Origin of the sequence: Streptomyces purpurascens, from assembly GCF_045040895.1 — a bacterium.
GTDB classification, from domain to species: Bacteria; Actinomycetota; Actinomycetes; order Streptomycetales; family Streptomycetaceae; genus Streptomyces; species Streptomyces purpurascens.
In genome coordinates, this window is record NZ_CP108341.1 from 1,308,657 (window position 1) to 1,421,263 (window position 112,607).

Genomic DNA, 112,607 nt, shown 5'->3' on the forward strand with positions numbered 1-112,607 from the left:
GCCGCACCGACGCCGAGCCAGGCGGCGGCGCCCGACAGTGAGTGTGCTGGTCCCATCATGGCCGTTGCCCGCCCCATTCCTCGTGTGCCGCTGTCCAGTTGACCGGGTGCGCTGACGTGTCGTCGGCGACCCAGCGTAGCGTTCGTGATCTTCGGGCCCGCAGCCGATTCCCGCATCGGGCATCAGGCCAGGCAAGATGGGGGCGTGACCCTCATCGATCAGCTGCCGCGGACCCCCGACCCCGACGCCTTGTACGAAGCCTTCGAGTCGTGGGCCGGCGAGCGGGGTCTCACGCTCTATCCCCACCAGGAGGAGGCGCTGATCGAGGTGGTCTCCGGCGCGAACGTGATCGTGTCGACGCCCACCGGTTCCGGCAAGAGCATGATCGCGGCGGGTGCGCACTTCGCCGCGCTGGCCCGCGACGAGGTCACCTTCTACACGGCTCCGATCAAGGCACTGGTCTCGGAGAAGTTCTTCGAACTGTGCAAGATCTTCGGCACGGAGAACGTCGGCATGCTGACCGGCGACGCGTCGGTGAACGCCGACGCCCCCGTCATCTGCTGCACCGCCGAGGTCCTGGCGTCGATCGCGCTGCGCGACGGCAAGGACGCGGATGTCGGGCAGGTCGTGATGGACGAGTTCCACTTCTACGCGGAGGGCGACCGCGGCTGGGCCTGGCAGATCCCGATCCTGGAACTGCCGCAGGCGCAGTTCGTGCTGATGTCGGCGACGCTGGGAGACGTCTCCTTCTTCGAGAAGGACCTCACCCGCCGCACCGGCCGCCCCACCGCGGTGGTCCGCTCGGCGACCCGTCCGGTGCCGCTGTCCTACGAGTACCGCTACACCCCGCTCACCGAGACGCTCACCGACCTGCTGGAGGCCCGGCAGGCACCCGTCTACATCGTGCACTTCACGCAGGCGCAGGCCGTGGAGCGGGCGCAGGCGCTGATGAGCATCAACATGTGCTCGCGTGCGGAGAAGGAGCAGATCGCCGAACTGATCGGCAACTTCCGCTTCACCACGAAGTTCGGCCGCAACCTCTCCCGCTACGTCCGGCACGGCATCGGCGTCCACCACGCGGGCATGCTGCCCAAGTACCGCCGCCTGGTGGAGAAGCTCGCGCAGGCCGGTCTGCTGAAGGTCATCTGCGGCACGGACACGCTCGGCGTGGGCGTCAACGTCCCCATCCGCACGGTGCTGTTCACCGCCCTCACCAAGTACGACGGCACCCGCGTGCGCACCCTGCGGGCCCGGGAGTTCCACCAGATCGCGGGCCGCGCCGGGCGGGCCGGATTCGACACGGAGGGCTTCGTCGTCGCGCAGGCGCCCGAGCACGTCGTCGAGAACGAGAAGGCGCTCGCCAAGGCGGGCGACGACCCCAAGAAGCGCCGCAAGGTCGTCCGCAAGAAGGCGCCGGAGGGCTTCGTCGCCTGGTCGGAGCAGACCTTCGAGAAGCTCATCGGCTCCGAACCGGAGCCCCTGGCCTCCCGGTTCCGGGTGACGCACACGATGCTGCTGTCGGTGATCGCCCGCCCGGGCAACGCCTTCGAGGCGATGCGCCGCATGCTGGAGGACAACCACGAGCCGCGCAAGCAGCAGCTGCGGCACATCCGCCGGGCCATCGCGATCTACCGTTCGCTGCTGGACGGCGGCATCGTCGAGAAGCTCGACCAGCCGGACGCCGAGGGCCGTATCGTCCGCCTCACGGTCGATCTCCAGCAGGACTTCGCGCTCAACCAGCCGCTGTCCACCTTCGCGCTCGCCGCGTTCGAGCTGCTGGACCCCGAGTCCCCGTCGTACGCCCTCGACATGGTGTCCGTCGTGGAGTCGACGCTCGACGACCCGCGGCAGATCCTCGCCGCCCAGCAGAACAAGGCGCGCGGCGAGGCCGTCGCCGCGATGAAGGCCGACGGCGTGGAGTACGAGGAGCGCATGGAGCGCCTCCAGGACATCACGTACCCGAAGCCCCTGGAGGAGCTGCTCTTCCACGCGTACGACACCTACCGCAAGAGCCACCCCTGGGTCGGCGACCATCCGCTGTCGCCGAAGTCGGTCATCCGCGACATGTACGAACGGGCGATGTCCTTCACGGAGTTGGTGTCCCACTACGAGCTGGCCCGCACCGAGGGCATCGTGCTGCGCTATCTCGCCAGCGCCTTCAAGGCCCTGGACCACACCGTCCCGGACGACCTCAAGTCCGAGGATCTGGAAGACCTGATCGCGTGGCTGGGCGAGATGGTGCGTCAGGTCGACTCCAGCCTGCTGGACGAGTGGGAGCAGCTCGCCAACCCGGCGGAGATGACCGCCGAGGAGGCCCAGGAGAAGGCCGACGAGGTCAAGCCGGTCACCGCCAACGCCCGCGCCTTCCGCGTGCTGGTCCGCAACGCCATGTTCCGCCGGGTCGAGCTGGCCGCCCTCGACCACGTCGAGGAGCTGGGCGAGATGGACGCGGAGTCCGGCTGGGACGCCGACGCGTGGGGCGAGGCGCTGGACAAGTACTTCGACGAGTACGAGGACCTCGGCACCGGACCCGACGCCCGCGGCCCCAAGCTGCTGCTCATCGAGGAGGAGCCGGAGAACGCCCTGTGGCGCGTGCGGCAGATCTTCCACGACCCGAACGGCGACCACGACTGGGGCATCAGCGCGGAGGTCGACCTCACGGCCTCCGACGCGGAGGGCCGCGCGATCGTCCGCGTCACCGACGTCGGCCAGCTGTGAACGGCCGGACCGCAGCGAGCACAGGAGAATCCCACCCATGACGACGAACCCGGCCGAGAGACTCGTCGACCTGCTCGACCTGGAGCAGATCGAGGTCAACATCTTCCGTGGCCGCAGCCCGCAGGAGTCCCTCCAGCGGGTCTTCGGCGGCCAGGTGGCGGGCCAGGCCCTGGTCGCCGCCGGCCGCACCACGGAGGGCGACCGCCCCGTGCACTCGCTGCACGCGTACTTCCTGCGTCCGGGCATCCCGGGTGTGCCGATCGTCTACCAGGTCGAGCGGGTGCGCGACGGGCGGTCGTTCACGACCCGCCGGGTCACGGCCGTGCAGCAGGGCCGCACGATATTCAATCTCACCGCCTCCTTCCACAAGCCGGAAGAGGGCAGCTTCGAGCACCAGCTGCCGCCGGCCCGCAAGGTCCCGGACCCGGAGTCGCTGCCCACGGTCACGGACGAGATCCGGGAGCACCTGGGCGCGCTGCCCGAGCAGTTGGAGCGGATGGCCCGCCGCCAGCCCTTCGACATCCGCTACGTGGACCGGCTGCGCTGGAGCGCCGAGGAGGTCGAGGACTCCGAGCCGCGCAGCGCCGTGTGGATGCGCGCGGTCGGACCGCTGGGCGACGACCCGCTGGTCCACACCTGCGCCCTCACCTACGCCAGCGACATGACCCTCCTGGACGCCGTCCGCATCCCGGTCGAGCCGCTGTGGGGCCCGCGGGGCTTCGACATGGCGTCACTGGACCACGCGATGTGGTTCCACCGCCCGTTCCGCGCCGACGACTGGCTGCTGTACGACCAGGAGTCGCCGATCGCGGTCGGCGGCCGGGGTCTGGCCCGGGGCCGGATCTACGACCGTGAGGGCCGGCTGGTCGTCTCGGTCGTGCAGGAGGGCCTCTTCCGCAAGCTGGACTGACCTGTCTGTCCGCGGGCTGGACCGACCCGGGTTTCCGCCGCTCGGGGGCACGCGCGCTTCGGCACTCCGTTCGCGCCCGTGCCCCGATCCGGTGACCATGGCAGGAGGAGGCACCGCCGGCGTCACACGCCCGCCGATCCGGGAGGTGGCCACGCTGCACACCGTGCTCCCCGTCCTCTTCGCGATCTGCGCGGCCTTCAGCAATGCCGTCGCGACGGTGCTGCAGCGCAAGGCCGCGCTCACCGTGCCGCGCTCCGAAGGCTTCCGGGCCGGGCTGATGCTCGATCTGCTACGACGGCGCGTCTGGCTGGCCGGCATCCTCGCGGTGATCGCCGCCGCCGTCTGCCAGGCGCTGGCGCTGGCGACCGGGCCGCTGACGATCGTGCAGCCGCTGTTCGTGCTGGAGCTGCCGCTCACCCTCATCGTCGCCTCGCTGCTGATGCACCGGCATCTGCCGGGCGCGGGCTGGCTGGCCGTGACGGTGGTGGTGGCCGGGCTGGCGGTGGCGCTCGCCGCCGCGTCCCCCTCGGGCAATCGCACCCATGTGGAGCTGGACCGCTGGATCCCGGCGCTCGCCGTGTGCGCGGGAGCGGTCGTCGCCCTCGCCCTCGCCGCCCTCAAACGCCCGGAGGGCCGCGCCCGGGCGGCATGCCTGGGTGCCGCGACGGCGATCAGCTACGCGGTGACCGCGGCCCTGATGAAAGCCGCGATGCACATCCTCGACGACCAGGGACTCGTGGGTTTCTTCACCGCCTGGCAGACCTACGCCTTCGCCGCGACCGGCGTGTGCGCCCTGTTCCTGCTGGAGAACGCCATGCAGGCAGGTCCGCTGGTCGCCTCGCAGCCCGCGCTCACCCTCGGCGACGCGCTGGTGAGCCTCGCCCTCGGCATCCTCCTGTACGAGGAGACGATCCGCTCCGGGTGGTGGCTGCTGCCCCAGCTGTTCGGCGTCGCACTGATCGCCGCGGGGGTGTTCGCCCTGGCGCGGATTCCGCTCACCCAGTCGCTGGTGGCTCCGGGCGAGGAACGTCAGACGGCGGGAGCACCCTGAGCCAGGGAGGTCACGATGGAGCGTCTCAGCGGGCGGGTGGCGATCGTCACCCGCTGGGGCCGGAGGCATCGGGGCCGCGGTGGCACGCGCGCTCGCGGCCGAGGGCGCCTCCGTGGTGGTCGCCGACATCCGGGACACCGAGGGGGCGGACCCGGCGGCCGAGCTCGGCGGCCCGGCCCGCTACCTGCACCTGGACGTCACCGGCGAGGACGACTGGCAGCGGGCGCTCGCCGAGACGGAGCGGGACCTCGGCCCGGTCTCGGTCCTGGTCAACATCGCGGGGATCATCGACTGGGGCACGATGGAGGAACAGAGCCCCGCGTCGTTCCGCCGGGTCGTCGACGTCAACCTCACGGGCGCCTGGCTGGGCATGCGCGCGGCGGCACCGTCGCTGCGCCGGGCCGGGGGCGGCGTGATCGTGAACATGTCCTCCCTCGCCGGGCTGACCGCCTACGCCGGTGTCGGAGCGTACGCGGCCAGCAAGTGGGGGCTGCGCGTCCTGACGAAGGTCGCCGCGCTGGAACTCGCGCCCGACCGGGTCCGGGTCTGCTCCGTCCACCCGGGCGCCATCCGCACCCGGATGACGGCCGGCTTCGGCGACGCGTACACCGCGGGGCAGCCCGTCCCCCGCTTCGGCGAGCCCGAGGAGGTCGCCCGGATGGTGCTCTTCATCGTCACCGAGGCCACCTTTTCGACGGGCTGCGAGTTCATCGTGGAGGGCGGCATCCTCGCCGGGGCACCGGCCGTTCTGACTCCTGACGACTGACGGGGCGGGTGACTGGCGGCCGACGGCTGGCGCGGCTGGCGGCTGGCCGCTGACCGGACGGCTGAATCACCCGTCCGGCTGGCAGTGCGGGCACCACACCGTGCCGCGACCGCCCATGCGGGTCCGGCGCAGGCCGGTGCCGCAGCGCGGGCAGCTCGGGTCGGGGTCGTCGCGGTGGCCGGTGAGCCAGGAGTCACGCGGCGGGACGCAGCCGGCGGTGACGGAAGAGCGCAGGGTGCGGCGCATCTGGCTGTACAGCCGGCGACGGTCGGCCTGGGTGAGGTCACGCGCCGGGTGGTCGGGGCGCAACCGCGCTCGCCACAGGATCTCGTCGGCGAGCAGATTGCCGAGACCGGCGAGAACGGACTGGTCGGTGAGCGCGGTCTTGAGATGCCCGCGGCGTGACGCGAGCACGGCCTCGAAGTCCGCGCGCTCCACCGCCAGCGCGTCGGGCCCCTGCCGCCGGAGCAACCGGTCGATTTCGGAGTCATCGCCCGCCAGCCAAAGTCCCTGGAGTTTGCGCTGGTCACGGAAGCGCAGCTGACGGTTGCCGCTCAGGGTGAACAGCACACGGTCGTGGGCCTCGACTGCGTCACCGGGGTGACCGCAGACCAGCAGGCCGGTCATGCCGAAGTGCAGTACGAGGGTCGGGCCGGCGCGGGTGCGGGCGAGCAGCCACTTCCCGTGCCGCTCCGGCGTTGCGAAGCGCCGGCCTTCCAGCGTGTCACGCAGTCGCCGGGCGCTGACCCCGTGCAGTACGCCCGCGTCCCGCACGTCGACACGCCGGATGACCCGTCCCTTCGCGCAGGACTCGAGCACCTGCCGGAAACCCTCGACATCGGGGAGCTCGGGCATGAGCGACGCGTCAGGTTTCCTGGAGGACGGACAGCACGTTCCCCGCAGGGTCGGTGAACCAGGCGATCAGCGGGCCTCCGCCGCGGAAGATGCCCTTGTCGTCCGCCTTGAGGTGGTCGTAGTGCTCGAACCGCACGCCTCTCTTCGTCAGCTCGTCGACCGCGGCCTCGATGTCGTCGACGGGGAAGTTGAGGATGGTGAACGTCGCCGGGGTGTGGTCCTCCTTGGGATAGACCAGGGTGTCCCGGTCACCCGCGATGTGCAGGAACAGCAGCCCGTTCTCCTCCGACACCCGGAGTCCGAGGGTGTCGCCGTAGAACGCCCTGGCCGCGTCGATGTCGTTCACCGAGAACCCGCTGAACGCCTTCGTCTTACTGAACATGATCGCCTCCTGGCATAGTCTCCTCAGAATTCCGACCGGGACGCATCCGGAAACTCATCGCTTTTCACCCTGAACGTCGCCGGCCTCTGCGGTGCAGCCATCCCAGGAGGCCGTGTGAAGGGGGGCGGTCCGGGGGCTCGGGCCGGTCTCCAGCCGGCACCGGGGGTGGCGCGGTCGGCGCTGCCGGTGGTGTCGGGGCCGGTTCCGGGGCGGGACGCGGTGCCGGGTTTTGCCTTCGCGCTGTCTCCATCGTGTGGGTGAGGTCCGCTCGGAACCAGGCCACTTCGTCCGGCTCGCTCGCCGTCATGAGCGTCTCGGCCCGCTCGGCGGCGGGTGAACCGGGGGTGCCGTGGGCCGGGAGGCGAGGACGGCGGCGGTTCAGGTGGGCGCGCTCGTAGGGGTCCGCCACGACGTCCGCCACGTCGGCGGGGTCGAGAAGACAGGCGACGGCTGCCGCGCGAGCCCAGGCGTCGTCCCCCGCCTGCCGTGTCAGGAATCCGATGTGGCGTCCCCGCCAGTTGCGGGGCCGCCGGTCCAGCCCGTCCTTCTTCCCTTCCCGGATCTGTGCGGGTGTGCGCCCCTTCAGCAGTCGGGCGTTGCTCTCCTCTGCCGCGAACTGCCGTAGTTCCTCGGCCAGATACAGCCAGACGACCGCCCGGTAGCGGTTGAGGTAGAACCTCACCGGCACGAGCAGGCCGAAGCGGGCGAGACTCGTGAATCTGGCGGGCGTCACTCCCAAGAGCCCGGCGCCTTCATGGGTGCCGGCGGTCGCGACCCGCGTGCGCAGTTCATCCGGGAAGCCCTCCCCGGCGCGCAGCCGGTCGATCTCGGCACGGGCGACGCGTGGCCCTCCGCCGCCTTCGTCGGGAACGGTCCGGATGAGTCCGAGATTCACCGCGAGGTCGAACTCACCGCGTTTGAGGTCGAGTTCGCGGGCGGCCCGGCTCGGAGCGCAGGTGAGGAGGTCGGATTTCGCGATGGTGCCTGACATGGTCGCTCTCCCCCGTGGAGTCGGCGGCTCACGCCGTGTGCGGTCGCCGTGAGAAAACCGTAACCGCTTCGGCGCGCTGCGTGACGAGCCTGTGGATAACTCCGCAGGGGAGGGCGAACTTGCAGGTCAGGCGTCTGTGGTCGGTTTCCGTTCGGGCTGGCGGGCATCCACGTCGAGATGCTCGCCGACCCGGTTGACCAGAAGTGTCATCTCGTACGCGATCTGGCCTATGTCGGCCTCGGCGCCGCTGAGGACGCACAGACAACTGCCCGTGCCGGCCGCGGTCACGAAGAGCACCGCGTCGTCGAACTCGATCATCGTCTGGCGTACGCTGCCCGCTCCGAAGTGCCGTCCCGAGCCCTTGGCCAGGCTGTGCAACCCGGACGACACGGCCGCGAGGTGCTCCGCGTCCTCGCGGCGCAGTCCCGTGCTCGCCCCGGTCACCAGGCCGTCGTTGGACAGGACCAGTGCGTGCCGCACCTGGTGGACGCGCTCGGTCAGGTCGTCCAGCAGCCAGTCGAGTCCCTGGTTCTGCGCCATGTTCCGATCTCCCCGTTTTCTCCCCGTGCGATTCTCCTCCTGGCCGGAGGATCTCCATGCCAGCCTTCCCCACGACCGCTGCAGGGGCAAGGAGGATGGGAGCCATGGCAGAGAAGATGACCGATGCGCAATGGCGGGAGTTCGTTTCCCACGGCACCCGCACCGCGAAGCTCTCCACCGTCAGGGCCGACGGGAGTCCGCACATCGCCCCGATCTGGTTCCTGCTGGACGGGGACGAGGTGGTGTTCAACACCGGCGAGAACACCGTGAAAGGGCGCAATCTCGCCCGTGACGGCCGCGTCGCCCTGTGCGTGGACGACGACCGGCCGCCTTACTCCTTCGTGGTCGTCCAGGGCCGTGCCCGCCTGGTGAGGGACCTCGACGAGGTGCGGCACTGGGCGACGCGGATCGGCGCGCGGTACATGGGCGAGGAACGCGCCGAGGAGTTCGGCGCGCGCAACGGAGTCCCGGGCGAACTCCTCATCCGTGTCACCGTCGACCGGGTCCTGGCGGAGCGGGACATCGCGGACTGATCGCGGGGAGCTCCGTACCTCCGGTCAGCCGACCGAGTCGAGGAGCCGGGCGGTGTGCATCCGCCCGGCGTACTCGACGAGCCTGATCAGCACCTCCTTTCCCGAGTCGCGGTCACGGGCGTCGCACAGCACCACGGGCGTGCCCCGGTCGAGATCGAGGGCGCGTGAGACGTCCGGGGCGCCGTGCTGCCGGGCGCCCGGGAAGCAGTTGACGGCCACCACGAACGGGATGCGCCGGTGCTCGAAGTAGTCGACCGCCGGGAAGCAGTCCTCCAGGCGGCGGGTGTCCGCGAGCACCACCGCGCCGAGCGCCCCTTGGGACAACTCGTCCCACAGGAACCAGAACCGGTCCTGGCCCGGCGTGCCGAACAGGTACAGGGAGAGGCCGGACCTGATGGTGATGCGTCCGAAGTCCATGGCGACGGTCGTGGTGGTCTTGTGGTCCACACCGCCGGTGTCGTCCACCGACTGCCCCGCTTCGCTGAGCAGTTCCTCGGTGCGCAGCGGCCGGATCTCGCTGACGGCGCCCACCAGCGTGGTCTTGCCCACGCCGAAGCCGCCGGCGACCAGGATCTTCAACGCCAGGGCGGTGTCGCCGCCCGAGGCGTCGGAGTGCTCGGAGACCATTAGTCACTTCTCTCGTGTCGGGTGGGGTGTGCGTTCATCTACAGCGCCCTCAGTCCCGCGATCACCTCGCGCAGGATCCGTTCGTCGGGCAGTTGGGCCGGCGGTACGGGGCGGCTGACGGTGACGCAGCCGAGTTCCAGGAGGTCGCCGAGGAGGACCCTGATCACACCCACGGGCAGGTCCGCTCCGGCGGCGAGTTCGGCGACCGACTGGGTCTCCGTGCGGCACAGGTCGAGGAGGGTCCGGTGTTCGGGGCCGAGCGGGGCGTCGTCCACGCCGGGCGCGCCGGGGTCCAGCGTGACCAGGGCGATCAGGTCGAACCGCACGCCGGTGGGGCCGGGCCGGGTGCGTCCGCCCGTCATGGCGTAGGGGCGGACGAGTGGGCCGGCGTCGTGGTCGTACCACTGGCTGCCCTGCTCGCTCAGGGTGCCCGTCATGTCCTCGGTCATCTGCGCGGACCGCTCTCCCGGCTCATCCGGCGGCGGGCGGCCGCGCGCCGGCGCGGGGCGCCGTGCCGAGGTGCTCGCCGACGCGTTTGACCAGGCGGGCCATCTCGTACGCCACGAGGCCTATGTCGGCTGTCACGGCGGTGAGAAGGGCGAGGCAGGAGCCGTCGCCGGCGGCGGCCACGAACAGGAAGCCCTCGTCCATCTCCACCATGGTCTGGCGGACACCGCCGGCGCCGAAGTGCCGTCCCGCTCCCTTGGCGAGGCTGTGGAAGCCCGAGGCGACCGCTGCGAGGTGTTCGGCGTCCTCGCGCCTGAGGCCGGTCGAGGCACCTACGGCGAGGCCGTCGTTGGAGAGGACCACGGCGTGCCGTATGTCGCTCACGCGGAGCACCAGATCGTCCAGCAGCCAGTCGAGTTCGCCGGAGCGCCGGGCGGAATGCGTGCTCGGGTCGTGGATCATGCGGGGTCTCCTTCGCTGCTGTCTCTGCCCTTCGCGGGGCCGGGAGTGGTGCCGCGGCCGGGTTGCCTGCCGCCGCCGCGTGCCCAGCCGTCGCGGTACGCCGCCATACGGTCGCGTACGACCTCCGGGGTGCGTTCGTCGTCCCGGGGGGCCGGCGTCGGTGGGGGTTCCTCGGGGCGTCCCTCGCGCAGTTGGGGGGCGAGACTGGCCTGTCGTACGCGACGCGGGAGGTCCTCGGAGCCTTCGGGCTGCTCCTGGGGTCGGTGCAGTCGCAAGGTGGCGACTCCTGGGGGTGGGGTGTGGCTCGTGGTCTCGGCCGCGGCCGGTACGGGAGCCACGAGGGCACGCCGGTCGGCCGGTGCGGGGACGACATCCTGGAGCGGGGTGTCGTCGGGCACGCGCGCGTAGGCGCGTTCCTCGGGCTGCCGCGGGTGTGCCGCTTCGCCGGGGGAACGTTCCACCGCCCCGGTGTGCAGGAGGGCGGTGGGCAGCAGGACGACGGCGGTGGTGCCGCCGTAGGGCGAGGTCTTCAGGTGGACCTTGACGTCGTGCCGGGCGGCGAGTCGGCTGACCACGAAGAGGCCGAGCCGGTCGCTGTCGAACAGGTCGAGTGCCTCGGACTGTTCGATGCGGCGGTTGGCTTCGGCGAGGGTCTCCTGGCCCATGCCGAGGCCGCGGTCCTCGACCTCGACGGCGTAGCCGTTGCCGACGGGTTCGCCGGTGACGCGCACCCGCGTGTGGGGCGGCGAGAACTGAGCGGCGTTCTCGATGATCTCGGCGAGCAGATGGGTGAGGTCGGCGACGGCCGTGCCGATGACGGCTGCTTCGGGGAGTTGCCGTACCTCCACGCGCGCGTAGTCCTCGACTTCGGAGACGGCCGCGCGGACCACGTCGGTCAGGACGACGGGCATGCGCCAGGCCCGGCCGGGGGCGGCTCCGGAGAGGATGATCAGGCTCTCCGCGTGGCGCCGCATGCGGGTGGTGAGATGGTCGAGGCGGAAGAGGTCGCTCAGCTCGTTCGGGTCGTCGGAGCGGCGTTCCATGCTGTCGAGGAGGCTCAGCTGCCGGTGGACGAGGATCTGGCTGCGGCGGGCGAGGTTGACGAAGACGCCGGAGATGCCGCTGGCGAGTTCGGCGCGCTCCACGGCGGCCCGCAGCGCGGCTCGGTGGACCGTTCCGAGGGCCTCGGCGACCTGCCCGGCCTCGTCCTCCGCGGGCGGTCCCGGCGGCGCCTCGGCCCGGACGTCGATCTCCTCGCCCGCGCGCAGTCTCCGTATGGCCTCGGGGAGTTTGCGCCGGGCGATCTCCAGGGCGCCGTTGCGCAGGCTCACCAGTTCCACCACCAGGCCGCGTCCGATGCGTACGGAGATGACGAGCGAGGCGGCGACGGCGGCGAGACCGAGCAGGACGGCGGCGCCGGCCGGGGTGAGCAGTCCCCGGGTGAACGGGTCGGCCCGTTGCGCGACGCCGCGTGCCGCGTCGTCCTCGATGGTGCGCATGCCGTGCTGCACGCGCGTGTGAGCGGTGTTCCAGGTGCTCTCGGGCGCCGCCTCGACCGCCCTGGCGCCCGGCCCGCGGGCGAGGATCCGGTCCTCGGCGTCGTCCAGGCCCGCGTAGGCGCTGCTGTCGGCGAGGGCGTTCCACGCCGAGCGTTCGGTGCCGCGCAGGTCGGCGACGGCCGATTCGGTGAGGGTGCGGCGCAGGTCGACGGCGCCGGTGAAGAGCCGAAGCCGCTCCCCGGTCAGCGTGCCGGACAGGCGGGCACTCGCCAGCACGGCGTCCTCCTGCGCCAACGCCTCGCCCGCGCGGGCGAATTCGAGCAGCACGCGCGCGTCGGATCCGAGGTCGGCGTCCTGGATGCCGGTGAGGGCACCGCCGGCGCCGAAGGCCGCCGAGATGGTCCGGGTGTAGCGGCTGTACGTCTCGGCCCAGCCCACGCTCCGGTCCCGCACCGCGGTCCGCAGCGGCCGCAGTTCCTCGGTGCCGGTGACGAACGCCTCCAGCCGGCGGGCGACTCCGGCGGGGAGCTCCTCGCTGTCTGCGACGGTGTTGCCCTTGCCGAGCCGCAGCCTCGCGACGGCGCGGTCGGTGCGCCGCGCGAGCTCGTCCAGTTCGTCGGAGGGTACGGCCGACGGGTCGGTGGCGTGGCGTACCGCGGCCCCGCGTTCGGCCTGGAGGGCGGCGACCGCCGCGGAGACGGGGGCGCGGACCATGGCGTCCACACGCTGGACCTGTCGCAGCCGGGAGACGTCCTGGGCGGTGGTGACGGTGGCGTAGGCCCACAGGGCCAGGAGGGAGACGACCGGCACCATCAGCAGGCAGACGATCTTGGCGCGCACGGTGCGCGGGCGTATGTGCCAGCGCTCCGCGGGCTTGGCCGCCCCGTCCGGTGCGGCGCCCGAGGGTGCCTCCGGGCTCTCGTCTGCCGGTGGCCCGGCGTGCGCGCGACGGCCGCGCACGGGCGGGGGCGGCGCCTCGGCGCGGGCTGTGGGGGTCCTCCGGGGTGTACGCATGGACTCCTCGCTCGGGAGTGGTTCGGGGTCGTGCCGGGTGTCGTGGCGCCGCGGAGATCCATCGGGAGCCCCTAGGGGGCGACGCTCTCGAGCGGCCGCTGGGCCGAGGCGGACGCCTCGCGCTCGCCCGCCGTGGGCGAGAGTGCGACGAAGGCCGAGGTCAGGAAGAGGTAGGACCCGAGGCCGACGGCGAGGGGGAAGATGAACTGCATCGCCGTGGCCCCGGGCAGTGCCTCCCCGGAGGGCGTGACGCGCACGCTCACCGCGAACATCCCGGTGTAGTGCATGCTGCTGACGGCCGCGCCCATGATCAGGGAGGCGAGGGTGACCGCGACGGGCGACTTGATGTTGAGCGCCGCCCACAGGGCCGCCGTCGCCGCGACGACGGCGATCAGGACGGAGAGCCCGACGAGCACCGGGTCGTAGGTCACGTCGCCGTGCAGGCGGACGGCCGCCATGCCCAGGTAGTGCATGCTCGCGACGCCGAGGCCGGTGGTGAGGCCGCCGAGGAAGAGGGCCCGGCCGCGGTCCCGGCCGTAGCCGACGGCGAAGACGCCTGCGCAGACGACGACCATGGCGACCAGCAGGCTCAGGAGGGTGAGCGGCACGTCGTAGCGGATGTCGGTGCCGGTGACGCCGAACCCGAGCATGGCCACGAAGTGCATGGTCCAGATGCCGGTGCCGATCGCCGAGGCGGCGGTGACGAGCCAGTTGCGGCGCGAGCGCCCGGTGGCGGCGAGGGCGCGGACGGTGCAGCGCAGTCCGAGCGCGGCGCCTGTGCAGGCCATCGCGTACGACAGCGCGGGGGTCAGCCACCCCAGGGCGGCGTGGTCCAGGTGTCCCATGGCCCCGGGACGCTAGACCCGGCAAGGGCGCGCGAAAGGGGCGCATTTCGAAAGGTGTTGGAATATGACGCAAGGATGTACCGGAACGATCGCGTCACGCTCGAACATGTGCACAGAGGCATCCATCCGTGCCGTAAGGAATCATGCGGTACATGAGCGACGACCAGACGCGTGTCCAGGAGTTCTTCACCCCCCGTGCCGCCGACTGGGACAGCAGGTTCCCCGACGACGGTCCGGCCTACGCGGCGGCGGTCGCCGAGCTCGGACTGCGCGCGGGCGACCGGGTGCTCGACGCGGGATGCGGCACCGGACGGGCCCTGCCGCCGCTGCGTGCCGCCGTGGGGCCCTCGGGGGTGGTCCTCGGGGCCGATCTGACCCCGGCCATGCTGCGGGAGGCCGTACGGGCCGGACGGGACCGTGACGGGCAGCTGCTGCTCACGGACGTCGCCGCGCTGCCCTTGCGCTCACGGTCGCTGGACGCGGTGTTCGGGGCGGGCCTCGTCTCGCACCTGGCGAGTCCGGCCGAGAACCTGCGCGAGCTGGCGCGGGTGGTGCGTCCCGGTGGTGTGCTGGCGCTGTTCCACCCGATCGGCAGGGCGGCGCTGGCCGCACGTCACGGCCGCCCGCTCACCCCGGACGACCTGCGCGCCGAGCCCAACCTCCGTCCGCTGCTGGCCGGTTCAGGGTGGCGTATGACGTCGTACGTCGACGAGGACACCCGCTTCCTGGCGCTCGCCGTGCGCGAGGACTGAGCTGACGCGTCACCCGGCGTCGCCGTCCGTCGCCTCCACGTGCCGCACGGGGCAGCCCCGGAGGCCCGGGACCGGACGCGTGCCCAGGTCGGCGAGCCGGTATCCGTACGGGTAGCCCTTGATCTCCCAGTTCTGGCGGGCGAAGTGCGGGGTGCGCCGGGGTGCCATCAGGCGGACGGCGCGCCCCCGAAGCCGTACCGCGCGACGCACCCACGCGCGCGTGGCGGTACTCGGCGGGGTGTAGCGGAAGGCGTGCAGGAGCGAGTCGTCGAGCAGCGCGAGGGTCGTGGTGCGCAGCAGGGGTGCGAGCGGGCGCGGGTACCAGGACGCCATCAGGTCGAGCGTGGCGTCGGAGACCCGCCGGGCTTCCGCGTCCCAGGCGAAGTGGGCCGCCTCGTAGTCGTCGAGGCAGGTCTCGAACTCCTCGTAGGTCTCCGGGATGTCCTTGATGCCCATGTGCCGCCCGAGCGTGCCGTAGTGGACGGCACTGGCGACGATCTCGTGGCGTGACATCCTGCGCCACCCGTAGGCGTCGATCCACCGTTTGGGCATCACGACGAACGTGCAGAGCACGTAGCGCATGTCGTCGTCGCTGATGTCGTAGCCGCGGTGCATCTGGTTGATGCGGCGGATCGCGGTCTTCCCCGGGTCGCTGCCGAAGCCGTGCTCGACGACGGCGTCCAGGAGCAGCGAGGTGTCGTCGTAGCGCTTCTGCGTCCGCTTCGTGAGCTCCGCCGTCTCCGCGAGCAGCCGGCCGATGCTCGGGACGGCGTAGGTGCGGTACAGGGCCAGCTCCAGGGCGCGGGTGAAGTCCCAGGGAAACTCGTACGCCACGCTCAGCCGGTAGATCTCCGTGGCCTCCTGGTACGGGTCCATCCGCCGGATCTGAACCAGTCGGTCAAAGCGCTTCACCGTGCCGTCCCCCTTCTGCCACAGGTTCTCCAACTTTACGTTGGTGACCGGGAGATGAAAGATCAGACACAACAACCGCACAGGGGGAAGGTGGTCAGCATGTGGGGCAGGTTCCGCAAGGCCGGGGGACGAGTCGCCGATGCGTTGCGCACGGAGACGAAGAGCGGCGGGGACAAACGTCCACACAATCTTTTCGAGGCTGCCGCGGTCTATGTCGCGGCGGGCGCGGAGGACGACCAGGAGCGGGCCGACGAGGCGGCCGGCTGGGTGTCACCGGAGGCACTGTCGTTCGGGGTGAACGAGCTGGCCTGCCGGGCCGTCATCGCGCTCGCACGGGAACGCGGCGAGTCGCCGCGGACCGTGGCCCGTGAGTTGCTGGGGCTGCCGACGGCGTGATGAGCGCGGTCCGGAGGGCCGATTCGCCCCGTCCGCCGGAAAACTGCAGCTCGGGTGTGCCTGCGGGCAGTGACAAGCGGCTTCCGCGCGCACTAGGGTGCGCGCCGTTGGACGAACCGATGGGGAGGCTGGGATGGCCGGGACGGACGAGGACACCGTCGCCGCCGCGGACGACGCGCTCTATGTGCTCACGGCGGTGCTGCTGACGCCTGCGAAGTTCCCGAGCGTCCTGGGCGACGACTATCCGGAGGCGTGCGCGGCGCTCGGTCTCGCACCGCTCGCCGACGGGTACGGGCTGGTGCTCGGCCAGGACGGCGACGGCTCCCGGTGGACCGTCGCGATCGACGACGTCTCCCTGGTCGCCGTCGCGATCGCGTCCTGGGACTGCGGTATGGAGTACGAGCTGTCGCCCGACGAGCACTCGGTCGTCGCGGCCCTGCCCGGCTGGCCGCTCGCGGTCGCCGTCGCGGCGCCCGGGGTGCCCGCGCCGCACGATCCCGGCCCGGAGGCCGACGACCGGCCGCCGCTGGCTCCGCCGGACACCACCGTCTGGGGGCCGGCGCAGCGGCGCCTGGGCGCGGACGAGATCGCGCTGCAGTGGGCGACATGGCGGGAGCAGGTGGACGACTCGGCATTTCCGGCGCCTGGGTCCTCGCAAGCGCCCGACGACGAGGGCGAGGGCGGGGCGGCCGACGCTCCGGACGCGAGCGGGGAGAACGGCCGGCCGGGCCACAGCGGCATCCGGCGGGTCCTCGCGGAAGCCCGCACCTACGTCGACTCGCCGCCGCCGCTGGGCCGGGTCCGGTCGTCGTTCGCGACGGGGGACGCGCGGGTCCTGCGGGCGGACGGTCCGGGCTGGTCGCTCGTGGCCAGGACCGACGACATCGCCTTCGTGCTGCTCGACGAGGAACCCGGCGAGGTCCTGCCGGTGGGCCGGGGGCCGGAGCTGCCGGGTCTCCTCGAGGCGCTCGACAAGATGGCCGTACGGCCGAACTGATCCGGCGACGGCCTTCGGCCTCGCCGGGTCAGTGCCTCAGCGACCGAGCTCCTTACGGGTGGCACGGCGCAGCCTGCGCCGCTGCGACGGGTCCAGCATGAGATACGCGGCGGCCGGGACTCCCAGGATGATCAGGAGCGATGCCCACCAGGGCAGCCAGATCAGCAGGATGAGCCCGACCGCCACACCGCCTGCGGCGATCTTGGCGTTCTTGGACATGACTGTCGCCTCCTTCGCGGCCACTGCCGCTCTCTGTCTCGAAAACGGGCCCGCGCTCGCGGCGGTTCCTGACCGCGACCCTGAGACATCCCTGAGGTGCGACCCCTACACACCCCTGACCCCCTCATAGTGACTCAGCTCACACCCCAGTCATACCCGTGTGCGCCAGACGTGCTGTACCCTCGGCGACTCCGACTCACTAGTCAAGTTTGAGGAATCAGCCATAGCCGAGCATCCGACTCCCCCGGCCCCCTCCTCCTCGCTCTCCACCGCCACCCCCTCGGTACCCTCCTCCGCACCTGCCTCCGTCTCCTCCGAACTGGCCCACTGCCGCGCCGTGTTCCTGCCCGGCGACCCGGCCCGCACCGGCCGCATCGCCTTCTGGGGGCCCGACGGGGAGGCCCCGCCGGCCCTGGCTTCGGCGTCCGTGGCATCGGCTTCCGCCGTGGACCTGACCGTCGTCGTGCCCGGCGGCGACGGAATCGAGGCAGCGAGCGTGCCCGCCGTCCTGATGCCGGTGCACGCGGCCCTGCCGGTCCTCACCCGCGCGCGGGTGAGCGCGCAGGGGCACCGGTCCACCGTGTTCTGGGGCGCGGCGGCCGTGCACGCCCTGCACCTCGTGGCGCGCGGGCTGCTGCTGCCGGGGCTGTCCCCGGGCGACCACGACGCCTGGCGCACCGGTCCCCTGCGCGCCCAGGACATCGAGGCCCTGCGCCGGCTCGCCGCCGCGATGCCGCCCGAGGCGCACGCCGTGCCGCTGTCTGGCGCGGGGCCGCTGCGGCTGCCCGACCCGGAGCGGCTCCTGCGCGCCTTCCTCGACGCCGTCGCCGACACCCTGCCCCGCTCCCCCGCCGCACCGCTGGTGACCGGCGGGCCCGCCTACGCGTCGCCCGAGCCGGTGTATCTGCCCGAGCAGCGCGCCTGGGCCGCCGACGTCGCCGCGGGCCACGACGCGGGGGTGCGGCTGTCGCTGCGGATCGAGGCGCCCGGCCTGACGGACACGGTGGCCGACGCGGACGTGACGTTCCGGGCCGTGCTCCAGGTGCACAGCGTGAGCGATCCCGCGCTGGTCGCGGACGCCGCGGAGGTCTGGGCCGGCGCCAGGGGCGAGGCCTTCGGCCCGCGCGCGCGGATGGACGCCCTGCTCGCCCTGCGGCGCGCGGCCCGGGCCTGGGCCACGCTCACGCCGCTGCTGTCGGCGACCGTGCCGGACGCGGTCGATCTCGCCGACGAGGAGGTCACCGAACTGCTCGGCGCGGGCGCCCGCGCACTGGCGGCGGCCGGAGTCGACGTGCACTGGCCGAAGGGACTGACCCGCGAGCTCACCACGCGCGCGGAGGTGGGGCCGGTGGGGCCCTTCGACGACGAGGCGGAGGAGTCCGGCAGGTCCGTCGCGGCCCTGCCGTCGTTCCTGTCCGCCGACGCGCTGCTCGCCTTCAACTGGTCGTTCGCGCTGGGCGACCGGCGGCTGAGCCGCGAGGAGCTGGACCGGCTCGCCGAGGCCAAGCGCCCCGTGGTGCGACTGCGTGACCAGTGGGTCCTGATCGACCCTCAGGAGGTACGGCTCGCCCGCTCCCGGCAGGACCACAAGGTCACACCGGTGGATGCGCTGGGCGCTGCCCTGACGGGCTGGGCCGAGGTGGAGGGCAGCCGGGTCGAGGTACGGCCCACCGGATGGCTGGCGGCCCTGCGGGAGCGGCTCGCGGACCCCGAGGCGCAGCAGCCCGTGGAGCAGCCCGCCGCCCTCGCGGCCACCTTGCGGGACTACCAGCGGCGGGGCCTGAACTGGCTCGCCGGCATGACCTCCCTGGGCCTCGGCTGCTGCCTCGCCGACGACATGGGGCTCGGCAAGACGATCACGCTGATCGCCCTGCACCTGCACCGGCAGACCGACCCCGAGTCCGCCGGGCCCACCCTGGTGGTCTGCCCGACGTCCCTGATGGGCAACTGGCAGCGGGAGATCGAGCGGTTCGCGCCCGGCACCCCCGTGCGTCGCTTCCACGGTGCACGGCGCAGCCTCGACGACCTGGCCGACGGGGAGTTCGTGCTCACCACGTACGGCACGATGCGCCTGGACGCGCCCCGGCTCACCGGGGTGCCGTGGGGCATGCTCGTGGCGGACGAGGCCCAGCACGTGAAGAACCCGTACTCCTCGACCGCGCGGGAGCTGCGTGCCATCGGCGCACGCGCGCGCGTGGCGCTCACCGGCACCCCGGTGGAGAACAACCTGTCGGAGCTGTGGGCGATCCTCGACTGGACCACTCCGGGGCTGCTGGGCCGGCTCGGCACCTTCCGCAGGCGGTACGCGGAGGCCGTCGAGGGCGGTCAGGACCCGGCCGCCGCGGACCGGCTGGCCCGGCTCGTACGGCCGTTCCTGCTCCGCCGCCGCAAGGCGGACCCGGGGATCGCACCCGAGCTGCCGCCGAAGACCGAGACCGATCACGCCGTGTCGCTCACCCAGGAGCAGACGGGGCTGTACGAGGCGGTGGTGCGCGAGGCGCTGGCGGAGATCTCAGGCGCCGGCAGCATGGCGCGGCGCGGCCTGATCGTGAAGCTGCTGACCGGCCTCAAGCAGATCTGCAACCACCCGGCGCAGTACCTCAAGGAGGAGCGCCCGGTGATCGCCAAACGCTCCGGGAAGCTGGAACTGCTGGACGAACTGCTCGACACGATTCTCGCCGAGGAGGCGGGCGTGCTGATCTTCACGCAGTACGTCCAGATGGCCCGCCTCCTCGAACGGCACCTGGCCACCCGCGGCACGCCCTCGCAGTTCCTGCACGGCGGGACGCCCGTCACCGAGCGGGAGGCCATGGTGCGGCGCTTCCAGGACGGCGAAGTGCCGGTGTTCCTGCTGTCGTTGAAGGCGGCGGGCACCGGTCTGAACCTCACCCGGGCCGAGCACGTCGTGCACTACGACCGCTGGTGGAACCCGGCCGTCGAGGCGCAGGCCACCGACCGCGCCTACCGGATCGGCCAGACCCGGCCCGTGCAGGTGCACCGGATCATCGCGGAGGGAACCATCGAGGACCGAATCGCCGAACTGCTGGTCCGCAAGCGGGAGCTGGCGGACGCCGTCCTGGGCTCCGGCGAGGCGGCGCTCACGGAGCTGACGGACGCGGAACTGGCGGAACTGGTCGAACTGCGAGGGGGCCTGCGATGACTCGGTACGACGGTGACATGGAGCGCACGTTCGCGGCACTGCCGCCCGCGCAGGGACGGGGCTTCGCGCAGACCTGGTGGGGCCAGGCCTGGCTGAAGACCCTGGAGGACACGGCGCTGGACTCGGCGCAGCTCAAGACGGGCCGACGGCTCGCCCGCGCGGGAGCGGTCGGCGCGGTGTCGGTACGCCCGGGACGGCTCACGGCCGTCGTCCAGGACCGCGACCGCACGGCGCACCGGGCCGACGTCCTGCTGGAGGAGCTCTCGCCCGAACAGTGGGACCGCTTCCTGGACATGACGGCGGAGCGGGCCGGGCATGTGGCGGCGCTGCTGGACCGGGAGATGCCGCCGCACCTGGTCGAGGACGCGACGGCCGCGGGTGTCGAGCTGCTGCCGGGTCTGGGCGATCTGGAGCCGGAGTGCGACTGCGACGCCTGGGACCACTGCGGCCACACGGCGGCGCTCTGCTACCAGGTGGCGCGGCTGCTGGACCAGGATCCCTTCGTCCTGATGCTGATGCGGGGCCGCGATGAAGCCGCCCTGCTGGACGATCTCCAGACCCGCGGCGGCGGATCCGCCGCGGAGTCCTCCGGGCCGGAGGGGGTGGACGCGGCCGAGGCGTACGCGGCCGGTGACATCCTGCCTCCACTGCCGGACCTGCATGGACTCCCCGACGAGCCGGGGGTGCCGCCGTCCCTGGACACCGAGACGCCGCCCGCTCCCGGCATCGACCCGGCCGCGCTGGAGTTCCTGGCCGCGCGAACCGCCGTACAGGCCCACCACCTGCTCGCGGAGGCCCTCCGGGGCACCTCCGACGCGGAGTTGACGGTGGAGCAGGACGCCGTGCGGCTGGCCGCGGGCGACCCCGGACGCGACGTGGCGGACCGTCTCGCCGACGGGTCGGGACGCGGCCGGGAGGGGCTCGAAGCGGCGGTCCGTGCCTGGCACCTCGGCGGTACGGCCGCGCTGGCCGTGCTCGACGAGGAGTGGCGGGTGGAGGGCGAAGCGCTCGCACGCGCGCGTGCCGCCCTGGAGTCGGCCTGGGACACGGACGAGCGGCCCCGGCTGCGGGCGCGGGGCAACCGGTGGACGGTCGCCGGCGCTCCGGTCCAGCTGCGCCTCGGCCGGGACGGCCGGTGGTGGCCGTACCGCGAGGAACGCGGCCGCTGGGTACCCGCAGGGGGCGCCGCACAGGATCCGGCGACGGCCCTGACCTCGGCGGAGCCGACCGCCGCAGACGGAGCCGCACCGGAAGAGGCGCCCCTACGGCAGTAGCTCGCCGGCGTCCAGCGACGGGAGGAGCGATTCGAGATCGCTGGGCAGATCGCTCGGCAATCGGCTCGGAAAGCCCGACGGCAACCGGGTCCGCAGCTCGCTGGGCACTTCGGTGGGCAGCTTGGTGGGGATGCCGTAGGACGGAGCAGGGGTGCGGCTCGTGCTCCCGGCGGGCGGCTCCCGGTCCGGCGAGTCGTCGCCTCCCCTGGCCATCAGCACCACCGCGCACACGGCTGCGGCGGCCACGAGCACGGTGATCAGGATGAGCAGCGGATTCCGCCGCTGAGGCGGTACGGGCGGCAGGGCCATAGCGACCAGGGTCACCGTGCACCGCTCAGGACGCGAGCGGTGCACGGGAGTTGCTACGGACTCATGGCGTGGATCGCATGATTCCGTAGCATTCCAGGCGGTGGACTCAGCCGCGTGCTCCCAGAAGATGGTCCATGGCCAGCTGATCCAGGTGCTCGAAGGCCATGCCGCGGGCGGCGGCCGCGTCGACGTCGAAGGCCTCGAAGGCCGACCGGTCGGCGAGCAGGTCCTGGAGGCCGTCCGCGGCGGTGGGCTGGGCCAGCTCGTCCAGGCGGGCCGCACGCAGCGCCTCCTGGACCTCCGGGTCGGCACGGAACGCCGCGGCGCGGTCCTTGAGGATGAGGTAGTTGCGCATGCAGCCGGCCGCCGACGCCCACACCCCGTCGAGGTCCTCGGTCCGCGGGGGCTTGAAGTCGAAGTGCCGCGGACCGGTGTAGCCGGCCGACTCCAGAAGGTCGACCAGCCAGAACGCGGCACGCAGATCGCCGGCGCCGAAGCGCAGGTCCTGGTCGTACTTGATGCCGGACTGGCCGTTGAGGTCGATGTGGAACAGCTTGCCCGCCCACAGGGCCTGTGCGATGCCGTGCGGGAAGTTCAGCCCGGCCATCTGCTCGTGGCCGACCTCGGGGTTGACGCCGTACAGCTCCGGACGCTCCAGGCGTTCGATGAACGCCAGGGCGTGGCCGACGGTCGGCAGCAGGATGTCGCCGCGCGGCTCGTTCGGCTTGGGCTCGATCGCGAAGCGCAGGTCGTAGCCCTGGGAGGTGACGTACTCGCCGAGCAGGTCGAAGGCCTCCTTCATCCGGTCCAGGGCCGCGCGGACGTCCTTGGCGGCGCCGGACTCGGCACCCTCGCGGCCGCCCCAGGCCACGTACACCTGGGCGCCGAGCTCGGCGGCGAGGTCGATGTTGCGGATGGTCTTGCGCAGCGCGTAGCGGCGTACGTCGCGGTCGTTGGCGGTGAACGCACCGTCCTTGAAGACCGGGTGCGTGAAGAGGTTGGTGGTCGCCATCGGGACCTTCATGCCCGTGGCGTCCAGCGCCTGCCGGAAGCGCTTGATGTGGGCCTCGCGCTCGGTGTCGCTCGAGCCGAACGGGATCAGGTCGTCGTCGTGGAAGGTGACGCCGTGCGCGCCGAGCTCGGACAGACGCTGCACCGACTCGACCGGGTCGAGAGCACGTCGCGTGGCGTCGCCGAAGGGATCCCGTCCCTGCCAGCCGACGGTCCACAGGCCGAAGGTGAACCTGTCCTCGGGGGTGGGCTGGTAGCTCATGCCGCGGCTCCTTGCTCGCTGGGACTATTTCGTCATGGCGATTTACAAATTAGTATGCGAGCACCTCTCTGGGAAGAGACAAGGTGTCCCGGAACGAGAGAAGCAGGACCGGAGATGGACGAGAGAAGAGGGAGAAGCCCGATGTCAGCAGCCGAGGGTCCGCTCGTCGTCGGCGTGGACTCGTCCACCCAGTCCACCAAGGCGCTGGTCGTCGACGCGGCCACCGGCCGGGTCGTGGCGAGCGGCCAGGCCCCGCACACCGTCTCCTCGGGGGCAGGACGCGAGAGCGATCCGCGCCAGTGGTGGGACGCGCTGTGCGAGGCCCTGCGCCAGTGCGGTGACGCGGCGCACGAGGCCGCCGCGGTCTCGGTCGGCGGGCAGCAGCACGGCCTGGTCACCCTGGACGACCGGGGCGAGCCGGTGCGTCCCGCCCTGTTGTGGAACGACGTGCGCTCGGCGCCGCAGGCACGCAGGCTGACCGAGGAACTGGGCGGCGCGAAGGTCTGGGCCGAGCGCACCGGAAGCGTCCCCGCCGCCTCCTTCACGGTCACCAAGTGGGCCTGGCTGGCCGAGCACGAGCCGGAGGCGGTCCGGGCCACGAAGGCCGTGCGCCTCCCCCACGACTACCTCACCGAGCGGCTCACCGGGCAGGGCACGACCGACCGCGGCGACGTCTCGGGGACCGGCTGGTGGGCGTCCGGGACGGAGTCGTACGACGAGGAGATCCTGGCGCACGTGGGGCTGGACCCGGCCCTGCTGCCCCGGGTGGTCCGGCCCGGGGAGGTGGCCGGCACGGTGCGCGACAGCCACGACCTGCCGTTCTCCAAGGGGACTCTGGTCGCGCCCGGGACCGGCGACAACGCGGCCGCGGCGCTGGGCCTCGGGCTGCGTCCGGGTGTGCCGGTGATGAGCCTCGGCACCTCGGGCACGGTGTACGCCGTCTCGCGGCACCGGCCCGCCGACCCGAGCGGCACGGTGGCGGGCTTCGCCGACGCCCGCGGTGAATGGCTGCCGCTGGCCTGCACCCTGAACTGCACCCTCGCCGTCGACCGCGTCGCGACGCTGCTGGGCCTGGACCGCGACGCCGTGGAACCCGGCACGGCCGTCACCCTGCTCCCCTATCTGGACGGCGAGCGCACCCCGAACCTGCCCAACGCCTCCGGACTGCTGCACGGCCTGCGCCACGACACCACCGGCGGCCAGTTGCTCCAGGCCGCCTACGACGGTGCCGTGCACTCCCTGCTCGGCGCGCTCGACCTGGTCCTGGACCAGGACGCCGACCCCTCGGAGCCCCTGCTGCTGATCGGCGGCGGCGCCCGGGGCGCGGCCTGGCAGCAGACCGTACGAAGGCTTTCGGGACGTCCCGTGCAGGTGCCCGAGGCCAGGGAGCTGGTGGCGCTCGGCGCGGCAGCGCAGGCGGCCGGGCTGCTGACCGGGGAGGACGCGGCGGCCGTGGCACGCCGCTGGGACACGGCGGCCGGGCCGGTGCTCGACGCCGTCGAGCGGGACGAGGAGACGCTCGCCAGGATCGCCGGGGTACTCTCCGACGCGGCCCCGCTGCTGGAGCGGCCCACGGACACCCACTGAGGACTGGCGTCAGGCATGACCGCACCGCTGCACGAGGCTCACCCGGCGGGGCCGGGACGCGCACTGCCCGACACCCAGCAGGGCATGCGCCGCCGCAACCTCGCCCGTGTCCTGCACGCCGTCCGCGCCGAAGGGCCGCTGTCCCGGGCCGCCGTCGCGTCGCGGATCGGGCTGACCCGGGCCGCGGTGTCGACGCTCGTCGACGAACTCGTCCGCTCGGGGCTGATCGAGGAGCTGGGGCCCGAGCGGCCCGGCCGGGTGGGCCGCCCCGGCTCCGCGCTCGCCGTCAGCGGACGGGGCCCGGCCGGGATCGGCGCGGAGATCGGCGTCGACCATCTCGCGGTCTGTGCCGTCGACCTGCGCGGCACGACCCGGTCGCGGGCGATTCGGCAGGGCGCGAACCGTGGCCGCTCCCCCGGGCCCGTGATCGCGGAGCTCACCGAACTGATCGGCCGGGTCGTCGCCGAGGCGGAGGGCGAGGGTCTGTGGCCCGCCGGACTCGCCGTGGCCGTACCGGGTCTGGTGGCGCGCGACGCCCGGACCGTCGTACGCGCCCCGAACCTCGACTGGCACGACACGGACCTCGGTGGCCTGCTGCCGGCGGACCTGCCGCTGACCGTGGACAACGAGGCCAACTTCGGCGCGCTCGCCGAACTCTGGCTCGAGGACGGCACGCCGCGCGACTTCCTGCATGTGTCGGCGGAGATCGGCATCGGCGCTGCCGTCGTCGTGGACGGCGGACTGCTGCGCGGAACACGGGGTTTCGCGGGCGAGTTGGGACATGTGCCGGTCCGGCCGGACGGGCCGGCGTGCGCGTGCGGCGGGCGCGGATGCCTGGAGCAGTACGCCGGTGAGGAGGCGGTGCTGCGGGCGGCGGGCCTGGAGCCGGACGAGGACCGCGTGGGGCTGCTCGCGGGGCGCGCCGCCAAGGGCGACGAGGACGTACGCCGTGCCCTGCGCGACGCGGGCACCGCGCTCGGTGTCGCCCTGACCGGGGCGGTCAACCTGCTCGACCCGCAGAGCGTGGTGCTGGGCGGGGAGCTGTCCGGTCTCGCGCCCTGGCTGCTGCCCTCGCTGCGGGAGGAACTGGCGCGGCGCACCGCGGGTCCGGCCTGTCCCGTGTCCGTGTCACGGCTGGGCCCGGAGGGGCCGTTGCTGGGGGCGGCGCACTCGGTCGTGCGGGCGGTGCTGGACGATCCGGCGGCCGTCGCCGCGCGGGCCTGACCACCGGACAGCGATGGACGGGCGGACCCGGACACGGTCCCCGGGCAGCCCGAATCACCCGATGGGGTAGGCGAGTTATCCACAATCCCCAGCCCGTCCACCGAACCACGTCGCTCCCTTCTGACGGACCGGCAGGCGCCGTACCGTGATGATCCGTCGAAGCGAAAGGCATCCCGTCATGGACCAGGCAGCACCGCTCCCCAGCAGGCGAGGCGTCCTCGTCGGCGCCGCCCTCACCGCCGTCCCGTACGTCCTGCTCCCCGGCACACGGGCCGCTGCCCGGCCCCAAGCCCCCGACCACCCCGGAGCCGAGTGGCACCCGGCGACCGGCGCCAACTACACGGCGTCGAACCGCCCCCGCGGCCATCCCGTCGACCGCGTGATCATCCACGTCGCGCAGACGACCTTCGCCGGCACCCTGTCCATCTTCCGGAACCCGAGGAAGCAGGTGTCCGCGCACTACGTGGTGCGCTCGGCCGACGGGCACGTGGCGCAGTCCGTGCGCGAGGCCGACATCGCGTGGCACGCGGGGAACTGGGACTACAACAGGCGCGGCATCGGCATCGAGCACGAGGGCTGGGTGGACCAGCCCTCGTACTTCACCGACGCCGTGTACGAGGAATCGGCCCGGCTCACCGCGGCGATCTGCGCGCGGCACGGCATCCCCCGGAACCGGACACACATCATCGGCCACCACGAGGTACCGGGCAGCGACCACACCGACCCGGGGCGCCACTGGGACTGGAAGCGCTACATGAGACTGGTCAGAGACTCCGCCTGAGAAGGAGCCGCCCGAGCCGCCTCCCACCCCCTCACCCCACCTCACGTCCCGGTTACAAAGCGCTCAACCTCTGGTTGCGGCACGGTAAGCACGCGACGATGGGGCCATGACTCTGGCCCAGCGCGCCCTGGAGCGCCTGCAGGCCTGGCCCGACCTGATGCCGGGCCCGGCGAGTTGCGGCACCGGACGGGCGCTCCGTTCCGTCCGTGACGAGATCGTCCACTTCCACTCGGCACGGGACGTGGACCTCCACCTCACCCGCCGGGCCATCCAGCGCTTCCACTACGACCTCGCCGGTTCGAGCGCGATCCACCTGGTTCCCGGATCGTCCTGGGTGACGGTCCACCTCGACTGCGAAGCGGACGTCGACCTGCTGCTGAGCCTGGTGAGCATCGCGCTCAAGGCCCACCAGACCCCGCCCGCCGCCGACGAGCCGCGGCCCGTCGGATGCAACTTCCACCGTGTCAGGGTGCTCCCGCGCGACGCCGCCGCGGGCGGCTGAGCCTTGGTGACACCACCGGAGGACGCCAACGCCGAGGCCTGGCGTGCGTACGGAGCTCACCATCTGCGGCGGGGCACGGAGCTGCCCGAGGTGGCGCGGATCGACTGGGGAGTCGAGGGCACGGGGCCGGGGACCGAGATCCTCGGGGACCTCGCCGGCCGGCGGGTGCTTGACCTGGGGTGCGGTCCGGCGCGGCACGCCGCCCATCTGGTGCGTGCCCACAGTGCGCTGGTGGACGCGGTCGACGCCTCGGCCGGCCAGTACGAACGGGCCCGTGCCCGCTACGGCTCGCTGCCCGGGCTGCGGCTGGTCCTGGCCGACGCGGTGGAGCATCTGCGCGCGGCGGAGCCGTACGACGTCATCTACTCCCTGCATGCCGTCCCGTACCTCGACCCGCACCGGCTGCTGCCCGCCCTGGCCTCGGCGCTCAGGCCGGGCGGCAGGCTCTGCTTCACGGTGCTGCACACCAACTCGCGGGGTGACGGCCCGTCGGACCGGGTCACGGCCCGGCCCGAGGTCCTGCGGTTGGCCGGCGGCGGTGACATCACCGTCCACATGTGGGTCCTCACCCCGGACCTCTGGACGGAGCTGCTCACCGAGTACGGGCTGCGCGTGGAGCACGTCGACGTCCTGGACACGCCGCAGGCCGGAAACCACGCGTCCTACCGGCTCTTCCAGGTGACCCGGCCCGTCCGCGTCTCGTCCCGGCCGCGCGTCGACCGACCGCCACCGGCCCATGCCGCGCTCGGGGTCGGGGCCATCCTGTACGGGCCCCGCGGACTGCTCCTGGGCCGGCACCGGCGCGGCACATGGGAGCTGCCCGGCGGGACGGTGGAACCCGGGGAGTCGTTGCGGGAGACGGCGGTGCGCGAACTGCGCGAGGAGACCGGGCTCGCGGCACGGCCGGAGGACGTCCGGCTGCTGGGGACGCTCCTCGACGATGCCGACGGGGTCGTCCGGGTGACCGTCGCCGCCCGGGTCACCGTCTGGCGGGGCGAGCCGGCGGACCAGCCCGAGGAGAGCGTGGGCCGCTGGCGCTGGTTCGGCCTGGACCGGCTGCCGGAGCAGCTGTTCGTGTGCAGCGCGCAGGCCCTCACGGCCTGGCGGCCGGATCTGCCGATCGAACACGCGCCCGCGCACTACACGCCGTACGCCACTGGAACGGACGGCAGCTGAAGCACCCGGAGGGGTGTGTTTTTCCGACTGTTTCCGCCTAGTCGGCAGTCAGCCGTACTCCTGAGCCCCGACGTCTGGTCCACTGCCCAGAGGACATCTGACGAGACATCAGGGGGCACGGTGACAGGTCGTCACAAGCGACGCGGAGCAGGCAGAGGCAGAGCGGTACTGGCGTTTCTCACGGCGTTCGGCGCACTGGCCGGTGCGGCCCTGGCGGGGGCGGCTCCGGCCGACGCCGTCCAGAAGCGCGTCCGTGTCGCGCCGGGCGTCACCTACGAGCACTTCGACATCCAGGCGGCCAAGGGAGTGACACACGCGCATGTGCTGAAGGTCGACCTGGGCAACCCGCGCGTGCAGGTGGATCTGCTGTACGCCGGGGCGGTGGCCTCGCGCGCGCAGGTCTCGCGGATGGCCGACGCGCAGGGGGCCGTCGCCGGTGTCAACGGCGACTTCTTCAACATCACCGAGACGCAGCACCCGGGCGTCGAGGCGACCGGCGCGAGCGTCGGGCCGGCGATCACGGCCGGGCGAACGCTCAAGGCGGCCGTGCCGAACGGCCAGCGGTTCGGCCCGGAGCTGCCGCCCGGCACGACCACCGAGGACGTGTTCGGTGTGGGCACCGACGGGCGGGCCCGGCTGGACCGGCTGGCCCTCGACGGCTCGGTCCGCGCCTCCGGGACGCGGCTGCCGCTCGGCGGGCTCAACCAGTACGCGCTGCCGGTGGGTTCCGTCGGCGCGTTCACCTCCGAGTGGGGCAGTGCCTCACGGGTGCGCGCCACCTGCGGCACGGACACGGACCGGGCCGCTCCGTGCAGCACGGACACCTACGAGGTGACGGTCCGCGACGGCAAGGTCGCATCGGCCGCCGACACCCCCGGCCGCGGCCCCATCGCCGCGGGGACGACCGTGCTGGTCGGCCGGGAGGCGGGCGCCCAGCAGCTGCGGAAGTTCTCCACCGGCGAACCGGTCGAGATCGAGCACGGTCTCGTCGCTGCCACGAGCGGCGTCCCGTACCGTCTCGCCCTCGGCGGCTACCCGGTCCTCTCGGGCGGCCGGCCGCTGCCGGGTCTGGACGACACGGCGTCGGCCGTCCGTACCGCCGTGGGGCTCGCCGACGACGGGCGGCGCATGCTGCTGCTCGCGCTGGACGGTGGCACCGCCTACCGCAGCGGCATGACGATCGCCGAAGTGGCCGACACCATGCGGCGGCTGGGCTCACAGGACGCCTTGAGCCTGGACGGCGGAGGGTCGTCGACGCTGGTCGCCCGGAAGTCGGGCGCGAGCACCGTGTCCGTACGCAACCACCCCAGCGGCGGCGCCGAACGCGCCGTCCCGAACGGCATCGGAGTGTTCTCGGGCTAGCGGCCCCAAGGCCTCATGGCCTCGCCTCAAGGCCTCAAGCTGCTGACGATCTCCGCCGTCGCCGTGATGCCGCTGTGGATGGTGGGGGCGATGCTCGTGCTGGCCAGGTAGAAGCCGAGCAGCAGGCAGACCAGCGCATGGGAGACCTTCAGCCCGCCGTTGCGCAGGAAGATCACCGCAAGGATCACGAGCAGCAGCACCACAGAGATGGAAATGGCCATCGTCAACTCCTCCGCCACGCCGCCCTATCCGATTCACGGCGTTCGGCCGCAAGTGTGGCGTAGCGGAGGGTTCGTCCGGTGGGCTGACCTGTCCGCCGAACGTGTGAAGTCCTACGCCGCCCGGCGGGCGTCCAGGAACGCCTCCAGTCCGGCGAGGTCGTCGGTGTTGAGGTGGTCGACGTCCGCGGCGAGCAGTTCCGCCCACACCGCGTCACGGGCGGGCCCGGCCAGATCCGGGGTCGCCCAGAACCGCACCTTCTGCCGCCGCGCGTGCGCGGCCCGGACGATGCCCCGCAGCTTCTCCCGCTCGGCGTCCGGGAACGCGCCCACGCCCTGCCAGCCGAAGTTGAGCGTCCAGTTGTCGCTGATCAGCGGGACGAAGGAGGCCGGGGCCTGGCTGCCGAGGTCGGCGAGTCGGCCGTCGTAGAACGCGCGCCGAACGCTCTGGGCCTCCATGGGGGCGCGGGCCGCGCGGTCGCCGGAGATCACGGCGGTGACCGGGCCGGGGAGGACCCGGCCGTGGGCGTACGTCGTGAACAGGTGCCGGTAGCGCCTGAGGTGGCGGTCGAGCTCGAGATAGGTCGACGAGCCCTCGGTCTTGATGTCGACGAGGAGTTGCAGCGAGCCGCGGTACCCCCGGTACACACGGCCGCGGTTGGCCCGGACGCGGGCGGCGAGCGGGTCGAGGTAGAGGGACTCGAGGGTGCGGGACGGGTCGAGGTCCTCCGGGTCGTGGGCGACGAGAAGCTGGTCGCCCACGAGGTAGATGTCGGCCTCGACACTGCCGAACCGGTGGTCGAGGGCGTCGAGGAGGGGGCGCGGGTGCTCGTAGTCGTTGTGGGCGTGGGCGCGCCACAACGGGCGGCACCCGTGCCGTCGTTCGCCGGCCGCCGCGGGGGTGGCGGGGAGGGCGACCGAGCCCGCGAGGGCGGCGCCGAGGGTGGTGAGGGCTCTGCGACGGGTGGTGAGGGCCATGCTCTGCCTCCCTGGAAGTGCCGTACGGGAACCCTGCGAGTATGGGGTCCCGGCAGGTCCAAGAAGCAGGCCCGTGCACGGAGTTGGCCGGACTGCCGCCCCGCGTTCACTTCACCGGAGCGGGGCACACGAAAAAGCCCGCCCCAGGTGGGACGGGCTTTCCCCGCACGTCGACCAGGTGTATGTCAGGGGGCCTGGAGGTCGACGAGTCCGGCCAGGGCCTCGCGGTGGGCGCCCGCCGTGCCGTAGGCGATCGAGTCGGCCTTCGCGCGCTTCAGGTACAGGTGCGCCGGGTGCTCCCACGTCATGCCGAGGCCGCCGTGCAGTTGCAGCGCCTCCTCGGCGGCGTGCACGGCCACGGGTGCCGCGAAGGCCTGGGCGACGGTGACGGCCACCTCGACGTCCTCGCCGTTCGCCAGCGCGTCGGCGGCGTTGCGGGCGGCCGCGCGGAGGTTGACGACCTCCAGCCACAGCTGGGCCAGCCGGTGCTTGAGCGCCTGGAAGCCGCCGACGGGCCGGTTGAACTGCTTGCGTTCCTTCAGATAGCGGACGGTCTCCGTCAGCGCCCAGTCGGCGAGCCCGAACTGTTCGGAGGTGAGCAGCCCGGCTCCGGCGGTCAGGGCCCGGCGTACGGCGGGTTCGGCGTCGCCCAGCAGACGGCCCGGCACCCCGTCGAGCGTGACGGTCGCCAGCGGCCGGGTCAGGTCCAGGGAGACCTGGGGCGTGACGGTCGCCGCCGTGGCGTCGACCGCGTACAGGCCGCCGTCGTCGGCGGGCACGAGCAGGACGTCCGCGACGGCCGCGTCCGCGATGCCGGTCAGTTCGCCGCGCAGCCGGCCGTCCTCGTGCCGGACCACCTTGTAGGCGGTGCCCGGTGCGATGTTCAGCGCGACGGCGAGGGCGCCGATCCGCCGCCCGGTCGCCAGGTCGGCGAGCAGGTCGTCGGCGTCGCAGGCGAGCAGCGCCTCGGTAGCGACGACGGCGCTGGTCAGATAGGGCACGGGAGCGACCGCGCGGCCCAGCTCCTCCAGGACGACGGCGGCTTCGCGGTGCGTGGCACCCTGGCCGCCCTTGGCCTCGGGCACCAGGAGCCCCGCGAGGCCCATGCCGTCGGCGAGCGCCTTCCAGGCCTCACGGTCGTGCGGGGTGTCCGACTCGGTGCGGGCGATCACCCCGGGCGCGTCGCAGTGGTCGGCGAGCAGGTCCCGTACGGCGGCCCGCAGCGCCTCTTCCTCCTCGGAGTAGAGAAGATCCGTCATCGGGCCAGGTCCTTCCAGGCGACGTCCTTGTCGGTGCGCGGTTCGGCGGGCAGGCCGAGGACGCGCTCGGCGACGATGTTCAGCAGGATCTCGGTGGTCCCGCCCTCGATGCTGTTGCCCTTGGAGCGCAGATAGCGGTAGCCGGCCTCACGGCCGGTGAAGTCGACCAGTTCCGGGCGGCGCATGGTCCAGTCGTCGTACAACAGGCCCTCCTCGCCGAGGAGTTCCACGTCCAGGCCGCTGATCTCCTGGTTGAGGCGGGCGAAGGCGAGCTTCATGCCGGCGCCTTCGGGACCGGGCTGGCCCACGACGAGCTGCTGGCGCAGCCGTTCGCTGGTGAGCCGTGCGACCTCGGCCTCGACCCAGAGCTTCAGCAGACGCTGATGCAGGTCGTGGGTGCGCAGCTCGGGCCGCTCGCGCCAGGTCTTGGAGACCGGTCCGATCATGCCGCCCTCGCGGGGCAGTCGCATGCCGCCGATGGCGACGCGTTCGTTGTTCAGCGTGGTCTGCGCGACCCGCCAGCCGTCGCCGACCTCGCCCAGGCGGCGGGCGTCCGGGATCCGGACGTCGGTGAGGAACACCTCGTTGAACTCGGCCTCGCCGGTGACCTGCCGCAGCGGCCGCACCTCGACGCCCGGGTCGGTCATGTCGCAGACGAAGTACGTGATGCCCCGGTGCTTGGGCACGTCCGGGTCGGTGCGGGCGATGAGGATCGCCCAGCGGGCCACATGGGCGCTGGACGTCCAGACCTTCTGCCCGTTGATCACCCAGCTGTCGCCCGCACGGACGGCACGCGTGCCGAGCGCGGCGAGGTCGGACCCGGCGCCCGGCTCGCTGAACAGCTGGCACCAGACCTCCTCGCCCACCCAGAGGGGCCTGAGGAACCGCTGCTTCTGCTCCTCGGTGCCGTACTTGAGGATCGTCGGCGCGGCCATCCCGAGGCCGATACCGATCCGCCGCGGGTCGTTGTCGGGCGCCCCGGCCGCCTCCAGTTCGGCGTCCACGACGGCCTGGAGGGAACGGGGCGCACCGACTCCGCCGAGGCCCTCCGGGTAGTGCACCCACGCCAGTCCGGCATCGAAACGGGCCCGGAGGAAGTCCAGGCGGTCGGTCGAGGCCGGCGGGTGCGCGGCCAGCAACTCCCGGGTACGGTCGCGCAGTTCCTCGGCGCCGGTCACACTGCGCTGCTCCGCGCTGGTCATGCTGCTGCCTCCTCCATGACGACGGCGATCCGTCCGGTGGTCAGGCCGTCCGCGACCTTCTGCACGGCGGCGGCCGCCCCCGAGAGCGGGACGCGCTCGCTCACCAGCGGCTTGATCGCGCCCCGGGCGGCCAGCTCGGTGAGCTGCTCGTGGCAGTGCTGGACCAGCTTCGGGTTCTTGGTGTTGTACAGGCCCCAGTGCAGGCCCATGATCGAGTAGTTCTTCACCAGGGCGTGGTTCAGGGCCGGGCTGGGGATCGTGCCGCCGGCGAAGCCGACGACGATGATGCGCCCCTCGAAGGCGACGACCTTGGCGGACTGGGTGTAGGCCTCGCCGCCGACCGGGTCGTAGACGACGTCGGCGCCCCGGCCTCCGGTGGCCTCCTTGACGGCGGCGACGACGTCCTCGGCGCGCCGGTCGATCACGACGTCGCAGCCCAGCTCACGGGCGACGGCCGCTTTCCCGGGGCCGCCGACGACACCGATGACGGTGGCGCCGGCGGCCTTCCCGAGCTGCACGGCCGCGCTGCCGACCCCTCCTGCGGCAGCGTGGACGAGCAGGGTCTCGCCGGCCTCCAGACCGGCCCGGCGGTGCAGTCCGAACCAGCCGGTCTGGTAGCCGATGTGCAGGGCCGCGGCCTCCGCGTCGTCCAGGGCGTCCGGAGCGGGCAGCAGGGCGGCGGCATCGGCGACGGCGTACTCGGCGAAGCCGCCGTGGGGCAGTGCCGGGTTGGCGATCACGCGGCGGCCGTCCTCGGTCTCGCCGCAGATCTCGACGCCGGGGGTGAACGGCAGCGGCGGCCTGACCTGGTACTGGCCCCGGCACAGCAGGGCGTCCGGGAAGTTGATGTTCGCGGCGCGCACCTTCAGCAGGACCTGGCCGTCGCCGGGCACCGGCCGCGCCACGTCCGCCAGGCGCAACACCTCGCCCGGCTCGCCGTTCTCGTGCACTTGCCATGCCTGCATGCGGGGCCTCCACGGGACTGCTTCGTCTGACCGGGGTCGGTTTGCATACTAAGCGGTTGCTTGCCGATCAGGGAACAGTCATGTGGGTCACGACTTCTTGGGCCGCGCCCGCACATGCATCCGCTCCCCCTGCGGACCGAACAGACTGAGGAACTCCGCGGGCCCCTCCCCCGCCGACCCGAACCAGTGCGGCACCCGCGTGTCGAACTCGGCCGCCTCCCCCGCCGTGAGCACGACGTCGTGCTCGCCCAGCACGAGGCGCAGCTTCCCGGACAGCACGTACAACCACTCGTAGCCCTCATGGGTGCGCGGCTCCGGTTCCTCCTTCCGCTGGGGCTCCAGCACCTTGTAGGCCTGCAGGCCGCCCGGCTGGCGGGTGAGCGGCCAGAGGGTGCGCCCGCCCATCACGATGGGCTTGGACCGCACGCGCGGATCGCCTGTCGGCGCGGCACCGACGAGCTCGTCCAGGGCCACCTGGTGAGCGCGCGCGATCGGCAGCAGCAGTTCCAGACTGGGTTTACGCAGTCCGGACTCCAGCCGGGACAGGGTGCTGACGGAGATGCCGGTGGTCTCGGAGAGCGCCGCCAGGGTCACCTCCCGCTCCTTGCGCATCTGCCGCAGCCGGGGGCCGACGCCCGCGAGTACCTCGTCCGTGGTCATGGTCGTATTGCAGGTTCGGCAAACATATTTGTCAATACCGTAAGGCCAGGGCGACGCTCGGCAGTGGAGGTGGTCACATGACCGAGAACTACGCAGTCGTGGTCGTCGGCGGCGGCGCCGCGGGCCTGTCCGCGGCACTGGTGCTGGGCCGGGCCCGGCAGCGCACGCTGGTCGTCGACGCGGGCGAGCCGCGCAACGCTCCCGCCGCGCACATGCAGGGCTTCCTGACCCGGGACGGCATGCCGCCCGCCGAGTTCCTCGCCATCGGCCGGGAGGAGATCGCGCGCTACGGCGTGGACCTCGTGCGGGACCGGGTGGTGGCGGTCGAGCGGGGCGGGGACGGCGCCGTGGAGCGGGGCGAGGACTTCGCCGTGGTGCTGGCCGGCGGGCGGACCGTACGGGCCCGGCGGCTGGTCGTCGCGACCGGGCTGAAGGACGAACTGCCGGCGGTCCCCGGGCTGGCCGAGCGGTTCGGCCGGGACGTGCTGCACTGCCCGTTCTGCCACGGCTGGGAGGTGCGCGACCAGCCGTTCGGCGTGCTCGGGACGGCCCCGAAGAGCGTGCACCAGGCACTGATGGTGTCCCAGTGGTCGAAGGACGTGCGGTTCTTCCTGCACACGGTCGCCGAGGAGGAGCTTTCCGGCGAGGATCTGCGCAGGCTCGCCGCGGCCGGCGTCGACGTGGTGCCGGGCGAGGTCACCGGGCTGCTGGTCGAGGACGACCGGCTCACCGACGTCCGGCTCGCCGGCGGCACGACACACGCCCGCTCCGTGCTGTTCGTCGCCCCGCACGCCGTCCCGCAGACCGGCCTGCTGGAACAGCTCGGCGCCGACTTGCGGGAGACGCCCTTCGGCGCGTACCCCGTGATCGACCCGACGGGCCTGACGACCGTGCCCGGAGTGTGGGCCGCGGGCAACGCGATCGGCTTCGCCGAGCAGGTCGTGCACGCGGCGAGCGGCGGCTACCGGGCGGCGTCCGCGATCGTCGGGGATCTGCTGATGACGGATCTCGACGCGGCCACCGGGCTGTAGAAGGGCCGCTTCCCGGCCGTCGGCGACCTGCTGATGACGGACCGGGACGCCGCGGCGAGCTCTCGGCGGTGGTCGCGACACCCGGCCCGTCGGGCGTGCGCAGCGAACACCGCCCGGAGAACCTGGACGCGTCCGTCCGAGTGCGGGAGCGCCGCCTCCGCCGTCATCGGACCGCAGACGACCGGACCTCGGCACCGCCGCCCGGGTGTAGAGGTGCCGCCTCCGGTGCACCATGGCTGCATGCTGCTGCACCGGCTGGCCCGAGTGTCCCAGGAGGTCGCCGCCACCTCGGCGCGGTCCCGGAAGACGGCCCTGCTCGCGGAGCTGTTCCGGGACGCGGAGGCGGACGACGTGCCGATCGTCATCCCGTATCTGGCGGGACGGCTGCCGCAGGGCCGGATCGGCGTCGGCTGGAAGGTGCTGGGCCGCCCGGTCGCCCCGGCCGCGGAACCGGGCCTGACCGTGCGGGAGGTGGACGCCCGGCTGGCGGAGCTGAGCAAGGTGTCCGGCCCCGGCTCCCAGGCGGAACGGGCCCGGCTGGTCGGGGAGTTGATGGGCGCGGCCACCGAGGACGAGCAGCGGTTCCTGCTCGGGCTGCTCACCGGCGAGGTGCGGCAGGGCGCGCTGGACGCCGTCGCGGTCGAGGGGCTGGCCCAGGCGACCGGGGCGCCCCCGGCGGACGTCCGGCGGGCGGTGATGCTCGCGGGCTCCCTCCAGACGGTGGCCGAGGCGCTGCTCGCGGAGGGCCCCGCCGCCCTGGACCGCTTCCGCCTCACGGTCGGCCGCCCGGTCTGGCCGATGCTGGCGCACAGCGCCTCCTCGGTCGCCGAGGCGGTGGACAAGCTCGGCGCCTGCGCGGTCGAGGAGAAACTGGACGGCATCCGCGTCCAGGTGCACCGGGACGGCGACACGGTACGGCTCTACACCCGCACCCTCGACGACATCACCGGCCGCCTGCCCGAAGTGACGGCCGCCGCCCTGGAGTTGAGGGGCGAGCGGTTCATCCTGGACGGGGAGGTGATCTCCTTCGACGAAGGCGGGCGCCCCCGCTCGTTCCAGGAGACCGCGGGACGCGTCGGCTCCCGCACGGACGTGGCGACGGCCGCCCGCGCGGTCCCCGTCTCCCCCGTCTTCTTCGACGCGCTGTCCGTCGACGGCCGCGACCTGCTCGACCTGCCGTTCGCCGAGCGGCACGCGGAGCTGGCCCGGCTGGTCCCCGAGCCGATGCGGGTGCGGCGTACGACGATGTCCGGCCCGGACGACGTGGGCACGGCGGAGGAGTTCCTCGCCGAGGCCCTGGAGCGAGGCCACGAGGGCGTCGTCGTCAAGGCGCTGGACGCCTCCTACAGCGCGGGCCGGCGCGGCGCGTCCTGGCTGAAGGTCAAGCCCGTCCACACGCTCGACCTGGTGGTGCTGGCCGCCGAGTGGGGCCACGGCCGCCGCACCGGCAAGCTCTCCAACCTCCACCTCGGCGCCCGCACCGCCGACGGCGGTTTCGCCATGCTCGGCAAGACCTTCAAGGGCATGACCGATGCCCTGCTGGCCTGGCAGACCGAACGGCTCCAGCAGCTCGCCGTCGACGACAACGGCTACGTCGTGACCGTACGCCCGGAACTCGTCGTCGAGATCGCCTACGACGGCCTGCAACGCTCCACCCGCTACCCGGCCGGCGTCACCCTCCGCTTCGCCCGCGTGATCCGCTACCGGGAGGACAAGCGCCCGGAGGACGCCGACACGGTGGAGACCCTGCTGGCCGCGCATCCGCAGGTGCACCCGTGAAGCGCAGCGCGGGCCTGCTGCTCTTCCGCCACACCGGCAACGGCCCGGAAGTGCTGCTCGGCCATATGGGCGGCCCGTTCTTCGCCCGGCGCGACGCCGGTGCGTGGACCGTTCCCAAGGGCGAGTACGAGCCCGACGAGCCCGCCTGGGCGGCCGCCCGCCGTGAGTTCGAGGAAGAACTGGGGCTGCCCCCACCCGACGGCGAGGCCATCGAGCTGGGCGAGGTCCGGCAGACCAACGGCAAGATCGTCACGGCGTGGGCGATCGAGGCGGACCTCGACCCGGCGACGATCACGCCCGGCACGTTCCGGATGGAGTGGCCGCCGAGGTCGGGACAGTTCCAGGAGTTCCCCGAGCTGGACCGGGTGGCGTGGTTCGCCCTCGACCGGGCCCGCGAGGTGATCGTCAAGGCGCAGGCGGCGTTTCTCGACCGCTTGGCGGAGCACTCGCCCTGAGGAGACGCTCCCGCGTTGCGGTCCCCTCCGCCGCGCGGGAAGGTCGAGACACAGCCCGCACCGAGGGAGGTCAGCCATGCCCATCGCGACGGTGAACCCGGCGAACGGCGAGACGCTCAAGACGTACGAGGCCATGGGCCAGGAGGAGATCGAGCGCCGGCTCCAGCTCGCGGAGGCCACGTTCCGCACGTACCGGACGACGACGTTCGACGAGCGCGCCCGGCTGCTGAACAAGGCCGCCGACCTCCTCGAAGAGGATCAGCAGGACATCGCCCGCGTGATGACCACCGAGATGGGCAAGCCGATCCAGCAGGCCCGGGCCGAGGCCGCGAAGTGCGCCAAGGCGATGCGCTGGTACGCCGAGCACGCCGAGGAACTGCTCGCCGACGAGGAACCCGCCGACACCGACGTGAAGGACTCGGGCGCCTCACGCGTACGCGTGCGCTACCGGCCGCTGGGTCCGGTGCTGGCGGTGATGCCGTGGAACTTCCCGCTGTGGCAGGTGATCCGCTTCGCCGCGCCCGCGCTGATGGCGGGGAACGTGGGCCTGCTGAAGCACGCCTCGAACGTCCCGCAGACCGCCCTCTACCTGGAGGACCTGTTCCACCGGGCGGGCTTCACCGAGGGCTGCTTCCAGACCCTGCTCATCGGCTCCGGCGCGGTCGACGAGATCCTGCGCGACGAGCGGGTCAGGGCGGCCACCCTCACCGGCAGCGAGCCCGCGGGCCGCGCGGTCGCCTCCACCGCCGGCGAGATGGTCAAGAAGACCGTGCTGGAGCTGGGCGGCAGCGACCCGTTCGTCGTCATGCCCTCCGCCGACATCGACCGGGCGGCGAAGGTCGCGGTGACCGCGCGGGTGCAGAACACCGGGCAGTCCTGTATCGCCGCGAAGCGGTTCATCGTGCACACGGATGTCTACGACGCCTTCGCCGCGCGTTTCGCCGAGGGCATGCGGGCGCTGAAGGTCGGCGACCCCACGGCCGAGGACACCGACGTCGGGCCGCTCTCCAGCGAGCAGGGACTGCGCGATGTGGAGGAACTGGTCGACGACGCGGTGCGCGGCGGTGCGGAGGTGCTGTGCGGTGGCGAACGGCCCGAGGGGCCCGGCTGGTACTACGCGCCGACGATCCTCGCCGGCATCACCCGCGAGATGCGCATCCACCGGGAGGAGGCGTTCGGTCCGGTCGCCACGCTGTACCGGGCGGCCGACCTCGACGAGGCCGTTCTGATCGCGAACGACTCGCCCTTCGGACTGAGTTCGAACGTGTGGACGCGGGACGAGGCCGAGGTGGACCGGTTCGTACGGGATCTGGAGGCGGGCGGGGTGTTCGTCAACGGGATGACGGCCTCCCATCCGGGGTTCCCGTTCGGCGGGGTGAAGCGGTCCGGGTACGGCCGTGAGCTGTCCGGGCACGGAATCCGGGAGTTCTGCAACATCACGACTGTTTGGCACGGTGCGTGAGTCTTGCGGGGCTACGATCCCGTCTGTGAACCGCGAAGTGACTCTGCCGTTGATCGTCGACGACCACGGGACCTTGCAGGTGGCTGCGGCGGATGTCAGCAAGCTGTTGCGGACGTTGGGGGGTCGGTGGGTGCGGTTGGTGGAGGCCGGGGAGTCGGGTCTTGACGAGGACACCGTTGCGGCGTTGACGATCGAGCTTGCGAAGCTGGCTGATCGGATTGACGTGGCTTGTATCGCGCACAGCAGTGGGAGTGCGACCTGAGCTGGGCTAAGAGGGCAGATCCCCGAGCGTGGACCAGAACATCGCCTCGTAGTGCTGGAGCAAGCGGCCGTATCCAGCTGCCAGGGACTCGTTCAGTTGCCCGGTGTCCAGCCCCGCCTGTACCGCCGCCACGGCCTTCGCGTCCAGCTCGGGTGACGGCTCCGCGAACAAGTCGAAGAACGCGCAGGCCTCTTCCCTGAAGCCATAGTGAGCCCGCAGGGCCTTGGTGATCGTCGCGCAATAGCCGCCCCACGCCGAGAAGTTGGCCGTCAGGGCCAGGACGACATCCGCCGGTGAGCCGTTCAGGGACAGCCACGCCACGTACGCGGGGTAGGCCTGGCAGCCGGCGAGCGGCTCGTAGGACGCGGCCGCCTTCTCTTCCACTCCGCACGCCTGTGTGAGCGAGGGCAGCAGTTCTTCCGCCAGTGCCTCGCCCTCCGCGAGGCTCCGGAAGAAGGCCGCGGCCTCGGGTGCGGTGACGAGGGAACGCTCGGCCAGATGGAGGAACGCGCGGCGGTCCGCGGGGATCACCCAGGACTGTTCCAGGGCGAGTGCGGCGAGGGTGCCGCGGGGGGCCGCGCCCTGGGCGATCCGGGGGACCAGGGGGTTGGAGAGGGGGTCCGGGGCGAGTTGGGCCGTGGTCGTCCGCAGCAGGTCCCGGGCCGTGCGCGTCATCGCGTCCTCCGTCGGTGTGTGTCCTCGGACAGGTCTGCCCCGAGCCTGGCACGGGGTCCCCGAAATGGAGCAGTCCGACGCGAATTCGGCGTCCCACCGGGTGATCGTGGATGGACCACCCTCTGAGGTGAACCACCTTCTGACCGGGAGGCGAGAGGCCTTCCGGGAGGCGAAAGCAGGCACGGTTCATGGCGACTTTGTGCAGACCCTCGGTGTCCGTTCCAGAGCACGTGATCACGATGGAGGAGACGCTTGAGCTGGCGCGAGAGCGCCACGCCGATCACCCCCAACTGCCGCTGGCCCTCCGGCTGATCGAGAACACCGGCGTACGCACGCGGCACATCGTCCAGCCCATCGAGGAGACCCTGAAGCACCCCGGGTTCGCGGAGCGCAACAAGCTCTACGAGGCCGAGGCGAAGGCGCGGGTGCCCGCGGTCATCCAGGAGGCGCTCGACCACGCCGAGCTGCTCACCACCGACGTGGACGTGATCATCTACGTGTCGTGCACGGGCTTCATGATGCCCTCGCTCACGGCCTGGCTGATCAACGAGATGGGCTTCGACCCGACCACTCGGCAACTGCCCATAGCCCAGCTGGGCTGCGCGGCCGGCGGCGCGGCGATCAACCGGGCCCACGACTTCTGCACGGCCTACCCCGAGGCCAACGCGCTGATCGTGGCCTGCGAGTTCTGCTCGCTGTGCTACCAGCCCACCGACATCGGTGTCGGCTCGCTGCTGTCCAACGGCCTGTTCGGTGACGGTATCGCCGCCGCCGCGGTCCGCGGCCGGGGCGGCGAGGGCATCAGCCTGGAGCGCAACGGCTCGTACCTGATCCCGAAGACCGAAGAGTGGATCATGTACGACGTACGGTCGACCGGCTTCCACTTCCTGCTGGACAAGCGGGTACCGGCCACCATGGAGCCGCTCGCCCCGGCACTGCAGGAGCTGGCAGGAGACCACGGCTGGGACGCCTCCGACCTGGACTTCTACATAGTCCACGCGGGCGGCCCCCGCATTCTCGACGACCTCAGCACCTTCCTGAAGGTCGACCCGCACGCCTTCCGCTTCAGCCGGGCCACGCTCACCGACTACGGCAACATCGCCAGCGCCGTCGTTTTGGACGCGCTGCGCCGGCTGTTCGAGGAGGGCGGCGCCCAGCACCGGGCACGCGGGCTGCTCGCCGGGTTCGGACCCGGCATCACCGCCGAGATGGCCGTGGGCCGCTGGCACCGCGCGGACGAGACGATGTGAGATGAGCAAAGAGACGATCACCGAAACGCTGCCCCCGGTCCGCGACTGGCCCGCGCTCGACCTGTCCGGCGCGGACTTCGACCCGGTCCTGCGGGAGCTGATGGACGAAGGCCCGGTCACCCGCGTCAAGCTGCCCAACGGCGACGGCTGGGCCTGGCTGGTCACCCGCTACGACGACACGCGGATGGTGACCAACGACCCGCGCTTCAGCCGCGAGGCCGTCATGGACCGGCAGGTCACCCGGCTCGCACCGCACTTCATCCCGGCGCGTGGCGCGGTCGGCTTCCTGGACCCGCCGGACCACACCCGGCTGCGCCGCAGTGTCGCCGCCGCGTTCACGGCGCGCGGGGTGGAGCGGGTGCGCGAGCGGTCGCGCCGCATGCTGGCGGAACTGGTCGAGGAGATGCTCCAGGACGGCCCGCCCGCCGACCTGACGGAGGCCGTGCTCAGCCCGTTTCCCATCGCGGTCATCTGCGAGCTGATGGGCGTCCCGGCCGCCGACCGGCAGGACATGCACCGCTGGACCCAGTTCATCCTGTCCTCCTCACACGGCGCCGAGGTCAGTGAGAAGGCCAAGCAGGAGATGAGCTCCTACTTCGCCGATCTGATCGGCGTGCGCGAGGGCAGTACGGGCGAGGACGTAGCATCCCTGCTCGGCGCGGCCCTGGGCCGTGGCGAGATCACCCTGGAGGAAGGGGTGGGACTCGCGGTGCTCCTCCAGATCGGCGGCGAGGCGGTCACCAACAACAGCGGCCAGATGTTCTACGTCCTGCTGACCCGGCCCGACCTGGCCGACCGGCTGCGCGCCGAGCCGGGGATCCGCCCCCAGGCCATCGACGAACTGCTGCGCTGGATCCCCCACCGCAACGCGGTCGGCCTGTCGCGGATCGCCCTGGAGGACGTGGAGATCAGGGGCGTGCGGATCCGGGCGGGCGACGCGATCTACGTGTCGTACCTGGCCGCGAACCGCGACCCCGACGTCTTCCCCGACCCGGAGACGATCGACTTCCTGCGCAGCCCCAACCCCCATGTGTCCTTCGGGTTCGGCCCCCACTACTGCCCGGGCGGCATGCTGGCCCGGCTGGAGTCGGAACTCCTGGTCGACGCGCTTCTCGACGGCGTTCCGGGCCTGCGGCTCGCCGTGCCCGCCGAAGAGGTGCCCTTCAGGAAGGGCGCGCTGATCCGCGGGCCCGAGGCCCTGCCCGTGACGTGGTGAGCGGGCGATGACGTCGACGGAAGGACTGCTCGTGCCACCCGGCCACGGCCGGGTGGTACAGGCCCCTGCCCAGCACGTCACTTTCAAGGTGACCGGCTCGCACTCGCGCATGGCCTCCACCTTCGAGGTGGTCGTGCCGCCGGGCTTCGACGTCGGCGCCCATGTGCACACCCGCAGCGAGGAGTTGTTCTACGTGCTCGAGGGCGAGCTGGACGTCCTCGCCTTCGAGCCACGGGTCCGCACCCCCGACAACTGGCAGAAGTGGGAGTCCACTTCGGGCAACCGGGTGGTGCGGGCGACGCCCGGAACGGTGATCGTCGTACCCCCGGGCTGCCCGCACGCGTTCGCCAACCCGACGGACGAACCCGCGAAGATGTTCTTCCAGGCGAGCCCGCCGCCGGATCACGAGCGGTACTTCGAGGAACTGCTGGAGATCCTCGGCGGCGGGGGCCCGCCGGATCACGCGGCGATCCAGGAACTACGGGCGAGGTACGACATCGAGCAGCTGACGCCGCTCAGACACCACTAGCGGATGGGCGTGCCGGCCAGGGTCCGGGCGATGACCAGGCGCTGGATCTCGCTCGTGCCCTCGAAGATGGTGTAGATCGCGGCATCGCGGTGCATCCGCTCCACCGGGTACTCCCTGGTGTAGCCGTTGCCGCCCAGGATCTGGATCGCCTGGCCGGTGACCTGCTTGGCCGTCTCGCTCGCGAACAGCTTGGACATCGAGCCCTCGGCGGCGGTGAACGGCTTGCCGTTGACCGCCATCCAGGAGGCGCGCCAGACGAGGAGCCGGGCCGCGTCGATGGACGTCCGCATGTCGGCGAGCTGGAACGCCACGCCCTGGTTGTCGATGATCGGCCGGCCGAACTGCTCGCGCGTCTTCGCGTAGTCGAGGGCGACTTCGTACGCGGCCCGGGCGGTACCGACCGCCATGGCCCCGACCGCCGGGCGAGAGGCCTCGAACGTGGCCATCGCCGCGTTCTTCACACGCTCCCCGCCCTGCTTGGCCCTCTCCCGGGCCCGGGCGAGCCGCTCGTCCAGCTTCTCCTTGCCGCCGAGCAGGCAGGAGCCGGGAACCCGCACGTTGTCCAGGACGACCTCGGCGGTGTGCGAGGCACGGATGCCGTGCTTCTTGAACTTCTGCCCCTGGGCCAGACCCGGTGTGCCCGCCGGGACGATGAAGGACGCGTGCCCCTTGGAGCCGAGTTCCGGGTCGACCACCGCGACCACGACATGGACGTTGGCGATGCCGCCGTTGGTCGCCCAGGTCTTGGTGCCGTTGATCACCCACTCGTCCTTGGCCTCGTCGTACACGGCCCGCGTACGCATGGAGGCCACGTCGGAGCCGGCGTCGGGCTCGGAGGAGCAGAAGGCGGCGACCTTGACATCGTTGGCGTCGCCGTACATCTGGGGGATCCAGGTGCCGATCTGCTCCTCGGTGCCGTTGGCGAGGACGCCGACGGCGGCGAGGCCGGTGCCGACGATGGACAGGGCGATGCCCGCGTCGCCCCAGAAGAGCTCCTCCATCGCCATGGGGATGCCGAGGCCGGTGGGGTCGAAGTACTGCTGGGCGTAGAAGTCCAGGGAGTAGATGCCGACCTTGGCGGCCTCCTGGATGACCGGCCAGGGAGTCTCCTCACGCTCGTCCCATTCGGCGGCCGCGGGCCGGATCACATCGGCGGCGAAGCCGTGCAGCCAGTCCCGGACCTCCTTCTGTTCGTCGTTGAGCTCCATGGTGAACTCGGCCATGTCGTCCCCTCCAGCGGCGGCACACGTGCATGTTACTTGCGGTAACACCATCCTGTTACCGGTGGGTAGTCGAAGTCAACTCCTACCGACCGGTCGGCACCCGTTCGATGTGCGGTGCATGCTTGGGTGTTAGTTTGCGCTGGCGTCATCGAATCAGCACGGGTGGGGAGAGCACATGGACACCACGCAGCGGACCGATCAGCAACGGTCCGCCGACCGCCGGCGGCGTGAGCTGCTGGAGGCCGCCGACCGGGTGGTGCTGCGCGACGGCCCGCATGCCTCGATGAACGCGATCGCCGCGGAAGCGGGCATCACCAAGCCGATTCTGTACCGGCACTTCGGCGACAAGGGCGGACTTTACGCGGCCCTTGCCAAGCGGCACACGGACGCCTTGCTCGACTCACTGCGAGCGGCGCTCGACGCGCCGGCGGACCGGCGGGAGCGGGTCGAGGCGACGTTGGACACGTACCTCACGGCGATCGAGCTGCGGCCTCAGGTGTACCGGTTTCTGATGCATCCGGCGGAGGGGAGCCAGCCGGGGGATCAGGGGTTCGACGTCGGCAAGCACAGTGCGCCGTTGTTGCGGCGGATGGGTGAGGAACTCGCGCAGGTCATCGAGGACCGGCTGGATCTCGGGCCGGGCGGGCAGCAGCTGGCGCGGGTGTGGGGGCATGGGATTGTCGGCATGATGCATGCGGCCGGGGACTGGTGGCTCGGGGAACGGCCCTGTTCTCGTGCGGAGTTGGTGCGGAGTCTGGCTGACCTGTTGTGGGGTCGCCTTGCGGCTGCGGGGGATCGGGTGGGCGGTCCGGGATTCTGACCGTCGTCGTCGCGTGCGGGCCGGTGGGGGTTGTTCGCGCAGTTCCCCGCGCCCCCGGGACAACGACACTCAGACGCTCCAAGAAGCCCGGGCCACTTGTCGCATCAGCTTGCGGTGGCGCCGGCCCTTGAGATGGTCCGCGTAGATGCGGCCCTCCACATGGTCGCACTCGTGTTGCAGGCAGCGGGCGAAGAAGCCCGTGCCGTGGACGGTGACCGGGTCTCCGGTCACCGTGAAGCCCTCGACCACCGCGTGGTCGTGGCGTTCCGTGCCCGCCTCCAGGCCCGGAAGGGACAGACAGCCCTCCGGGCCCCGGACGACCACTCCGTCGGCCTCGACCAGGCGCGGGTTGACCACGTGACCCAGGTGGCGGACGTCCTCGTCGTCCGGGCAGTCGTAGACGAAGACCCGCAGCGACTCGCCGATCTGGTTGGCGGCGAGGCCGACGCCCTGGGCGGCGTACATGGTCGCGAACAAATCCTCGACGAGCCGGGCCAGTTCGGGCCCGAAGTCGGTGACCTCCGCGCAGGGCGTGTGCAGGAGCGGGTCGCCGTGCAGCGTGAGGGGTCTCACGCGGCCGTGGGCGCCGGGGATGGGGCTGTGTCGCATGGCGGCAAGAGTAAGGTCCTTGTCGGTCCGCGCCTTCCACACGAGTTCGCCACAGTGCCGCGGTTCGGGAGTGCTAATGGATCTCGATAGGCTGAGGTCCACACCACGTGGCCGTCAGGCTTCAAGGCGCGGCGCGTACGCAAGGAGGATCGAGAACTGATGGCAGGCAACTCGGACCCGCTCTCGCCGCGGGCCAAGCTGGCCGTGACCGCGGGCAAGGCGGTCGCGGCGGCATCCCGCGCCGCAGGGCGCGGCAGCGGTTCGGTGATCGGCGGCCGGGTGGCACTCAAGCTCGACCCCGACCTCCTCGCCCGGCTCGCGCAGAACCTGGACGTGATCCTGGTCTCGGCGACGAACGGCAAGACCACCACCACCCGGCTCATCGCCGAGGCCCTGCGGGCCGCCGGGCCCGTCGTCTCCAACGCGCTCGGCGCCAACATGCCGGCCGGCATCACCTCGGCGCTCGCGGGCAGCTCGGAGGCGCGCTACGGCGTGATCGAGGTCGACGAGAAGTACCTCGCCGGCGTCGCCCGGGACACCGCCCCGAAGTGCATCGCCCTGCTGAACCTCTCCCGCGACCAGCTCGACCGGGCCGCCGAGACCCGGATGCTCGCCGAGAACTGGCGGGAGGGACTCGCGGGTTCCAAGGCCGTGGTCGTGGCCAACTGCGACGACCCGCTGGTCGTGTGGGCGGCGTCCTCCTCCCCCAATGTGATCTGGGTCGCGGCCGGGCAGATGTGGAAGGACGACGCCTGGTCCTGCCCGTCGTGCGGTGGCGTGATGCAGCGTCCGGGCGACGACTGGTTCTGCGGTGAGTGCGGCTTCCGCCGTCCGACGCCGAGCTGGGCGCTGTCCGGCGACCACGTCCTCGACCCGCACGGCTCGGCCTGGCCGATCCACCTCCAGCTGCCCGGCCGCGCCAACAAGGCCAACGCCGCCTCCTCGGCCGCCGTCGCCGCCGTGTTCGGGGTGCCGCCGCAGGTCGCGCTGGAGCGCATGTACCAGGTGCAGGCGGTGGCCGGGCGGTACGACATCGTCCAGTTCCAGGGCCGTGACCTCCGGCTCCTGCTCGCGAAGAACCCGGCCGGCTGGCTGGAGACGTTCTCGCTGATCGACCCGCCGCCGACCCCGGTGATCCTCTCCGTGAACGCGCGCGGCGCCGACGGCACCGACACCTCCTGGCTGTGGGACGTCGACTACACGCGCCTGACCGGCCACCCGATCTGCGTCGTCGGCGACCGGCGGCTGGACCTGGCGGTGCGCCTGGAGGTCGCCGACCAGCACTTCCAGGTCTACGAGAACCTCGACCAGGCCGTGGCGGCGTGCCCGCCGGGCCGTATCGAGGTCATCGCCAACTACACGGCGTTCCAGGATCTGCGCCGCCGCGTCGGCAACTGAGCACGAGACGTCAGGGGACTTTTGTGAGCGACAACCAACTGCGGGTCGTCTGGATCTATCCCGACCTGCTCAGCACCTACGGCGACCAGGGCAACGTCCTCGTCGTGCAGCGCCGGGCCGTCCAGCGCGGCCTGGACGTGGCCCGGCTGGACGTGCGCAGCGACCAGCCGATCCCGACCTCCGGCGACATCTACCTGATCGGCGGCGGCGAGGACCGTCCGCAGCGGCTCGCGGCCGAGCGGCTGCGCCGGGACGGCGGTCTGCAGCGGGCCGTGGAGAACGGCGCCATCGTGTTCTCCGTGTGCGCCGGCTACCAGATCCTCGGCCACGAGTTCATCAACGACCTCGGCCAGCGCGAGCCCGGCCTCGGGCTGCTGGACGTGGTGTCGGTGCGCGGCGAGGGCGAGCGGTGCGTCGGTGACGTGCTGGGCGACATCGACCCGCGCCTCGGCCTGCCCCCGCTGACCGGCTTCGAGAACCACCAGGGCGTGACCCACCTGGGCCCCACCGCCCGCCCGCTCGCCCAGGTGCGCTTCGGCAACGGCAACGGCACGGGCGACGGCACGGAGGGCGCGTACAACGACACCGTCTTCGGCACGTACATGCACGGCCCCGTGCTCGCGCGCAACCCGCTGATCGCCGATCTGCTGCTGAAGCTGGCGCTCGACGTCAACGCGCTGCCGCCGACCGACGACCGCTGGTACGAGGCACTGCGCGACGAGCGCATCGCGGCTGCTCAGCAGCCTGCGTAGGCACTGCGTCGCAGCCTGCCCGAGGTATGCGTCAACCTGCTGGTCAACAGCCCGTCTGACGGCACATCCGCACAGGTGAGCGGGGTAGTCCAGCAGGCGGACGCGCGGTTCGGTCCCGCCCCTTCCTGACGCTAGGGTGGCGGGAATTCGAGCCGGACAACGTGGTCCGGTCCCCGGCCCACGTTGAGAAGGTATTTCGGGCTATGCGTATTGGTGTCCTCACGTCCGGCGGCGACTGCCCCGGCCTGAACGCCGTCATCCGGTCCGTCGTACACCGCGCCGTCGTGGACCACGGCGACGAGGTCATCGGCTTCCGGGACGGCTGGAAGGGCCTCCTGGAGTGCGACTACCTCAAGCTCGACCTCGACGCGGTGGGTGGCATCCTCGCCCGCGGCGGCACGATTCTCGGGTCCTCCCGCGTCCAGCCCTCCCATCTGCGGGACGGTGTGGAGCGGGCCAAGGGCCATGTCGAGGAGCTCGGCCTCGACGCGATCATCCCCATCGGCGGTGAGGGCACCCTCAAGGCCGCCCGGCTGATGTCGGACAGCGGTCTGCCCGTCGTGGGCGTGCCGAAGACCATCGACAACGACATCGCGGTCACGGACGTCACCTTCGGCTTCGACACGGCCGTAGGCGTGGCGACCGAGGCCCTGGACCGGCTGAAGACCACCGCCGAGTCCCACCAGCGGGTCCTGGTCGTCGAGGTCATGGGGCGGCACACCGGCTGGATCGCGCTGCACTCCGGCATGGCGGCCGGCGCGCACGCCATCGTCGTCCCCGAACGGCCCTTCGACATAGAGGAACTGACCCGGCGGGTCGGCGAGCGCTTCGAGGCGGGCAAGCGCTTCGCGATCGTCGTGGCCGCGGAGGGGGCCAAGCCGAAGTCCGGGACCATGGACTTCGACGAGGGCGGCAAGGACATCTACGGGCACGAGCGGTTCGCCGGGATCGCGCGGCAGCTGTCCGTGGAGCTGGAGGGGCGCCTCGGCAAAGAGGCCCGGCCGGTGATCCTCGGGCATGTGCAGCGGGGTGGTACGCCCACCGCCTACGACCGGGTGCTCGCCACGCGGTTCGGGTGGCATGCGGTGGAGGCGGTGCACCGGGGTGAGTTCGGGCGGATGACCGCGCTGCGCGGGACCGACATAGTGATGGTGTCGTTGGCCGAGGCCGTGAAGACGCTGAAGACCGTGCCGGAGGATCGGTACGACGAGGCGGAGTGTGTTCTCTGAGGTTGCCGTAGTCGGCCGGGTGCGGGCGGTTCGTGGCTTGTCGCGCAGTTCCCCGCGCCCCTAGGACGTCGTACCGCCCCCGGTCGCAAGGATGACCGGGGGCGGTTCTAGTCTTGGGGCGGACAGATTGCTGCACACCCCCACGAAACAGGAGCCGGCGGAATGGATCACAGCGGGCACGGCATGACCATGGATCTGCCGCCGTTCACGCTGGGACGAGGGCTGGAGTGGTCGGCGGACCCGTTCTTTCTCGTCGCCTGCCTGGTCGGTCTGGGGCTGTACGGGTGGGGTGTCGTGCGGCTGGTGCGGCGCGGGGACAAGTGGCCCGTGGGGCGGACGGTCGCCTTCGTCATCGGTGTGCTGACCATCGCGCTCATGATGTGCACCAAGCTGAACGACTACGGCATGGTCATGTTCAGCGTGCACATGGTGCAGCACATGGTGATCAGCATGGTGTCGCCGATCCTCGTCCTGCTCGGCGCCCCGATCACGCTGGCGCTGCGCGCGCTGCCGACAGCGGGCCGCGGGCGCAAGGGCCCCCGCGAGCTGCTGCTGATGTTCCTGCACAGCCGGTACATGCGGATCGTCACGCACCCGGCGTTCACGATCCCGCTGTTCATCGCGAGCCTGTACGGGCTGTACTTCACGCCCCTCTTCGACACCCTGATGGGCTCCAAGCCGGGGCACATCGCGATGATGGTGCACTTCTTCGCCGTCGGCCTGGTGTTCTTCTGGCCGATCATGGGCGTGGACCCGGGGCCGCACCGCCCCGGCTACCTCATGCGGATGCTGGAGCTGTTCGCGGGCATGCCGTTCCACGCGTTCTTCGGGATCGCGCTGATGATGGCGTCCGAGCCGATGGTCGAGACGTTCAAGAATCCGCCGGCCTCGCTCGGCATCGACGCCCTCTCCGACCAGAACGCGGCGGGCGGCATCGCCTGGGCGTTCAGCGAGATCCCGTCCGTGCTGGTGCTGGTCGCGCTGCTGTTCCAGTGGTACGCCTCCGACCAGCGCCAGGCCAGGCGCACGGACCGGGCCGCCGACCGCGACGGGGACAAGGAGCTGGAGGCGTACAACGCCTATCTGGCCTCGTTGAACACGCAGGGGCGCTGAAGCCCGCTCTCGTAAGGACCGTGCGCGCCGGGCGTCCACCGGGCACCATGGAGGCATCGGACCACGAGGAGGGTGTTGCGATGCCCGGTTCCACGAACGGTTCAAACTCGACCAAGACCATGGGAGTGCTCACCCTCGGTGGCCTCGTCGTGGTGACGGCCTACACGGTGGCGCTCGGAAGCAACGGCTGGCTGTGGTTCGGCTGGGTCGTCCTGGGACTGATCACCCTCGGGCTGGTGGTGACCACACGCAGCACCTGACGGCTCACTCCCGGGTCAGCCGGCCCGCCGAGTGCACGCCCGGCTGGTACTTCGGGATCCGGACGGTGATCTTCATGCCCGCGCCCGTGGCGGTCTCGATGACGAGGCCGTAGTCGTCGCCGTAGACCTGGCGGAGCCGGTCGTCGACGTTGGAGAGCCCGATGCCGCCCGAGGGGCTGACCTCGCGGGCGAGGATGCGGCGCAGCAGGTCGGGGTCCATGCCGGCGCCGTCGTCCTCGATGACGACGAGCGCCTCGGCGCCCGCATCCTGGGCCGTGATCTGAATGCGGCATTTGTCTGCTTTGCCCTCCAGGCCGTGTTTGACGGCGTTCTCGACGAGCGGCTGGAGGCAGAGGAAGGGCAGGGCGACGGGCAGCACCTCCGGGGCGATCTGGAGGGTGACGGAGAGGCGGTCGCCGAAGCGTGCCCGTACCAGCGCCAGGTAGTGGTCGATGGCGTGGAGCTCGTCGGCGAGGGCGGTGAAGTCGCCGTGCCTGCGGAACGAGTAGCGGGTGAAGTCGGCGAATTCCAGGAGCAGTTCGCGGGCACGCTCGGGGTCGGTGCGGACGAACGAGGCGATCACCGCGAGCGAGTTGAAGATGAAGTGCGGGGAGATCTGGGCCCGCAGCGCCTTGATCTCGGCCTCGATGAGGCGGGTGCGGGACTGGTCGAGGTCGGCCAGCTCCAGTTGGACGGACACCCAGCGGGCCACCTCGCCGGCCGCCCGGACCAGCACCGCCGACTCACGGGGCGCGCAGGCGACCAGGGCGCCGTGCACGCGGTCGTCGACGGTGAACGGGGCGACGACCGCCCAGCGCACCGAGCAGTCGAGGATGTCGCAGGTGAGCCGGAAGGCCTCGCCGCGGCCGGTGTCCAGGGCTCCCGCGAGGCGTTCCATGATCTCGGTGCGGTGGTGGGCGCCGTCACCGTCCCAGACCAGGACCTGTTCGCGGTCCGTGAGGCAGAGGGCGTCCGTGCCGAGCAGGGAGCGCAGTTTGCGGGCGGACTTGCGGGCGGTCTCCTCGGTCAGGCCGGCCCGCAGCGGGGGCGCGGCGAGGGAGGCGGTGTGCAGGGTCTCGAAGGTGGCGTGCTCGACGGGGGTGCCGAGGCCGCCGAGGCTCTTGGCCCGTGCGGTGCGCCGGCCCAGCCAGACCCCGGCGGCCAGCACCGGGAGCACGGCGACGCACAGCCCCGCCAGGAATCCGCTCATGGCGTCTTCACCTCCGTACGCAGTTCCTCGGGCAGGTGGAAGCGGGCCAGGACGGCCGCCGTGCCCGGGGGCACCCGGCCGGGGGTCGCCAGGGAGACCAGGATCATGGTGAGGAAGCTCAGCGGCACCGACCACAGGGCGGGCCAGGCGAGCAGGGCGTGCAGCGCGCCCTTGCCCGGGTAGCCCGCCATGGTCGCGGCGACGGCGAGCAGGGCGGAGCCGCCGCCGACCAGCATCCCGGCGGCGGCGCCGGGCGGGGTGAGCCGCCGCCACCAGATGCCGAGGACGAGCAGCGGGCAGAACGAGGAGGCGGACACCGCGAAGGCGAGCCCGACGGCGTCGGCGACCGGGAGCCCGCCGACGAGGACGCTCGCCGCGAGGGGCACGGCCATGGCGAGGACCGTACCGAGCCGGAAGTGCCGTACGCCCCGGGACGGCAGGACGTCCTGGGTGAGGACGCCCGCGACCGCCATGGTCAGCCCCGAGGCCGTGGACAGGAAGGCGGCGAAGGCACCGCCCGCCACCAGCGCGCCCAGCAGGTCCCCGCCCACTCCCCCGATCATGCGGTCCGGCAGCAGCAGGACGGCGGCGTCCGGGTCTCCGGTGAGGGTGAGTTCGGGGGCGTAGAGGCGGCCGAGCGCGCCGTAGACCGGTGGCAGGAGGTAGAAGGCGCCGATCAGGCCGAGGACCACGACGGTGGTGCGGCGGGCGGCGACGCCGTGCGGGCTGGTGTAGAAGCGGACCACGACGTGCGGCAGGCCCATGGTGCCGAGGAACGTGGCGAGGATCAGCCCGTACGTGGCGTACAGCGGGCGTTCCCCGCGGCCCTCGTCCTGCGAGGGCGACAGGTCGCCGCCGCCGCTGCGCTCGGCCGCGGGGACGGTCGCCCCCGCGGCGAAGGTGAGCCGGGTGCCCCGTTCGATGTGGTGGGTGCCGGCGGGGAGTTCGAGGCGGGTGTCGGTGTGCGTACGGGCGTCCACGGTGCCGGTCACCGTGACGGTCAGCGGTCGGTCGAGCGTGAGGGCGATGCTGTCGTCCACGCGGACGACGCGCTGTTCGCGGAAGGTGGCCGGTTCGTCGAAGGCGTGGCGCGGGGCTCCGTCGTGCTGCCAGGCGAGGACCAGGAAGAGGGCGGGGACGAGCAGGGCGGTGAGTTTCAGCCAGTACTGGAAGGCCTGCACGAAGGTGATGCTGCGCATGCCGCCGGCGGCGACGGTGGCGGTCACGACGACGGCGACGATCACTCCGCCGAGCCAGTCGGGCGCCCCGGTCAGCACGGTCAGGGTCAGTCCGGCGCCCTGGAGCTGGGGCAGCAGGTACAGCCAGCCGACGCCGACGACGAAGGCACCGGCCAGCCGACGTACCGCCTGGGAGGCGAGGCGGGCCTCGGCGAAGTCGGGGAGGGTGTAGGCGCCGGAGCGGCGCAGCGGGGCGGCGACGAAGAGCAGCAGGACCAGGTAGCCGGCGGTGTAGCCGACCGGGTACCAGAGCATCTCGGGGCCCTGGACCAGGACGAGTCCCGCTATGCCGAGGAAGGAGGCGGCGGAGAGGTACTCGCCGCTGATGGCGGTGGCGTTGAGGCGGGGGCCGACGGTGCGGGAGGCGACGTAGAAGTCGGAGGTGGTGCGGGAGATGCGCAGGCCGAAGGCGCCGACCAGGACCGTCGCGACGACGACCAGGGCGACGGCGGGTATGGCGTAGCTGGAGTTCATGTGTGCGGGCTTCAGCGGTCTTCGACGAGGCGTACGAAGTCGCGTTCGTTGCGCTCGGCGCGGCGGACGTACCAGCGGGCGAGCAGGACGAGCGGGACGTAGAGGCCGAAGCCGAGGACGGCCCATTCGAGGCGGCCGGTGCCGGGCGTCGCGGCGAACAGCAGCGGCAGCGGGCCGACGAGCAGACCGAGGATCGCGAACACGGTGAGGGCCGCGCGCAGTTGGGTGCGCATCAGGGAGCGGACGTAGGTGTGGCCGAGGGTGGTCTGCTCGTCGATCTCGGTGCGCGGGCGGTAGTAGCCGGAGGCCTCGGGGTACCTCCCGCGCGAGCGAAGCCGAGCGTGGGGGACGGTGCGGCGGGGCGGGGCGGTGACGACGACGCGGCGCTCCGTGTGGTCCTGGGGCACTGTCACGGCCTCCTCATGAGCAGGTCGCGCAGTTCGCGCGTGTGGCGCCGGCTGACCTGGAGTTCCTCGGAGCCGACGAGGACGCTGACGGTGCCCGCGTCGAGGCGGAGTTCGCCGATGTGGCGCAGGGCGACGAGGTGGCGGCGGTGGATGCGGACGAAGCCGCGGGAGCGCCAGCGCTCCTCGAGGGTGGACAGCGGGATGCGGACCAGATGGCTGCCCTTGCCGGTGTGCAGCCGGGCGTAGTCGCCCTGGGCCTCGACATGGGTGATGTCGTCGACGGCGACGAAGCGGGTCACGCCGCCGAGCTCGACGGGCAGGTGGTCGGGGTCGGGTTCGTGCACGGGTATGCGCGGGGCGGCGCCGCGCAGCTCGGCTGCGCGGCGGACGGCCTCGGCGAGGCGTTCCTTGCGGACGGGCTTGAGGACGTAGTCGACGGCCTTGAGGTCGAAGGCCTGGACGGCGAAGTCCTCGTGGGCGGTGACGAACACGACGAGCGGGGGCCGGGCGAACCCGGTGAGCAGCCGGGCCATGTCGAGGCCGTCGAGGCCGGGCATCTGGATGTCGAGGAAGACGACGTCGATCGCCTCGGGGCCGCCGGGGCCGGACTCCAGGGCGCGGTTGATGCGGCGCAGCGCCTCGGTCGCGTCGCCGGCGCCCTCCGCGCTGCCGATGCGGGGGTCCGCCTGCAGCAGGTAGAGCAGTTCCTCCAGCGAGGGGCGTTCGTCGTCGACAGCCAGGGCGCGCAGCATGAACCCGGAGTGTAGGGGCGATCCGTACGTGTGGACATGTGCTGGGGGTGCACGTTCCCGCTGGATACAGTGCCCGCATGAACAGCAGGTCCACGCCGTTCGACGAACTCGACCGGAAGATCATCACCGCGTTGATGGCGAACGCCAGGACGTCCTTCGCCGAGATCGGCACGGCGATCGGGCTGTCGGCCACGGCGGTCAAACGCCGGGTCGACCGGCTGCGTGAAACGGGTGTGATCACCGGTTTCACGGCCACGGTGAAGCCGTCGGCGCTGGGTTGGCGCACGGAGGCCTACGTCGAGGTGTACTGCGAGGGCGCGGCCCCGCCGCGGCGGCTCGCGGAGGTCGTGCGCGACTACCCGGAGATCACGGCGGCGATGACCGTGACCGGCGGCGCGGACGCGCTGCTGCATGTGCGGGCGCGGGACGTGGAGCACTTCGAGGAGGTGCTGGAGCGGATCCGCCAGGAGCCGTTCATCCGCAAGACGATCAGCGTGATGGTGCTGTCCCATCTGCTCCCGGAGAGCCCGGAGGCGGGGGCCAGCCATCCCGCGCCGGATTAGCCCCGGAGGCGGCGCAGTACACGTGCGCTGAACGGCCTCAAGACGCAGCGTTCCTGCGTGAAGACGCAACTGATGTTTCTTGTGGACCGCCTCCGTCACTTCCTACCTTGGTGTCAACCCTCAGTCACACACCGTTAGGAAGCGGAGGGACCCCTCTGTGCCCGACTCCCGTGTGCCGCGCCGGCGGCGCTACCTCGTCTGCGAACCCAGACACTTCGCCGTGCTGTACGCGATCAACCCCTGGATGCATCCCGACGAACCCGTCGATGTCATCCGCGCCCTGGACCAATGGCAGGCACTGGTGGACGCATACCGTGTCCACGGCCATACCGTGGACACTGTGAAACCGGTTCCCGGCCTGCCCGACATGGTCTTCGCCGCGAACGCGGCGGTCGTCGTCGACGGCCGCGTCTTCGGCTCCCTCTTCCACGCGCCCGAGCGCCGTCCCGAGTCCGTGCCGTACGAGGCGTGGTTCAAGTCGGAGGGCTACGACGTCTACCACCCCGAGTCCGTGTGCGAGGGCGAGGGCGACCTGGTGCCCGCCGGGCGCTGGATCCTGGCCGGGACGGGTTTCCGTACCACCCGGGAGGCCCACAGCGAGGTGCAGGAGTACCTGGGGGTGCCGGTGATCAGCCTGACGCTGGTGGACCCGTACTTCTACCACCTGGACACGGCGTTGTTCGTCCTCGACGAGGGGCACGACGGGAACATCGTCTACTACCCCGAGGCGTTCTCCCCGGGCAGCCGCGAGGTGCTGGCCCGGCTGTACCCGGACGCGGTGCTCGCCACCCGCGAGGACGCGATGGCGTTCGGGCTCAACTCCGTCTCCGACGGGCGCCATGTGTTCATCTCACCGGGGGCGACGGCCCTGGCCGGGCAGCTCGCCGACCGTGGCTACGTCCCCGTCCCCGTCGACCTGTCCGAGTTCCACAAGGCCGGTGGCGGCATCAAGTGCTGCACCCAGGAGATCCGGGAGATCCGTTCATGACCGCACCTGTCCGCAGCCGTGACTCGCAGGAGCTCATCCGCGCGGAGGAGCCGGTCCTCGCCCACAACTACCATCCGCTGCCCGTGGTCGTCGCCCGCGCCGAGGGCACCTGGGTGGAGGACGTGGAGGGGCGGCGCTACCTCGACCTGCTGGCCGGCTACTCGGCGCTCAACTTCGGCCACCGGCATCCGGCGCTGATCGAGGCGGCCCACCGCCAGCTCGACCGGCTGACCCTCACCTCGCGCGCCTTCCACAACGACCGGCTCGCCGAGTTCGCCGAGCGGCTGGCCGCGTTGACGGGCCTGGACATGGTGCTGCCCATGAACACCGGCGCTGAGGCGGTGGAGAGCGCGGTGAAGGTGGCCCGCAAGTGGGCCTACGACGTCAAGGGCGTCCCGGACGGCCGGGCGACGATCGTGGTCGCAGCGGACAACTTCCACGGCCGTACGACGACGATCGTCAGCTTCTCCACGGACGAGACGGCGCGGCAGGGCTTCGGCCCCTTCACGCCGGGCTTCCGGATCGTGCCGTACAACGACCTGGCCGCGCTGGAGGCGGCGGTCGACGAGACGACGGCGGCGGTGCTGATCGAGCCGATCCAGGGCGAGGCGGGGGTCATCATCCCGGACGACGGCTATCTGGCCGGCGTGCGCGAGCTGACCCGGCGGAAGGGATGCCTGTTCATCGCCGACGAGATCCAGTCCGGGCTCGGCCGTACCGGCGGCACGCTGGCGGTGGAGCACGAGTCGGTCGTGCCGGACATGGTGCTGCTGGGGAAGGCGCTGGGCGGTGGCATCGTGCCGGTCTCGGCGGTCGTGGCGCGCCGGGAGGTCCTCGGGGTGCTGCGGCCGGGCGAGCACGGCTCGACCTTCGGCGGCAACCCGCTGGCGGCAGCGGTCGGCACGGCGGTGGTCGAACTGCTGGAGACGGGCGAGTTCCAGCGCCGCGCGGCCGAGCTGGGCACGACCCTGCGGGACGGTCTGACCGAACTGGTCGGCAAGGGCGTCGTCGGCTTCCGCTCGCGCGGCCTGTGGGCGGGCGTCGACATCGACCCGGCCCTCGGCACCGGGCGCGAGGTCAGTGAACGCCTCATGCGGGAGGGAGTCCTGGTCAAGGACACCCACGGCTCCACGATCCGCCTGGCACCGCCGCTCACGATCACGGGCGAGGAGCTCGCGGGGGCACTCGCGGCGCTGGAGCGGGTGCTGGGATAAGGCAGCGCCACGGCCGCCCCGACCGGACCCGCCCAAGCCGCCTCCGCACGCGGGAAAGGGTGAAGATGGGGGCAAGAGGTGGTAGACCACTCTCAGCGACAGAGAGGTCGGCCGGTGGGCGCACACGAGGAGTACGGCGTTGCCCGGCGGCGGTTCGACGTGGCCGACGCCGTGCCCCTGTTGCTCGATCCGCAGGGCGTGGTGACGGGCTGGACCGACGACGCCCGGCGGCTGCTGGCCTATCCGGCTTCCGAGGCGGTCGGCAGGAAGCTGTCCGATCTGCTGGCCGCCGAGGACGCCGGGCGTGTGCCGGACCTGGTCGAGCGCTGCCGCAGGGACGGCGGCTGGACGGGGCTGCTGACGGCCCGCCGCAAGCACGGGCGGCCGGTGCGGGTCGTGGCCCGGATCACCTCGACCGAGGAGACCCACAGCGGCTCGCGCTGGCTGGTGCTCCTGTCGGAGCTGGGCCAGGCCCCCGGCTGGGACATGAGCCGTACGGTGCTGGAACGGATGGTTGCCGACGCCTCCGTCGGCATCGCCATCGTGGACACCGACCTGCGTTTCGTGTGGTCCAACACCGCCCTGGAGCAGTTCGGCGGCGGACCGGCACCGCGACGGCTCGGCCTGCGCTTCGCGGACGTCCAGCCGGGCATGGACGCCCAGGCGGTCGAGGCGCAGATGCGGCACGTCCTGGAGACCGGCGAGGCGGTCGTCGGGTACGAGCACGTGGGCCATGTGCGGTCGGCGCCGTTGCGCGAGACGGCGCACATGCTGTCGTTCACCCGGCTCGAGGACGACCGGGGCCACCCGCTGGGCGTGTACTACACGGTCGTCGACATGACCGAGCGGCACCGCGCGCGGCAGCGGCTGGCGCTCCTCGACCGGGCCGGCGAGAGCATCGGCCGCAGCCTCGACGTCATGCGCACCGCGCAGGAGCTGGCCGAGGTGGCCGTTCCGGAGGTGGCCGACTTCGTCACCGTCGATCTGCTGGAGGCGGTGCTGCGGGGCGCCGAGCCGGCTCCCGGGCCGCTCGCGGACACGGATCCGGTGGCGCTGCGCCGGGCCGGCCAGCGGTCCGCGGAGGAGGACCTCCCGCAGGGCGCCCTCGAGGTCGGCGACGTCGCGACCTACCTGGCCGGGTCGCCCCCGGTCCGCTGCCTGACCACGGGACGTTCCTGGAGTGCGGAGCGGCTCGATCCGGTGACCCGGGAGTGGGCCACGGACCTCCCGGAAGGCCGCCGGACCGTCACCTTTCTGGAGCTGGACCTGTACAGCGTGATGGCCGTGCCGATCCGGTCGCGGGGCACCACCCTGGGCGTCACCACCTTCTTCCGCCGCCACCGCCGGGAGCCCTTCGACGAGGAGGATCTTCACCTGGCCGAGGACCTCGTCGCCCGCGCGGCCGTCTGCCTGGACAACGCCCGGCGCTACACCCGCGAGCGGAACGCCGCCCTGGTGCTGCAACGCAGTCTGCTGCCCCACCGGCTGCCCGAGCAGGACGCCGTAGAGGTGGCCGCGTGCTACCGGCCGGCCGACGAGCTGACCGGCCTGGGCGGCGACTGGTACGACCTCATCCCGCTGTCCGGCGGCCGCGTCGCGCTCGTCGTGGGCGAGGTGCCCGGGCACGGGATCGACGCCGCCGCGGCCATGGGGCAGCTGCGGACCGCCGTACGAACCCTGGCCGCTCTGGATCTGCCGCCCGAGGAGGTGCTGGCCCACCTCGACGACCTGGTGGCTCGGTCGGCGCGGGAGGAGGGCGTCGAACCGGTCACGGCGGGCGCCGACGGCGCGCGGTCGTCGTCCGTGGGCGCCGGGTGCCTGTACGTGGTCTACGACCCGGTCGACGGCGGCTGCACGATGGCGGCAGCGGGCCACCCCGCCCCGGCCGTGGTCGCGCCCGACCGCTCGGTCACGTTCGTCGATCTCCCGCAGGGGCCGCCGCTCGGCGTGGGCGGTCCGCCCTTCGAGGCGGTCGAGCTGTCCCTCGCGGAGGACAGCACGCTCGCCCTGCACACCGACGGGCTGCTGGCCCGGGGCGAGACCTGGGCCGTCGACACCGGCCGGGAACGGCTGCGCGGGGCGCTGGAGCAGGCGGGTCCGCTCGAGTCGTGCTGCCTGACCGTGGTCGACGCGCTGGTCCCGGCGCGCCCGTACGACGACGTGGCCCTGCTGATGGCCCGGACGAAGCGTCTCGGCAGCGAGCAGGTCGCGGCCTGGGACCTGCCCTCCGACCCGGCCGTCGTCGCCGACGCCCGGCGCACGGCGACCCGGCAGCTGGCGCACTGGGGCCTGGACGAGCTGGTCTTCACCACCGAACTGGTGGTGAGCGAGCTGGTCACCAACGCCATCCGGTACGCCACCGGCTCGATCCGGCTCCGGTTGATCCGGGAGCGCGCCCTGGTCTGCGAGGTCTTCGACGGCGGTGCCACCGCGCCTCATCTGCGCCATCCCCGTACGACGGACGAGGGCGGGCGCGGACTGCTGCTGGTCTCCCAGCTGACCCAGCGGTGGGGCACCCGGTTCGTCGCCGACGGGAAGATCATCTGGGCGGAGCAGTCGCTGTCGGACCTCACGGAGTGAAGCCGGGGCCCGGAATCGGCCATACCGTGGGAAAATAGTCTGATCCCGGCAGTGGTGAGGCGGCCATGACGGATTCGTCGATCGAGTACGCGGCGGTGTTCCAGGCCCTGCCCGGCATGGTGGCGCTGCTGACGCCGGAGCTGGTGTACGCGGACGCCAACGAGGAGTTCATTCGGGTGTCCGGCCGCTCCCGCGAGCAGCTGATCGGCCGCTATCTGTTCGACGTCTTCCCCGACAACCCCAACGACCCGGCCGCGACGGGCATGCGCAACCTGGAGGCCTCGCTGCACCGGGTGCTGGCGACCGGGGAGCGCGACGCCATGGCCCTGCAGCGCTACGACGTCGAGGATCCCGAGCGCCCCGGGGAGTGGCATGAGCGCTACTGGAGTCCCGTGAACGCCCCGCTGGTCGGCCCCGACGGCAAGGTGGTGCTGATCCTGCACCGCGTCGAGGAGGTCACGGAGCTGATCCGGGCCCGAGGGCGGAGCCGCTCCGGGGGGAACCGGGGCAGCCGGGCCCGGGTCCTGGAGGCCGAGCTGTACACCCGCGCCCGTGAGCTGCAGGAACTCAACGACCGGCTGCGCCAGGCGCACTCCCGGGAGCGAGAGGTGGCGCTGGCCCTGCAGGAGGCGATGCTGCCCGACCGCCGTCAGGTCAGCCACCATCACCGGGCCGCCGTCCGCTACCGGCCCGCCGTGGGCGCCCTCAACGTGTGCGGGGACTGGTACGACCTGGTCGACCTGGTCGGCGGCCACCGGCTCGGGGTGTCGGTGGGCGACGTGGTCGGGCACGGACTGGAGGCCGCCGGTGTCATGGGCCAGCTGCGCAGCGCGCTCAGCGCGGCCTCCCGGGTCGCCGAGGGCCCGGCCCAGGCGCTGGACGTGCTGGGGCGCTACGCGCACGTGGTCGCGGGCGCCGAGTCGGCGACCGCCGTGACGACCTTCATCGATTTCGACCGGCGCGCCATCACCTACAGCAGTGCCGGCCATCCCCCGCCCGTGCTGGTGCACCCCGACGGCTGCGCGGAGCTGCTCGACGGGGCCACCGACACCCCGCTCGACGCCCGCCCCGACCCGATTCCCAGACCTCAGGCGGACACCTCGTACACGCCGGGCGCCACCCTCGTGCTCTACACCGACGGACTGATCGAACGGCGCGGCGAGGACATCGACACCGGTCTGAGCCGCCTCGCCGACGCGCTGGCCCGGCACCGGGACCAGGACCCCGAGGCCCTCGCCGACACCGTCCTGCTGGAACTGCTGCCGCACGGCGGCGCGACGGACGACACCGCGCTGGTCATCGTGCGGCTGTGACCAGGGGCCAGGCGCCCTACAGCCGGTTCCGTCCGTGATCGAGCAGCCTGACGCGGTCCACGTTCTGCCGGTCCTCGGTGTCACCGCTGGGCTCGCCCGCGAACCACGCGTCGAGGATCTCCGTCAGCAGCGGCTCGGACGTCAGCCGCAGGCTGAGCGCGAGGACATTGGCGTCGTTCCAGCGGCGGGCCCCGTCGGCCGTGTAGGCGTCCGTGCACAGGGCGGCCCGTACTCCGGGCACCTTGTTCGCCGCGATCGAGGCGCCCGTGCCGGTCCAGCAGCACACCACGGCCTGGTCCGCCGTCCCGTCGGCGACCTCGCGGGCCGCGGCCTCGGAGCACACCGCCCACTGCGGGTCGCCCCCGGAGCGCAGCGCGCCGTGCGGGCGCACCTCGTGCCCTCGGCCCCGCAGCGCGGCCACGAGGGCGCGGGCGACGGGCTCGTCCATGTCCGAGGAAACAGAGATCCGCATGCCCGCAGACTACTCGGCAGGGCCGCAAGAACCAGCGGTTGGCCAGGCACCCTTCGTATCCCGGCCATGCCACCCGTCCGGCTTGCCGATCATCCGTACGGACCAGCACGCTGGTCCCGCGGCCCTCCCCAGCCGCATGAGCACCACCGGACACCGCGGCGCGACTGACTGACCGTCAGTCAATAGGTGAAGGATCGGCGAGGTCCCGCCGCGCGAGGTGCCCGGTGACTGCGCCTGCACCTACACTGGCACCCCACGACACGCCGGTTGACCTGCTGGAACGCGGCGGTTGAGTCCACCGCCAGAGTCGAGGAGCGCCCGCTTTGTTCTATTACCTGCTGAAATACGTGCTGCTGGGTCCGCTGCTGCGACTGGTCTTCCGGCCTCGGATAGAGGGTCTGGAGCACGTTCCGTCGGAGGGCGCCGCCATCGTCGCCGGCAATCACCTGTCGTTCTCGGACCACTTCCTGATGCCCGCGATCCTCAAGCGGCGCATCACCTTCCTCGCGAAGGCCGAGTACTTCACGGGCCCGGGCCTCAAGGGACGGCTGACGGCCTTCTTCTTCCGCAGCGCGGGGCAGATCCCGGTCGATCGTTCGGGCAAGGACGCGGGCCAGGCCGCGATCCGCGAGGGCCTCGGCGTGCTGAGCAAGGGCGAGTTGCTCGGCATCTACCCCGAGGGCACGCGCTCGCACGACGGCCGTCTCTACAAGGGCAAGGTCGGTGTCGCCGTGATGGCCCTCAAGGCCGGCGTCCCGATCATCCCCTGCGCGATGATCGGCACCTTCGAGGCCCAGCCGCCCGGCAAGGTCATCCCCAACATCCACCCCGTCGTGATCCGCTTCGGCAAGCCCCTCGACTTCTCCCGCTACGCCGGCATGGAGAACGAGAAGGCCATCCTGCGCGCCGTCACCGACGAGCTCATGTACGCGATCCTCTCCCTGTCCGAGCAGGAGTACGTCGACCAGTACGCGGCCGTCGTGAAGGCCGAGGAGGCCGCCGCCGCGAAGGAGCGGAAGTTCCCGCGCATGCCGCTCAGTTGAGGCCTCTGCTGTCGGCAGATCCGCAGACGGCCCGGCCCCCGGCCGCCGTACGGTCGTCGTATGACACGTGCTGTGGTGATCGGAGCGACGGGACAGATCGGACGGGTGGCCGTGGGGGCGCTGGCCCGGGACGGCTGGGAGGTGACGGCCGTCTCGCGCGGTGGCGGCCGGCACCCTCAGTGGCCGGACGGCGTACAGGCCGTGCGGGCCGACCGGGAGGACGACGCGGCGCTGTCCGCGGCGGTCGGCGACGGCTGCGACGTCCTGGTGGACATGGTGGCGTTCGACGCCGGGCACGCACGGCAGTTGACGGGGCTGGCCGGGCGGGTCGGCTCGGCCGTGGTGATCTCCAGTGTGTCGGTGTACGAGGACGACCGGGGCCGCGGCTTCGACACGCAGAACGAGCCCGACGGCTTTCCCGAGTACCCGCTGCCGCTGACGGAGGCTCAGCGCACGGTGCGCCCGGGCGACGCCTCGTACAGCACCCGGAAGGCGGCGCTGGAGCGCGAACTCCTCGCGGCGGGCGACCGGTTGCCGGCCACGCTGCTGCGCGCGGGCGCCATCCACGGGGCGTACTGCCGGACCCCGCGCGAGCTGTACATGGTGAAGCGCAACCTCGACGGCCGGCGCCGGCGCGTGCTCGCCTACGGCGGCGAGAGCCGGTTCCATCCGGTGAGCGTCCACACGCTCGCCGAGCTGATCCGGCTGGCCGCGGCCCGGCCGGGCGCCCGCGTCCTGAACGCCGTGGACCCGGACGCGCCGACGGTGGCCCGGATCGCGGCGGAGATCGACGCGGCGATGGGGGTGCGGACCGAGGACGTGCTCGTCGACGGCCCGCCGCCCGCCCCCGGCGTGGGCGAGACGCCCTGGTCGGTGCCGGCGCCCGTGGTCTGCGACATGTCGGCGGCGGAACGCGAACTGGGCTACCGGCCGGTGGCGCGGTACGCGGACACCCTGCCGGAGACGATCGCCTGGATCGAGGAACAACTCGCCGGGCGGGACTGGCGGGAGGCGTACCCGAAGATGGTCCAGGCGTACGGCGACCTCTTCGACTACGCGGCAGAGGACACCTGGCTGGCGGAAAGGGACGGCTGAGGGGGCGGCCGAACGACCGCCCCCCCCCCGGCCGCTATTACGGCTTGGGCGTGGCGTGCGGTGAGCAGGTCACATCGCGACGGTCCAGCTCGCCGGTGAGCAGGTAGCTGTCCACCCGCTCGTTGACGCACGGGTTGACCAGCCCGGTGACGCCGTGCGAACCGGCGCCCTTCTCGGTGATCAGGCGGGACCCCTTGAACCGCTTGTGCAGTTCGACGGCGCCCTCGTACGGCGTGGCCGCGTCGTGGTCCGACTGGACGATGAGCACGCCGGGCAGGCCCTTGCCGCTCTTGACGTCCAGCGGCGTCCGCTGCTTGGCAGGCCAGGTGGCGCACGGCAGGTTCATCCAGGCGTTGGCCCAGGTCATGAACGGGTGGTCCTTGTGGAGCCGGGTGTTGTCCCGGTCCCATGTGCGCCAGTTGGTGGGCCACTTGGCGTCGGCGCACTCCACGGCCGTGTAGACGGCGTTGCCGTTCTCGGCGGAGGCGTTGCCCGCGGTGTCGGACGGGTCGGGGGCGGCGGCGTCGACGAGCGCCTGGGTGTCTCCGGCGACGTACTTGCTGAAGACCGAGGCGACCGGGGCCCACGAGGAGTCGTAGTAGGGGGCGCTCTGGAAGAAGGAGATCAGCTCGGCCGGGCCGACGACCCCGCCGAGGGGGTTCTTCTTCGCCGTGGCGCGCAACTGGAGCCACTTCTCCTGGACGGCGGCGCGGGTGGTGCCGAGGTGGTAGGTCGCGTCGTTCGCGGCGACCCAGTCCTGCCAGTCCTTCCAGCGGCCCTCGAAGGCGACGTCCTGGTCCAGGTTGGCCTGGTACCAGATCTTGTCCCGGGACGGGTTGACGACGCTGTCCACGACCATGCGGCGCACATGGCCCGGGAACAGGGTGCCGTAGACGGCGCCGAGGTAGGTGCCGTAGGAGACGCCCAGGAAGTTGAGCTTCTTCTCGCCGAGGGCGGCGCGGATGACGTCGAGGTCACGCGCGGTGTTCGGCGTGGTCATGTGCGGCAGCATCGCGCCGCTGCGGTCGTTGCAGCCCTCGGCGTACTCGCGGGCCAGCTTGCGCTGGGCGAGCTTGTCGGCCTCGGAGTCGGGCACCGGGTCCATCTTGGGTGCCTTGACGAACTCCTGCGGGTCGACGCAGGAGATGGGCGCCGACTTGCCGACGCCGCGCGGGTCGAAGCCCACGAAGTCGTAGGCCTTGGCGGCGTTGGCCCACACCGGGTTCTTGCCGGTGACCCGGGCGGGGAAGCGCAGTCCGGAGCCGCCGGGGCCGCCGGGGTTGTAGAGGAGCGCGCCCTGCCGCTCGGCCTTCGTGCCCGTGTTGCCGATGCGGTCGACGGCGAGCTTGATCTGCTTGCCGTGCGGCTTGGCATAGTCGAGCGGCACCGTGACGTACCCGCACTGGATCGGCTTGGCCAGATTCCAGTCGGCGGGGCAGTCCTGCCAGTCGATACCGGCCTTCGCGGCCCGGGCGGCGGCGACCGCGGCGCCCCGGGCCTCGCGGTCCTGGCCGTGGCGGGTGCCCGCGCTGGCGTTCGCCGAGGGCGCCGCGACGGCGCCGGCTATCAGCGTGGCCGTGACGAGCGCTCCGGCCGAACCGAGCGCCGCCACCCGCCTCTTCGGTCTCGTACCCCTCAAGGGGGACCTCCCCGTACATCGTTGCGATCAGTACGGGGATCCTCGCGGCTGTGAGGTCGCTGAGAACAGGGTCCGTCGCGCTTCTTTGCCAATCCGATAAACGGAGAAGGGATTCTGCTCTACGGACGCCCGTGCGGGCGCCTACTCGAGAGACGTCAGCGCCTCGTCGAGCAGCCGCCGCAGCCGCAGCGCGTCCGGCGCCACGGCGGTCACCAGTGCGGCGGGCCCGGCGAGCGGCACGACCGAGGCCCCCTCGCCCAGTGTCCGGGCCGTCACCGGCTCGGTGGCGAACTCCGGCCGTACGACGACCAGTTGCCCGACCGCCCGGTGTCCCGCGAGCACGGCGGGCCCGTCCCAGCCGCCCGGCGCGCCGGGCCCGCAGGCCAGCTCCTGGTCGAGCACGGACCGCTCGGCGATCCGCACGGTCAGACGGCTCGTCAGCCGTCCGGGTTCCTCACCGGCGCGCCCGAGCACCTGCTCCTCGCGCAGCACGAGCCGGGCGGTGGCGGCGAGGTCGACGCGGGTCGTGACGTACAGGTCGCTGCCCTGGGCGGAGATCAACTGCTCCGGCAGCCAGTGCAGTTCGGCACCGTCGGCGACGCCGATCCGCACGTCGTAGCGTGCCTCGCTCTTCGCCTGCCCCGGCAGCGCGATGGTGGCGGCGGCCGACCCGACCGACAGCCGGGCCCCCTCCTCCACCCGGGCCTCCACGGTGAAGTGGTCGCCGCCGAGCGGCCCGCTCATCGCCCCGACGAGCATGACCCGCGCCTCGGAGCCACTGGCCCTGGTCCGCCGCAGCGCCAGAGGTCCGTCGCTCTCCAGCACGGGCAGGGAGGTCCCGCCCCGGCCGTCGTCCCGGGCGACGATCCGCGCCACGGACCGCACCCCGGCACCGTGCACGCTCACGCCGTCCACGCGGCGAGCTGTGCCCGCACCCAGGCGGCGACCTCCGTCACCCCGGACTCGCTCCGCAACGACTGGAAGACGACCGGTAGTTCGGCCCGCTGGGCCTTGGCGTCGGCCGCCATGCGCGCGAGGTCGGAGCCGACGTACGGTGCGAGGTCGGTCTTGTTGACGACGAGCAGGTCGGCGGTGGTCACGCCCGGCCCGCCCTTGCGCGGGATATCATCGCCCCCGGCCACGTCGATCACGAAGACCTGTGCGTCGACGAGCCCCTTGGAGAAGGTCGCGGTGAGGTTGTCACCGCCGGACTCCACGAGGACCAGATCCAGTGGTCCGACGGCGTCCTCCAGGTCCTCCACCGCTTCCAGGTTGGCGGAGATGTCGTCCCGGATCGCGGTGTGCGGGCAGGCCCCCGTCTCCACTGCGGTGATCCGCTCGGGCGGCAGCACGGCTTCCCGGAGCAGGAACTCGGCGTCCTCCCGGGTGTAGATGTCGTTGGTGACGACCGCGAGCGACAGCTCGTCCCGCAACGCCCGGCAGAGCGCGGCGACGGTGGCGGTCTTCCCGGACCCGACGGGTCCGCCGAGGCCGATACGGAGCGCTCTGCGGGTGCCGTCAGGCCGACGGGCGTCGGCACTTACGGCGGTGGAACTGTCGTGGTTGTGGTCGAGGTGCATGGTGCGGCTCCTGGTGGGGCGGGCCCTGGTTTGGGGCGACCGGGTTCGGGTGGCGGGCGCGGGTGTCGGGGTGCGGGTGAGTGGGGGCTGGTCGCGCAGTTCCCCGCGCCCCTGGGGGAGATGGTCTACGGGACGTTCAGAGTGCAGCTATGACGCGAACAGCCGTACCGGCCACCCCGCATGCGCCTCCGCTCCGATCTCCAGCAGCGGTGCCGAGCCCGCCGGCAAGGCGTCCACCCCCTCGTCGACGACTCTCCGCGCCGCCTCCACCGCCCGGTCCACGACCTGGTCCATTTCCGGCGCCAGCCGGGCCAGCACGCCCGTCGCGTCGAAGGGATCCAGGCTCAGCAACCGCACCGTCGCCGTGGCGGGGCCGCTCACGCTCTCGTACGCCGCGCAGTACGCCGCGTCGACCGGCCCCAGTCCGGCCGCCCGCGCCGTCAGTCCGAGCACCACCGGCTGATGGGCCCCCTTGGGGAACTCCCGTGCCAGCGCGTCCAGTTCGGTGGACGGCCAGGTCGACCGGGCGGCCCGCATCAGCTGGCGCCCCAGCCTCCGCGCGGCGACCCGCAGCGCGGGCGACGGCGTACGGGCGTCCGCGGCACGGTCCAGCGCGACGGGGTCGATCCCGAGCGCGGCAGCGGCGGAGAGCGCCGCTGCCACCGATCCGGCCGTGTGCAGACGCCCCCGGCAGAAGTCCGCGAGGCTCGCCGCCCCCTTGATCCGCCCGGCCTTGACCGCGGCCTCGGCCCCGCCGGAGTGCGCGTGGCCGCCGGCGGGAAAACGTCCGTCGGCCAGGACGAGAAGCGCTGCTCGTGACATCAGGGCGTCCTCAGAACAGGAAGTAGCGCTGCGCCATGGGCAGTTCGGCCGCGGGCGACGCCTCGACCAGTTCCCCGTCGATGTGCACCGCGAAGCTGTCGGGGTCGACCCGCACATCCGGGCGCGCGTCGTTCTCCCGCATGTCGGCCTTGGTGACCCCGCGCGTCGAGTCGATCGCCACGAACCGCTTGCCGAGCCCCAGCCGCTCCGGCAGCCCGTCCTCGACGGCCAAGGGGGCGACGAAGTTGAGGGAGTTGGCGGCCGGTGCCCGCCCGATCGCCCCGTACATCGGGCGCGGCAGGATCGGCTGCGGCGTGGGGATCGAGGCGTTCGCGTCGCCCATCTGCGCGTACGCGATCTGCCCGCCCTTGATGACGAGCTGCGGCTTGACGCCGAAGAACGCCGGCTCCCACAGCACCAGGTCGGCCAGCTTGCCGCTCTCGACCGAACCGATCTCCCGGGCCAGGCCCTGGGCGAGCGCCGGGTTGATCGTGTACTTGGCGACATAGCGACGGACCCGGCGGTTGTCGGCGCGTCCGTCCCCGGGCAGGGCACCCCGCCGCCGCTTCATCACATGCGCGGTCTGCCAGGTCCGCATGACGACCTCACCGACGCGCCCCATGGCCTGGGAGTCGGAGGAGATGATCGAGATCGCGCCCAGGTCGTGCAGCACGTCCTCCGCGCCGATCGTGGACGGCCGGATCCGGGACTCGGCGAAGGCCAGGTCCTCCGGCACCGCGGGGTTGAGGTGGTGGCAGACCATCAGCATGTCGAGGTGTTCCTCGGCGGTGTTGACGGTGAACGGCCGGGTGGGATTGGTGGAGCTCGGCAGCACGTACGACTCGGAGACCACGGTCATGATGTCCGGCGCGTGCCCGCCGCCCGCGCCCTCGGTGTGGTACGCGTGGATGCCCCGCCCGGCGATCGCGGCGAGCGTGTCGCCGACGAAACCGGCCTCGTTGAGCGTGTCCGTGTGGATCGCGACCTGGATGCCGGTCCGCTCGGCGACGGTCAGCGAGGCGTCGATGACGGCCGGGGTCGAGCCCCAGTCCTCGTGCAGCTTCAGGCCGAGCGCGCCGCCGCGGATCTGCGACAGCATCGCCTCGTGCGAGACGGTGTTGCCCTTGCCGAGCAGGCCGATGTTGAGCGGGAAGGCCTCCATCGCCTCCAGCATCCGCGCGAGATGCCAGGGGCCGGGGGTCACGGTGGTGGCCTTGGAGCCCTCGGCCGGGCCCGTACCGCCGCCGACGAGAGTCGTGATGCCCGCCGAGAGCGCCTCGTCGGCGATCTGCGGGCAGATGAAGTGGACGTGCGCGTCGATCGCGCCGGCCGTGAGGATCCGCCCGTTGCCGGCGATGATCTCGGTCTCCGGGCCGATGACCAGGTCCGGGTGGACGCCGTCCATGGTGTCGGGGTTGCCGGCCTTGCCGATGCCGGTGATCCGCCCGTCGCGGATGCCGACGTCGGCCTTGACGATCCCCCAGTGGTCGATGATCACCGCTCCGGTGATCACGGTGTCCGGGGTGCCCTCCGCCCGCGTGGCACGCGCCTGGCCCATGGACTCGCGGATGACCTTGCCGCCGCCGAACACGGCCTCGTCACCGGCGCGCCCGGGGCCGCCGGAGCGGTCCTCCTCGATCTCCACCAGCAGGTCGGTGTCGGCGAGCCGGATCCGGTCGCCGGTCGTCGGGCCGAACAGGTCGGCGTACGCGGCACGCGAGATCTCAGGCATCGAGGGCACCTCCGGTCTCACCGCGCAGACCGGGCACGACACGGGCGCCGGTGAGCGGAACGAGTTCGACGTCGACGGGGATCCCGGGTTCGAAGCGCACGGCCGTGCCGGCGGCGACGTTCAGCCGCCTGCCGCGGGCCGCGGCGCGGTCGAACTCCAGGCCGGGATTGGCCTCGGCGAAGTGGTAGTGGGAGCCGACCTGGACGGGCCGGTCGGCGGCGTTGAGGACGGTCAGCCGGGTGACCTCGCGGCCCTCGTTGTAGGCAATCGGGTCGTCGGCGAAGAGGATCTCTCCGGGAATCACGGCGGCTCCCCGTCAGACGATCGGGTCGTGGACGGTGACGAGCTTGGTGCCGTCCGGGAACGTGGCCTCGACCTGGACGTCGTGGATCATCTCCGGGATGCCCTCCATGACGTCGTCCCGGGTGAGCAGCTTGCGTCCGGAGGACATGAGTTCGGCGACGGTACGGCCGTCACGGGCGCCTTCGAGGATGTGCGAGGTGATGAGCGCGACCGCCTCGGGGTGGTTCAGCCTCAGCCCGCGGGCCCTGCGCTTCTCGGCCACGTCGGCCGCGACGTGGATCAGCAGTCTCTCTTGCTCGTGCGGGGTCAGTTGCACGTCCCACCTCACAGTCCTCGCTCCGGACCGTGCGGGGCCCGGCTGCCGCAGCCCCGGGGAAAAGCCCTGGTGGCGTGGCGGCAGGCTAGTTGGACCGAGTTTCGGGCACGTTAACCGAGCCGTGATCCTTCAGGCCTGTGAGTACGACGTCCGGAGGGCCGGAGGGCCCCTGCGAGAGGGATCCGGCCTACGCCGGGTTGGCTCCCCGGTGTTCCGCCGCGATCCCGAACCGCTGTCGTTCGCGAGGAGCGGACGCGACCTCGCGGACCGTGGAGACGGCGCTGATCACCTGCTCCTCGGCGGGCTCCGCGAGCTCCTGGGCCTCTTCGAGTCGCCGCAGGTCATCGGCTGAGACGAGGGCGACGAGGGGCTTGCCGTGCCGGGTGACGACGACGCGCTCGCCGGCGTACACCACGCGGTTGATCAGGTCGGCGAGCTCAGCCCTGGCTTGCGTCACCGGAATCTCGTAGGCCATGCCCCCATCATAACGGCACGTACGTCCTGTACATTTTTTACAGAGGAAGCTGTCGCCGGAGACAGCCCTGCCCGCGAGGAGGGGTTCACCATGACCCGACCGTCCGCCCGTCACGTGCTGCCCGAGTTCACGGAACGCACGAGTTCCGGACAACGGACGATGGACCCGTACTCGAAGCTGTTGGAGGAGCGGATCGTCTTCCTCGGGGCGCCGGTGGACGAGATCTCGGCGAACGACGTGATGGCCCAGTTCATGTACCTCGAGCACCAGGCGCCGGACCGCGACATCCAGCTCTACATCAACTCCCCCGGCGGCGCGTTCCACGCGATGACGGCCCTCTACGACACGATGCGCTACGTCACCTGCGACGTGGAGACGGTCTGCCTGGGCCAGGCCGGGGCGGCCGCCACGGTGCTGCTGGCGGCGGGCACGCCGGGCAAGCGATCCATGCTGCCGGACGCGCGCCTGGTGATCCATCAGCCCGCCCTGCCCGAGCCGGTCCAGGGACAGGCCAGCGATCTGGCGATCCAGGCCGACGAGCTGATGCGGATCCGGACCCGTATGGAGGAGATGCTCGCGCGGCACACCGGCCGCACCCGGGAGCAGGTGAGCGAGGACATCGAGCGGGACAAGATCCTCACCGCCCAGGAGGCGGTGGAGTACGGCCTGGTGGACCGGATCGTCCCCAACCGCAAGGCCACCATGGCCGCGCCGACCGGAAGGTGAGCCGCCGGTGCTGCCGCCCGAACTGCCTCCGCTGCCCGCCCTGACCCGAGCGGAGGCGGAGTTGATCGACCGTTACCTGGAGGTCGTGGACCTGCTCGGCCGGATCAACCCGGCGCTGCACGGCGACACCTACCGCGGACTGCGCGCCGCCCAGGCCCTGGTCGGCAAGGCGACCGCGCTGCGCGACGCGCTGGCCCTGATGCACCAGCGGGGCGAGACGGAACTGCACGCCGACACACTGGCCCGGGCCCTGCGGGTGCTGGACGGCGAGCGCCGGACCGCCCGTGTCACCCTGCCCCCGGAGTCCGTCGGTTGACACGGAGCCGGCGGATCCAGCGGCCCGGACGCTCGCTCCGTCGACGCGGCGTCCGGGCCTGAGTCGAAACGGGCCAAACGACGTACCGCTGTTCGGAGTAGACGGGGCACCAATTTTTGGACCGTCACGGTTGCGCGACGCGCACGACGGAGGGGCGGAATGGGACATTCCATCGCTGGTCGGGCGGTGCGCGGCACGGTGGACACCGACTCGAACACAGACGTGTCCACCCGAACGGGTGAGTGGTGAGTAACAACACAAATCCCCGGTTCCGTTGGGATTTCATGACAACCATCAGTCAAGATCCCTGACTGACGACAAGCCCCCGCCACAGCGGCGGGGCGATCCGGGCGGACGCCGAGTCCTGCCGCCGCCTGGATGACCGGTCGACAGGAGTGGATCGGCAGGAGTGGAGGACCCAAGCACGACGGGTCGCCGGGACGGTCACGCCATGACCGGTCCCGAGCAGCCCTTGGGGTGAAGCCGCGTCAGCGGCCGGGCAACTTCGCCAGCCCGAATCCGACAGGTCATCCTTCACAGGCGGCTGACGAAGGGTTGCGCATGACTGCGCTCAATCGTGTCCCGTCGCTCATGGTCCGGGCCGGTACGGCCTCGGCCCTCACCATCGCCGCCGTGGGCGGCTCGATCGTGGCCCCCGGCTTCTCCTCCGAGGCAGCGGCAGCCACGCCGGCGACCAAGGCACTCCAGATAGCGGCCTCGAAGAAGGGATCGCCCTACAAGTACGGCGCCACCGGCCCGCACCGCTTCGACTGCTCGGGCCTCACGCTGTACTCGTTCAAGAAGGCCGGCAAGAAGCTGCCGCGCACGGCCGCCCAGCAGTACAACAAGACCCGCCACATCTCCGCCCAGAACCGCAAGGCGGGAGACCTGGTGTTCTTCCACTCGGGCCGGAACGTGTACCACGTCGGTATCTACGCGGGTAAGAACAAGCTCTGGCACTCCCCGAAGAGCGGGGACGTGGTGCGGCTGCAGAAGATCTGGACCAAGAGCGTCTGGTACGGGCGCGTGAAGTGACCCACCCGGCGTGCGGCGACGCCTGAGACGCGCCGCCGCACGCCGGGAGCGTGACACGGGCTCAAGTGGTTACTCGTCGCGTCATGGCCGAGCACAGTCCCTGCACCGCACGCGGCGAGACGCCACTGCAGCGCGCCGACCGCAACTTCGTCGAGCTGCTCCAGGAACTGCGGGTCACCCAGACGGGCGTACAGATCCTGTTCGCCTTCCTGCTGTCGCTCGCCTTCACCTCGCGCTTCTCGTCCCTCGACACGGCCCAGCGCGTCACCTACGTCAGCACGCTGCTGCTGGCGGTCCTGGCCGCGGCGCTGTTCACCGCGCCGGCCGCGCTGCACCGCTCGCTCTTCCAGCAGGGCGCGAAGCCCCGCATCGTGCAGGTCTCCTCACGACTGGCCACGACCGGCCTGATCGTGCTGGTGTTCGCTTTCAGCGGGTCCGTGCTGCTGGTGGTGGACGTGACGACCGGCCGGGCCGGCGGGATCGCCGCGGGGGCGGCGACCTTCCTGGTCTGCGTCGGCCTGTGGGGCCTGCTCCCCCGGCTGGTGCGGCGGGCGGGGCTGCGGCAGGCGACGAACGGCGGCTGCGGGGAACCGGAGCCCGCTGTCGAGAAGGCGGCGCGCCCTGGCGCCGTCAGGATCCCCGCACCGCGTCGGGGAGGAGCGTCGCGCCGAGAGGCGTCGCTGCGGCGGCGGTGACAGGCTTTGGGGAGAGGGCGGCGCGGACGTCGGTCACGCCGGTGGGGGTGCGCGCGCTCGGGGCCGGCGTGCCGCGGTGAGGCTTACGGCTCCTGCTGTCCCGCCGCCGTCATGGGCTGGGCCGGGACGGTCCACGGAAGTTCGACGGAGATGGTCTTGCCGCCCTCACGGGTGGGGCGGATCCTGAGCCTGCCGCCGCATTCGGCGGTCAGCCAGCGGATGATGACCAGTCCGCGGCCGTTGTCCTGCTGGACGGCGGCGGGGAGCCGTCTGGGGAGCCGTGGGTGGCTGTCCGTGACACCGACGCGCAGCCGTTCGTCGCGGTCGAGCACGACGTCCACCGTGAACGTGGGTGACTGCCCGAAGGTGTGCTGGACGGCGTTGGTGGCGAGCTCGGAGATGATCAGCCGGACGGTGTCGGACACTTCCGTGTCCGCCGGCAGGCCCCACTCCGCCAGCGTGTCCACCACGTAGGCACGCGCTGCGGAGACCGAGGCGGGATCGCTCGGCAGAGTGACGGATGTTTCCAAATGGTCTGCCATGGCGACGTCGTCCCTTTCCCACGGGACCGCAGTCCGACACGGAGCGGATGGTTCGAGTACGGTCCCGGACTGGTGCTTCGCCGCCAGAGTGCCACCAGAACACCCGCGAAGGGCGGCGATCCACCAAGATATGCATATATCTGTCGCCCAAAGCGGTGAACTCTACGACGCGAGACCGTATTGGGGTGGCTCGGAAGGAGTAAGGAGAAGCCCATGCAGCACGGTCCCGCGGTGCGCCGCCGGAAACTGGGCGCCGAACTGCGCGCGCTGCGCACCTCGGCGGGTCTCACCAGCGGTGAGGCGGCCCAGCTGGTGGGCTGGCACCAGTCCAAGGTCAGCCGGATCGAGACGGGCACGAGCGGGGTGAAACCGGCCGATGTGCGGTTACTTCTCGACGCCTACGGTGTGGAAGACTCCCAACTTCGCGAGCTGCTCCTGGTGTTGGCGGAGTCCGACGACGGGGGCGGCCGGCACCACTGGTGGCACGCCTACCGCGGGGTGCTGCCGCCGACCTACCGGGACTTCATCAGCCTGGAGTCCCAGGCCACCGCGATGCGCACGCTGGAGACCACCGTCGTCCCGGGGCTGCTCCAGACGCCCGAGTACGCGCGTGCGGTGACGAAGGCCGCGGTGGAGGGGCTGTCGGAGGACCGGCTCGACACGCTGGTCGAGGTGCGACTGGCCCGCCAGGACGTGCTGCGCGCGGATCCGCCGCTGGAACTGAGCGCCGTCCTGGACGAGGCCGTGCTGCGGCGGGAGGTGGGCGGGCCCGGGGTCATGGCCCGGCAGCTGGAGCGGCTGGTCGAGGCGGCGCGCCTGCCCCAAGTGCGGCTCCAGGTACTGCCGTTCGCCGCCGGGGCACACATCGGCGTCACCGGCCCTTTCGTTGTCTTCTCATTTTCGAGCACTTCTGATCTGAACGTTGTTGTTCTCGACCACTTGACGAGTAGCCTCTACCTCGAGCGGAAAGAAGACCTCCAGGCCTACACGGAGGCCTTCAACGCCCTTCAGATCCACGCCCTTTCGCCCGAGGACTCGTTGGATTACATCGCCGGGACAGCCGCCGGCGCGTAAGGAGGCACCTATGCGTGCACTGCCTCGTCATGTCCCCTCAAGCATCGAACTGCACGGTGTGCGGTGGTTGCGCAGCAGCTACAGCACCGGCGCGAACAACTGCGTCGAGACCGCGTGTCCGGACACCCCGCCCTGGGCCGGACTGCTCGCCGTGCGCGACTCCAAGGACCCGGCCGGGCCCGCGCTGCTCTTCTCACCGGGGAGCTGGGCGGAGTTCACGGCCGCGGTCGACCGCATCTGACCGTTTCTGATCAGCCCGCCATCGTTCAGTCCGCCATCGTTCAGTCCGTCATCGTGTGACGCACGGCCGTGTCACGCCGACTCATGGCCGCGTCTCCCCGATCAGCCGTACAGCGCGTTCGATCTGTTCCCCGGTCAGGTCCGCGCGGGCGGTCAGCCTGAGTCGTGAGATGCCGTCGGGCACGGAAGGAGGACGGAAGCAGCCCACGGCCAGGCCCGCCGCGCGGCATTCGGCCGCCCAGCGCACGGCGTCCTCGGGAGAGGGCGCACGCACCGAGACCACCGCGGCGTCCGGACGTACCGCTTCCAGACCCGCGGCGGTCAGGCGTGCGTGCAGTTCGCTCGCCACCGCGCGGGCCCGTGCCGCCCGCTCCGGTTCGCGGCGCAGCAGCCGCAGGGCCGACAGGGCCGCCCCCGCCGCCGCGGGGGCGAGTCCCGTGTCGAAGATGAACGTCCGTGCCGCGTTGACCAGGTGGTCGATCACCCGGGCGGGGCCGAGGACGGCTCCGCCCTGGCTGCCGAGCGACTTGGACAGCGTGACCGTGACGCCGACGTCGTCGGCGCCCGCCAGCCCCGCCGCGTGCGGGGCGCCGCGGCCGCCGTCGCCGAGGACGCCCAGGCCGTGGGCGTCGTCGACCACCAGCCCGGCACCGTGCTCCCGGCAGGCCGCGGCGAGGGCCGCGAGCGGGGCCGCGTCGCCGTCGACCGAGAAGACCGTGTCGGAGACCGTGATCGCCGCGCCCTCGTGTGTCGAGAGGGCCTTGCGCACGGCGTCCGGCTCGGCGTGCGCCACCACCTGGGTCGTGCCACGGGCCAGCCGGCAGCCGTCGATGAGCGAGGCGTGGTTGCCCGCGTCGGAGACGATCAGAGAGCCGTGCGGGGCCAGCGCGGTGACCGCCGCGAGGTTGGCCGCGTAGCCGGAGGAGAAGACGAGGGCCGCCTCGACACCGCAGAATTCGGCCAGTTCCCGTTCCAGTTCCGCGTGCAGCTCGGTGCTGCCGGTGACGAGCCGGGAGCCGGTGGAGCCGCCGCCCCAGACCCGCGCGGCACGGGCCGCGCCCTCGGTGACCTCGGGGTGCCGGGACAGCCCCAGGTAGTCGTTGCTCGCCAGATCGAGGAGCGGCGAAGCTGCCGGACGGGGGCGCAGAGTCCGTACGAGTCCGGCGCGGCGGCGCACCCGCGCCTGCTCGTCGATCCAGCCGAACGCCATGGGTGGTCCTCCGGGAAATTTGTAGGCAGTGCACAGACACTAGCGGGACCACCAGCAGGTCAGTATGTGGCAATACCCACACCTCGAAGCGACTCTGTTGTACGAACTCTCCTTGGCCCGGAGCGGGTCCGTAGGACAGGATCGGCTCTCATGGACCTGCTGAACACGCTGGTGGACAAGGGGCTTCGGCGCGAGCTGCCGACCCGTGAAGAGGCACTTGCCGTCCTCGCGACGTCCGACGACGACCTGCTCGATGTGGTGGCCGCGGCCGGGAAGGTGCGCCGGCACTGGTTCGGCCGACGGGTGAAACTCAACTATCTCGTCAACCTGAAGTCCGGCCTGTGTCCCGAGGACTGCTCCTACTGTTCGCAGCGGCTCGGCTCCCAGGCCGGCATCCTGAAGTACACCTGGCTCAAACCCGACCAGGCCTCCGACGCGGCGGCTGCCGGTGTGGCCGGGGGCGCCAAGCGCGTGTGCCTGGTGGCCAGCGGGCGCGGTCCGACCGACCGGGACGTGGACCGGGTCTCCGACACGATCAAGGCCATCAAGGACAACAACGAGGGCGTCGAGGTGTGCGCCTGCCTCGGCCTGCTCTCCGACGGGCAGGCCGAGCGGCTGCGCGAGGCGGGTGCCGACGCCTACAACCACAACCTCAACACGTCCGAGGCGACGTACGGGGAGATCACGACCACGCACACCTACGCCGACCGCGTGGACACGGTCGAGAAGGCCCACGCGGCAGGCCTCTCCGCCTGCTCCGGGCTGATCGCCGGCATGGGCGAGTCGGACGAGGACCTGGTGGACGTCGTCTACTCGCTGCGCGAGCTGGACCCGGACTCGGTTCCGGTCAACTTCCTGATCCCGGTCGAAGGCACCCCGCTGGCCAAGGAGTGGAACCTCACCCCGCAGCGCTGCCTCAGGATCCTGGCGATGGTGCGCTTCGTGTGCCCGGACGTCGAGGTGCGCATCGCGGGCGGCCGGGAGGTCCATCTGCGCTCGATGCAGCCGGTCGCCCTGCACCTGGCCAACTCGATCTTCCTCGGCGACTACCTGACCACCGAGGGCCAGGCGGGCAAGGCCGACCTCGAGATGATCGCGGACGCCGGGTTCGAGGTGGAGGGCACCGACCAGGTGACGCTGCCCGAGCACCGGTCCGGCGGCTGCCACGACGGCGGCGGGGTCTGCGGCTCCGAGGGTGGCGGAGGCTGCGGTTCCGACGCCGCCCCGGAGGCCGCCGAGCCCCGTACGGCCGCCGATGCCCGTACCGACCTGGTCGCCGTCCGCCGCCGGGGCGCCGGAACGGACCTCGCGCCCAATGCCTGAGCGGACGGTGCCCGAGCTGACGGTGCCCGAGCTGCTGGAGCTCGACCGGCGGCATGTGTGGCATCCGTACGGCCCGATGCCCGGACGGCAGGAACCGCTCGTCGTGGAGTCGGCGAGCGGGGTGCGGCTGCGCCTCGCCGACGGCTCGGGAGAGCTGGTCGACGGCATGTCGTCCTGGTGGTCGGCGATCCACGGCTACAACCACCCGGTGCTCAACGAGGCGGCGCGCGGGCAACTGGAGCGCATGAGCCATGTGATGTTCGGCGGGCTCACCCACGAGCCCGCCGTACGACTGGCGAAGCTCCTTGTCGACATGTCACCCGACGGCCTCGAGCACGTCTTCCTCGCCGACTCGGGGTCCGTGTCGGTCGAGGTCGCGGTCAAGATGTGCCTGCAGTACTGGCGTTCGCTGGGCCGTCCCGGCAAGCGGCGGCTGCTGACCTGGCGCGGCGGTTACCACGGCGACACCTGGCAGCCGATGTCGGTGTGCGATCCCGAGGGCGGGATGCACGAGCTGTGGGCCGGGGCGCTCCAGCGTCAGGTGTTCGCGGACCCGCCGCCTGCCGAGTACGACGAGGCCTACGCCGAGCACCTGCGCACGACGGTCGAGCGGCACGCCGACGAGCTGGCCGCGGTGATCGTCGAGCCGGTGGTGCAGGGCGCGGGCGGGATGCGCTTCCACTCCCCCGCCTATCTGCGGGTGCTGCGCGAGGCGTGCGACGCGCACGACGTGCTGCTGGTGTTCGACGAGATCGCGACCGGGTTCGGCCGTACGGGCGCGCTGTTCGCGGCGGAGCACGCGGCCGTGACGCCGGATGTGATGTGCGTGGGCAAGGCGCTGACCGGCGGCTATCTGACCATGGCGGCGACGCTGTGCACCGCGCGGGTGGCCGACGGCATCTCGCGGGGCGAGGTGCCGGTGCTCGCGCACGGCCCGACCTTCATGGGCAACCCGCTGACGGCGGCCGTGGCCTGTGCCTCGATCGAGCTGCTGCTCGGCCAGGACTGGCTCGCGGAGGTCAAGCGGATCGAGGCGGGGCTGCGGGACGGGCTCTCGGCCGTCTCGGACCTGCCGCAGGTGACGGACGTGCGGGTCCTCGGCGCGATCGGGGTGGTGCAGCTGGACCACCCCGTGGACATGAAGGCGGCCACCGAGGCGGCCGTACGCGAGGGCGTGTGGCTGCGGCCGTTCCGCGATCTGATCTACACGATGCCGCCGTACGTCACGGGCGACGCGGACGTGGCGCGGATCGCGCGGGCGGTGTGCGCGGCGGCGCGGGAGGGATGACATGACGGTACTGGTGATCACGGGCACGGGCACGGAGGTCGGCAAGACGGTCGTGACCGCCGCCGTCGCCGCGACGGCGAGGGCGGCCGGCCGTTCGGTGGCCGTGCTGAAGGCCGCCCAGACGGGCGTACGGCCGGACGAGCCGGGGGACGCCGCCGAGGTCGCGCGTCTCGCGGGCGCCGTGACGACGGCCGAACTCGCCCGGTATCCCGAGCCGTTGGCCCCGGCCACGGCCGCCCGCCGGGCCGGTCGCGCCCCGGTGCACCCGCACGAGATCGCGGACGCCGCCGCGAAGCTGGCCGCCGAGCACGACCTGGTGCTGGTCGAGGGGGCGGGCGGACTGCTCGTACGGTTCGACGCGGCCGGCGGCACCCTGGCGGACGCGGCCCGGCTGCTGTCGGCGCCGGTGCTGGTCGTGGCGCCGGCGGGACTCGGCACCCTGAACACGACGGAGCTGACAGCGCGTGAACTCCGATCCCGTGGGCTGGACCTGGCCGGGATCGTGATCGGGAGCTGGCCCGCGGCGCCGGACCTTGCCGCCCGCTGCAATCTGGCCGATCTGCCGGACGTGGCCGGGGCGCCACTGCTGGGTTCCGTGCCCGCGGGGTCGGGGGGCCTCTCCCCCGCCGCTTTCCGCTCGGCCGCGCCGCAGTGGCTTGCGCCTCGCCTGGACGGTACGTGGGACGCGGAGGCGTTCCGGGTGCGGGAGGCTCCCCCGGCGTCCTGAGTCCCGGCGGGCGCGCGGTGAAACCGGCGGGGGCGTGATCGCGTGTTGGACTACGTACGTGATCACCTCTGGAGGGAACACCTTGCACCCGACACACTCACGCCCGTCCCGCCGCACGGCCCTCGTCGTGGGCGCCGCCGCCGCTCTCTCACTCGGCGGCGGCACGGCCCACGCGTTACCCCGTACGGCCGGCGTCACCGCACGGCTGAGGGAGCTCGAACAGGAGCACACCGCGCGACTGGGCGTCTACGCCCGCAACCTGCGCACGGGCCGGACCGTGTCCTACCGGGCGGACGAACGCTTCCCGATGGCCTCGGTGTTCAAGGCGCTGGCCGCCGCGGCCGTCCTGCGCGATCTCGACCGCGACGGCGAGTTCCTGGCCAAGCGCATCCACTACACCCAGGACTACGTCAAGAAGTCGGGGTACTCCCCTGTCACCGAGAAGAACGTCGCGACCGGCATGACCGTCGGCGAACTCTGCGACGCCACCATCCGCTTCAGCGACAACACCGCGGGCAACCTGCTGCTCGTGGAGCTGGGCGGACCGACCGCCGTCACGCGTTTCTGCCGCTCGATCGGCGACCCGGTCACCCGGCTGGACCGCTGGGAGCCCGAGCTCAACAGCGCGGAACCGTGGCGCGTGACCGACACGACGTCCCCGCGCGCCGTCGGCCTGACCTACGCCCGTCTGGTGCTCGGCGACGTTCTGGAGCCCCGGGACCGCGCACGGCTAACGGACTGGCTGCTCCGCAACACCACGAGCGACGAGAAGTTCCGCAAGGCGCTGCCCGCCGACTGGCTGGTCGCCGACAAGACCGGCGGAGGACGGTACGGCACCAACAACGACGTGGGCATCACCTGGCCGCCGGACGGTCCGCCGATCGTGATGTCCGTCCTGACCACCCAGCCGGAGGAGGACGCCCTGGCCGACAACCCGCTGGTGGCCGGGGCCGCCGCGGTGCTGGCGTCGGAACTCGGCTAGCAGTGCGGGTGAGAGGCGGGCGGTCGTGGGACGCCTGGCTCGTCGCGGGCGCCGTCGGTGTCGCCGGCCTGCTGGCCCTGCACTCCGCCGTGCCCAACGGGGTCGGGCGCCTCGGAAGTCTCCTGGAGACGTTTCTGCCGTGGCTGGGCGTGGCCGTGCCGCTGCTCGGCTGCCTCGCCGCGCTCAAGCGGTCGAAGGCGGGGCTGCTCGCCTGTCTCTTGCCCGTGGCCGTCTGGTTCTGGATGTTCGGCGGGCTGTGGTTCTCCTCGCCCCCGAAGTCGCACGACCTGACGGTGGTCCAGCACAACGTGGCCGATGACAACGCCGACCACTCCGGCACCGCACGGGCTCTGCTCGCCACGGGTGCGGAGCTGGTGGCCGTCGAGGAACTGACGCCTGCCGCACGGCCCGCGTACCAGGACGTCCTGGGCGGCTCCCGGCCGCACCGGGCCGTCCACGGCACGGTGGGTCTGTGGTCGGCCTGGCCCCTGTCGGACGTGCGGCCCGTGGACATCCGGCCCGAGGGCTTTCCGGAGAGCTGGCAGCGCGGCCTGCGGGCCACGGTGTCCGCGCCGGGCGGAGAGATCGCCGTGTATGTGGTCCATCTGCCGTCCGTCCGGCTGGGCCCGACGGGCCTGGCGTCGGCGGCCCGTGACGAGAGCGCGGCACTGCTCGGGGCACGGATCGCGGACGACCCGGCCGGCCGGCTCCTGGTGGTCGGCGACCTCAACGGCACGGTGCTGGACCGGGGACTCGGACCGCTCACCTCCCAACTGGACGCCCCTCCCACGGGGTTCGCGTTCAGCTGGCCGGCCTCCTTTCCGGTGGCGCGGATCGACCAGGTGCTGGGGAGAGGAGCCGAGGTGACGGAGGTGTCCGCCCTGGACGCGACCGGGAGTGATCATCTTCCGGTGCTCGGCCGGGTCCGTCTGGGCTAGTCGCGTTGTGGGCGGCAGGGGTGCGCCGGGGCCGCGCGGGGGACAATCCTGGTAGGTCCGCCTAGCAGGGAGGTCCCCATGCCGCTCCGCTCCGGCAAGGTGCCGCGGGATGCCGTGCACCATCCGCTGTTCGCCCGCTACTACGCCCGGATCAGCGTCGCCGCCGAGACCCGGATGGGCATGGGCAGGGTGCGCGAGAGACTGCTCGACGGGCTGTCCGGGCGGGTGCTCGAGATCGGCGCGGGCAACGGGCTGAACTTCGCGCACTACCCGGGCACCGTCTCGGAGGTCGTGGCCATCGAACCGGAGCGGCGGCTGCGGCAGCTGGCCGTGGAGGCCGCCCTGCGCGCCGAGGTGCCGGTGGACGTGGTGCCGGGCGCGGCCGAGGCGCTGCCGGTCAAGAGCGAGGGCTTCGACGCGGCGGTGGTGTCGCTGGTGCTGTGCAGTGTGCGGGACGTGCCCCGGTCGCTCGGGGAGCTCCGGCGGGTGCTGCGGCCGGGCGGTGAGGTGCGGTTCTTCGAGCACGGCCGGGGCGGCGGCCGGGTGATGACCTTCAGCCAGCGCGCGCTGGACCGGACGGTGTGGCCGGCGCTGAACGGGGGCTGCCACCTGTCGCGGGAGCCGGTGCGGGCGCTGCGGGACGCCGGTTTCGAACTCGGCCCCTACCGGCAGGTGCTGATGCCGGAGCAGGGACCGACCCTGCCCGCTTCGTACTGCGTGCTGGGCACGGCATGGCGCCCGGTCGGCTCCTAGTCACAGGCTCCACTGCCGCAGCTGCTGCTCGATGTCCCGCACGGATGCCTCGCCGCTCTTGACCAGCTTGGCGAGGTCGCGGACCTGCTCGGGCGAGGTGACGACCTTGGCGCCGCTGGCGACCAGGTACGCGTAGGCGACGGCGGAGGCGAACAGGGCGTTGGAGCGTTCCAGCGCGGGGACGTGGATCAGGAGCTGGAGCAGCGCGGCGGCGCGGGCGTGCGGGCTGTCGTAGACGGGGACGTCGAATATGGCGGCCTGGTGGCGTGCGACGGCGGCGACGAGGGCTCCCCAGTCGGTGACCTGGGGGTCTCCCGGGGTCTTGTGCTCGGCGAGCATCAGCAGCCAGGCGAGATCGATCTCGAGGTTGTTCAAGGGATCAGTGACGACCTTCGCGCGTGCCCTCACGGTCGACGCCGAATTCGTCGGCGAAGACGGACTCGTACTGCTTCATGAAGTCGGCGGCGGCCTCCACGAAGGTGTGGCCCACCTCGCCGGTGTCCTGTCTGACCAGCTCTTCGATGTAGCGGTTGACGCTCATGCCGCGGGCCAGGGCGCGTTCGCGGGCGGCTCGGGCGGTGCCCTCGTCGACTCGCACGTTCAGCTGGGTCTTCGCCATACCTCGAAGCTAGCGCGTGAGTGCTAGCACCGGCAAGGCCGGGACTCCGACTCGCGGAGGATACCGAGTGTGGGCCGCGTCACATTACCCTCGGGCAAGACGACGAAGTCCGGACATCCACCCCGAGGAGGCGGCCTTGTCCACACCTGCTGCGGAGCATGCCCCCGGCCTGGCGTCGGCCGACGGGGTAGCGGCCCGCGCCCGCGGTCTGACCAAGGCGTACGGCTCGGGCGAGACGACCGTGCTCGCGCTCGACGCGGTGGACGTGGATGTCGCGCGGGGCCGGTTCACCGCGGTGATGGGGCCGTCGGGCTCCGGCAAGTCCACGCTGATGCACTGTCTGGCGGGGCTCGACACCGTCTCGGCCGGCCAGGTGTGGCTCGGCGACACGGAGATCACGGGGCTGAAGGAGCGCGAGCTGACGCGGCTGCGCCGGGACCGGATCGGGTTCATGTTCCAGTCGTTCAACCTCATCCCGACCCTGAACGCGCTGGAGAACATCACCCTGCCCATGGACATCGCGGGCAGGAAGCCCGACGAGAAGTGGCTGGACCAGGTCATCGACACCCTGGGCCTGCGGGACCGGCTCAGGCACCGGCCGTCGCAGCTCTCCGGGGGCCAGCAGCAGCGCGTGGCCTGTGCGCGGGCCCTGGCCTCGCGGCCCGAGCTGATCTTCGCGGACGAGCCGACGGGCAACCTCGACTCGCGCGCCGGCCTGGAGGTGCTCGGCTTTCTGCGCGAGGCGGTGGACCAGCTGGGCCAGACGGTCGTCATGGTCACCCACGACCCGGGGGCCGCCGCCCACTCGGACCTGGTGCTCTTTCTCGGGGACGGTCGGATCGTGGACGAGATGCAGCGGCCCACGGCGGAGGCCGTGCTGGAACGCATGAAGAGGTTCGACTCGATCCGCACCCGGTTCGAGGACACCCCGTCCGCCGAGGAGAACTGACCCCCGTGCTCAAGGCGACCCTGAGAGGCTTCCTGGCGCACAAGGGGCGGCTGCTGCTCTCCGCGCTCGCCGTCCTGCTGTCCGTCGCGTTCGTCGCGGGCAGCCTGATCTTCTCGGACACGGTCAGCCGTACGTTCGACCGGCTGTTCGCCTCCACCGCGGCCGATGTCACGGTCAGCCCGAAGGAGGACCTCGACGAGGCGGTGCCCTCCGGCCGGACGGCCACCCTGCCGGCCGCGCTCGCCGCACGCGTGCGGCAGGTCGACGGGGTCGCGGCGGCGCGCGCCGAGGTGGACGTGGACGGCCTCACGGTCGCCGACGAGAAGAACGAGCCGGTGGGCCCGACCACCGGGGCACCCACGCTCGGCACCGCCTGGAACCCGACCGAGCGCAGCCCCGTGGAGCTGACCTCCGGCCACGCCCCGCGCGGGCCCGCCCAGGCGCTGCTCGACTCGGAGACCGCCGACCGCAAGGACGTGCGCATCGGGGACACCCTCACCGTGATCGCGCCGCCCGGGTCGTTCAAGGTCAGGGTCGTCGGCATCGTCACGTTCACCACCACCAACCCCGGCGCCGCTCTGGTCTTCTTCGACACCAGGACCGCGCAGACGAAGCTGCTGGGCAGCCCGGGGGGTGCCACCAGCATCTCGGTCGACGCCGCCGACGGGGTCAGCGACGCGCAGCTCAAGCAGCGCGTGTCCGCCGCGCTGGGCGCGCACACCTACGACTTCAGGACGGCCGGCGAGCAGGCCGAGTCGGACGTCGAGCAGCTCGGCGGATTCCTCGACGTCATCAAGTACGTGATGGTCGGGTTCGCCGGGATCGCCGTGCTGGTGGGCGTTTTCCTGATCGTCAACACCTTCTCCATGCTCATCGCCCAGCGCACCCGCGAGCTGGGCTTGCTGCGCGCGCTCGGTGCCGACCGGCGCCAGGTCCGACGCTCGGTCCTCGTCGAGGCCCTCCTGCTCGGTCTCGTCGGCTCCACGCTGGGGCTCGCGGCCGGGATCGGGCTGGCGGCCGGTCTCATCGAGCTGATGGGCCTGCTCGGCATGAACATCGACGCCGGGGAGATGGTCATCGGCTGGGTGACGCCCGTGACGGCGTACGTCGTCGGACTCGGGGTCACCTTCGTCGCCGCGTACCTCCCGGCGCGGCGGGCCGCGGGGGTCTCGCCGATGGCCGCGCTCTCGGACGCCGAGGTCGCCGGGGTGGGACGGCCGCTGCGGATGCGCGCGGTGGCGGGCGCGGTCGTCGGGGCGGCCGGGGCGGCGGCGCTCGCGGGGTGCGCTGCGGCGACCCGGACCTCGTCGGCGGCGTCGCTGCTGGGGCTGGGTGTCGTCCTGACCCTGATCGCCACCGTGATCGCCGGTCCGCTGCTGGTGCGCCCGGTGATCCGGGTGCTCGGCGCGGCCTTCCCCGCGCTGTTCGGCTCGATCGGCCGCATGAGCCAGCGCAACGCCCTGCGCAATCCCCGCCGTACGGGGGCCACCGCGGCGGCCCTGATGGTGGGTCTCGCCCTGGTGGGCGGGATGTCGGTGGCGAGCGCCTCGATGACCAGGTCGTTCGACCAGCAGATCGACAAGACGCTGGGCGCCGACTTCGTGATCCAGAACACCAACTTCCTGCCGTTCCCGAAGGAGGTCACCGACGAGGTGCGCGGCACCGACGGCGTGGGCCTGGTCGTGCGGGGGCGGTTCACACCGGTCGCGGTGCGGCTGCCGGACGGCGACCGGGTGGAGACGACCGCCGCGGGTTACGATCCGCGGCTCGACGAGGTCGCCAACATCACGTACGTCCAAGGGGACTCCGCGGCGGCGCTGGCGGACGGGCGCCTGGCCATGGACCGGGATTTCGCGCGCGACCACGGCGTGCGGGTGGGCAGCACCGTCCCGGTGGAGTTCCAGGGCGGACGCTCGGCCGAGCTGACGGTCGGCGCCCTCACCGACCAGGACTCCGCCGAGGGGTTCGGCACCCAGGGCGGGCTCTACTTCGGCCTCGCCACCCTGGAGCGGTACGCGCCGGGCGGGCAGGACTCCGCGCTGTACGTCAACGCCGCCCCCGGCACGAGCGACGACGACCTGCGCGCGAACCTGGAACGGACCCTGGATCCGTACCCGCAGGTGCAGGTGCGGGACCTGGCCGACTACAAGCAGCTGGTGCACGACCAGATCGCCGTCCTGCTGTACCTCGTGTACGCGCTGCTGGGGCTGGCGATCATCATCGCGGTGCTCGGCGTGGTCAACACCCTCGCCCTGTCGGTCGTCGAGCGCACCCGGGAGATCGGGCTGCTGCGGGCGATCGGGCTGGCCCGGCGTCAGCTGCGGCGGATGATCCGGCTGGAGTCGGTGGTGATCGCGGTGTTCGGCGCGGTCCTGGGGCTCGCGCTGGGGCTGGTGTGGGGCGTGTGCACGCATCAGGTGCTGGCGCTCCAGGGCATGACGGCCCTCGCGATCCCGTGGGGCACGATCGTCGCGGTGGTGATCGGCTCGGCGGTGGTGGGTGTGGTGGCGGCGCTGCTGCCGGCGTTGCGTGCATCCCGCATGAATGTACTGGCGGCCATCGCCCACGAATGATGGAATCGCGGCAGTCACTCAAGTCCCCCCTCGGTGAGGAGAGTTCATGCCGCGCCCGTTCCGTTTCGGAATCAACATGCTCACGGCCGCCCCTGGCGAGGAGTGGCGCGCCAAGTGCCGCCGGGCCGAGGAGCTCGGCTACGACGTGATCCTCGTCCCCGACCATCTGGGCATGCCCGCGCCCTTCCCGGCGCTGGTGGCGGCGGCCGAGGCGACCGAGCGGCCGAGGCTCGGCACCTTCACGCTCAACGCCGGTTTCTGGAACCCGGCGCTGCTGGCCCGCGAGGTGGCGACGACGGACGCGCTGACGGGCGGGCGCCTGGAGCTCGGGATAGGCACCGGCTACGCACGGGACGAGCACGAGTCGGCCGGGCTGCCGTTCGGCTCGCCGGGCGAGCGGGTGGACCATCTGCGGCGCACCATAGAGGAGTTGGAGCGCCTGCTGGCCTCCGAGGAGCACCAGCCGCGGGCGGCGCAGCGGCCGCGGGTGCCGCTGCTGGTCGGCGGGAACGGCGACCGGATGCTGCGGCTGGCCGCCGAGCACGCCGACATAGCGGCGTTCACCGGTGCGCGCACGGCACCCGGCAGCACCACCGGGCAGTTGACGCCGATCAGCCCTGACGACCTCGAAGAGCGCGTGGCACGCTATCTGAAGTTCGCGGAGGGCCGCGCGGAACCGGCCGAGCTGAACCTGCTCGTGCAGGTGGTGATCGGCACCGAGGACCGCGAGGCCGCCGTCCAGCCGCTGCTGGACCGCGTACCGGGCCTGACGGCGGATGAGGTGCTGGACCTTCCGGTGACCCTGGTCGGCACGACGGACGAGATCACCGCCCAGGTCCTGGCCCGGCGCGAGCGCTACGGCTTCACGTACCTGACCGTCCTGGAGCCGTACATGGAGGCGTTCGCACCGGTCATCGAGCGGTTGCGCGGGGGTGGAGCCGACTAGCGCGCCACGCGGTGGCGGAGGTAGACGACGCTCGAGCTGAAGGTGCGGGTTTCGACGAGTTCGAGATCCACGCGGCGCTCGTGCCGGGGGAAGAACGGGATGCCACCGCCGAGCAGCACCGGGTAGACCATGGCCCGGTACTCGTCGATCAGGCCGGCCCCGGCCGCCTCGGCGGCGAGAGTCGCGCCGCCGATCGCGATGTCGCCCTCCCCCGGCTCGGCCCGCAACCGCTCGATCTCCTCCGCCACGCCGCCGGAGGCCAGGCGGGCCTGGCCCTGCACCGTCGACAGCGTGGTGGAGAACACCACCTTGGGGAGCGGGTTCCAGAGCGCGGCCCACTCGAGCCCTGCGTCGTCGAGCGATGCGTCCTGGTCGGCGGTCTCCCAGTACAGCATCGTCTCGTACAGCCGTCGTCCCAGCAGGTGGACGCCGACGTCCCGGATCTCGTCGATCCAGAAGCGGAAGACATCCTCGCCGGGCACCGTCCAGTCGAAACCGCCGTCCGGGCCGACGATGTAGCCGTCGAGTGAGACGCTCATCGAATAGGTCACGCTGCGCATCAGCAGTCCTCCTCGGTAACGGGTTCGACAGTACGACCGCCGGACGCCGCAGGACCTGTCGCGACTCGCGGGAATCCCTGGGCCGAGCCGGATCAGCGGCAGGTGTAGGCGAAGGACGCCGATGCCGTGTGCCGGCTGGGGGACTCGATGACCAGCCGCGCTGTCGCCTTGCTGGTGCCCTTGCCGTGGAAGGTCCACAGCAGGCGGAGGCGTGTCTCGTCCTGTCCTCTTCCCAGCCGCTCTTCGCGCGGACCCGAGGAGGTGCCGTCACTGCGGTTCCACTCGTAGGTGAACGCGCCGGCCGCCCCGTTGGTTCTCACCACCGCTACCACCTCGGCTGTTCCGTCGCACTCGACGATGCCACTCGTCTGTGCCGTCACCTGGGTGATCCGCAGGTCCGCCGTCTGCCGTTGCCAGCACAACCAGGCCAGCACGATCGCCAGAACGGCCGCCGCCAGACGGTATCTGCGGAGCCGGTGCAGTCGACCGCGGGGCTTCACCTGGCTCTTGCGCCGCGCCGTGCCGCGCCAGACGTCGACGGCGGTGTCCGTCAGCCCCAGAGGTGGGACACCCGGTCCGAAGTGCAGGACTTCGGACTCGGGCGCGGGCTCGGTACTGGTCCAGCGGTCGTCGAGGACGGTCGGGACGTAGGTCGCGTCGTCGACGTCCCTGATGGTCGGTTGCACATCCGGGTCCTGCAGGGTCGGCTCCAGGCCCGGATCCGGTAAGTCCCACGGCACCACCGGACGCTCGCCGTGGTCCGTCATCCTCGCCCCTCCGTTCAGCTCGCTCTCACAGGTTCCGGTGGACCGGCATCAGCCGGGTTCGCCCTCGACGGCCGCCGGAGCCCCTTGCCGCGGGGTCACATCCGGCGTCGAAGCCGAACCGGTTCCGGCGCCGCCCGAGTTGCCGGTGTCGGTGCTGCTCTGGCTGGTGGTGCTGAGCGACTGCGAGCTGGAAGTGAGCTTTGAGCTCTCCTGCGAACCGGCAGTGGCACCGGCGTCAGCGCCTGGGCCGACGTTCCCTTCGGAGCCGGTGCCGTCCGCTGCCCCGGCATCACCGTCGCCGGTCCCCGCGTCCGTGCCCCCGTCACCGTCACCGTCACCGTCGGCTTGATCGGTGCCGGTGTTGTCCGTCCCGGTGTCGTCCGTCGCGGGGTTGTCCGTCCCGGTGTTGTCCGTCCCGCCGTTCCCCTCGCCGGTGTTCCCGTGGTCAGGGGAGTCCGTGTCGCTGTGATCGGTGTCGTTCTCCGAGCCGGTGTTCTCGTGGGTGCGCTCGGTGTCGGCCCGGGTGCCGGTGTCCTCGGGGCCGTGGGTCTCGGTGTCGCCGGTGCCGGCACCGCCTTCCGTGCCGGTACCCCCGTCGGGGTTCGTTCCGGTGTCGCCGTCCCCACTGTTCCCGTCCGTGTCGGAGCGGGTGGCACCCGTCTGGGTCCTGGAGTCCGTGCCGCTGTCCTGAGCGCCAGACGTGCCGGTCCTGCCGGAGTCCGAAACCGGCCCGGGCGTGCGGCTGGACTCGGTGCTCCGCGTCTCCTCCGCCGAACCGGTTTCCTTCCGTACGTCGAGCGTGGTGACGGCCTGGGTGTGAGCACCTGCGTGCGCTTCGGACCCACCCGCCCAGCCGCTGGGCGTCAGGCTCAGCAGCCCCGCCACCGCCACGGCGGCCGCACCGGTGAGAACATCGCCCCGCCTGTGCGGCCGACTGCGGCGGCGTGCGGTCAGCACGGTGCGGGCCAGTTCGGCCGAGGAACCCACCAGACGAGCGTCCAGGCGAGAGACCGCCAACGGCACCAGGGCCGCCGCCACCGCGGCCAGCCGACTCTGGCCGCGTTCCTCCCAGTCGGGTCCGTACGCGTTCCCGGCCACCCGCTCCAGTTCCCGCAGGAAGTCCAGGGCGCTCGGGGGCCGGAGCGCCGGGTCCTTGGCCATGCCGTACCGGACCAACTCGCGTACCTCTCCCGGTACCCGGTCCAAGGGCACGGGCTCCTCGACGTGCTGGCGCTGGAAGTCCCATGGCTCCGGCCCCTCGAACGGGCGCACGCCGGTCAGGCATTCGTAGAGGGTCGCGGTCGCCGCGTACACATCGCCGGCCGGGGTGGCGGCCTCCATCTTCCATTGTTCCGGAGGCATGTAGGCACAGGTACCGCGCAGGTTGTGGCGGTCGCCGACGCGCGCGGCAATTCCGAAGTCCACCAGCTTGGTCCGGCCGTCCCAGTTCACCAGCACGTTTTCGGGCTTGTAATCGCGGTGCACCACGCCGACGCCGTGCGCGGCAGCCAATCCGAACAGCGACCCTTTCAGCACGACCAGTGCGGCCTCAGGATGTGTGGACCCCTTCTTCTTCAGCAGCGCGCGGAGTGCGGCGCCGTAAACCAGTTCCATGACGATGGCCGCGCCCTGCTCGGCTTCGACGTACTCGTAGAGGCGTGTCACATGAGGCGATGTCAGGCCGCTGAGAAGCCGGGCCTCGGTTCGCAAGGCAGTGCGAAATTTCGACTTCGAGCACAGTTCCTCATTGAGGTACTTGATAGCGACGTTGCGGCCGGTCGCGACATGACGGGCGATCACCACCCGGCCGCTACCGCCTTTACCCAGGTCCTTCAAATCGATGTAGCCGGGGACGGTCCATGAATCGCCGTCCCAGTACACATTGCACCCGTCGCGCTCGCTCACTCCTGTCACACTTCCCCCTGGAATTCAGTCGTACAGAGTCCCCGCCGATGAGAATTCTCCCCACAGGAAAAGATCCACTGCAGCAATAAATTTCACAGTTCTGCAACCGTTACCGCTGACGTAAATTCAAGCAGCAGCGACAAGAGTGGCCGTCAGTGCAGCCGGGTGGGACCGTGTGGCCGTTGTGGGTGCCGACGATCCGACGGCAGACACCACGGCCGCCCGACGGCTCGTCCCGCAAATGATCACCTGGGCGCGCGACGGCGAGTTCGTGACCGATCGGTGGATCAAGGCTCAAAGCTTGAACACAAATTACACACACCCTCTCTCCATACTGGGCCAGATGGTCTAGATTGACCGTGCTTCAGCTGTTCGGGCACGAGGCGACCAGTAATGATCTATAGGTCCGGCGCCACAGAAGGCCAGCTCAAGAGGGGCTTTGGGGGGCGGGGAGCACCCGAGTCCGCTGCCGCCGGTGTGGGTTGTTCAGGTAGCTCTGCAGTGACTGGGATGTCATGCGCACGACGAGGGAGGCGGGGGGCCTCTCCGGGGGAGGAACAGCGCGGGGGGTGGGGGCCTCCCGGGGGGAGGAACAGTGTTGGGCGAACACGTCGAACCACTGGGGACCTGGGGGGTTCTGTGCGGCAAGGGGGATTAGCCAGCCCGTATCCGTCAGCGCGCGGGCGTCTGGCGGACGGGGCGATCGACCAGCCCGCGATCGACTGGGAGCAGCGGTACCGCCGTACCGTGATCACCAGCGATACCGTGGCCACTGCCTTCGTGGTGGCGGCGATCGGCAACTTCTTCGGGGCGCGGGACGCGGCCAACTGGCATGAGAAGTGGGGAATTCTCGCATTCGGCACCGAGCTGCTGGTGCTGGGGGCGCTCGCGGTGGGCCGGGCGTGGGCTCCGGCCGTGCTCGGCCAGGGCGCCGAGGAATTCCGCCGGCTCGGACGCTCACTGTTCGCGGCGACCGTCGTACTGGCGCTCGGCGGCATCGCCCTCACCTCGCGCAACATCAAGCTCTGGATCTTCGTCGCGATCCCCGCGATCGCCCTCGTCACCATGACCGCGCGGTATCTGCTCCGCCTCTGGCTGCACAAGCAGCGGAAGGAAGGACGGTGCCTGAGACCGGTGCTCGCCGCCGGGAGCCCGGCCACCGTGCACGACCTGATCACCCGGACCCGTAAGTTCCCGCACCTCGGCTGGCGGGTGGACGCGGTGTGCACGACGGACGGTCTGGGGCTCGACGGTGACCAACTGGACGGAGTGCCGGTCGTCGGCCGGCTGGCGGACGTCGCGGGACACGTCAGCCGCGACGGCTACCGTGTCGTCGCGGTCACCCCGGACCCGCACTGGTCACCGGACCGGCTGCAGCGGCTGGCCTGGAACCTCGAAGGCAGCGACGCCGAAATGGTCGTGGCCCCCGTGCTGATGGAGGTGGCCGGCCCGCGGCTGCACATCGACGCGGTGCTCGGGATCCCGCTGCTGCGGGTGAGCATGCCGACCTTCACCGGGGGCCGCCGGGCGGTCAAAGGGGTCGTCGACCGGATAGGCGCAACGATTCTGCTGATGCTGTTCGCGCCGCTGATGGTGGTCGTCGGGCTGCTCGTGCTGGTGGACAGCAGGGGTGGGGCGTTCTACCGCCAGCGCAGAGTCGGCAAGGACGGCCGCGAGTTCACCATTCTCAAGTTCCGCACCATGGTCGCCGGGGCGCACGGGGCACGTGCCGAGCTGGCCGACCGCAACGAGGGCGCCGGCCTGCTGTTCAAGCTCCACCGGGATCCGCGGGTGACCCGGGTGGGAGCGGTGCTGCGCCGGTACTCGCTCGACGAGCTCCCGCAGCTTTTCAACGTGCTCACCGGATCGATGTCGCTCGTCGGTCCGCGACCTCCGCTGCCGGAGGAGTCCGCGGCCTACGGCCCGGACATCCGGCGGCGGCTGCTCGTCAAGCCCGGACTCACCGGCCTGTGGCAGATCAGCGGCCGCAGCGACCTGTCGTGGGAGGAGGCGGTCCGGCTGGACCTGCGGTACGTGGAGGACTGGTCGCTCGCCCTGGACACAGTGATCTTGTGGAAGACGCTGCGTGCGGTGCTCCACGGGCAAGGGGCCTACTGATGCGCGGGGGACGGCGACTCAACGGTCCCGTCGGCGCGCGGACCGCAGGCCGGGAAGGCCTGCCTGGGGGGAGGAACGGGTCATGAGAGTCAGCGTTTTCGGGCTCGGCTACGTGGGCTGTGTGTCAGCCGCGTGCCTGGCCAGCATGGGTCACGAGGTCATCGGGGTGGACGTGAACCAGGTGAAGGTCGACCTGGTCAACGACGGCAAGGCCCCGGTGGTCGAGGAGCGGATCGGCGAGCTCATCGCCGAGGTCGTGCGGACCGGAGCGTTACGCGCCACCGGCGACGTCCGCGAGGCGATCATGGGCAGCGAGGTGTCGCTCGTCTGCGTGGGCACGCCGTCGGAGCCCAACGGCAGTCTGTGCACCGCGTACTTGGAGCGGGTCACCGAGGAGATCGGCGCCGCGCTGGCCGAGGGGGCCAAGCAGGGGGGTCGGCACACCGTCGTGTTCCGCAGCACCATGCTCCCGGGCACCTGCCTGAACCTGCTGGTGCCGATCCTCGAGAAGTACGTCGGCGGCACCGCCGGAGTGGACCTCGGGGTCGCGGTCAACCCGGAGTTCCTGCGCGAGGGCACGAGCGTGCGGGACTTCTTCGACCCGCCCAAGACCGTCATCGGCGAGCTCGACCGGGCAAGCGGCGATGCGGTGACGGCGCTGTACGACGGCTTGCCCGGCGAGGTGTTCCGGGTGCCGGTCCCGACGGCCGAGGCGATCAAGTACGCGGACAACGCGTTCCACGGCCTCAAGATCGGCTTCGCGAACGAGCTGGGCGCGGTGTGCCAGGCACTCGGGGTGGACTCGCACCAGGTGATGGACGTGTTCCTGGCCGACCGCAAGCTGAACATCAGCCCCGCCTACCTGCGTCCCGGCTTCGCCTTCGGTGGCTCCTGTCTGCCCAAGGACCTGCGCAGCCTGGTCCACGCGGCGCAGCGTGCCGACGTCTCGGTGCCCATCCTCGCCCATGTGCTGCCCTCCAACTCCGACCATCTGCAACGCGCGGTGGATCTGGTCGAGCGCACCGGCAAACGCCGGGTGGGCCTGTTCGGGCTGTCCTTCAAGCCCGGCACCGACGACCTCCGTGAGAGCCCGCTCGTCGAGATGGCGGAGAGGCTCTTCGGCAAGGGCTACGACCTCAAGATCTACGACGCCAACGTCAGCCTCTCCCGGCTGCTCGGCGCGAACCGCGAGTACATCGAGAGCCGGCTGCCGCACCTCGCGCAACTCCTCGCGGATTCCGTCGACGAGGTGCTCGAGCACGCCGAGGTGTGCCTGGTCGGGACCAGGGATCCGGCCGTGCTGTCGGCGCTGCCCCATGGCGACGGCCCGGTGATCGTCGACCTCATCCGCCTTCCCGACGCCGAGGCGCGTCAGACCGAACCGGGGTACGTGGGCCTTGCTTGGTAACACATCGTTTGGTGACACAGCCGGCGGCGATCGGTCGGAGCGGCGCGCGCTGATCCTGGTGGAGAACCTGTCGGTGCCGTTCGACCGGCGGGTGTGGCAGGAGTGCACGACGCTGCGCGACGCGGGCTGGGAGGTGCACGTCATCTGTCCCCGGGGGGGAAAGCGGGACACGGAGCCGGAGGCGGAGATCGACGGGGTGCGGATCCACCGCTACCCGTTGCGCGCCGCCACCGGAGGGCCGGCCGGCTATCTGCGGGAGTACGGATCGGCGCTGTGGCATACGGTCCGGCTCGCCCGCAAGGTCGGCCCGGTCGACGTGGTCCACGCCTGCAACCCACCCGACCTGCTGTTCCTGCCCGCACGGTGGATGAAGAGGCGCGGCGCGCGCTTCGTCTTCGACCAGCACGACCTGGTACCCGAGTTGTACCTCTCCCGGTTCGACCGCGGCGAGGATCTGCTCTACCGCGCCGTGTGCGCGCTGGAGCGGCTGACCTACCGGACCGCGGACGTCGTGCTCGCCACGAACGAGAGCTACCGGGACGTCGCGGTGCACCGCGGCGGCCGGCGGCCGGAGGACGTCTTCGTGGTGCGCAGCGCGCCCGACATCGACCGGTTCCACCCCGTACCGCCCGAGCCGGAGCTGAAGCGCGGCCAGCCTCATCTGCTGTGCTACCTGGGCGTCATGGGCCCACAGGACGGTGTCGACTACGCCTTGCGGGCTCTCGCGAGGCTGCGCGACGACCTCGGTCGGACCGACTGGCACGCGGTGTTCGTCGGCGCGGGCGACGCCTTCGAAGCGATGGTGGGGCTGTCCCGGCGGCTCGGGCTCTCGGAGCAGGTGCGGTTCACCGGGCGCATTCCGGACGCCGACCTGGTGCGCTACCTGTCCACCGCGGACGTGTGCCTCTCCCCCGACCCGCGCAATCCGCTCAACGACGTGTCGACCATGAACAAGGTCCTGGAGTACATGGTGATGGGCCGGCCGATCGTCTCGTTCGACCTCCGGGAGGCGCGAGTCTCCGCCGGTGACGCCGCCCTCTACGCGCCCGCCAACGACGAGGCCGCGTTCGCCGGGCTCATCGCGCAACTGCTGGACGATCCGGAGCAGCGGGCCCGGATGGGCAAGATCGGCCAGGAGCGGATCAGCGGGCCGCTCTCCTGGCGGAACTCGCAAGCGTCGCTGCTCGCCGCCTACGCCGCTGCCTGCCGTGACCACGCTCCGGTCTCGAGAACGACCCGTACCAGGCAGGGAAGAGGCCGCACCGTTGAGCGATGAAACGATACGCCTGGTCACGATCGGGCGGATTATCCGTCGACGCGGGCGGCTTCTCATCATCCTCGCCGTCGTGGGTGCGCTCGTCGGCTACGGCACCTCTCTGCTGTTTCCTCCGCGATACACGACATCGGCATCGGTACTGCTGCCGGGGGCGTGGGAGGAGCGCGAGCTGCTGACCCAGACGGAGATCGCGAGCAGTTCGGTGGTGGTCGACCGCGCGGCCGCCACGCTCGGCTGGACCGGGGTCAGCGGCAGCGAGCTGCGGGATCGGGTGAGCGCCCAGGCCGCCGACGGGAACATCGTCAAGATCTCGGGCACGGCCGACACCCCGGAGCGCGCACAGCGGCTCTCCGACCAGGTGGCCCAGCAGTTCGTCGCGTTCTCCGCGCGGATCGCGGGCGACGACACCGACCCCGACGCGGCGGCGCGGCCCGAGGCACTGCGGCAGATGGTGGTGCAGACCAGCCGCCGCATCACCGAGCTGGCCGACGCGGCCGATCCGGGGCAGACCGTGGAGAGCGTGCAGACCCGCACCGAGCTCGCGAAGCTGCGCACCGCGCTGCAGGAGGCCATCAACAAGCTGGACGAGGCCGACCCGGCTGCCGACAAGGCCAGCATGGTCGTCATGGGGCCGGCGGCCCGGCCGGACGGCGAGGCACCGCCGACGAGGCTGCAGCTCACCGTCGCCGGGGCGCTGCTGTTCCTCCTGCTCGCGGTCGTCGGCCATCTCACCGCCGCGCGGATGAGTCGCCGACTGCGCACCGAACCGGAGATCGCCGCGGCACTGGGCTCGGCGCTGCTGGGCACCGTCGACGTACCCGGTGAACCGCCCGCGCACCGGCCGGACGGCCGTGACCCGCGGGCCCGGATCCGCCGGCTGCTGGGCGTCGACACCCGGTGGGACCTGCCGAGTCCGCAGGCGTCCGGCGACGAGACCGGCAGGCGGATCCGCTACCGGCGGGTGTGCGCCCGCCTCCGGGACCGGCTGCCGGCCCCCGGGCGGCTCCTGGTGGTCGTCCCGGACGGCGACGAGATCGCCCGCCGGGCCGCCGGGCAGCTCGTCGCCGAGGCCGAGAGCGATCCGCTGCTGCGGGTGGTGGGGGTTTCGGTGTCCCGGCCGATGGTGCCGGACCGTGACGACGAGTCCGGCGCCCTGGTCGTGCTCAGCGCGGGCAGCTGGACCGCGGGGGACCTCACCGGCATCGCCGAGGCGTGTGCGGACGCCCAGCACGAGGTCGTCGGCATCGTCCTCGCCGCCGGCACGGGCCGGGCCCGTCCGACACGCTCTGCCGGCCGTCCCCGGGATGCCGCCATGCCGGCGCTCGCGGTCGGCGAAGGCACGGCGGGAGGTTCCAGGTGACGACGACGAGTACGACGTCGGAGTCGTCGGCCGCCGCTCCGCTGCTGGACCTGCAGACGCTGGTCGTGGCGGTGCGCAGGCGCCGCCGCCTCTGGTGCGCCATGGGGCTGCTGGGGCTGCTCGTCGGCGCGGCGGTGGCGATCCTCATGCCGCCACCGCCGACCGCGGTGACCAAGGTGCTGGTCGCGCATCAGGAGGACCAGCCGAACGACCCCGGCACGCTGATCCGCACCGACGTCGAGCTGCTGCACACCACGCGGATCGCCGGCAAGGCCCTGCAGGCCCTCGACTCCCCGGAAAAACCGGAGGACTTCATGCGGGACTACGGGGGCATCGGCTTGACCAACAACCTGTTGCAGATCACTGCGTCAGGTGACAGCGACGCGGAAGCGGTGGCCCGCGCCGAGGCGCTGGCCGACGCGTTCGTCGCGGACCATGTGAGACGGATACAGGAAGCCGCGAACGCCGAGGCCAAGACCCTGCTCGGCCAGCGCGACCGCATGCGGGACGAACTCGCCCAGGTCAACAAGGCGATCGGAGACGGTCCGCCGGAGAGCGACCCGAAGGCGTCGGCGGACATGGAGTCGCTCTTCGCCCGCCGGGCCGAACTCACCTCGCGGATCACCGACTTCGGCCAGCGCGCCGCCGAGGCGCGCATCGGCACGCCCCAGCTCGTCGCCGGCACCCAGATCGTGGACGCCCCGCACGCGGTGCGGCACTCCCTGCCCAGGACCGCTGCCACCAACGCCGCGATCGGACTCGTCCTCGGGCTCGTTCTCGGGCTCGCGGTGGCCGCGGTCGGCACGGTGGTGGCGGACCGCCCGGTGCTGCGCCGGGAGATCGCGGCGAACCTCGGCGCCTCGGTCATCGCGGAGCTGCCCCGCCGGCCGGCCGGGCTGTGGCGGCGCCGACGGATCCGGGCGGAACGGACCAGGCTCACCACGTCCCTGGCCCGCACCGTGCGCGGCTCCGCGGAACCGGTGTCGCTGCTGGAACTGGGCTGTGCGCGCGGCACGAGCGTGATCGCCCTGGACCTCGCCGGGGCACTGGCGGCGGAGGGGCCGGTGATCATCGTCGATGGTCTGCCCGGCCGGCAGCTGGCCAACCGCCGCCCGAAGCCGGGAGACCCGACCGTGGTCAGCGGCGAGCGTGCCGAGGACGTGTCGCCTCAGGAGCGCCGGATCGGCGTCGGCTCGGTGGCGCCCGGCACGGCGTGGACCGACCTCCAGTACCTCGGCACCCGGACCGTGCTCGTCGTGCGTGCCGGGCACGGCAGTGCCGCATGGCTGCACACCGTGGCACGGCAGCTCGCGGACCAGCGCATTCCGGTGATCGGTGTGGTGCTGATCGACCCCGATCCGCGTGACCGGACCGACGGCACGCTGTGGGACGGGCCGCACACCGCGCTGCGCGGCCGGCCCGAGCGGCCGGCCCGGCAGAACGGTGGGGGTACCTCCCACGCCGTTCAGGCAGTGGGGGAGGGCCGGAGGCGGACGGAGCAGCCGGCGATGTGGGCCGCACGGGTCCCGGACAACGACCAGGAGGCGCGGTAGGACATGTGTGGCATCGCAGGTACATACCGCTGGCCGGACGGGAAGGTCGTGACCGACCGGCTCACCGATACCCTCGCCCACCGCGGTCCGGACGGGGCGGGCCGGTACAGCCACCCCGCCGGTGACGGCGAAGTGCACCTCGGGCACCGTCGGCTGGCCATCATCGACCTGTCCGGGACCGGCGCCCAGCCGATGGTCTCGGGCGGCCTCGTCCTGACCTACAACGGCGAGCTGTACAACGCGCCCGAACTGCGTGCCGAACTCGAGGCCGCCGGGGTCCGCTTCCGCGGTACCTCCGACACCGAGGTGCTGCTGGAGGCCTGGCGGCGCTGGGGCACGGACTGCCTGCCCCGGCTGCGCGGCATGTTCGCGTTCGGGATCTTCGACGAGCGCACCGGTGAACTGGTGCTCGCCCGCGACCAGTTGGGCATCAAGCCGCTGTTCCTGCTCCGGCGCGGTGAGGGGCTGGTGTTCGCCTCCGAGCTCAAGGCGCTCGCCACCGCGACCGGCGCTCCGCTGGAGGTGGACCACGCGGCCCTGGTGGCCTCGCTCCTCTACTACTGGGTGCCGGACTCACGGTGCGCCTTCCGCGAGGCGGAGAAGCTGCCGCCGGGGAGCTGGCTCAGGTGCCGGCCCGACGGCCGGGTGGAGCGCGGCCGGTACTGGCACCTGAAGGACGTCGCCGCCGAGGGCCGGGAGCGGGCCCGCAGCGGTGAGCTGCCTGACCTGGCCGCCATCGTCGAGGAGTCGACTCGGCGCCATCTGCTCTCCGACGTACCCGTGGCGACCTTCCTCTCCGGCGGGCTCGACTCCAGCTATCTGACCGCGCTGGCGGCCCGTCACCAGCCCGGGATCTCCGCGTACACGATCGGTTTCCGCGCCGAGGACGCCAAGTTCGAGGCGATGCCTGACGATCTGCGCTACGCCCGGCAGGTCGCCGAGCGGTTCGGCGTCGACCTGCACGAGATCGAGATCGCGCCCAACGTGCTCGACCTGCTGCCGCGGATGACGTACAGCCTGGACGAGCCCATCGGCGACCCCGCCGCGATCAACACGTACCTGATCTGCCAGGCCGCCCGGGAGGCCGGGGTCAAGGTGATGCTCTCCGGGATGGGCGCCGACGAGCTGTTCGCCGGGTACCGCAAGCACCTGGCGAACCTGCTCGCGCTGCGCTACCAGCGCGTCCCGCGGCCGCTGCGGCGCGGGGTGTCCGCGGCCGTGGACCGGCTGCCGGTCGCCACCGCCCGCCGGGGTTACCGGTCGGTGCGATTCGCCAAGCGGTTCCTGTCGTTCGCCGATCTGCCGGAGGAGACCGCGTTCCGGCGCAGCTACACCATGTACGACCAGGAGGAGCTGCTCGCCCTGGTCGCTCCCGACTTGGCCGGGACGGTCGAGGACGTGCTGACCGAGCACGCGGACGTCTACCAGGACAACGACCTGGACGACTTCGTCAACCGGATGTGCCTGGGCGACGCCCGGATGTTCCTGCCGGGCCTCAACCTCGCCTACACCGACCGCTCCAGCATGGCCGCGTCGACCGAGGTGCGGGTGCCGTACGTGGACGTCGAGGTGGTGCGGGCGGCGTTCGCGGTGCCCGGCGACCGGAAGATCGTCGGACGGCAGGGGAAGGCCGTGCTCAAGGAGGCGGCCGGCTCGGTCCTGCCCCGGGAGATCGTCTACCGGCCCAAGGGACTGTTCAGCGCCCCGCTGCGGGCCTGGATGAGCCGGGATCTCGCGCCGCTGGTACGCGAGGTGGTCAACGACGGGGTGCTCGTCAGCTCCGGGCTCCTGCGCCGCGACGCGCTGGCGCGCATGGTCGCCGAGGACGCCGCCGGACAGCGGGACTTCTCCAAGCATCTGTGGCATGTGCTGACCCTCGAGTACTGGTATCGCGACGCGACCTCTGGGTCCGGTCAGAGCACTCGGTTATCGGCTTAGGAATTCAGAGGAGTTCGGGTGAAGCAGGTTGTTCAGAACTACAAGAGCGGCGAGCTGGCGGTGCTCGATGTGCCGGTGCCGGGGTGCAAGCCGGGCGGTGTCCTCGTCCGCACCGCCTACTCGCTGATCTCCACCGGGACCGAGCTGATGAAGGTGTCCGAGGCCGGCATGTCGATGCTCGGCAAGGCCCGCTCCCGGCCGGACCAGGTGGCCAAGGTCATGCAGAGCGTGGCCACCAACGGGGTGCCCGCCACCTACCGCAAGGTGATGGGCAAGCTGGACTCCTACACGCCGCTGGGCTACTCGCTGTGCGGAGTGGTCGAGCAGGTCGGCGCCGGGATCGACGATGTGAAGGTCGGCGATCTCGTGGCCTGCGCCGGCAACGAGCACGCGCTGCACGCCGAGCTGAACTGGGTGCCGAGGAACCTCTACACCCCGGTGCCGGACGGCCTCGCGCCGCGGCACGCGGCCTTCGGCACCGTCGGGTCGATCGCGATGCAGGGCGTCCGCCAGGGCGAGCCGCAGCTCGGGGAGGTGGCTCTGGTCATCGGCCTCGGGCTGATCGGACAGCTGGTGGTGCAGCTCCTCGCCGCCTCGGGAGTCCGCGTCGTCGGGGTCGACCCCGACCCGGTGCGCTGCGAACTCGCCGAGCGCCTGGGCGCCGCGGCCTGCGGTGATCCCGCTTCCGCGGCCGTGGAAGCCGCCGTCGCCGAACTCACCGACGGTCACGGCGTGGACCAGGTGTACCTGGCCGCCGGCGGCGGTAGCAGCAACCAACCCGTCGAGCTGGCCGCCCGGCTCTGCCGGGACCGCGGCCGGGTGGTCGACATCGGCAAGTGCCGCCTGGACCTGCCGTGGAACGCGTACTACGAGAAAGAGCTCGACGTCCGGTTCTCCCGCTCGTACGGCCCCGGCCGCTACGACCCGGAGTACGAGCTGGAGGGGCGCGACTACCCGATCGGCTACGTGCGCTGGACCGAGCGCCGCAACCTGGCGTGCTTCCTCGATCTCCTCGCCCGCGACCGTGTCGACGTGGAGCCGCTGGTCTCCCACGTCGCGGACTTCGACGACGCCGTGGAGACGTACCGGAGCCTGAAGGACGGCGAGTTGAAGGCCGTGGCCGTGCTGTTCCGGTACCCCGAGGCAAGGGCGGAGGCGGAGGCTCCGGCGGTGGCCGTGCCCACGGTGAACGTGAAGCCGAGTCCGGCCCGGTCCGCCGGGACGCCGGTGCGCCTGGCGTTCATCGGCGCGGGAAACTACGCGACGTCGATGCTGCTGCCGCACCTGGCGGGACGCGAAGGCGTCGAGCTGTCGACCGTCGTCACCACGACGGCCCTGTCCGCGGCCAACGCGCAGCGGAAGTTCGGCTTCGCCGAGGCGACCACCGACCTCGACGCCGTGCTCGGCGACAAGTCCGTCGACGCGGTGTTCGTCGTCACCCGGCACAGCTCGCACGCCGAACTGACCCGAAGGGCGCTGCTGGCCGGCAAGGCGGTGTTCGTGGAGAAGCCGTTGGCACTCACCGAGGACGAGCTGGCCGATGTGCTCGCGGCGGTGGAGGAGTCCGGCAACGACCGGCTGCAGGTGGGCTTCAACCGCCGGTTCGCGCCGCTGTTGCAGGAGGCCAGGAAGCGGTTCGGCGCCCGGACCGGCCCGGCGAGCCTCCGCTACCTGGTCAACGCGGGCCGGCTGCAGCACGGCAGCTGGTACCTCCAGCAGGGCACCGAGGGCTCGCGGTTCGCCGGCGAGGGCGGACACTTCATCGACACGGCGAGCTGGCTGCTCGAGGCCGACCCGGAGTCGGTGTACGCGGTCGCCACGTCCGGCGGCGAGGACCTGCAGGTCGTGCTGCGCTACCCGGACGGGTCCACCGCCACCATCAGCTACGTCACCACCGGCGCGCCCGGCTTCCCCAAGGAGACGCTGGACCTCGTCGCGGACGGCAAGGTGCTGCGCCTCGACGACTTCGTCCGTGCCACGGTCCACGGCCGCAAACGATGGGTCAGTTCGCGGCTGCCCAAGGCCCGGGACAAGGGGCAGAACGCCGAGCTGGCCGCGTTCGTCAAGGCCGTGCGGACCGGCGGGCCGATGCCGGTGCCGCTGGAGTCGCTGGTCGCCACCACGTCGGCCACCCTCGCCGTGCGGGCCGGCCTGGCCGGCGGCGCGCCCGTGACGCTGGCGAGGGCGCTGTGAGCATGAGCGCGGGCTGGTACGTACGGCGGCTGTCCCGGATGGGGCCTCGGGAGGTCGGCGGCCGGGCGGGCGACGCGGTGCGCAGACGGCTGTGGCGGTCGGCGCGGCCGGACTGCCCGGGCGTGACCGGTGCCCGGTTCACCGCGGTACTGCCCGCCGGGACGATCGCCGCGATACCCCCGGACGCCGCGAAGCGTCTCATCGCCGAGGCGGACCGGTTGATGTACGGGCACGCCGAGTGCTTCGGGGTGGTGCGCGACGACCTGGACGACCCGGACTGGTGGTACGACCCGAAGACCGGGCGCCGGGCTCCGTGGGGCTACGCCTTCGACGTGCCCTACCGGAACGAGGACGCGGTCGGGGACATCAAGCAGATCTGGGAGCTGTCCCGGCACCAGTACCTCACCGTGCTCGCCGCCGCCTACGCGATCACCGGGAACGAGCGGTACGCCGAGCGAGTGGCCGCGCACCTGCGGTCGTGGTGGACGGCCAACCCACCGCTGCGCGGCGTGCACTGGATCAGCGGCATCGAGCTGGGGATCCGGCTGCTGTCCTGGGTGTGGATCCGCCGGCTGCTCGACGGCTGGCCGGGCGTGACCGGGCTGTTCGAGGGCAACCCGGTGGCGCTGAACCAGATCTGGCACCACCAGCGCTGGCTGGCCGCGTTCCCCAGCCGGGGGTCCTCGGCGAACAACCACGTCATCGCCGAGGCCGCCGGGCAGTTCGCAGCGGCCTGCGCGTTCGGGTGGTTCCCCTCCTCGGCGCGTTGGCGAGCCGACGCGCTGCGGTCGCTGGAGCGGCATCTGCGAAGCAACACCTTCGGCTCCGGCCTCAACCGCGAGCTGGCCACCGAGTATCACGGACTGGTGCTGGAGCTCGGCCTGGCGGCCGTGGCCGAGGCGGATGCCGCAGGCGTTCCGGTGCCCGCGTCGATCCGGCTGGTGCTGCTGCGGATGACCGACGCGCTCGCGGCCGTCGTGGACAACCGGTTACGGCCGCCGCGCCAAGGGGACGCGGACGACGGGCACGGTCTGGTCGTGGACGGGGCGGGCACCGATCGCTGGGCCTCGCTGCTGGCCACCGGGGACGCCGTGTTCGGCCAGCTCGCCTGGTGGCCGGCGGTGACCGGAACCGATGTGCGCACCCCGCTCCTTGCCGCGCTCATCCGGCCGTACACCACGGGAGGAACCGCCCGCCCGGCGAGCCGGCCGGCCCATTTCGCCGACGCGGGCATGACCATCCTGCGCGGGCCTGGAGAGATCTGGTGCCGCTGCGACGGTGGTCCGCACGGATTCCTGTCCATCGCCGCGCATGCCCACGCGGACGCGCTGTCCGTGGAGGTCCGGCACGACGGGGTCGACGTGCTCGCCGACCCGGGGACGTACTGCTACCACGGGCAGCCCGAGTGGCGGCAGTACTTCCGGTCGACCCTCGGCCACAACACCCTGCAGCTGGACGGCGGTGACCAGTCCGTCTCCGGCGGCCCGTTCCTGTGGACCCGGCAGGCCCGCAGCCGCGTCCTGGTCACGGACACAGCCGACGCCTCCGGCGGGGGGACGGCCCGCTGGAGCGCCGAGCACGACGGTTACCAGCGCTCCGTGCACCGCCGCCGGGTGGAGCTGACGGCCGAGAGCCAGGAGCTGCGGGTGGTCGACGAGGTCCGCGGTGATCGCCGGGCCGTGCGCCTCGCGTTCCACCTCGGCCCGGCGATCACCGCGGACCTGGTGGGCAACCGGGCGGTGCTCACCTGGACCCGGGACGGCGAGGACCGCTCCGCGGCGCTCGACCTGCCCGGGCAGCTGTCCTGGCGGGCGCATCGCGGCGAGAGCGACCCGCCGCTGGGCTGGTACTCCGCCGGCTTCGGCCGCAAGGAACCCACCACCACGCTGGTCGGCACCGGCGTCGCCGACGGCGCTGAGGGGTTCACCACCGTGCTCAAGTTCCGCGGCTAGGGGGGCGCGTGGGGATCAAGTGGCGGCCCTGGGCGTGGCCGGCGGCACCGCTGGCGCTGGCCCTGCTGGCGGTGACCGGCTGTGAGAGCACGCCGGGCGCGCGGCCGCAGCCGACCGCCGCGCCGTCCGCGTCCGTGGCCCGGGTGTGCGCCGAGCCCGCGGCCGGGCCGGCGAAGGCGCCGGCGGGCGCGGTGACGGTCGATCCCGCGGTGGCCGGTGACCTGGCCGCGAAGACCAAGAGCAGCCCTCCGAACACCACCTTCTGGCTTCGACCGGGCCGGCACAGGCTCGAGCCGGAACGCTACGCCCAGGTGATCCCCAAGAAGGGGAACACCTACCTCGGCGCGCCAGGCGCGGTGCTCGACGGCCGCAGGACCAACCAGTACGCGTTCGGCGGCACCGCCCGCGACGTCACCATCCGCCACCTGACCGTGCAGGGTTTCGTCGCGCCGCACAACGAGGGCGTGGTCAACCATGACTCGGCCGACGGGTGGGTGATCGAGCACGCGACGATCCAGAACAACTCCGGCGCCGGGCTGATGGCCGGTGCCGGCCAGCGGGTCCGCGCCAGTTGCCTGCGCGGCAACGGTCAGTACGGCATGAACGCGTACAAGGCCACCGGCCGGATCAGCGGCCTGGTGGTCGAGGGCAACGAGATCGTGGGCAACAACACCGGCGACTGGGAGCGGCGGCGGCAGGGCTGCGGCTGCACCGGAGGCGTCAAGTTCTGGGCCGTCGACGGCGCCGACGTACGCGGCAACTGGGTGCACGACAACCGCGGAGCGGGGTTGTGGGCGGACACCAACAACAACGACTTCCGCATCGAGGACAACGTGCTCGAGGCCAACGACGGTGCCGCGCTGATCTACGAGACGAGCTACAACGCGGTCATCCGGAAGAACACGATCCGGCGGAACAACCGGGTCGAGGGTCGCCGGTACGCCGACCGCGGCGACAACTTCCCGTTCGCGACCGTCTACCTGTCCGAGTCCGGCGGCGAACCACGGATCCGAGCCCGCACGGACAAGATCGAGATCTACCGGAACGTGCTGGAGAACAACTGGTCCGGGATCACCCTGTGGGAGAACGCCGACCGGTTCTGCAACAGCCCGGCCAACACCTCCTCCGGTGACTGCACGTTGCTGGTGAAGGACACCGACCGCTGCGCGCGTCCGGCGATCGCCACCGCACCGCTCTACGCCGACTGCCGGTGGAAGACCCAGCGGGTGGACATCCACCACAACCGCTTCGTACTGGACACGTCCGTCGTCGAGTGCACGGTCAAGTGCGACCGCATGGCGGTGCTGGCCAACTACGGCACCTATCCGGACTGGTCGCCCTACCAGGGCGAGCGGGTGGCCGAGGCGATCACCCGCGAGCAGCACAACCGCTGGCACGACAACGTCTACCTCGGACCGTGGAAGTTCGTCGCCCACGACCCGAGCCGGGTGCTCGACTTCGTGCAGTGGCAGGGCACGCCGTACCAGCAGGACGCGGGCAGCACCTTCGGCGCACGGGACGGTGGTTGAGATGAGCCCGGACCACACGGACCACACGTCGAAGATCGTCAGTACGGCCTGGGGGCTGCTGATCCTCAACACGCTCGGCTCCGCCGGGGCGAAGACCATCGTCCCGCTGCCCCGCTCCCTCATCCAGATGGTCACCATGGGCGCGCTGGTCGCCGCGTTCGCGCTGGCGCTCGCGGTCAATCTCCGGCTGCGCATCCGGGCCAGTGCCTTCGTTTTCCTGCTCACCCTGCTGCTGGTGCCGAGCGTGATCTCCAGCGCGGACCTGGAGTCCGGGTTCGGCGCGCTGTTCCGCTGCGCCCGGCTGGCTCTCTTCGTGAGCACGCTGTGGCTGCTCAGCCGCTGGTGGGACGGCGGCCTGACGTTCGTCCGGCACCACATCCGGATGTACTTCGCGGTCCTCGGGTCGGTGGCCGCCGGCCTGGTCATCTCACCGGGCGCCGCCCTGCCCGAGCTCTACGGCGGGCGGCTGGTCGGCGCGTTGTGGCCGCTCACCCCGCCGCAGATCGGACAGTACGCCGCGGTGATCACCGGGCTCACCGTGCTGCTCGTTCTGGGCCGCCGGACCACCAGGGGCAGCGCGGCGGTGGTCGTCGTGCCGGCACTCGTCCTGCTCGCGCTGACCCATACCCGGACAGCGACGCTCGGCCTGTTCATCGGGCTGGCGTTGGCGATCGGCTCGCTCGTCCTGACCAGTGCCGCCGCCCGCCGGTTCTTCGCCTGGGCGGTGCTGTGCGCCGCCGTGGCCGCGGTGGGGTTCGGCTCCGCGCTGCAGGCGTGGTTCCTGCGCGGACAGAGCCAGGAGAACTTCACCAGCCTCACCGGCCGGGCCAAGGTCTGGGACGCCCTGCTGGCAGCGCCCCGGTCGACCTCGGAGTACCTGCTGGGCGCGGGCCTGGGCGACAAGTCGTTCGGCGGGCTGCCGATCGACAACAGCTGGCTGGCCGTCTACCACGAGCAGGGGCTGACCGGCGTCGCCCTGGTGGCGGCGATCATCATCGTGCTGGGCGGCGTCGCGTTGCTGCGGCCACCGTCGCTGTCGAGGGCCTGCGCGATCTTCCTGATCAGCTACTGCGCGATCGCGTCGTACACCGAGGCCGGGCTGGGCGACGCCTCGCCGTATCTGCTGCATCTGGCCGTGGCCGCCTCGCTGCTGGCGGCACCTGCCGAGGCCGCCACTCCCCTCGCGACGCCCGGCGTCCCTCGACGACGCGCCCCGCGCTGGGCCCGGACATCGGAGGTGACCTGACCATGCATGTCCTCGTGGTGCACAACCGCTACGCCTCGGCGCAGCCGAGCGGGGAGAACAAGGTCGTCGACCAGGAGGTGGCGCTGCTGCGCGCGGCCGGCCACCGGGTCGGGCTGTTCGAGCGGCGCAGCGACGACATCGCCGCCCGGTCCCTGCTGGGCAAGGCGGCGCTGCCGCTCCTCGTGCCGTGGAACCCGGCGGTCCGCACGGAACTCGCCGCCCGGCTGCGCACCGAACGGCCGGACGTGGTGCACGTCCACAACGTCTTCCCGCTGCTGTCGCCGGCGGTACTGGCCGCCTGCGCCGACGCCGGGGTGCCCGCCGTCGCCACGCTGCACAACTACACCCAGGTCTGCCCGCCCGGCACGCTGCAACGGGACGGCCGGCCGTGCGCCGAGTGCGTCGGGTCGACGCCGCTGCCCGCCGTCCGGCACGGCTGCTACCGGAACTCCCGCCTCGCGACGGTGCCGCTCGCGGTGAGCCTGTCGGTCAACCGGCGGCGGTGGTGGTCCGGCGTGGAGCGGTTCTTCTGCATCTCCGCGGCGCAGCGCGAGGTCCTGGTGCGGGCCGGCATGCCGGCCGAGCGGCTGGCGGTGAAGCACAACTTCGTGCCCGACCCGGGCGCCCGCCGAGTGGGCGACGGTGAGCATCTGCTCTACCTGGGCCGGCTCGCGGAGGCCAAGGGCGTGCGGCTGCTCATGGCCGCGTGGGACGAGATCGCCGCGGGCGGCGGTGTGGGCGTGCCGCTCGTGATCGCCGGCACGGGACCGCTGGAGCGAGAGGTGACCGCCTGGGCGGCGGGCCGGGACGACGTGCGCTACGTCGGTCTGCTGGACCCGGCGGAGTGCCGGCGGGCCGTCGCGCGGTCGGTCGCCGTGGTGGCTCCCTCGACATGGCTCGAGGCGTTCGGCCTGGTGGTCGTGGAGGCGATGGCGGCGGGGGTCCCGACCGTCGCCGCCGGTCACGGCGCCTTCGTCGAACTCGTCGAGGACGGGGTGACCGGGCTGCTGCACCGGCCTGGCGACCCCGCCTCGCTCGCGTCCCGCATACGCCGGATCGCGGCCGAGCCGGCCCTGGGCCGGGAGATGGGCCAGGCGGCCCGGCGCCGTTACGAGCAGGGCTTCAGCCCGGCCGTCGGCCTGGAGCGCCTGGTGGAGGGGTACCGCACCGCGATCGCGGGCGGACGGAATCAATCGGGGACCGAATCAATGGGGGGCAGTAAATGACACGATGCAGACTCTGCGGCTCGGCGGCGCCGGCGAGCGTCGTCGATCTGGGGGCGACCCCGCCGTGCGAGAGCTTTCTCGCCGCGGACCAACTGGACCAGCCGGAGCCTGCGTACCCGCTGCACCTGCGGGTCTGCACCGACTGCTGGCTGGCGCAGATCCCTCCGCTGATCACGCCGGAGGAGACGTTCAAGGAGTACGCGTACTTCTCCTCCTACTCGACCTCGTGGGTGGAGCACGCGGGCACGTTCGTCGCCGACGCCGTACAGCGGCTGGGGCTCGGCACCGACGCCTTCGTGGTCGAGGTCGCGAGCAACGACGGGTATCTGCTGAGGCATGTGGTGGACCGGGGGATCCGCTGCCTGGGCATCGAGCCCTCGGTGAACGTCGGCGCCGCGGCGCGGGACGCGGGTGTGCCCACGCTCACCGAGTTCCTGGACCCGGACACCGGCTCGGCCGTCCGCGGAGAGCACGGCCCGGCGGACCTGGTCGTGGCCAACAACGTGTACGCGCACATCCCCGACGTCGTCGGGTTCACCCGGGGGCTGCGCGCCCTGGTCGCCGACGACGGCTGGGTCTCCATCGAGGTGCAGCACCTGCTGACCCTGATCGAGGAGAACCAGTACGACACGATCTACCACGAGCACTTCCAGTACTACACGGTCGCGTCCGCGATCCGGGCGCTGGCGAGCGGCGGACTCGCGCTCGTGGACGTCGAGTTGCTGCCCACGCACGGCGGCTCCATCCGGCTGTGGGCCCGGCCGGCCGAGGTGGCCGGCGAGCCGACCCGGCGGGTGGCCGACGTGCTGGCCCGGGAGAAGGCCGCCGGGCTGCAGGAACTGTCCGGGTACTCCGAGTTCTCCGCCCGGGTGGCCAAGGTGCGCCGGGACCTGCTGCGGTTCCTCATCGAGGCCGCCGAGCGCGGTGAGACGGTCGTCGGCTACGGCGCCCCGGGCAAGGGCAACACCCTGCTCAACCACTGCGGCATCCGGCCCGACCTGCTCCCGTACACGGTCGACCGCAACCCGTACAAGCACGGCAGGTTCACCCCGGGCACCCGCATCCCGATCCTGCCGCCCGAGCAGATCGGCACCGACCGACCCGACTACGTCCTCGTCCTTCCGTGGAACCTGCGGGACGAGCTGGTCGAGCAGCTGTCCTTCGTGCACGAGTGGGGCGGCCGGCTGGTCTTTCCCATCCCGGAACTGAGCATTGTCGAGGTCTCGTCTCGAAAGGTCACAGCATGAAGGTCGTCCTGTTCTGCGGCGGCTACGGACTGCGGATGCGGAGCGGTGCCGCAGACGACATGCCCAAGCCGATGGCGATGGTCGGCCCGCGGCCGCTGATCTGGCACGTCATGCGCTACTACGCGTACCACGGGCACACGGAGTTCATCCTGTGCCTCGGGTACGGGGCGCACCACATCAAGGACTTCTTCCTCAACTACGAGGAGACGACGTCCAACGACTTCGTGCTGCGGGGCGGGCGGACCGAGCTGCTGTCCACCGACATCGCCGACTGGACGATCACGTTCGCGCAGACCGGCATCGAGTCGCCGATCGGGGAGCGGCTGCGCCGGGTGCGGCACCACCTGGACGGCGACGAGATGTTCCTCGCCAACTACGCCGACGTGCTCACCGATGCCCCGCTGCCGGAGATGATCGACCGGTTCGCCCGGCGCGACGCCGGTGCCTCGATGATGGTGGTGCCGCCGCAGTCCTCGTTCCACTGCGTGGATCTGGGCGAGGACGGCCTGGTGGGGGGCATCACCGCGGTGAGCGACATGCCGCTGTGGGAGAACGGCGGCTACTTCGTGCTCCGCCAGGAGGTCTTCGACCACATCCCGGAGAACGGGGACCTGGTCGCCGACGGATGCGCCCAACTGGCCAAGCGGGGAAGGCTGGTGGCGCACCAGCACCGCGGCTTCTGGAAGCCGACCGACACCGTGAAGGAGCGGGCCGCGCTCGACGACGCCTACGCCCGGGGCGACCGGCCGTGGGCCGTGTGGGAGCGGGACACCGCCGGAGCGCGGGCGTGATCCGGCTCGGGGCCGGGTCCCTGGACCGGATCGTCGCGGTGGGCGCGCACTGCGACGACATCGCCATCGGCGCCGGCGGCACGCTGCTGACGCTGTGCCGCGCGCGGCCGGGCATCCGTGTCGACGCGCTGGTGCTCTCGGGCGGTGGCAGCGAGCGGGAGCAGGAGGAGCGGGCCGCGCTCGCCGCCTTCTGCCCGGGCGCCGACCTGCGGCTGACCGTGCTCAAGCTGCCGGACGGCCGGATGCCCGCCCACTGGGAGGAGGCCAAGGCCGCCGTCGAGGAACTGCGCGAGCGGACCGAGCCGGATCTGGTGCTGGCCCCGCGTACCGATGACGCGCACCAGGACCACCGCGGCCTGGCGCGACTGCTGCCCACCGCGTTCCGCGACCACCTCGTGCTCGGCTACGAGATCGTCAAGTGGGACGGCGACCTCGGCCGTCCGGCGGCGTACCAGCCGCTGGCGCCGGAGACCGCCGAACGGAAGGTGCGGCTGCTGCAGGAGCACTACCCCTCGCAGCGGCACCGGCCCTGGTACGACCGGGAGGCCTTCCTCGGTCTCGCACGGATCCGCGGCATCGAATGCCACGAGCGCTACGCCGAGGCGTTCGCCGTCACCAAACTCACTCTCGACCTGGGGGAATGAACCTTGCGCGTACTGCTGACCGGACATCAGGGCTACCTGGGCACCGTGATGGCCCCGGTCCTCACCGCCGCCGGGCACGAGGTCGTCGGTCTTGACGCCGGCCTGTTCGCCGACTGTGTCCTCGGCCCGACGCCCGCGGACCCGTCCGGGCACCGGGTGGACCTGCGCGACGTCACGGCCGAACACGTGGCCGGCGTGGACGCCGTGATCCACCTCGCCGCGCTCTCCAACGACCCGCTGGGATCGCTGGCTCCGGAGCTCACCTACGACATCAACCACCACGCCTCCGTACGGCTGGCCCGGCTGGCCCGCGACGCCGGGGTGGGGCGCTTCCTGTACGCGTCGACCTGCTCGGTCTACGGTGCCGCCGGCGGCGGCGAGCTGGTGGGCGAGGACGCCCCGCTGCGCCCGGTGACTCCGTACGCGGAGTCCAAGGTGCGAGTGGAGGACGACCTGCACGCGCTGGCCGACGGCGACTTCAGCCCGGTGTTCATGCGCAATGCCACCGCCTTCGGCTACTCCCCCAGGCTGCGCGCCGACATCGTGCTGAACAACCTGGTGGGCCACGCGCTCCTGTCCGGCGAGGTGCTGGTGCTCTCCGACGGCACCCCGTGGCGCCCGCTGGTGCACGCCGCCGACATCGCACGGGCCTTCACGGCCGCGTTGGCCGCGCCGAGGGAAGCGGTGCACGACCGGGCGTTCAACATCGGCAGCGAGATCAACAACGTCACGGTGGCCGAGATCGCCGAGCAGGTCGCCGAGGCCGTGTCCGGCTCGAAGGTGGTGATCACCGGGGAGACCGGTGCCGATCCGCGGTCGTACCGGGTGGACTT

The 112,607-nt window shown here is 71.9% G+C and carries 108 protein-coding genes, 2 pseudogenes and 1 riboswitch (2 of these 111 cut by a window edge); of the genes and pseudogenes, 67 read left to right on the plus strand and 43 right to left on the minus strand.

What is annotated here, in order from left to right; all coding sequences use genetic code 11:
• Positions 1–59, minus strand: partial view of a metal-dependent hydrolase gene (locus OHU35_RS05895; protein WP_189724341.1) — the start only. Its footprint begins 736 nt before the window's first position; the window shows 59 of its 795 coding nt (coding positions 1–59); its start codon is at positions 57–59; its stop codon lies off the left edge, out of view.
• A gap of 145 nt (positions 60–204) precedes the next feature.
• Here OHU35_RS05895 and OHU35_RS05900 point away from each other — a divergent pair, with 145 nt between their 5' ends.
• The 4 genes from OHU35_RS05900 (at position 205) to OHU35_RS05915 (ending at position 5,445) form a co-directional block, all read left to right on the plus strand.
• Positions 205–2,718, plus strand: a complete 2,514-nt coding sequence (locus OHU35_RS05900; protein ID WP_189724342.1) for an RNA helicase — start codon at positions 205–207, stop codon at positions 2,716–2,718.
• 37 nt (positions 2,719–2,755) lie between these two features.
• The gene (locus tag OHU35_RS05905; RefSeq protein WP_184599180.1) at positions 2,756–3,628 is read left to right on the plus strand and encodes an acyl-CoA thioesterase II; all 873 of its coding nucleotides are present in this window, start codon (positions 2,756–2,758) and stop codon (positions 3,626–3,628) included.
• Positions 3,629–3,782: 154 nt separating this feature from the next.
• Complete coding sequence (locus tag OHU35_RS05910) at positions 3,783–4,679, plus strand: DMT family transporter (RefSeq protein ID WP_267943653.1); 897 nt, start codon at positions 3,783–3,785, stop codon at positions 4,677–4,679.
• A gap of 79 nt (positions 4,680–4,758) precedes the next feature.
• A complete protein-coding gene (locus tag OHU35_RS05915) occupies positions 4,759–5,445 on the plus strand; it encodes an SDR family oxidoreductase (protein WP_308400960.1) in 687 nt (228 codons plus the stop codon).
• A gap of 66 nt (positions 5,446–5,511) precedes the next feature.
• Here the strand turns inward: OHU35_RS05915 and OHU35_RS05920 are convergent, their stop codons facing one another.
• The 4 genes from OHU35_RS05920 to OHU35_RS05935 form a co-directional block, all read right to left on the minus strand.
• On the minus strand, positions 5,512–6,300 hold the full coding sequence (locus OHU35_RS05920; protein ID WP_189724344.1) for an Fpg/Nei family DNA glycosylase: 789 nt from the start codon (positions 6,298–6,300) through the stop codon (positions 5,512–5,514).
• 10 nt (positions 6,301–6,310) lie between these two features.
• Complete coding sequence (locus OHU35_RS05925) at positions 6,311–6,682, minus strand: VOC family protein (protein WP_189724345.1); 372 nt, start codon at positions 6,680–6,682, stop codon at positions 6,311–6,313.
• A 64-nt stretch (positions 6,683–6,746) separates the two neighbouring features.
• A complete protein-coding gene (locus OHU35_RS05930; RefSeq protein ID WP_189724346.1) occupies positions 6,747–7,673 on the minus strand; it encodes a DUF6397 family protein in 927 nt (308 codons plus the stop codon).
• A gap of 126 nt (positions 7,674–7,799) precedes the next feature.
• Positions 7,800–8,213, minus strand: a complete 414-nt coding sequence (locus OHU35_RS05935) for a roadblock/LC7 domain-containing protein (RefSeq protein WP_189724347.1) — start codon at positions 8,211–8,213, stop codon at positions 7,800–7,802.
• A 104-nt stretch (positions 8,214–8,317) separates the two neighbouring features.
• On the opposite strand from OHU35_RS05935, the gene OHU35_RS05940 reads away from it, so the two are divergent.
• The gene (locus OHU35_RS05940; protein ID WP_189724348.1) at positions 8,318–8,746 is read left to right on the plus strand and encodes a PPOX class F420-dependent oxidoreductase; all 429 of its coding nucleotides are present in this window, start codon (positions 8,318–8,320) and stop codon (positions 8,744–8,746) included.
• A 24-nt stretch (positions 8,747–8,770) separates the two neighbouring features.
• Here the strand turns inward: OHU35_RS05940 and OHU35_RS05945 are convergent, their stop codons facing one another.
• The 5 genes from OHU35_RS05945 to OHU35_RS05965 form a co-directional block, all read right to left on the minus strand.
• Positions 8,771–9,373, minus strand: a complete 603-nt coding sequence (locus tag OHU35_RS05945; RefSeq protein WP_189724349.1) for an ATP/GTP-binding protein — start codon at positions 9,371–9,373, stop codon at positions 8,771–8,773.
• Positions 9,374–9,411: 38 nt separating this feature from the next.
• Entirely contained in the window at positions 9,412–9,822 is a 411-nt protein-coding gene (locus OHU35_RS05950) for a DUF742 domain-containing protein (RefSeq protein ID WP_184599189.1), read from the minus strand.
• Positions 9,823–9,844: 22 nt separating this feature from the next.
• Complete coding sequence (locus tag OHU35_RS05955) at positions 9,845–10,282, minus strand: roadblock/LC7 domain-containing protein (protein ID WP_189724350.1); 438 nt, start codon at positions 10,280–10,282, stop codon at positions 9,845–9,847.
• Positions 10,279–12,795 (minus strand): nitrate- and nitrite sensing domain-containing protein, encoded by a 2,517-nt coding sequence (locus OHU35_RS05960; RefSeq protein ID WP_189724351.1) that lies wholly within the window; start codon positions 12,793–12,795, stop codon positions 10,279–10,281. Before OHU35_RS05960 ends, OHU35_RS05955 begins: the two co-directional genes overlap by 4 nt.
• Before the next feature lie 71 nt (positions 12,796–12,866).
• A complete protein-coding gene (locus OHU35_RS05965) occupies positions 12,867–13,640 on the minus strand; it encodes an MHYT domain-containing protein (protein ID WP_189724352.1) in 774 nt (257 codons plus the stop codon).
• A 152-nt stretch (positions 13,641–13,792) separates the two neighbouring features.
• Here OHU35_RS05965 and OHU35_RS05970 point away from each other — a divergent pair, with 152 nt between their 5' ends.
• Positions 13,793–14,392, plus strand: a complete 600-nt coding sequence (locus OHU35_RS05970) for a class I SAM-dependent methyltransferase (RefSeq protein ID WP_405504959.1) — start codon at positions 13,793–13,795, stop codon at positions 14,390–14,392.
• Between the two features lie 9 nt (positions 14,393–14,401).
• On the opposite strand, the gene OHU35_RS05975 is transcribed toward OHU35_RS05970, so the two are convergent.
• A complete protein-coding gene (locus tag OHU35_RS05975; protein WP_405504961.1) occupies positions 14,402–15,304 on the minus strand; it encodes an oxygenase MpaB family protein in 903 nt (300 codons plus the stop codon).
• 99 nt (positions 15,305–15,403) lie between these two features.
• Between OHU35_RS05975 and OHU35_RS05980 the strand changes: the two genes are divergently transcribed.
• Entirely contained in the window at positions 15,404–15,700 is a 297-nt protein-coding gene (locus tag OHU35_RS05980; protein WP_189724355.1) for a hypothetical protein, read from the plus strand.
• Positions 15,701–15,833: 133 nt separating this feature from the next.
• A complete protein-coding gene (locus OHU35_RS05985; RefSeq protein ID WP_405504963.1) occupies positions 15,834–16,697 on the plus strand; it encodes a hypothetical protein in 864 nt (287 codons plus the stop codon).
• Positions 16,698–16,733: 36 nt separating this feature from the next.
• On the opposite strand, the gene OHU35_RS05990 is transcribed toward OHU35_RS05985, so the two are convergent.
• A complete protein-coding gene (locus OHU35_RS05990; RefSeq protein WP_189724357.1) occupies positions 16,734–16,916 on the minus strand; it encodes a hypothetical protein in 183 nt (60 codons plus the stop codon).
• A 337-nt stretch (positions 16,917–17,253) separates the two neighbouring features.
• On the opposite strand from OHU35_RS05990, the gene OHU35_RS05995 reads away from it, so the two are divergent.
• Positions 17,254–20,076 carry a DEAD/DEAH box helicase gene (locus tag OHU35_RS05995; RefSeq protein ID WP_405504965.1) on the plus strand — a complete coding sequence of 941 codons (2,823 nt, stop codon included), beginning with the start codon at positions 17,254–17,256 and terminating at the stop codon, positions 20,074–20,076.
• Positions 20,073–21,350 carry an SWF or SNF family helicase gene (locus tag OHU35_RS06000; RefSeq protein ID WP_359895082.1) on the plus strand — a complete coding sequence of 426 codons (1,278 nt, stop codon included), beginning with the start codon at positions 20,073–20,075 and terminating at the stop codon, positions 21,348–21,350. The genes OHU35_RS05995 and OHU35_RS06000 overlap by 4 nt, the downstream gene beginning before the upstream one ends.
• Here OHU35_RS06000 and OHU35_RS06005 read toward each other — a convergent pair.
• Together OHU35_RS06005 and xylA are read right to left on the minus strand one after the other, a co-directional pair.
• Positions 21,339–21,674 (minus strand): hypothetical protein, encoded by a 336-nt coding sequence (locus tag OHU35_RS06005; protein ID WP_359895081.1) that lies wholly within the window; start codon positions 21,672–21,674, stop codon positions 21,339–21,341. The two genes, OHU35_RS06000 and OHU35_RS06005, sit on opposite strands and share 12 nt — an antisense overlap.
• A 91-nt stretch (positions 21,675–21,765) precedes the next feature.
• Positions 21,766–22,932, minus strand: a complete 1,167-nt coding sequence (gene xylA / locus OHU35_RS06010) for a xylose isomerase (protein WP_189724359.1) — start codon at positions 22,930–22,932, stop codon at positions 21,766–21,768.
• 141 nt (positions 22,933–23,073) lie between these two features.
• Between xylA and xylB the strand changes: the two genes are divergently transcribed.
• From xylB to OHU35_RS06040, 6 genes are all read left to right on the plus strand, one after another.
• Positions 23,074–24,519 (plus strand): xylulokinase, encoded by a 1,446-nt coding sequence (gene xylB / locus OHU35_RS06015; protein WP_405504968.1) that lies wholly within the window; start codon positions 23,074–23,076, stop codon positions 24,517–24,519.
• 15 nt (positions 24,520–24,534) lie between these two features.
• Positions 24,535–25,743, plus strand: coding sequence for an ROK family protein (locus OHU35_RS06020; protein ID WP_405504970.1), 1,209 nt, complete (start codon positions 24,535–24,537; stop codon positions 25,741–25,743).
• A gap of 178 nt (positions 25,744–25,921) precedes the next feature.
• Positions 25,922–26,524 carry an N-acetylmuramoyl-L-alanine amidase gene (locus OHU35_RS06025; RefSeq protein ID WP_189724362.1) on the plus strand — a complete coding sequence of 201 codons (603 nt, stop codon included), beginning with the start codon at positions 25,922–25,924 and terminating at the stop codon, positions 26,522–26,524.
• A 106-nt stretch (positions 26,525–26,630) separates the two neighbouring features.
• Positions 26,631–27,026: a luciferase family protein gene (locus tag OHU35_RS06030; protein WP_189724363.1), complete on the plus strand. Its 396-nt coding sequence runs from the start codon at positions 26,631–26,633 to the stop codon at positions 27,024–27,026.
• A gap of 3 nt (positions 27,027–27,029) precedes the next feature.
• Positions 27,030–28,202 carry a bifunctional class I SAM-dependent methyltransferase/NUDIX hydrolase gene (locus OHU35_RS06035; RefSeq protein WP_189724364.1) on the plus strand — a complete coding sequence of 391 codons (1,173 nt, stop codon included), beginning with the start codon at positions 27,030–27,032 and terminating at the stop codon, positions 28,200–28,202.
• Positions 28,203–28,370: 168 nt separating this feature from the next.
• Positions 28,371–29,564, plus strand: coding sequence for a phosphodiester glycosidase family protein (locus tag OHU35_RS06040; RefSeq protein ID WP_267943650.1), 1,194 nt, complete (start codon positions 28,371–28,373; stop codon positions 29,562–29,564).
• Positions 29,565–29,590: 26 nt separating this feature from the next.
• Here the strand turns inward: OHU35_RS06040 and OHU35_RS06045 are convergent, their stop codons facing one another.
• The 6 genes from OHU35_RS06045 to OHU35_RS06070 form a co-directional block, all read right to left on the minus strand.
• Positions 29,591–29,785, minus strand: a complete 195-nt coding sequence (locus OHU35_RS06045) for a hypothetical protein (protein WP_189724366.1) — start codon at positions 29,783–29,785, stop codon at positions 29,591–29,593.
• A gap of 111 nt (positions 29,786–29,896) precedes the next feature.
• Positions 29,897–30,760 (minus strand): phosphatidylinositol-specific phospholipase C/glycerophosphodiester phosphodiesterase family protein, encoded by an 864-nt coding sequence (locus OHU35_RS06050; protein ID WP_189724367.1) that lies wholly within the window; start codon positions 30,758–30,760, stop codon positions 29,897–29,899.
• 185 nt (positions 30,761–30,945) lie between these two features.
• Positions 30,946–32,019 carry an acyl-CoA dehydrogenase family protein gene (locus OHU35_RS06055; RefSeq protein WP_189724368.1) on the minus strand — a complete coding sequence of 358 codons (1,074 nt, stop codon included), beginning with the start codon at positions 32,017–32,019 and terminating at the stop codon, positions 30,946–30,948.
• A complete protein-coding gene (locus OHU35_RS06060) occupies positions 32,016–33,197 on the minus strand; it encodes an acyl-CoA dehydrogenase family protein (protein WP_189724586.1) in 1,182 nt (393 codons plus the stop codon). Before OHU35_RS06060 ends, OHU35_RS06055 begins: the two co-directional genes overlap by 4 nt.
• Before the next feature lie 20 nt (positions 33,198–33,217).
• A complete protein-coding gene (locus OHU35_RS06065; protein ID WP_189724369.1) occupies positions 33,218–34,186 on the minus strand; it encodes an NADPH:quinone oxidoreductase family protein in 969 nt (322 codons plus the stop codon).
• An 87-nt stretch (positions 34,187–34,273) separates the two neighbouring features.
• Positions 34,274–34,846: a helix-turn-helix domain-containing protein gene (locus OHU35_RS06070; protein ID WP_189724370.1), complete on the minus strand. Its 573-nt coding sequence runs from the start codon at positions 34,844–34,846 to the stop codon at positions 34,274–34,276.
• A gap of 77 nt (positions 34,847–34,923) precedes the next feature.
• Between OHU35_RS06070 and OHU35_RS06075 the strand changes: the two genes are divergently transcribed.
• The 5 genes from OHU35_RS06075 to OHU35_RS06095 all read left to right on the plus strand — a co-directional run bounded on the left by OHU35_RS06075 (position 34,924) and on the right by OHU35_RS06095 (position 39,835).
• Entirely contained in the window at positions 34,924–35,877 is a 954-nt protein-coding gene (locus OHU35_RS06075) for an NAD(P)/FAD-dependent oxidoreductase (protein ID WP_189724371.1), read from the plus strand.
• A gap of 240 nt (positions 35,878–36,117) precedes the next feature.
• A complete protein-coding gene (locus OHU35_RS06080) occupies positions 36,118–37,656 on the plus strand; it encodes an ATP-dependent DNA ligase (RefSeq protein WP_189724372.1) in 1,539 nt (512 codons plus the stop codon).
• On the plus strand, positions 37,653–38,111 hold the full coding sequence (locus OHU35_RS06085) for an NUDIX domain-containing protein (RefSeq protein ID WP_189724373.1): 459 nt from the start codon (positions 37,653–37,655) through the stop codon (positions 38,109–38,111). Before OHU35_RS06080 ends, OHU35_RS06085 begins: the two co-directional genes overlap by 4 nt.
• A gap of 76 nt (positions 38,112–38,187) precedes the next feature.
• Positions 38,188–39,573: an NADP-dependent succinic semialdehyde dehydrogenase gene (locus OHU35_RS06090; protein ID WP_189724374.1), complete on the plus strand. Its 1,386-nt coding sequence runs from the start codon at positions 38,188–38,190 to the stop codon at positions 39,571–39,573.
• A 25-nt stretch (positions 39,574–39,598) separates the two neighbouring features.
• Positions 39,599–39,835 carry a DUF6213 family protein gene (locus OHU35_RS06095; RefSeq protein ID WP_031107888.1) on the plus strand — a complete coding sequence of 79 codons (237 nt, stop codon included), beginning with the start codon at positions 39,599–39,601 and terminating at the stop codon, positions 39,833–39,835.
• 6 nt (positions 39,836–39,841) lie between these two features.
• On the opposite strand, the gene OHU35_RS06100 is transcribed toward OHU35_RS06095, so the two are convergent.
• Positions 39,842–40,510 carry a transcriptional regulator gene (locus OHU35_RS06100; RefSeq protein WP_189724375.1) on the minus strand — a complete coding sequence of 223 codons (669 nt, stop codon included), beginning with the start codon at positions 40,508–40,510 and terminating at the stop codon, positions 39,842–39,844.
• Positions 40,511–40,689: 179 nt separating this feature from the next.
• Here OHU35_RS06100 and OHU35_RS06105 point away from each other — a divergent pair.
• The 3 genes and pseudogenes from OHU35_RS06105 to OHU35_RS06115 form a co-directional block, all read left to right on the plus strand.
• A pseudogene (locus tag OHU35_RS06105) lies at positions 40,690–41,760 on the plus strand (type III polyketide synthase); the annotation flags it as partial.
• Position 41,761: 1 nt separating this feature from the next.
• Complete coding sequence (locus OHU35_RS06110) at positions 41,762–42,976, plus strand: cytochrome P450 (RefSeq protein ID WP_189724377.1); 1,215 nt, start codon at positions 41,762–41,764, stop codon at positions 42,974–42,976.
• Positions 42,977–42,983: 7 nt separating this feature from the next.
• Positions 42,984–43,505, plus strand: a complete 522-nt coding sequence (locus OHU35_RS06115) for a cupin domain-containing protein (RefSeq protein ID WP_189724378.1) — start codon at positions 42,984–42,986, stop codon at positions 43,503–43,505.
• Here the strand turns inward: OHU35_RS06115 and OHU35_RS06120 are convergent.
• Positions 43,502–44,728, minus strand: a complete 1,227-nt coding sequence (locus OHU35_RS06120; RefSeq protein ID WP_189724379.1) for an acyl-CoA dehydrogenase family protein — start codon at positions 44,726–44,728, stop codon at positions 43,502–43,504. The genes OHU35_RS06115 and OHU35_RS06120 overlap by 4 nt on opposite strands.
• 175 nt (positions 44,729–44,903) lie before the next feature.
• On the opposite strand from OHU35_RS06120, the gene OHU35_RS06125 reads away from it, so the two are divergent.
• Complete coding sequence (locus OHU35_RS06125) at positions 44,904–45,548, plus strand: TetR family transcriptional regulator (protein WP_189724380.1); 645 nt, start codon at positions 44,904–44,906, stop codon at positions 45,546–45,548.
• Positions 45,549–45,617: 69 nt separating this feature from the next.
• On the opposite strand, the gene def is transcribed toward OHU35_RS06125, so the two are convergent.
• Positions 45,618–46,157: a peptide deformylase gene (def, locus tag OHU35_RS06130; RefSeq protein ID WP_189724381.1), complete on the minus strand. Its 540-nt coding sequence runs from the start codon at positions 46,155–46,157 to the stop codon at positions 45,618–45,620.
• Positions 46,158–46,316: 159 nt separating this feature from the next.
• On the opposite strand from def, the gene OHU35_RS06135 reads away from it, so the two are divergent.
• The 5 genes from OHU35_RS06135 to OHU35_RS06155 all read left to right on the plus strand — a co-directional run bounded on the left by OHU35_RS06135 (position 46,317) and on the right by OHU35_RS06155 (position 50,909).
• Positions 46,317–47,555, plus strand: a complete 1,239-nt coding sequence (locus OHU35_RS06135) for a MurT ligase domain-containing protein (RefSeq protein ID WP_189724382.1) — start codon at positions 46,317–46,319, stop codon at positions 47,553–47,555.
• A gap of 23 nt (positions 47,556–47,578) precedes the next feature.
• Positions 47,579–48,307 (plus strand): type 1 glutamine amidotransferase, encoded by a 729-nt coding sequence (locus OHU35_RS06140; RefSeq protein ID WP_189724383.1) that lies wholly within the window; start codon positions 47,579–47,581, stop codon positions 48,305–48,307.
• A gap of 203 nt (positions 48,308–48,510) precedes the next feature.
• A complete protein-coding gene (locus OHU35_RS06145; RefSeq protein WP_189724384.1) occupies positions 48,511–49,536 on the plus strand; it encodes a 6-phosphofructokinase in 1,026 nt (341 codons plus the stop codon).
• A 162-nt stretch (positions 49,537–49,698) separates the two neighbouring features.
• Complete coding sequence (locus tag OHU35_RS06150) at positions 49,699–50,649, plus strand: cytochrome c oxidase assembly protein (RefSeq protein WP_189724385.1); 951 nt, start codon at positions 49,699–49,701, stop codon at positions 50,647–50,649.
• Between the two features lie 80 nt (positions 50,650–50,729).
• Positions 50,730–50,909: a hypothetical protein gene (locus OHU35_RS06155; protein ID WP_189724386.1), complete on the plus strand. Its 180-nt coding sequence runs from the start codon at positions 50,730–50,732 to the stop codon at positions 50,907–50,909.
• Positions 50,910–50,913: 4 nt separating this feature from the next.
• Here OHU35_RS06155 and OHU35_RS06160 read toward each other — a convergent pair whose 3' ends face one another.
• Genes OHU35_RS06160 through OHU35_RS06175 form a run of 4 tightly spaced genes read right to left on the minus strand, consistent with a single transcriptional unit; the run spans position 50,914 to position 54,990 of the window.
• The gene (locus OHU35_RS06160) at positions 50,914–52,119 is read right to left on the minus strand and encodes a sensor histidine kinase (RefSeq protein WP_189724387.1); all 1,206 of its coding nucleotides are present in this window, start codon (positions 52,117–52,119) and stop codon (positions 50,914–50,916) included.
• Entirely contained in the window at positions 52,116–53,831 is a 1,716-nt protein-coding gene (locus OHU35_RS06165) for a cation acetate symporter (RefSeq protein WP_189724388.1), read from the minus strand. Before OHU35_RS06165 ends, OHU35_RS06160 begins: the two co-directional genes overlap by 4 nt.
• An 11-nt stretch (positions 53,832–53,842) precedes the next feature.
• On the minus strand, positions 53,843–54,238 hold the full coding sequence (locus OHU35_RS06170) for a hypothetical protein (RefSeq protein WP_189724587.1): 396 nt from the start codon (positions 54,236–54,238) through the stop codon (positions 53,843–53,845).
• A 2-nt stretch (positions 54,239–54,240) separates the two neighbouring features.
• Positions 54,241–54,990, minus strand: a complete 750-nt coding sequence (locus OHU35_RS06175) for a LytTR family DNA-binding domain-containing protein (protein WP_184599228.1) — start codon at positions 54,988–54,990, stop codon at positions 54,241–54,243.
• Between the two features lie 77 nt (positions 54,991–55,067).
• Between OHU35_RS06175 and OHU35_RS06180 the strand changes: the two genes are divergently transcribed.
• From OHU35_RS06180 to OHU35_RS06200, 5 genes are all read left to right on the plus strand, one after another.
• Positions 55,068–55,553, plus strand: coding sequence for an Lrp/AsnC family transcriptional regulator (locus tag OHU35_RS06180; protein WP_189724389.1), 486 nt, complete (start codon positions 55,068–55,070; stop codon positions 55,551–55,553).
• A gap of 157 nt (positions 55,554–55,710) precedes the next feature.
• A complete protein-coding gene (gene ddaH, locus OHU35_RS06185) occupies positions 55,711–56,541 on the plus strand; it encodes a dimethylargininase (RefSeq protein ID WP_189724390.1) in 831 nt (276 codons plus the stop codon).
• The gene (rocD, locus tag OHU35_RS06190; RefSeq protein WP_189724391.1) at positions 56,538–57,755 is read left to right on the plus strand and encodes an ornithine--oxo-acid transaminase; all 1,218 of its coding nucleotides are present in this window, start codon (positions 56,538–56,540) and stop codon (positions 57,753–57,755) included. Before ddaH ends, rocD begins: the two co-directional genes overlap by 4 nt.
• A 114-nt stretch (positions 57,756–57,869) precedes the next feature.
• Complete coding sequence (locus OHU35_RS06195; RefSeq protein WP_189724392.1) at positions 57,870–60,335, plus strand: SpoIIE family protein phosphatase; 2,466 nt, start codon at positions 57,870–57,872, stop codon at positions 60,333–60,335.
• A 65-nt stretch (positions 60,336–60,400) separates the two neighbouring features.
• Positions 60,401–61,648: a PP2C family protein-serine/threonine phosphatase gene (locus OHU35_RS06200; RefSeq protein WP_189724393.1), complete on the plus strand. Its 1,248-nt coding sequence runs from the start codon at positions 60,401–60,403 to the stop codon at positions 61,646–61,648.
• Positions 61,649–61,664: 16 nt separating this feature from the next.
• Here OHU35_RS06200 and OHU35_RS06205 read toward each other — a convergent pair whose 3' ends face one another.
• The gene (locus tag OHU35_RS06205; protein WP_189724394.1) at positions 61,665–62,120 is read right to left on the minus strand and encodes an RpiB/LacA/LacB family sugar-phosphate isomerase; all 456 of its coding nucleotides are present in this window, start codon (positions 62,118–62,120) and stop codon (positions 61,665–61,667) included.
• Between the two features lie 323 nt (positions 62,121–62,443).
• On the opposite strand from OHU35_RS06205, the gene OHU35_RS06210 reads away from it, so the two are divergent.
• Together OHU35_RS06210 and OHU35_RS06215 are read left to right on the plus strand one after the other, a co-directional pair.
• Positions 62,444–63,163, plus strand: coding sequence for a 1-acyl-sn-glycerol-3-phosphate acyltransferase (locus OHU35_RS06210; RefSeq protein WP_189724395.1), 720 nt, complete (start codon positions 62,444–62,446; stop codon positions 63,161–63,163).
• A gap of 60 nt (positions 63,164–63,223) precedes the next feature.
• On the plus strand, positions 63,224–64,258 hold the full coding sequence (locus OHU35_RS06215; RefSeq protein WP_189724396.1) for an NAD(P)-dependent oxidoreductase: 1,035 nt from the start codon (positions 63,224–63,226) through the stop codon (positions 64,256–64,258).
• Positions 64,259–64,295: 37 nt separating this feature from the next.
• Here OHU35_RS06215 and OHU35_RS06220 read toward each other — a convergent pair whose 3' ends face one another.
• The 8 genes from OHU35_RS06220 to OHU35_RS06255 form a co-directional block, all read right to left on the minus strand.
• Complete coding sequence (locus OHU35_RS06220; protein WP_189724397.1) at positions 64,296–65,897, minus strand: alpha/beta hydrolase; 1,602 nt, start codon at positions 65,895–65,897, stop codon at positions 64,296–64,298.
• A gap of 141 nt (positions 65,898–66,038) precedes the next feature.
• Positions 66,039–66,812 (minus strand): urease accessory protein UreD, encoded by a 774-nt coding sequence (locus OHU35_RS06225; RefSeq protein WP_189724398.1) that lies wholly within the window; start codon positions 66,810–66,812, stop codon positions 66,039–66,041.
• Positions 66,800–67,477, minus strand: a complete 678-nt coding sequence (gene ureG / locus OHU35_RS06230) for an urease accessory protein UreG (RefSeq protein ID WP_189724399.1) — start codon at positions 67,475–67,477, stop codon at positions 66,800–66,802. The genes OHU35_RS06225 and ureG overlap by 13 nt, the downstream gene beginning before the upstream one ends.
• A gap of 147 nt (positions 67,478–67,624) precedes the next feature.
• Positions 67,625–68,299 (minus strand): urease accessory protein UreF, encoded by a 675-nt coding sequence (locus OHU35_RS06235; RefSeq protein WP_189724400.1) that lies wholly within the window; start codon positions 68,297–68,299, stop codon positions 67,625–67,627.
• Positions 68,300–68,309: 10 nt separating this feature from the next.
• Positions 68,310–70,031: an urease subunit alpha gene (locus tag OHU35_RS06240; RefSeq protein ID WP_189724401.1), complete on the minus strand. Its 1,722-nt coding sequence runs from the start codon at positions 70,029–70,031 to the stop codon at positions 68,310–68,312.
• Positions 70,024–70,335 (minus strand): urease subunit beta, encoded by a 312-nt coding sequence (locus OHU35_RS06245; RefSeq protein WP_184599241.1) that lies wholly within the window; start codon positions 70,333–70,335, stop codon positions 70,024–70,026. Before OHU35_RS06245 ends, OHU35_RS06240 begins: the two co-directional genes overlap by 8 nt.
• 12 nt (positions 70,336–70,347) lie before the next feature.
• Positions 70,348–70,650 (minus strand): urease subunit gamma, encoded by a 303-nt coding sequence (locus tag OHU35_RS06250; RefSeq protein ID WP_028808600.1) that lies wholly within the window; start codon positions 70,648–70,650, stop codon positions 70,348–70,350.
• Positions 70,651–70,837: 187 nt separating this feature from the next.
• A complete protein-coding gene (locus tag OHU35_RS06255) occupies positions 70,838–71,125 on the minus strand; it encodes a type II toxin-antitoxin system Phd/YefM family antitoxin (protein WP_189724402.1) in 288 nt (95 codons plus the stop codon).
• 90 nt (positions 71,126–71,215) lie between these two features.
• Here OHU35_RS06255 and OHU35_RS06260 point away from each other — a divergent pair, with 90 nt between their 5' ends.
• From OHU35_RS06260 to OHU35_RS06275, 4 genes are all read left to right on the plus strand, one after another.
• Positions 71,216–71,851 (plus strand): ATP-dependent Clp protease proteolytic subunit, encoded by a 636-nt coding sequence (locus OHU35_RS06260; RefSeq protein ID WP_189724403.1) that lies wholly within the window; start codon positions 71,216–71,218, stop codon positions 71,849–71,851.
• Between the two features lie 7 nt (positions 71,852–71,858).
• Complete coding sequence (locus OHU35_RS06265; protein ID WP_189724404.1) at positions 71,859–72,167, plus strand: hypothetical protein; 309 nt, start codon at positions 71,859–71,861, stop codon at positions 72,165–72,167.
• A gap of 345 nt (positions 72,168–72,512) precedes the next feature.
• Positions 72,513–72,725: riboswitch (cyclic di-AMP (ydaO/yuaA leader) on the plus strand.
• Between the two features lie 3 nt (positions 72,726–72,728).
• The gene (locus OHU35_RS06270; protein WP_189724405.1) at positions 72,729–73,202 is read left to right on the plus strand and encodes a C40 family peptidase; all 474 of its coding nucleotides are present in this window, start codon (positions 72,729–72,731) and stop codon (positions 73,200–73,202) included.
• Positions 73,203–73,285: 83 nt separating this feature from the next.
• Positions 73,286–73,897, plus strand: a complete 612-nt coding sequence (locus tag OHU35_RS06275) for a DUF6328 family protein (protein ID WP_189724406.1) — start codon at positions 73,286–73,288, stop codon at positions 73,895–73,897.
• An 83-nt stretch (positions 73,898–73,980) separates the two neighbouring features.
• Here the strand turns inward: OHU35_RS06275 and OHU35_RS06280 are convergent, their stop codons facing one another.
• Positions 73,981–74,439: an ATP-binding protein gene (locus OHU35_RS06280; protein ID WP_189724407.1), complete on the minus strand. Its 459-nt coding sequence runs from the start codon at positions 74,437–74,439 to the stop codon at positions 73,981–73,983.
• 213 nt (positions 74,440–74,652) lie between these two features.
• On the opposite strand from OHU35_RS06280, the gene OHU35_RS06285 reads away from it, so the two are divergent.
• On the plus strand, positions 74,653–75,513 hold the full coding sequence (locus OHU35_RS06285; RefSeq protein WP_189724408.1) for a helix-turn-helix transcriptional regulator: 861 nt from the start codon (positions 74,653–74,655) through the stop codon (positions 75,511–75,513).
• A 10-nt stretch (positions 75,514–75,523) separates the two neighbouring features.
• Positions 75,524–75,754 (plus strand): DUF397 domain-containing protein, encoded by a 231-nt coding sequence (locus OHU35_RS06290; protein ID WP_189724409.1) that lies wholly within the window; start codon positions 75,524–75,526, stop codon positions 75,752–75,754.
• An 81-nt stretch (positions 75,755–75,835) separates the two neighbouring features.
• Here the strand turns inward: OHU35_RS06290 and OHU35_RS06295 are convergent, their stop codons facing one another.
• On the minus strand, positions 75,836–76,963 hold the full coding sequence (locus OHU35_RS06295; protein WP_189724410.1) for an 8-amino-7-oxononanoate synthase: 1,128 nt from the start codon (positions 76,961–76,963) through the stop codon (positions 75,836–75,838).
• Between the two features lie 150 nt (positions 76,964–77,113).
• On the opposite strand from OHU35_RS06295, the gene bioB reads away from it, so the two are divergent.
• From bioB to OHU35_RS06325, 6 genes are all read left to right on the plus strand, one after another.
• Positions 77,114–78,286, plus strand: coding sequence for a biotin synthase BioB (gene bioB / locus OHU35_RS06300; protein WP_189724411.1), 1,173 nt, complete (start codon positions 77,114–77,116; stop codon positions 78,284–78,286).
• A 7-nt stretch (positions 78,287–78,293) separates the two neighbouring features.
• A complete protein-coding gene (locus tag OHU35_RS06305; protein WP_189724588.1) occupies positions 78,294–79,574 on the plus strand; it encodes an adenosylmethionine--8-amino-7-oxononanoate transaminase in 1,281 nt (426 codons plus the stop codon).
• Between the two features lies 1 nt (position 79,575).
• Positions 79,576–80,301, plus strand: coding sequence for a dethiobiotin synthase (gene bioD / locus OHU35_RS06310; protein WP_189724412.1), 726 nt, complete (start codon positions 79,576–79,578; stop codon positions 80,299–80,301).
• Positions 80,302–80,383: 82 nt separating this feature from the next.
• Positions 80,384–81,283 carry a class A beta-lactamase gene (gene bla, locus OHU35_RS06315; protein WP_189724413.1) on the plus strand — a complete coding sequence of 300 codons (900 nt, stop codon included), beginning with the start codon at positions 80,384–80,386 and terminating at the stop codon, positions 81,281–81,283.
• Positions 81,284–81,291: 8 nt separating this feature from the next.
• Positions 81,292–82,221 (plus strand): endonuclease/exonuclease/phosphatase family protein, encoded by a 930-nt coding sequence (locus OHU35_RS06320; protein ID WP_189724414.1) that lies wholly within the window; start codon positions 81,292–81,294, stop codon positions 82,219–82,221.
• Positions 82,222–82,299: 78 nt separating this feature from the next.
• Positions 82,300–82,974 carry a class I SAM-dependent methyltransferase gene (locus OHU35_RS06325; protein WP_405504983.1) on the plus strand — a complete coding sequence of 225 codons (675 nt, stop codon included), beginning with the start codon at positions 82,300–82,302 and terminating at the stop codon, positions 82,972–82,974.
• Here the strand turns inward: OHU35_RS06325 and OHU35_RS06330 are convergent, their stop codons facing one another.
• Both OHU35_RS06330 and OHU35_RS06335 read right to left on the minus strand, forming a co-directional pair.
• Positions 82,975–83,349, minus strand: coding sequence for a fic family toxin-antitoxin system, toxin component (locus tag OHU35_RS06330; RefSeq protein WP_189724416.1), 375 nt, complete (start codon positions 83,347–83,349; stop codon positions 82,975–82,977).
• 4 nt (positions 83,350–83,353) lie between these two features.
• Positions 83,354–83,593 (minus strand): toxin-antitoxin system HicB family antitoxin, encoded by a 240-nt coding sequence (locus OHU35_RS06335; protein WP_184599608.1) that lies wholly within the window; start codon positions 83,591–83,593, stop codon positions 83,354–83,356.
• A gap of 136 nt (positions 83,594–83,729) precedes the next feature.
• Here OHU35_RS06335 and OHU35_RS06340 point away from each other — a divergent pair, with 136 nt between their 5' ends.
• Genes OHU35_RS06340 through OHU35_RS06350 form a run of 3 tightly spaced genes read left to right on the plus strand, consistent with a single transcriptional unit; the run spans position 83,730 to position 88,061 of the window.
• On the plus strand, positions 83,730–84,542 hold the full coding sequence (locus OHU35_RS06340) for an ABC transporter ATP-binding protein (RefSeq protein WP_189724417.1): 813 nt from the start codon (positions 83,730–83,732) through the stop codon (positions 84,540–84,542).
• Between the two features lie 5 nt (positions 84,543–84,547).
• Positions 84,548–87,115 (plus strand): ABC transporter permease, encoded by a 2,568-nt coding sequence (locus OHU35_RS06345; RefSeq protein ID WP_189724418.1) that lies wholly within the window; start codon positions 84,548–84,550, stop codon positions 87,113–87,115.
• Between the two features lie 46 nt (positions 87,116–87,161).
• On the plus strand, positions 87,162–88,061 hold the full coding sequence (locus OHU35_RS06350; RefSeq protein ID WP_405504984.1) for an LLM class F420-dependent oxidoreductase: 900 nt from the start codon (positions 87,162–87,164) through the stop codon (positions 88,059–88,061).
• On the opposite strand, the gene OHU35_RS06355 is transcribed toward OHU35_RS06350, so the two are convergent.
• The 3 genes from OHU35_RS06355 to OHU35_RS06365 all read right to left on the minus strand — a co-directional run bounded on the left by OHU35_RS06355 (position 88,058) and on the right by OHU35_RS06365 (position 91,293).
• Positions 88,058–88,621, minus strand: coding sequence for a dihydrofolate reductase family protein (locus OHU35_RS06355; protein ID WP_189724420.1), 564 nt, complete (start codon positions 88,619–88,621; stop codon positions 88,058–88,060). The two genes, OHU35_RS06350 and OHU35_RS06355, sit on opposite strands and share 4 nt — an antisense overlap.
• A 92-nt stretch (positions 88,622–88,713) precedes the next feature.
• On the minus strand, positions 88,714–89,388 hold the full coding sequence (locus OHU35_RS06360) for a hypothetical protein (protein WP_189724421.1): 675 nt from the start codon (positions 89,386–89,388) through the stop codon (positions 88,714–88,716).
• Positions 89,389–89,436: 48 nt separating this feature from the next.
• Positions 89,437–91,293, minus strand: a complete 1,857-nt coding sequence (locus tag OHU35_RS06365) for a protein kinase domain-containing protein (RefSeq protein WP_405504985.1) — start codon at positions 91,291–91,293, stop codon at positions 89,437–89,439.
• Between the two features lie 639 nt (positions 91,294–91,932).
• On the opposite strand from OHU35_RS06365, the gene OHU35_RS06370 reads away from it, so the two are divergent.
• The 15 genes and pseudogenes from OHU35_RS06370 to OHU35_RS06440 form a co-directional block, all read left to right on the plus strand.
• The gene (locus OHU35_RS06370; RefSeq protein ID WP_189724424.1) at positions 91,933–93,411 is read left to right on the plus strand and encodes a sugar transferase; all 1,479 of its coding nucleotides are present in this window, start codon (positions 91,933–91,935) and stop codon (positions 93,409–93,411) included.
• Between the two features lie 82 nt (positions 93,412–93,493).
• Positions 93,494–94,819 (plus strand): nucleotide sugar dehydrogenase, encoded by a 1,326-nt coding sequence (locus tag OHU35_RS06375; RefSeq protein WP_189724425.1) that lies wholly within the window; start codon positions 93,494–93,496, stop codon positions 94,817–94,819.
• Positions 94,809–96,088 (plus strand): annotated as a pseudogene (locus OHU35_RS06380) (glycosyltransferase family 4 protein). The gene OHU35_RS06375 and the pseudogene OHU35_RS06380 overlap by 11 nt, the downstream one beginning before the upstream one ends.
• Positions 96,085–97,455, plus strand: coding sequence for a Wzz/FepE/Etk N-terminal domain-containing protein (locus OHU35_RS06385; protein WP_189724427.1), 1,371 nt, complete (start codon positions 96,085–96,087; stop codon positions 97,453–97,455). The pseudogene OHU35_RS06380 and the gene OHU35_RS06385 overlap by 4 nt, the downstream one beginning before the upstream one ends.
• The gene (locus OHU35_RS06390) at positions 97,452–99,008 is read left to right on the plus strand and encodes a Wzz/FepE/Etk N-terminal domain-containing protein (protein ID WP_405504986.1); all 1,557 of its coding nucleotides are present in this window, start codon (positions 97,452–97,454) and stop codon (positions 99,006–99,008) included. The genes OHU35_RS06385 and OHU35_RS06390 overlap by 4 nt, the downstream gene beginning before the upstream one ends.
• A gap of 3 nt (positions 99,009–99,011) precedes the next feature.
• Positions 99,012–100,946, plus strand: a complete 1,935-nt coding sequence (asnB, locus tag OHU35_RS06395; RefSeq protein WP_405504987.1) for an asparagine synthase (glutamine-hydrolyzing) — start codon at positions 99,012–99,014, stop codon at positions 100,944–100,946.
• A gap of 18 nt (positions 100,947–100,964) precedes the next feature.
• Positions 100,965–103,139, plus strand: coding sequence for a bi-domain-containing oxidoreductase (locus tag OHU35_RS06400; protein WP_189724430.1), 2,175 nt, complete (start codon positions 100,965–100,967; stop codon positions 103,137–103,139).
• A complete protein-coding gene (locus OHU35_RS06405) occupies positions 103,136–105,091 on the plus strand; it encodes an alginate lyase family protein (RefSeq protein ID WP_405504988.1) in 1,956 nt (651 codons plus the stop codon). Before OHU35_RS06400 ends, OHU35_RS06405 begins: the two co-directional genes overlap by 4 nt.
• 8 nt (positions 105,092–105,099) lie before the next feature.
• The gene (locus OHU35_RS06410) at positions 105,100–106,620 is read left to right on the plus strand and encodes a right-handed parallel beta-helix repeat-containing protein (protein ID WP_405504989.1); all 1,521 of its coding nucleotides are present in this window, start codon (positions 105,100–105,102) and stop codon (positions 106,618–106,620) included.
• A gap of 1 nt (position 106,621) precedes the next feature.
• Positions 106,622–107,866: an O-antigen ligase domain-containing protein gene (locus tag OHU35_RS06415; RefSeq protein ID WP_405504990.1), complete on the plus strand. Its 1,245-nt coding sequence runs from the start codon at positions 106,622–106,624 to the stop codon at positions 107,864–107,866.
• Positions 107,867–107,868: 2 nt separating this feature from the next.
• A complete protein-coding gene (locus OHU35_RS06420; protein WP_359894997.1) occupies positions 107,869–109,092 on the plus strand; it encodes a glycosyltransferase in 1,224 nt (407 codons plus the stop codon).
• Positions 109,089–110,339 carry a class I SAM-dependent methyltransferase gene (locus OHU35_RS06425; protein WP_405504991.1) on the plus strand — a complete coding sequence of 417 codons (1,251 nt, stop codon included), beginning with the start codon at positions 109,089–109,091 and terminating at the stop codon, positions 110,337–110,339. The genes OHU35_RS06420 and OHU35_RS06425 overlap by 4 nt, the downstream gene beginning before the upstream one ends.
• Positions 110,336–111,130 (plus strand): glucose-1-phosphate cytidylyltransferase, encoded by a 795-nt coding sequence (locus tag OHU35_RS06430; RefSeq protein ID WP_189724436.1) that lies wholly within the window; start codon positions 110,336–110,338, stop codon positions 111,128–111,130. The genes OHU35_RS06425 and OHU35_RS06430 overlap by 4 nt, the downstream gene beginning before the upstream one ends.
• Entirely contained in the window at positions 111,127–111,774 is a 648-nt protein-coding gene (locus OHU35_RS06435; RefSeq protein WP_189724437.1) for a PIG-L deacetylase family protein, read from the plus strand. The genes OHU35_RS06430 and OHU35_RS06435 overlap by 4 nt, the downstream gene beginning before the upstream one ends.
• A gap of 3 nt (positions 111,775–111,777) precedes the next feature.
• On the plus strand, positions 111,778–112,607 hold the 5' portion of the coding sequence (locus OHU35_RS06440) for an NAD(P)-dependent oxidoreductase (RefSeq protein ID WP_189724438.1). Its footprint extends 196 nt past the window's final position; 830 of the gene's 1,026 nt are visible here — the first part of the coding sequence; it begins with the start codon at positions 111,778–111,780; its stop codon lies off the right edge, out of view.

What these genes read in the sequence shown, in the direction of transcription:
- OHU35_RS05905 (WP_184599180.1), top strand. Translation starts at nt 2,756, where the DNA reads ATGACGACGAACCCGGCCGAGAGACTCGTCGACCTGCTCGACCTGGAG.
- OHU35_RS05920 (WP_189724344.1), bottom strand. Translation starts at nt 6,300, where the DNA reads ATGCCCGAGCTCCCCGATGTCGAGGGTTTCCGGCAGGTGCTCGAGTCC.
- OHU35_RS05925 (WP_189724345.1), bottom strand. Translation starts at nt 6,682, where the DNA reads ATGTTCAGTAAGACGAAGGCGTTCAGCGGGTTCTCGGTGAACGACATC.
- OHU35_RS05930 (WP_189724346.1), bottom strand. Translation starts at nt 7,673, where the DNA reads ATGTCAGGCACCATCGCGAAATCCGACCTCCTCACCTGCGCTCCGAGC.
- OHU35_RS05935 (WP_189724347.1), bottom strand. Translation starts at nt 8,213, where the DNA reads ATGGCGCAGAACCAGGGACTCGACTGGCTGCTGGACGACCTGACCGAG.
- OHU35_RS05940 (WP_189724348.1), top strand. Translation starts at nt 8,318, where the DNA reads ATGGCAGAGAAGATGACCGATGCGCAATGGCGGGAGTTCGTTTCCCAC.
- OHU35_RS05945 (WP_189724349.1), bottom strand. Translation starts at nt 9,373, where the DNA reads ATGGTCTCCGAGCACTCCGACGCCTCGGGCGGCGACACCGCCCTGGCG.
- OHU35_RS05950 (WP_184599189.1), bottom strand. Translation starts at nt 9,822, where the DNA reads ATGACCGAGGACATGACGGGCACCCTGAGCGAGCAGGGCAGCCAGTGG.
- OHU35_RS05955 (WP_189724350.1), bottom strand. Translation starts at nt 10,282, where the DNA reads ATGATCCACGACCCGAGCACGCATTCCGCCCGGCGCTCCGGCGAACTC.
- OHU35_RS05960 (WP_189724351.1), bottom strand. Translation starts at nt 12,795, where the DNA reads ATGCGTACACCCCGGAGGACCCCCACAGCCCGCGCCGAGGCGCCGCCC.
- OHU35_RS05965 (WP_189724352.1), bottom strand. Translation starts at nt 13,640, where the DNA reads ATGGGACACCTGGACCACGCCGCCCTGGGGTGGCTGACCCCCGCGCTG.
- OHU35_RS05970 (WP_405504959.1), top strand. Translation starts at nt 13,793, where the DNA reads ATGAGCGACGACCAGACGCGTGTCCAGGAGTTCTTCACCCCCCGTGCC.
- OHU35_RS05980 (WP_189724355.1), top strand. Translation starts at nt 15,404, where the DNA reads ATGTGGGGCAGGTTCCGCAAGGCCGGGGGACGAGTCGCCGATGCGTTG.
- OHU35_RS05985 (WP_405504963.1), top strand. Translation starts at nt 15,834, where the DNA reads ATGGCCGGGACGGACGAGGACACCGTCGCCGCCGCGGACGACGCGCTC.
- OHU35_RS05990 (WP_189724357.1), bottom strand. Translation starts at nt 16,916, where the DNA reads ATGTCCAAGAACGCCAAGATCGCCGCAGGCGGTGTGGCGGTCGGGCTC.
- OHU35_RS06000 (WP_359895082.1), top strand. Translation starts at nt 20,073, where the DNA reads ATGACTCGGTACGACGGTGACATGGAGCGCACGTTCGCGGCACTGCCG.
- xylA (WP_189724359.1), bottom strand. Translation starts at nt 22,932, where the DNA reads ATGAGCTACCAGCCCACCCCCGAGGACAGGTTCACCTTCGGCCTGTGG.
- xylB (WP_405504968.1), top strand. Translation starts at nt 23,074, where the DNA reads ATGTCAGCAGCCGAGGGTCCGCTCGTCGTCGGCGTGGACTCGTCCACC.
- OHU35_RS06020 (WP_405504970.1), top strand. Translation starts at nt 24,535, where the DNA reads ATGACCGCACCGCTGCACGAGGCTCACCCGGCGGGGCCGGGACGCGCA.
- OHU35_RS06025 (WP_189724362.1), top strand. Translation starts at nt 25,922, where the DNA reads ATGGACCAGGCAGCACCGCTCCCCAGCAGGCGAGGCGTCCTCGTCGGC.
- OHU35_RS06030 (WP_189724363.1), top strand. Translation starts at nt 26,631, where the DNA reads ATGACTCTGGCCCAGCGCGCCCTGGAGCGCCTGCAGGCCTGGCCCGAC.
- OHU35_RS06045 (WP_189724366.1), bottom strand. Translation starts at nt 29,785, where the DNA reads ATGGCCATTTCCATCTCTGTGGTGCTGCTGCTCGTGATCCTTGCGGTG.
- OHU35_RS06050 (WP_189724367.1), bottom strand. Translation starts at nt 30,760, where the DNA reads ATGGCCCTCACCACCCGTCGCAGAGCCCTCACCACCCTCGGCGCCGCC.
- OHU35_RS06055 (WP_189724368.1), bottom strand. Translation starts at nt 32,019, where the DNA reads ATGACGGATCTTCTCTACTCCGAGGAGGAAGAGGCGCTGCGGGCCGCC.
- OHU35_RS06065 (WP_189724369.1), bottom strand. Translation starts at nt 34,186, where the DNA reads ATGCAGGCATGGCAAGTGCACGAGAACGGCGAGCCGGGCGAGGTGTTG.
- OHU35_RS06070 (WP_189724370.1), bottom strand. Translation starts at nt 34,846, where the DNA reads ATGACCACGGACGAGGTACTCGCGGGCGTCGGCCCCCGGCTGCGGCAG.
- OHU35_RS06075 (WP_189724371.1), top strand. Translation starts at nt 34,924, where the DNA reads ATGACCGAGAACTACGCAGTCGTGGTCGTCGGCGGCGGCGCCGCGGGC.
- OHU35_RS06080 (WP_189724372.1), top strand. Translation starts at nt 36,118, where the DNA reads ATGCTGCTGCACCGGCTGGCCCGAGTGTCCCAGGAGGTCGCCGCCACC.
- OHU35_RS06090 (WP_189724374.1), top strand. Translation starts at nt 38,188, where the DNA reads ATGCCCATCGCGACGGTGAACCCGGCGAACGGCGAGACGCTCAAGACG.
- OHU35_RS06100 (WP_189724375.1), bottom strand. Translation starts at nt 40,510, where the DNA reads ATGACGCGCACGGCCCGGGACCTGCTGCGGACGACCACGGCCCAACTC.
- OHU35_RS06110 (WP_189724377.1), top strand. Translation starts at nt 41,762, where the DNA reads ATGAGCAAAGAGACGATCACCGAAACGCTGCCCCCGGTCCGCGACTGG.
- OHU35_RS06115 (WP_189724378.1), top strand. Translation starts at nt 42,984, where the DNA reads ATGACGTCGACGGAAGGACTGCTCGTGCCACCCGGCCACGGCCGGGTG.
- OHU35_RS06120 (WP_189724379.1), bottom strand. Translation starts at nt 44,728, where the DNA reads ATGGCCGAGTTCACCATGGAGCTCAACGACGAACAGAAGGAGGTCCGG.
- OHU35_RS06125 (WP_189724380.1), top strand. Translation starts at nt 44,904, where the DNA reads ATGGACACCACGCAGCGGACCGATCAGCAACGGTCCGCCGACCGCCGG.
- def (WP_189724381.1), bottom strand. Translation starts at nt 46,157, where the DNA reads ATGCGACACAGCCCCATCCCCGGCGCCCACGGCCGCGTGAGACCCCTC.
- OHU35_RS06135 (WP_189724382.1), top strand. Translation starts at nt 46,317, where the DNA reads ATGGCAGGCAACTCGGACCCGCTCTCGCCGCGGGCCAAGCTGGCCGTG.
- OHU35_RS06145 (WP_189724384.1), top strand. Translation starts at nt 48,511, where the DNA reads ATGCGTATTGGTGTCCTCACGTCCGGCGGCGACTGCCCCGGCCTGAAC.
- OHU35_RS06150 (WP_189724385.1), top strand. Translation starts at nt 49,699, where the DNA reads ATGGATCACAGCGGGCACGGCATGACCATGGATCTGCCGCCGTTCACG.
- OHU35_RS06155 (WP_189724386.1), top strand. Translation starts at nt 50,730, where the DNA reads ATGCCCGGTTCCACGAACGGTTCAAACTCGACCAAGACCATGGGAGTG.
- OHU35_RS06160 (WP_189724387.1), bottom strand. Translation starts at nt 52,119, where the DNA reads ATGAGCGGATTCCTGGCGGGGCTGTGCGTCGCCGTGCTCCCGGTGCTG.
- OHU35_RS06165 (WP_189724388.1), bottom strand. Translation starts at nt 53,831, where the DNA reads ATGAACTCCAGCTACGCCATACCCGCCGTCGCCCTGGTCGTCGTCGCG.
- OHU35_RS06175 (WP_184599228.1), bottom strand. Translation starts at nt 54,990, where the DNA reads ATGCTGCGCGCCCTGGCTGTCGACGACGAACGCCCCTCGCTGGAGGAA.
- OHU35_RS06180 (WP_189724389.1), top strand. Translation starts at nt 55,068, where the DNA reads ATGAACAGCAGGTCCACGCCGTTCGACGAACTCGACCGGAAGATCATC.
- rocD (WP_189724391.1), top strand. Translation starts at nt 56,538, where the DNA reads ATGACCGCACCTGTCCGCAGCCGTGACTCGCAGGAGCTCATCCGCGCG.
- OHU35_RS06200 (WP_189724393.1), top strand. Translation starts at nt 60,401, where the DNA reads ATGACGGATTCGTCGATCGAGTACGCGGCGGTGTTCCAGGCCCTGCCC.
- OHU35_RS06205 (WP_189724394.1), bottom strand. Translation starts at nt 62,120, where the DNA reads ATGCGGATCTCTGTTTCCTCGGACATGGACGAGCCCGTCGCCCGCGCC.
- OHU35_RS06215 (WP_189724396.1), top strand. Translation starts at nt 63,224, where the DNA reads ATGACACGTGCTGTGGTGATCGGAGCGACGGGACAGATCGGACGGGTG.
- ureG (WP_189724399.1), bottom strand. Translation starts at nt 67,477, where the DNA reads ATGCACCTCGACCACAACCACGACAGTTCCACCGCCGTAAGTGCCGAC.
- OHU35_RS06235 (WP_189724400.1), bottom strand. Translation starts at nt 68,299, where the DNA reads ATGTCACGAGCAGCGCTTCTCGTCCTGGCCGACGGACGTTTTCCCGCC.
- OHU35_RS06240 (WP_189724401.1), bottom strand. Translation starts at nt 70,031, where the DNA reads ATGCCTGAGATCTCGCGTGCCGCGTACGCCGACCTGTTCGGCCCGACG.
- OHU35_RS06255 (WP_189724402.1), bottom strand. Translation starts at nt 71,125, where the DNA reads ATGGCCTACGAGATTCCGGTGACGCAAGCCAGGGCTGAGCTCGCCGAC.
- OHU35_RS06260 (WP_189724403.1), top strand. Translation starts at nt 71,216, where the DNA reads ATGACCCGACCGTCCGCCCGTCACGTGCTGCCCGAGTTCACGGAACGC.
- OHU35_RS06270 (WP_189724405.1), top strand. Translation starts at nt 72,729, where the DNA reads ATGACTGCGCTCAATCGTGTCCCGTCGCTCATGGTCCGGGCCGGTACG.
- OHU35_RS06275 (WP_189724406.1), top strand. Translation starts at nt 73,286, where the DNA reads ATGGCCGAGCACAGTCCCTGCACCGCACGCGGCGAGACGCCACTGCAG.
- OHU35_RS06280 (WP_189724407.1), bottom strand. Translation starts at nt 74,439, where the DNA reads ATGGCAGACCATTTGGAAACATCCGTCACTCTGCCGAGCGATCCCGCC.
- OHU35_RS06285 (WP_189724408.1), top strand. Translation starts at nt 74,653, where the DNA reads ATGCAGCACGGTCCCGCGGTGCGCCGCCGGAAACTGGGCGCCGAACTG.
- OHU35_RS06290 (WP_189724409.1), top strand. Translation starts at nt 75,524, where the DNA reads ATGCGTGCACTGCCTCGTCATGTCCCCTCAAGCATCGAACTGCACGGT.
- OHU35_RS06295 (WP_189724410.1), bottom strand. Translation starts at nt 76,963, where the DNA reads ATGGCGTTCGGCTGGATCGACGAGCAGGCGCGGGTGCGCCGCCGCGCC.
- bioB (WP_189724411.1), top strand. Translation starts at nt 77,114, where the DNA reads ATGGACCTGCTGAACACGCTGGTGGACAAGGGGCTTCGGCGCGAGCTG.
- bioD (WP_189724412.1), top strand. Translation starts at nt 79,576, where the DNA reads ATGACGGTACTGGTGATCACGGGCACGGGCACGGAGGTCGGCAAGACG.
- OHU35_RS06325 (WP_405504983.1), top strand. Translation starts at nt 82,300, where the DNA reads ATGCCGCTCCGCTCCGGCAAGGTGCCGCGGGATGCCGTGCACCATCCG.
- OHU35_RS06335 (WP_184599608.1), bottom strand. Translation starts at nt 83,593, where the DNA reads ATGGCGAAGACCCAGCTGAACGTGCGAGTCGACGAGGGCACCGCCCGA.
- OHU35_RS06350 (WP_405504984.1), top strand. Translation starts at nt 87,162, where the DNA reads ATGCCGCGCCCGTTCCGTTTCGGAATCAACATGCTCACGGCCGCCCCT.
- OHU35_RS06355 (WP_189724420.1), bottom strand. Translation starts at nt 88,621, where the DNA reads ATGCGCAGCGTGACCTATTCGATGAGCGTCTCACTCGACGGCTACATC.
- OHU35_RS06360 (WP_189724421.1), bottom strand. Translation starts at nt 89,388, where the DNA reads ATGACGGACCACGGCGAGCGTCCGGTGGTGCCGTGGGACTTACCGGAT.
- OHU35_RS06375 (WP_189724425.1), top strand. Translation starts at nt 93,494, where the DNA reads ATGAGAGTCAGCGTTTTCGGGCTCGGCTACGTGGGCTGTGTGTCAGCC.
- asnB (WP_405504987.1), top strand. Translation starts at nt 99,012, where the DNA reads ATGTGTGGCATCGCAGGTACATACCGCTGGCCGGACGGGAAGGTCGTG.
- OHU35_RS06415 (WP_405504990.1), top strand. Translation starts at nt 106,622, where the DNA reads ATGAGCCCGGACCACACGGACCACACGTCGAAGATCGTCAGTACGGCC.
- OHU35_RS06420 (WP_359894997.1), top strand. Translation starts at nt 107,869, where the DNA reads ATGCATGTCCTCGTGGTGCACAACCGCTACGCCTCGGCGCAGCCGAGC.
- OHU35_RS06425 (WP_405504991.1), top strand. Translation starts at nt 109,089, where the DNA reads ATGACACGATGCAGACTCTGCGGCTCGGCGGCGCCGGCGAGCGTCGTC.
- OHU35_RS06430 (WP_189724436.1), top strand. Translation starts at nt 110,336, where the DNA reads ATGAAGGTCGTCCTGTTCTGCGGCGGCTACGGACTGCGGATGCGGAGC.